Consider the following 99610-nt stretch of genomic DNA (forward strand, 5'->3'; position numbering starts at 1 on the left):
GGTCAGACGGGGACCGCCTCACCGCAAGGCGAGGCTGCCTGATGACACCGCAGACACAGCAGCAATGCTCACGTTTGCTCACCAGAAGGCAACGGCACCAGCTCAGGCGCGCGGCGGCACCTCGTGCATCACCCGACGACGCATGTCGATCGGCAATCCGTCTGCGGGGGTCGGTCCGGTGCCGTAGGTCAGATCGAGTCGGTAATCGGCCGGAACGGACCACTCGAAACGCTGCAGCAACTGGTGCATGATCGCCTTGACCTCCATGCCACCGAAGTAGAGGCCGATGCACTTGTGGGCGCCGCCACCGAACGGTGCCCACGCGAATCGATGGACCTTGTCCTCGCGGCGCTCTGGGGAGAACCGGTCCGGATCCCAGTGGGTCGGGTTGGGCCACCACTCCTCGCGCAGCATCGATGCCCACGGATGGATGCTGACCAGGGTGCCCTTGGGCACGTAGTGCCCGAGGATGTCGGTGTCGGCCACCGTCTTTCGGAACAACATGCCCACCGGCGCGTTGATGCGGAGCGTCTCCTTGAAGGCCAGGTCGAGGCTGGGCAGTTTGTCGAGGTCGTCGTAGTCGATGGTTGATTTGCCCAGCGCCAGCGATTCGTCGCGGAGTCGCTGCTGCCACTGCGGGTGGCGACCCAGGAAATAGGTCATCATCGACAAGGCGATGGTGCTGGTGTCGTGGGCGGCCATCATCACGAAGATCATGTGGTTGACGACGTCCTCGTCGCTGAACGAATTGCCGTCCTCGTCCTGGCTGTGGCAGAGCACGCTGAACAGGTCGTCGCCGTCACCGGCGCGACGAGCGGCGATCTCCGAACGGAAGTAGTGCTGCAACGCTTCTCGTCCACGCAGCCCCCGCGCCCAGGTCCAGTCGCGGACGTCCGCGCGCACCATTGCCTGTCCGCCGCGGACCGCGGCCTCGAAGGCGCTCTCGAGGCGATGCGTTTCGCTCTCGTTGAGTGACGCACCCATGAAGACTTCGGTGGCCAACGACAGAGTGAGGTCCTTGGTACGTGAGTACATGGGGAACCCGGCGCCCACGTCCCAGTTCGCCAGGGTCTTCTCGATGTGCGGTGTCATCATGTCGAGATATCCGTTGAGTCGAGGCCTGGTGAAGGCCTGCTGCAGGATTCGACGGTGATGCATGTGCTCCTCGAAATCCATCAACATGATGCCGCGACGGAAGAAGGGGCCGATCATCGGTTCCCAGCCCTGCTCGCTGGAAAATGCCTTCTCGCGGTTCATCCATCCGCATTCGATGGCCTCGGGGCCGATGAGCGTCACGATGTTCATGTTGAGCGAACCCGACCACGAAACCGGGCCGTACTTCTCGTACCGCTCCATCGCGCTCGCGAGCGGGTCGGCGAGCGCTTCGAGTGTGTTGCCGAGAAACGGCATGCCCGCATCACCCATCACCGGCTTGAGGCCCGAACCGGCCGGCGGTTCGGCCAGCGGCCGCGGCTTACTCGGGTAGGCCTTGCTGACCTTGCCCAGCGTCGACTGCATCGTCTTCTTCGCGTTCACTCCAGCGCTCCCGCCCATGTCATCACCCCCGGTGCTCCGATCCCTCCGGACCGAGTAGCGCAGGAACGGAGCACCAAAGGAACGAATCGCTACAGATGTTTCAAAAGTAGTCTACGACGGGTATCCGGCCACGTCACCGAAATCTGCGAAGCACACCGAACTACTGCGTCGCGACGTAGTCGGCGAGGTGTGTGCCGGTCAGCGTTTTCGGATCGGCGATCAAGTCGGCCGGGGTGCCCTCGAAGACGATCCGGCCGCCGTCATGACCCGCACCGGGGCCGAGATCGACGATCCAGTCGGCGTGCGCCATGACCGCCTGGTGGTGCTCGATCACGATGACCGACTTCCCGCCGTCGACCAGTCGATCGAGCAACTCGAGCAGCTGTTGCACGTCGGCCAGGTGCAGGCCGGTGGTGGGCTCGTCGAGGATGTAGATGTCGCCCTTGTCTCCCATCTGAGCGGCGAGCTTCAGCCGTTGCCGCTCGCCACCAGACAGTGTGGTGAGCGGTTGACCGATGGTGAGGTAGCCCAGCCCGACGTCCCGCAGCCGGACGAGGATCTTGTGCGCCGCCGGGATCTTGGCGTCGGCCGACCCGAAGAACTCCTCGGCCTGCGTTACGGACATGGTGAGGACCTCGCTGATGTCCTTACCGCCGAATGTGTACTCCAGCACGTCGGCGGAGAACCGTTTGCTTTCGCACACCTCGCAGGGTGTGGCGACACCGGCCATCATCGCCAGGTCCGAGTAGATGACCCCTGCGCCGTTGCAGTTCGGGCAGGCACCTTCGGAGTTGGCGCTGAACAGTCCTGGTTTCACCCCGTTGGCCTTGGCGAACGCCTTGCGAATCGGATCGAGCAACCCCGTGTACGTGGCCGGGTTGCTGCGTCGCGACCCGCGGATGGCGCCTTGATCGATCGACACCACTCCGTCGCGAGTGGCCAGCGACCCGTCGATCAGCGAACTCTTGCCCGAGCCGGCCACCCCGGTCACCACAACCAGTACCCCGAGCGGGATGTCGACGTCGACGCCGCGCAGGTTGTGCATATCGGCGCCGCGAATCTCCAGGGCGCCGTCGGACGTCCGCACCGACTCCTTGATCCGGGCTCGGTCGTCGAGGTGCCGGCCCGTTCGCGTGTCGGCCTGACGCAACTGCTCGACTGTCCCCTCGAAGACGATCTCGCCGCCGTCCCGTCCGGCGCCGGGACCGAGATCGACCACGTGGTCGGCGATCGCGATGGCCTCCGGTTTGTGTTCCACCACCAGCACGGTGTTGCCCTTGTCGCGCAATTGCCGGAGCAGGTCGTTCATCCGTGCGATGTCGTGCGGGTGCAGACCGATCGTCGGTTCGTCGAACACGTAGGTCACGTCGGTCAGCGAGGATCCCAGATGACGGATCAGCTTGGTGCGCTGTGCTTCTCCCCCGGATAGCGTGCCCGCCGGGCGTTCCAGGGACAGATAGCCCAGGCCGATGTCCACGAACGAGTCCAGCGTCTGGCTCAACGTACCGAGCAGGGGTTTCACCGAGGGTTCGTCGAGCTGACGCACCCATTCGGCGAGGTCGCTGATCTGCATGGCACACAGGTCGGCGATGCTCTTTCCGGCGATGGTGGAGCTGCGGGCCTCCGCGGTCAGCCGGGTCCCGTCACATTTGGGGCAGGTGGTGAAGGTGATCGCGCGATCAACGAAGGCACGGATGTGCGGCTGCATCGCCTCACGGTCTTTGGACAGGAACGACTTCTGGATCTGCGGGATGAGGCCGAGGTAGGTCAGATTGATCCCGTCCACCTTGATCTTGGTGGCCTCTTTGTAGAGCAGGTCGTCGAGTTGGCGCTTGGTGAACTTGCGGATCGGCTTGTCCGGATCGAACCAGCCACAACCCCGGAAGATGCGCCCGTACCAACCGTCCATGCTGTAGCCGGGGATGGTGAGTGCGCCTTCGTTGAGCGACTTGGAGTCGTCGTACAACGCGGTCAGGTCGAAATCCGAGACCGAGCCCCGTCCCTCGCAGCGCGGACACATGCCGCCGGTGATCGAGAAGCTGCGGCGCTCCTTGACCTTTCGACCGGCCTTCTCGACCGTCACCGCGCCGGCCCCGCTGATGGACGCCACATTGAACGAGAAGGCCTGCGGTGAGCCGATGTGCGGTGTGCCCAATCGGCTGAAAAGGATGCGCAGCATCGCGTTCGCATCGGTCGCGGTCCCGACAGTCGAACGCGGGTTGGCGCCCATTCGTTCCTGATCGACGATGATCGCGGTGGTCAGTCCCTCGAGGACGTCGACGTCGGGCCGCCCCAGATTCGGCATGAAACCCTGGACGAACGCGCTGTAGGTCTCGTTGATCATCCGTTGTGATTCGGCGGCGATCGTGCTGAAGACCAGCGAACTCTTCCCCGACCCGGAGACGCCGGTGAACACGGTCAGTCGACGCTTGGGGATCTCCAGGCTGACGTCTTTGAGGTTGTTCTCGCGCGCTCCGGTGACCCGGATCAGGTCGTGGGTGTCGGCGACGTGGGTGTCAGGCGACGTGGGTGTGGATCGTGACGTCGTGCTGGGGGCGCTCACAGGATCTCCATCTGGTCGGGTCGGCGCACGTGGTCAGGGCAACTCGTTGTGATGCACTGTCGGTCAGGGTCTCCGGTGGCGTCTGGTGGCTTGGCGTCGACAGGTGTTCGACGACGGCATGCCCGGTTCGGTATCCACACATCTTCGTGGCGGCGGGACTGTGGTCACTGCAGTTGGTCGATACGGATCAGGTTGCCCGCCGGATCGCGGAACGCGCAGTCGCGGACTCCGTACGGCTGATCGGTGGGTTCCTGCAGCACCTCGGCGCCGGCGGCCTCGAGCTTCTCGAACAGTCCGTCGAGGTCATCTGTGGCCAGGGTGACCGCGCCGAAGCTGCCCTTGGCGATGAGGTCGAGAATCACCCGCCGTTCGTCGTCGGTGATCCCGGGATCCGCGGCAGGTGGGTGCAGCACGATCGAGGTCTGCGGTTGATCCGGTGGTCCTACGGTCAGCCACCGCATCCCCTCGTATCCGACGTCTTTGCGAACCTCGAATCCGAGGATGTCCCGATAGAACCCGAGGGCGGCGTCCGGATCGGTCTGCGGCAGGAAAGTGTACTGGATGACGATGCTCATGGGACTCACGCTAGACGCGGAGAACGGCTCGCGGCTTCTCGATTCCTGACCGGTCTGGTGACCTGTTTGGCCAGACACGCCGGTATCCCCGCGGTGGATTCGGCCCCGCTCTCCCGTTCCCGGTAGACACTCGGGGGCACACCGACGAGTTCGGTGAATCGGGTACTGAACGTGCCCAGCGACGAACAGCCGACCGCGAAGCAGACGTCGGTCACGGTCAGATCGCCCCGCCGCAGCAGTGCCATGGCACGTTCGATGCGCCGTGTCATCAGGTACGAGTACGGGGACTCGCCGTAGACCCGTCGGAACTCGCGGCTGAGGTGTCCGGCGGACATGTGGGCGCCACGGGCCAATGCTTCGACGTTCAACGGCTCGGCGTAGTCGCGATCGATGCGATCGCGAACGCGTCGCAGCCGCGCGAGGTCGCGCAGGCGATCGGCTTCAGACGACTCGGACACGTTGTGATCGTGCCATGCCCACAGCCTGTTGCCCAGGTTCGAACGAGCCGCCGTCAGAGCAACCAGTGGCGGGTGGCCAGCTCACCCACGTCGTCGACCACTTCCACCGCGCCGGCCGCCGTCAGTTCGGCTTCGGAGAAGCCGCCGCTGCGGACCGCCACACACCTGGCGCCGAGCCGGTTGGCCGATTCGACATCCCACACCGTGTCGCCCACCACCACCGCGCCGGCGCCGCCGGCGCGCTGCAGTGCCGTCGCCAGAATGTCCGGCTCGGGCTTGGATCGGTCCACATCCTCCGACGAGGTGACTGCCGCCAACTCGTCGCCGGTCATCCCGAGCATCCGCAGCGCGGCCTCGGTGAACTCTTCGGCTCCGGACGAGGCAAGCGCCACCCGGTGGCCGGCCTGCTGTAGCTGATCGATCAACGTGCGGGCACGCGGAAACACCCTGACCTCGGGGAGCAATTGCCGGTAGCGATCGGCCCAGTCCGCCCGCAACTCGTCGCCGAGCCGGTCCTCGACATCCCGGCCGCAGACCTCGCCGACCAGGAGGTCACCGCCCATGCCGACGGTTCGATGCACCCGCCACCAATCCGGGGCCAGGTCGTGGGCTGCAAAAGCGCGTATCCAGGCCAGCGCATGAAAGTAGGTGGAATCGATGAGGGTGCCGTCGACGTCGAGCAGCACGGTGTCGGCGAGGGTGGACTCATCGCGGTCGGGTGATTCGCGGTGTCCGGATGCGTTCGTCATGCTCTCCCCTGGGTTTGGATGTCGACTCGAGGTGTTACCCCGTCGGTACTGCAGGCAATCACGGAGGACGACTGATTCCTCCGATGCTCGACGAAGGAGCGCACCCCATGCCCACACGCTTCGGCTACACATTGATGACCGAGCAGGCCGGACCCAAAGAACTCGTCCGGTACGCGGTCGGCGCCGAGGAGGTGGGCTTCGACTTCGAGGTGTCCAGCGACCACTACTTCCCGTGGCTGTCGGCGCAGGGCCATGCGCCCTACGCGTGGAGTGTGCTCGGGGCGGTCGCACATGCGACCGAACGCGTGGACCTCATGACGTACGTCACCTGCCCCACCATTCGCTACCACCCCGCCGTCGTCGCGCAAAAGGCGGCCACCCTGCAGTTGCTCGCCGACGGGCGGTTCACCCTCGGCCTCGGAGCCGGTGAGAACCTCAACGAGCACGTCGTCGGGGAAGGCTGGCCGGCCGTCGCCGACCGTCAGGCGATGCTCGCCGAGGCGATCGAGATCATCCGCGCGTTGCACACCGGGGACCTCGTCGACTTCCGTGGCGACTACTTCCAGGTGGACGCCGCGCGCATCTGGGATCTGCCCGAGACGGTGCCGCTGGGCGTGGCCGTGTCCGGCGCGCAGGGCATCGAGGAGTTCGGTCCGCTCGCCGACCACCTGATCGCGGTCGAACCGAATCCGGGTCTTGTCGACACCTGGAACGCGACGGACGGCACCGGGACGATCGGCATCGACAGCCGCGCGATCGGTCAGATCCCCATCTGCTGGGATCGTGATCGCGATGCCGCGGTCGCCCGAGCCCACGATCAGTTCCGCTGGTTCAGCGGCGGGTGGGATGTCAACGCAGACCTGCGGACCACCGCCGGGTTCGCCGCGGCGACCCAGTACGTTCGACCCGCGGATGTGGCCGAATCGATTCCGTGCGGGCCCGATCTCGACGCCGTCGTCGACGCCGTGCGACCTTTCTGGGAAGCGGGATTCACCGATATCGCACTTGTCCAGATCGGTGGCGAATCGCAAGCCGAGTTCCTCGAGACGGCCGCAAAACCGTTGCTGGACAAGCTCCGTTCCGCCGCGTCGGGAGGTGGGGCCCAGTAGTGTGATCACACGACGGCAAGCAAAGCGGTTCGATTGCAACATCATTCACACCCAATCCGTCGACGGGCCCGGAAACCCACGACCGCGCGACACGCGGCCGGGGTAGCATCGGCCGAGGACCTCAAACAGCTCGGGTCCACACAACTGCACAGCCCTTAGGCGGATGAGACCTTCTCGGAGGCGATATGTCCGACGACAACACGTCGATCTACACAACCCGGGATTCCGGGGCACCGGCCGGCAGCGACGAGCATTCGCTGACCGTCGGCGCCGGTGGGCCCATCGTCCTGCACGATCACTATCTGATCGAGCAGATGGCACAGTTCAATCGTGAGCGCATCCCCGAACGCCAGCCCCACGCCAAGGGCAGCGGTGCGTTCGGCACATTCGAGACCACCGCGGACGTGTCGCAGTACACCTGCGCGGGGTTGTTCCAACCCGGTGTCAAGACCGAGATGGTGGCTCGCTTCTCCACCGTTGCCGGTGAACGCGGCAGCCCCGACACCTGGCGCGACCCTCGCGGATTCGCACTGAAGTTCTACACCGACGAAGGAATCTACGACATGGTCGGCAACAACACGCCGATCTTCTTCGTCAAGGACCCGATGAAGTTCCAGCACTTCATCCGCTCACAGAAGCGTCGCGCAGACAACAATCTGCGCGACCACGACATGCAGTGGGACTTCTGGACGCTGTCGCCGGAGTCGGCGCATCAGGTCACCTGGTTGATGGGTGACCGGGGTATCCCCAAGACGTGGCGGCACATGAACGGTTATTCATCGCACACCTACCTGTGGGTCAACGCCGAAGGTGTGAAGCACTGGGTGAAGTACCACTTCATCTCCGATCAGGGTGTGGAGTTCTTCACGCAGCACGAAGGCGACCAGATGGCCGCGGCCGACACCGACTTCCACACACGGGATCTGTTTGAGTCGATCGCCGCGGGCGATCACCCGAGTTGGACCCTCAAGGTGCAGTTGATGCCGTATGAGGACGCCACCGGTTACCGGTTCAATCCCTTCGATCTGACCAAGGTGTGGCCGCACGGTGATTACCCACTGCACGAGGTGGGAAAGATGACGTTGCACACCAATCCCACCGACAACCACGCCCAGATCGAGCAGGTCGCGTTCGAGCCGAACAACGTGGTGCCGGGAATCGGCTTCAGCCCGGACCGGATGCTGCTGGGCCGGGTGTTCTCTTACGCCGACGCACATCGTGCGCGTCTCGGCGGCAACTACAAGGAGATCCCGGTCAATCGGCCGCGCAACGAGGTGCACAGCTACACCAAGGACGGCCACATGCGGATCACCCCCGTGTCCGATCCGGTGTATGCGCCGAACTCCAAGGGCGGGCCGGCCGCGAGCTACGCAGGCCAGGGCGAGCCGCAGTGGGCAGCGGACGGCGACATCGTCCGTAGTGCATATGTGGACCACCCCGAGGACGACGATTGGGGGCAGGCGGGCACGATGGTGCGCGAGGTGCTCGACGATGCGGCACGCGAACGCCTGGTCGACAACGTCGTGGGCCATCTGCTCAACGGTGTGTCCGAGCCGGTCCTGGCCCGGGCGTTCGAATACTGGTCCCGAATCGACCCCGACATCGGTGCTCGCATCAAGTCCGGCGTGACCGAGAAGAAGGACCAGCCCGACCCCAAGGTCGACGAGCAGGGCAACCCCGCCCGTAGCTCGATGCAGGCCAAGGTCTGACGGACTAGTCGAACGGGTGGTGTGGCAGGAGGCCGCACCACCCGTTTCGTATCAGGAGGTCGCTCTCAGCGCCGTCATCACGCGGTGGGTCTTGGATTCCCGGAAATCCGCGATCGACAGGGCGCGCCGGGTCACCGTCGCGCGGATCGCTCGGTGCGCGGACATCGCTCGGACCTCGAACTGTGCTGCGGTCTCGCCAGGGTGCGGCTGCAGGCGCAGCGCGAGTTCGAGCAGGTCGACGTCGGCGACCGACCACCTCTCCACCTGAACCGAGCAACCGTCGAGGTCCACCTCGGGCCAGGTCTGGCAGGTCACCGGTCCCAGCGTTCCCAGATGGTCGATGGGTATCCCGCGCGGAGTACAGGTGACCACGAATTGTCGCTGCGCCGCGTCGAGGATGTGTGCCGGATCCGCGCCGTCGCGCAGCGCGGTCGCCACCGAGCCCGGCGGACGACGACTGATCGCCGCGGCCGCGACCTCTCGACGCTCCCCACACCAGTCCCGTTCGAGTCGATAGGAGAAATGTGTCTCCTCGAACGGGGCACGCCACCGTCCGACCAGACGATCGGTGTCGCATGGCCGCACCCCGACGGTGACGTCGTCCCGATCGCCGCTGCGCAGGCGGATCGTGAGACGACCGGCCAGCAGCGGGAGTGCACCCACATCGTCACGTGCCCGCGCCTCGGCGAACCACATGTCACGCCACAGCGGTGGCGAGTCGAGCAGATCCAGCGCCACCAGCGAATCGGTCACCGGGGACGCCACGTTCACCTTGATCTCGACGGGTGCGATCACCATTGCACCTTTCTCTCAGCGGCCGCGCGGCCGCGACCTCCTTCATCGTCATCGGCGGTGTCGGTGACGACACGAGTACGTCGCTACCTGAGTGCGGCATCGATCCGCGGGCCGGGTGCGAGTACTTCGAGTAGTCGATTACTCGTGCCGTTCGGTCGACGTGCCCGCATACTCGGAACCGGACGAGTCGGAGGTGATCATGGTCGGGATGATTCGCTCGGTGCGCACATCCGCGCGTCGCACCGCGGGTGCGGAACCGACACCCCGTCGACGGAGCGCCACCGCTCGTGGACTCGCGCAGACTGCAGAACGTGTCGATCGCGTGGTCGGTTGGTCCCGATTGTGGTCGCCGGTCGGGCTCGCCGTGCTGGTGGGACTGCGCAGCCAGCTGCGCGCGTACAACCTCGTCGACACGGGCCGACCGGGCGCCCGGCTACCGGTCGGCACGCCGGACGAGCACCGGGCGCGGAGCGTGGACGGCACCTACAACGATCTCGGCGAGCCTCGTGCGGGTTCGGCCGGGAGCCGGTTCGGCCGCAACGTGCCGTTAGCGCGCACCGCACCCGAGAACGCTGATGACATCTGCGAACCAAATCCTCGACTGGTCAGCCGAAGGCTGTTGACCCGTCGCGAGTTCCGCCCGGCCACCACGCTCAATCTGCTGGCAGCAGCCTGGATTCAGTTCGAGGTGCACGATTGGTTCAACCACGCGCCACAGGCCGGAAATCCGTGGCGCATCCGGCTACCCGACGGTGACGACTGGCCGCATGACCCGATGACATTCGCGCGTACCGCGGTCGACCCGACCGGACCAGACGATCAACCGCCCGTGTTCGCCTCGACGGTGTCGCACTGGTGGGACGGCTCGCAGATCTACGGTGAGACGGCCGACTACGCGGAGAGCATCCGCACCCACGACGGTGGGCGGATCGCGCTCGACGACGTCGGGTTGCCGCCCGTGGAGACCGAGGCACTGCTCGACCCGAATGGTCAGGCCGCCAATTTCTGGGTGGGTCTTGCCCTGTTGCACTCGTTGTTCTTGCGCGAGCACAACGCGATCGCCAACCGGTTGGCGTCCGCCTACCCCGCCATGACCGATCAACAACTGTACGACACCGCCCGATTGGTGAACGCGGCGTCGATGGCCAAGATCCACACCTTGGACTGGACCCCGGCGATCATCGCGCATCCGACCACGGTTGCGGCGATGCGCGGCAACTGGTTCGGACTTCTCGGCGAGCGGATGTCTGGACGCATCGCATGTTTCACCGACAACGAGCTCCTCTCCGGCATCCCCGGCTCGGCGACCGCCGACAACGGCGTGCCGTTCGCCCTCACCGAGGAGTTCGTCGCCGTCTACCGCATGCATCCGCTGCTACCCGACACGGTGGCGTTCCGCAGTGGACTCGACGACCGCGTCGTGGCGCGGCACGCGATGGCCGATCTGCTCGCCGCGGACGTACGACGACATCTGACGTCGAACACCGCCGCCGATCTGCTCTACTCGTTCGGGCGCGCACACCCGGGTGAACTGTCGTTGCACAACTTCCCGCGTTCCCTGCAGAACCTGGCACGACCCGACGGGACGCCGATCGACCTCGCCACCGTGGACATCATGCGGGTCCGCGAACGCGGAGTGCCGCGTTACAACGATTTTCGCCGCGCCCTGCGGATGGCACCGGTGACGACGTTCCGTGAACTCACCGGTGACGACGCGACCGCCACCGAATTGGCGGAGATCTACGGCGACATCGAGCGGCTGGATCTGATGATCGGACTCTACGCCGAAGCCAAGCCGCCCGGATTCGGCTTCAGCGACACCGCCTTCCGGATCTTCATCCTGATGGCTTCGCGCCGCCTGTCCTGTGATCGCTTCTTTACCAGCGATTTCCGCCCCGAGGTGTACACCGAGGTCGGTATGGCATGGGTCCGGAACTCGCCGATGCGCTCGGTCCTGCTGCGTCATCATCCGATCCTGACACCTGCGTTGCGCTCAGTTGCCAATCCATTCGCCCCCTGGAGATCCGCAGCGGCATCGAGAGAGGACCGATCCCCATGACCGACAGCGTCTCCGGCGGCCGGACGTATGTGCGTTTCCACGAGGACATCGAATCCCCGCGGGCCGACGAGGCCGACGACATCGAGAAGATCGTGCGCGTACTGCGCGCGAACAACGAGCGCGCATATCGCGTGTACAAGCGAGGGTTGCGCGACGCGCACGCGAAGGGTCACGGCATCCTGCGCGGCACACTGGCGGTACTCGACGAACTGGACCCGGAGCTCGCGCAGGGAATGTTCGCCGCGCCTGGGACCTACTCGGTGATCGCACGACTGTCGAGCACGTCCGGGGCGATCCGCAGCGACCAACTGCGTGGAGTTCGGGGACTCGGCATCAAGGTGATCGGCGTATCGGGGCCGCGCGCGCTTCCCGACGACACCGCGCGGACCCAGGACTTCATCATGGTCACCCATCGCGAATTCCTGTTCGCCGACGCGCACGCATACAGCCGCAGTGGGATGTGGACGGCGTGGGCACTGGCCCGGCTGTCCGATCCGGCACTGCGACTCGGCAGTGAGGCACTCGACGCGCTGAACAAGCACGTGTTGCCCCGGTTCGGGCGCAGGCTGCCCGACAACCTGGCGGTGTTCGTGCAACCGAACACCCATATCCTCGGTGACACCTTCCACACGTCGGCGCCGCTGCGCCATGGTGACCACATCGCCAAGATGCGTCTGATCCCACGGTCACCGGAGGTGCGTGCGCTCGCGGGCGCGCCGATGCCGCCCAACGGTGAGGTCAATGCCTTCGCCGAGTCGGTGATCGACTTCTTCGCCTGCCACGGGGCCGAATACGAACTACAAGTGCAGTTGTGCACAGACCTCGCGGAGATGCCGATCGAGGATGCGACAAAGGAATGGGACGCCGCGCGCTCGCCGTATCGTACCGTCGCGCTCCTCCGATATCCCGTGCAGGACACCTATACCCCGCAGCGCCGGGCGTTCGGCGACGAGGTGCTGTCGTTCAACTCGTGGCGGGGTCTCGACGCACACCGCCCGCTCGATCAACCGGCTCAAGCGGCGTGTGTACGACGCGTCGAGTCAGTATCGTCATCGCGTCAATCACGCCCCGATGCTCGAACCCGCCGACGAATCGGAGCTGCCGATCTGACCAGCCGGTGACCGACCGCCGACGACGCCGTGACCCGACGACCAACACCTGGCGACCGATCCGTGTCCCGATCTGCCGTGCCAGGTCACAACCAGTCGTGCGGCGCTTTCGCGTTCATCACAGTGGTCGTTCACGACGCCGCAGCGGCGCGCGGCACCTATACTCAGGACGCATGGACGGCGGTTGGCAGCTGCTCGGCCGGCCCTCCGAACATCAGGCGATCCTTTCCGCCCTGACCGACGGGGGAAGCGGCGTCATGCTGGTCGGACCCCCTGGGGTCGGCAAGACGACATCGGCACGAACGGTGACCGATTCGCTGCGTGCCCCGGTGCACTGGGCAGCCTGCACGGAGTCCTCCCGGGCGATTCCACTGGGTGCTTTTGCGCCGTGGGTCCGTCTGTCGCCGAGCACCTCCCGCGATCCGATCGCCGCACTCGTGTCGGCGCGAGAGGCATTGATCGCCGAGCCGAACACCGCTCGCAGCCGCGAGACCGTCCCCGACGCCATCACGACGCTGTGGAAGGACGGGTATCTCACCCGGATCGAGCTCGACCCGCTGACCAAGGAGCAGTGCACCGAGCTGGTCGAGAAGGTGCTCGGCGGGACTCTCGAAGGTCTCAGCGCCGACGTGATCTGGGAATCGTCGGGTGGTAATCCCCTCTTCCTGCGGAACATGGTCGAGGGTGCGCTGGCGGCCGGAAACCTCACGGAGAACAACGAAGTCTGGCAGCTTCGTGGCCCCACCGCCGTGCCGTCGGGACTCGTGGCGTTGATCGACGAGCGACTCGATCGGGCCGGTGACGCCGTGGTGGATGCGTTGAAGTTGCTCGCATTGTACGAACCACTCGATCTCGACACGCTGGTCGAACTCGGACCCTGCGTTCACGGATCGTGGCGGTCCTGCGTGATCGTCCGATCACCTCGGCCGCCGAGCGGATCCGGCTCGCCCGGCTCTGCGTCGACGGTGATCAGGACATCGAGCCCAAGCTGTTGATCTCGGCCGCCAAAGATGCGGTGGCACTGACCAATCTCCCGCTCGGTGAACAGCTGGCCCGCGCCGCCCACGAACGCGGCGGCGGTGTCGCAGCAGCCGAACTGTTGTCGCGGGCACTGCTGTGGCAGGGCCGGTTCGCCGAATCCGATGAAGTGCTGGCCGGCTACGACCCGGACGATCTCGACGAACTGCAGTTGGTGCAGTGGGGCGTTCCGCGGATGAGCCGGCTGTTCTGGTCGATCGGCGACGTTGCGCAGAGTGGCCGGCTGTTGCAGCTGATGCGTGACAGGGTGGGCCATCGGGCGCTGCGCTTGGTCGTCGAGGCGGCCGAGAAGGTTCTCGCAGACGCCGAATCACCCTCTCAGGCAATAGACTTCGCGGCATTCGGCGCAGGTTTGGCGATGCCGGTCGCCGGTCGTGGACTGGATTTCGAGCCGATCGCGGCGCGATGCCGTCCGGAGCAGAAGGCCACCGACGGCATGATCAAGGTGATGATCCGCTACGGCGATGTGCTCGCGCTGGCGACTGTCGGTGACCTCGATGCGGCCGACCGCCGCGCCGTAGAGTACGCCGAGTTCTCGTCGTCCGGCCAGTTCGTCGGCTGGGCGATCGCCAAGATCATGGCGGGTCTCGTCGCGACCCACCGCGGTGCCTTCCGCACTGCGGCGACGGCGATCGAGCAGGCACTGGCGGCGCTCAACGCCGAGACATCCCTGCCGTGGCAGCTGCCCGCGCGGCTGATCCTGGTCCGGGCCTACGCTGCGCTCGGTGAGGTGGCGAAGGCGCAGCAGGTGATCGACGACGCGGAGGAACACTCCGGACCGCACCTGCGCCTTCACGAACCGCAACGCACGATCTCGCGTGCCTGGATCGCGGCATCGACCGGGAGCCCTCGGGAGGCGATCGAGTTGTGTGGTGAGGCTGCGGACTCGGCCCAGAGCTCGGGGCAGTATGCGGTAGCCGCCGAGGCGTTGCACCATGCGGCTCGGTTCGGCGACCGCCAGATCGCGCAGCGTCTCACCGACGTCGGCCGGTTGGTGCAGGGTCCGGTGGTCGGCTTCTATGTGCAGCATGCGGCCGCGGTCGCGAATGCGGACCCGGCCGCGCTCTGCGTGGTAAGTGGGCGGTTTGAACAGATCGGTCTGATGCTCTCGGCCGCCGATGCGGCCGCGCAGGCGGTTCCGTTGTACGACCGGGCCGGACGACGACGCGAGTGTGCTGAGGCGACCGCGCGCTCCGCACGGCTGGCCGCACGCTGCGACTCGGCGACGACACCGGCCATCCGTGCTGCCGCGCGGCCGCTGCCGGTCACCGCGCGGGAGCGGGAGATCACCGCGCTGGTGGCGCAGGGGCTCAGCAACCGAGAGATCGCCGAGCGCCTCACCGTGTCGATCCGAACCGTGGAGGGGCACATCTACCGCGCCTGCATCAAACTCGACGTCGCGGATCGGGACGCCTTGGCCCGCATCGTGTGGAATTAGGGTCCTTCGCGACGCCGCTGGGCAGGCACCGGGGCTCCTCACCGAACCGGCGGCCGCTCGCGTCACGAGCCAGTGGGTTACGCATCAGGCGGCTCGCGGGCCACTAGGCTGGCACACCGTGACAGAGTCCGTGGACGTCGTGGTGGTGGGTGCAGGTGTGATCGGCCTAGCCGTGGCGCGCCGGCTTGCCCGGGACGGTCTCAGCGTGGTGGTGGTCCTCGAGCGTGAGGACGCGATCGGCACCCAGACCAGTTCCCGCAACTCCGAGATCATCCACGCCGGGATCTACTATCCGTCGGGCAGCCTGAAGGCACGGATGTGCGTGGCCGGCCGCGAACTCCTGTATCGCTACTGCGCCGATCACGATGTCGCGCACCGTCGGACCGGCAAACTGATCGTCGCCACCGACACCGATCAGCTCGCCGCACTCGACGGTATCGCCCAGCGTGCGCGCGAGAACGGCGTCGACGATCTGCGACGGATCGGTCGGACCGAACTGGCGGAGATGGAGCCCGAGGTGTGCGGCGTGGCTGCGTTGTGGTCGCCGTCGACCGGAATCGTCGACGCCCATGGTCTGATGGGTGCGCTTCGCCGCGACGCCGAGCAGGCAGGAGCGGTGATCTCCTTGCGCAGCGACGTGACAGGGGGCCGCGTTCGACCGGATGGTCGGATCGAACTCACGGTCCGCGACATCGGTGCCATCGTCTGCGCGACGGTGGTCAACTGCGCGGGTCTGGGCGCCTGGGGGCTCGCGCGATCGCTGACCGGGTTCCCGGCCGAGCGGGTGCCGCTCCGGCACCTCGCCAAGGGGAGCTACTTCGGCTTGCGAGCCGGCCGAGCACCATTCGAGCGGTTGATCTATCCGGTGCCGGTGGACGGTGGCCTCGGCGTCCATCTGACCGTCGACCTCGACGGCATCGCACGTTTCGGTCCCGATGTGGAATGGGTCGCCCACGCTGAGCATGTCGTCGATCCGGCCCGGGCCGATGCGTTCTACGCCGCCATCCGCCGCTACTGGCCCGGATTGCCCGACGACGCCCTGCAGCCGGACTTCGCCGGCGTCCGACCGAAGCTGACCGGCCCGGGAGAACCGGCCGCCGACTTCCTGGTGCAGGGGCCGACCGACCATGGCGTCGCCGGTGTCGTCAACCTGTTCGGCATCGAGAGTCCGGGCCTGACGTCCTGTCTGGCGCTGGCTGCCCATGTTGCCGCGACGATCGACCGTGACCGGCTACGGTGAACTGCACGGAGCCGTCGCGACGGCGGTCTGATGTGGGGAGCAGCATGAAACTCGGGTTACAGCTGGGATATTGGGGTGCACAGCCGGCAACGAACCATGCCGAGCTGGTCCGGGCGGCCGAGGCCGCCGGATTCGACGCCGTCTTCACCGCCGAGGCGTGGGGATCGGATGCCTATACCCCCTTGGCGTGGTGGGGATCGTCAACCGAACGCGTCCGGCTCGGCACGTCGGTGCTGCAGCTGTCGGCACGTACCCCGACCGCCTGCGCGATGGCCGCACTCACCCTCGACCACCTGTCCGGTGGCCGCCACATCGTCGGGCTCGGTGTGTCGGGTCCGCAGGTTGTCGAAGGTTGGTACGGTCAACGATTCGCCAAGCCGCTCGCGCGAACCCGTGAGTACATCGACATCATGCGGCAGGTGTGGGCCCGCGAGGCGCCGGTCACCAGCACGGGCCCACACTATCGGTTGCCGCTGACCGGGGACGACGTCACCGGACTGGGTAAACCACTCAAGCCGATCACGCACCCGCTGCGTGCCGACATCCCGGTGATGCTGGGCGCCGAAGGCCCCAAGAACATCGCCCTGGCAGCCGAGATCGCCGACGGCTGGCTGCCGCTGTTCTACACGCCCCGACTCGCCGACACCTACAACGAGTGGCTTGACGAGGGATTCGCACGGCCGGGGGCCCGGCGCACGCGCGCCGACTTCGAGATCTGCGCCACCGCCCAGATCGTCATCACCGACGACCGGGCCGCCACCTACGAGGCGATCAAACCGTTCCTCGCGCTCTACATGGGCGGGATGGGCAGCGAGGACACGAATTTCCACGCCGAGGTGTATCGGCGGATGGGCTACGCCGACGTCGTCGACGAGGTGACCGCGTTGTTCCGCAGCAACCGCAAAGACGAGGCCGCACAGGTGATACCCGACGAAGTCGTGGCCGATTCGGCCATCGTCGGTGACATCGAACACGTGCGGTCGGAGGTCAAGCGGTGGGAGGCCGCCGGCGTCACCATGATGCTGGTGTCGCCCGGCAGCGTGCCCGAGATCGAGCAGCTGGCGACGCTCATCTGAGCAGCCAGATGTCGCGCCAATCGCCGTCGGGTCGGGTCACTGCACTCGTCCGGGTCACATTCGCCTACCTGCTCGCCATCGCGGTCGCGGTGCTGTGGTTGCTGTGGGGACCCGCGACCGGTGTGTTGTGGCTCGATACGTTGATCGCCGACCTGCTGGCCACGGTCGTCATCTTCGGTTTCAGCCGGGTCCACCACAACAGCAGCTTCTACGACGCGTACTGGAGCGTGATCCCGCCGCTGCTGCTCGGGTACTGGTGGTGGCAGTCAGACCTCGGCGTCGACGATCTCCGTACCTGGCTGTTGTTCATCGTGGTTGCGGTGTGGGCGGTCCGCTTGACCGCGAACTGGGTCGGTACGTTCCCCGGTCTGCACCACGAAGATTGGCGCTACGCACAGCTGCGCGCCGACGCCGGTCGGTGGGAGCTGCCGGTGGACCTGTTCGCCATCCATGTGATCCCGACCCTGCAGGTGTTCGCCGGGATGGTGCCGGCCTATGTTGCGGTGACCCACCCGGCCCAGGGCCCGACCTGGTTGGTCGTCGTGGCGTTCCTGGTGGGGTTGTCGGCTGTCGGACTCGAGACGATCGCCGATGGGCAGCTGCGCCGGTTCGTCCGGTCCGCTCGCGGCGGCGATGTGATGGATCGTGGCGTCTGGGGATGGTCGCGCCACCCGAACTATTTCGGTGAGTTCTCGTTCTGGTTCTCGCTCGCGCTGTTCGGGGTGGCGGCGTCTCCGGCGGACGCCTGGTGGCTGTTCATCGGCGCCGCGGTGATGCTCGCTCTGTTCGAGGGCGCGAGCATCCCGATGATGGAGCGGCGCAGCCTCGCCCGACGACCCGGCTACCAGTCGGTGATCGACCGGGTACCGCGGTTCGTGCCGCGGCCACCGCGCGCGGGCGGTGCCGTGCGGACTCGCCGATGAGCGCGCACCGACGGCGACCGCGGGTCGTGATCGCCGGCATGGGTGACAGCGGGTTGCTCACCGCGCTCCATCTGGCGCGTGGCAGATCGCCGGTTCCGTTGTCTCGGTCCGGTTCTCGGGCGGCTATCGACATCGTCGGGATCTCGTCGAAACCCGGGCTGCTCAGCGGGCAGGAACTGGGCACCCGGATTGCGCGACCCGACGTGTGGAGCCGCGATTATTGGATCGGGTTCGACCGCTTTCGCGGACTCGACCGGGTGCGGACCGTGCACGGCACACTCGTCGGTCTCGACACCGGTCAGCGGCGGGTGGAGGTTGTGCGCAGCGACTGCTCGACCGTCGCCGAACCCTACGACGTGCTGGTGATCTCCACTGGGGTGCGCAACGGCTTCTGGCGGCAGCCGACGCTGCAGACCGCGGCCGACATCGCCGACGACCTCAGGCGGACACATGCACGTCTGCGCGCTGCGACGAGCATTGCGGTGATCGGCGGTGGGGCGGCCGCGATCAGCAGTGCGGCCAACGTGGCCGCGGTATGGCCCAACAAGAACGTGCACCTGTACTTTCCGGGCTCCCGGGCGTTACCCGGTCATCATCCGCGGGTGTGGCAACAGGTGCGGGCCCGCCTCGAGGGCTATGGTGTCGAGCTGCACCCGGGGCATCGCGCCCGACTTCCCGCCGGCTCCGGGATCGACCACATCGGTACCGGACCCGTTCACTGGAGCACCGGTCAGCCATCGGCACATGCCGACGCCGTTGTCTGGGCGGTCGGAGCGGTGCGTCCGAACACCGAGTGGCTGCCCGCCGATCTGCTGGATGAACACGGGTTCGTCCGCGTCGACGACGATCTCGGCGTGACCGGGCACGAGCGCATCTTCGCGCTCGGCGATGTGGCGGCGACCGATCCCCTGCGCAACTCGGCGCGTAACCGGGCCGACCGACTGGTCGCACACAATGTGCGCGCCACACTGCGCGGTGGCCACCGGCGCCGTTATCGTCCTCGACAGCATCGCTGGGGGTCGGTTCTCGGTGTCCAGCGCGACGGACTGGAGATCTTCACCCCCGATGGTCGAGGGTTCCGGCTGCCCGCATGGTCGATCGACACCGTCCTGCAGCCTTGGATCGTCCGCCGCGGAATCTATCGCGGGGTGCGCGATCAGGAGTGGGAAGTCTAGGACGTCTGCGCTTCCCGCAGAGTGGCCAGCCAGGTGTGCACCAGCGGGACGACGCTGGCCCCTTCCCCACTGGCGGCGGCGACTCGCTTCATCGACCCCGAACGGATGTCACCGGCCGCGAACAGGCCGGGTTCGCTGGTGGTCAGTTCGGCAGGCGGAACGTCGCCAGGCCACCGCTGCCGGGGTACGTCGCGGCCGGTCAACACGAACCCGTCATCGTCACGCTCCACCACCTCGGGCAGCCAGTCGCAATGTGGGGAGGCACCCAGCAGCAGAAACAGTCCACCGGCCGCGCAGCGTTGCTCGCGTCCGGTGCGATTGTCGCGCAACATCACCCACTCCAGCCTGCCGGAACCACCACCGTCGACGACCTCGCTTGACCCGCGCACGGTGATGCGTGGATTGAATGCGATCTCCCCGACGAGATAGTCCGACATCGTCGAACTCAGATCCGGGCGCCGCACCACGATTGTGACTGAGCGCGCATGGCGCGCCAGGTGGATGGCTGCCTGACCGGCGGAGTTGCCGCCGCCGACCACGAAGACATCCTGCCCGTCCATCTCGCGTGCGGCGCTCATCGCGGCGCCGTAATGGACGCCGACACCGACGAGTTCCTCCAACGCGGCCACGCCGAGGCGTCGATAGGCGACGCCCGTACTGATGAGGACCGACCGAGCGCATACCTCGCCGCCGTCGGTCACGAGACGATAGGGCGCCAGCGCCTCCTCGATCAGCAGACGCTGCACCGGCCACCCGGTCAGGAACCGCGCGCCGAAACGCAGCGCCTGCGTCCGTGCCCGCTGCGCGAGTCGCATCCCGGAGATCCCGCGCGGGAACCCGAGATAGTTGCGGATCATCGAGCTGGCACCTGCCTGCCCGCCCACCGCCTCCGACTCGATGACGACCGTCCGCAATCCCTCGGAGGCGGCGTACACGGCGGCTGCGAGACCGGCCGGCCCGGCCCCCACCACGGCGAGGTCGACAACGGTGTCAACCGAGATGTCGGAGGGTCGGCCGTAGAGCAGCACCGCGACGTCACGGACCGACGTCGGCGCGATGACCGAGGTGGTGTCACCGCGCAGTGAATGGACCAGGGTGTCGGGAACTGGTGTGCGCGAATCGGTCCGGCTGAACAAGTCGATGGTGGCGCGGCCCTCCGGACTGTCCGGCATGTGCGTGCGGTACGGCATCCCCATCCGGTCGAGGAAGTCTCGGATGGACATGGTGAGCGCCGTGAGTTCGGTGCTGACGATCCGGATGACCTCCACTTCCGGTGCGGCGACCGTTGCTCCCCAGTCGGAGAGCAGTTCGGTGATGGCGTAGTGGAATTCTTCGTCGCGCGGGCCGCGCGGGATCAACAGAAATGTGTCGAACTTGCCCTTCTGCAGCGCGGGCCGCAGAGTCTCGGATCGCTCCATGAACACCGACCAGTGGATGCCTACCACTCGACGTGCGGTCGGCACGATACTCCGGAAGGTCGCGAGTGCCTCGAGCAGGTTCATGTCGGGCAATTCAGACTCGACCACGATCATCGCGATGGGCCGCCCGTCGCTACGCAGCCTGCTCAGCTGTGTGATCGCCTCGATTGCCGATGCCGCACAGGTGATGTCGTAGTCACGACGGTAGCGATCGAATTCGCCCATGAGGGTCGCGGCATGGCCGGAGGCCACCACGACGATCGATGGCGCACGTGAGTTGTCCGCAGCTGGCGTGGTCACCGAACCAGTCTCCCACCGACGGGGCGGTCAGGTCGGGCCGATCACCACGGTGCGGGTGGCCAGTGCGCGATCGCGGACGGTGAACAACCGCGTGCCGGGTTTCTGACCGATCCGGATCTCACTGATCGCCATGCCCACCGAGGTCAACCGGTCGTGGGTCACCGCGATATCGGGGGCAGACCACGCGAGGCCCCACAATCGGCACGTGGGCCCGTGGGCCGGATCGGCTCCGACCACGACCTCGACGACGAAATCGGCGGCGCGAAAGAACAGTTGGCGAGTATCGCCGCCGATGTGGCGATCCAGGCGGAAGTCGAGGTCAAGGGTGGCGCCGAAAAGCGCGAGCGCATGATCACGAGTCGGTGCTGTGAAGACGAGATGATCGAGCTTGGGGATGTCGGCATCCGGCCACAGCGGTAGGTCGATCCGATCGGTCACGTCGACGGGTTCGTCAGGGTCCAGGCCTCGGCGCTTGGTCAGTCGCTGCACGTCGGCGAGATTGTCGACGCCGAAGCTCACCCGGTGTCCTGCTGCCCCATCTCCGTGAACCCGCAGCGATCCGTTACCGAACCCGAACGCCCCGTCCGTGGACCCACGACCCAACAGAGACGTGTACACGGCGTGGGTCGCAGCGACGTCCGGTGACATCAGGTCGACGTCGACGCCGGTCGGCGGTGCTCCGTTCACGGCCGCAGCTTACTGGTGATGTGCCATGCGCCGCAGACACATCGGTAGCACCGCAGCGTCGGCCCGGAGCCGGTGTGGCGGCGGACGGCAACGATGCTCTCGCGGGCGAGTACGTCGGAGGCAAAGGCCACCTTGTCCGGGGTGGGGCACGTTCGCGGTGGGGCCGCTTTCGAGACGCCGGCGCGCCGACGCTTGCGAGCCGGAGTCGCGGCGGTTCGAGCTTCGATGGCGCGATAGAAGTTCTCGAGTTCGGCGTCGGTGAACGACGAGGACTCGGGCTGCCGGCCGTTGATGTCCTGCGGTTTCGACGGTTCGGGTCGCACTGGACGACCCGAACGGCGCTCGTCGGTGCGCTGCTCGATCTCACGATAGAACGCCTCGAGATCGTCGTCGGAGAACGGCACCCCACGAGTTTAGTGCGCCGCGCGCGCAGATCACCGTGTCAACTGATCACCGCCGCCCGGCCCATGGCTGCCGGTCGAGGCGATCCCGCATGTTGGCTCAGCCGGCGGCTTTCGCCACCTTGTAGGCCGCTCCGGCACCTTCCCGCTGCTTCATCTTCACGATCGCGTCGTGGTGACGTCGCGCGTGGTAGGCCAGCGGGAAGTAGGTCAACCGCTCGGGCAGTACGCGATAGGCGGCGCGAATCGCCGCGTGGATGCGCTCGAGTTCGCGCTGTTCGCCGTTGGTCCAGGTGACACCGAGGATCTCTCGGATGCGTGGGTCCATCACGCCGATGGTGGTCAGATAGTTCAACTTCTGGGCGGGCACCGAGGCATAGCGTGCGATGGTGTTGGCGAACCGGACCAACGGTGCGGGGACTGCGCCGTCGAGCCGCGGCGCCGTCTGCATCTGGCGGACCAGTTCCACCGCCGTCGGGTGGGCGACCAACACGTTGTCGATCATGTTGTCGAAGTAGGGGGTGAACTCCTCGATCGTCTGCGGGAACCCCTTCATGGGCACCTGCACGATCTTCGCGATCCGGACGTTGTCGCGGTACACCTCCTCCTCTTCGACCGGGGTGAACTCGCGACCGAGGACAAAGGGTGCTGCCGTCACCGACGTCGGAAAGGCAGTGGCGATGACCCACTGATAGGCCTCGGGGTTGAGCGCGCTGATGTGCTTGCCCTCCGCGTTGCGCATCTGTAGCGGCTGATGCATACGCCGCAGCCGTTTGCCCTCCTCGATGGCCTCCTGCCCGCCATACACCCAACGCATGACCGAGTCGATCGACCGGATGGCCCTACCCATCGGGTCCGTGCGGTACACCGAGTACTTGCCGACGACGTCACCGATGACCGGATGCATCACCTGCATCACGAACGCCGCACCGTTGACCGGCAGGAACGTGTAGCGGCCAACGAGTTCGGCGGTCAGTGAATCGGGAGAAATTAGTTCGATCTCGTCATCGCCGTGCGATATCACCGGTTCGTCGGCCAGCATCGGGGACGGTTGGGTGATTGTCATGTCGGACCTCCACGCGTTCTGACTCGTCTCAACGAGCGACCTCATTCTGAGGACTTATGTAGTCAGATTAACGTGTGAGCTCGCCCACGTCGACACCTTTGCGAAAAAGGTTGCGCGTTACTCGGTCAAGTCAGCGGGCCATCCAGCGCCGTCGTCGGATGACACCGCGCATCCGACGCAGCTCTCCGGAGGTCAACGTCGCGGGCGGATCGTCGGCGACGATGCGGTCGACCTCATCGAAGAACTCCCTATCGGTGAGTCCGAACTGTTCGGCGATGGCGCTCGACGAGCCACCGCCGAGTTGATACCAGTGCTTCTCGAAGTCGATCATTTTCTGCTGCTTGTCGTGCGGTGTGTCGAGCCGCTGCTTGTCGCGCACTGTCACTCTGCCCCTGAGATATCGCCGGAGAATCGTCGAATGGAACCGGCACCCGCGCTGACTGTTCAACACCGGCCGTTCGACGCCTGTCGCCAATATTGTGCCCTCGGATGATGGCGTGTGTCACTGCCTGGAATCAACGGGACGTGAATGTCGCGTGGCGTGTCGCCGCAGGGTCGGACATTTCCCCCGAAACGTCCAAAAGTCCGCGCGCACCGGATATTTCGTTCGCTCCACTCACTGCTCGTAGCGAGGGACCACCGCGTAAACGACGAGATCCGATGGAACGCCCTTGGCTTTGAACCGCCGCTTGCGACGGTGGTAGCGCTCGGCGTCCGCGTTGTTCAGGGTCGCATCACTGGCGAACAGTTCGCCGGGTCCCGCGGCATCGGCCACCCGGGCCGCGATGTTGACATCGACGCCGATGAAATCGTCCCCCACCGCGCGCGGGGTTCCGGTGTGCAGACCGGCGCGCAGTTGTGGCCGGTAGCTGTCGATGGTCAGCGCGCTCACTGCGCAGATGGCCTCGTGGGCTGCTTCGATCGCCTCGGTGCCGTCCAGGAACACCGCCATCGTCCCATCGCCGAGGTACTTCACCACACTGCCACCCCGCGCGGAGATGACAGATTCGGTCACCGCGTTCACCTCGGACAACAGCCGCAACACCTGGTCGTCGCCCGCCCCGAGAGCCCACGTGGAGAAACCGACCAGATCGGTGAACAGGATGGTTGCGGGCACCGGTTCGCGCCCCCGGCCGCCGCGTCGGGCGAGCATCGTCTGCCACACCTGCAGCGCACCCAGGCCCAGTTCGCGAATGACGCTGGGCTGCTCGGGACGAGCCTCGTTGATCAATCGGGCCAGGCGATCGGAGGTCCGGCCCCCCACCTGCGGTGGCGAGCCGGGCAGCAGACCGCGTGCCGCACGCGCCGCCCGAACCGCTCGGGCGTTGGCATCAGAACGAGCCAGTGCGTCGGCGGCACGGCGTGCAGGCCCAAGGTTGCCCGAATGCCGCGCCGAGGAGGTCGCCGTGACCGCGTCGGTGGGGTCGGCAGCATCGCCGTGCTCGTCGCCGGCATCGTCGGTCCGCGTCACGTGGGCCAGTGTATTCCGCCGGCCGGAGAGCTCCGCCCGGATGTGGGTCACGGGCGGTCAGTGGGTGCCGGCAGCCTCGTGATCGGAGCGGCGGCGGCCGTCACGGCGGTTCGCGCGCACACTGCTCGCCATCGCAGCGCCGATGAACGCCACTCCGACCAAGCCCGTGACCACCTCGTTGACCTCGATCTGGATGCTGAGAAGAAGGATGACCGCAAGTGCCCCGATCGCCCAGTGCGCGCCGTGCTCCAGATAGCGGTACTGGCCCAATGTGCCCTGCCGAACGAGATAGATGGTGATCGAGCGGACGAACATCGCGCCGATGAACCCCAGCCCGAGCGCGATCAGGATGGGGTCCGGGGTGATGGCGAACGCGCCGATGACTCCGTCGAACGAGAACGACGCATCGAGTACCTCGAGGTAGAGGAACAAGAAGAATCCGGCCTTGCCCACCGCCACCGTGGTGGGGTGGGGATCGCGACCTGTACGTGTCGACATATCGGTATCCATCGCAGACGTGTCGCCCGGCCCGTCGTCGGGCGAACCGCCGAACACACCGGGTTGGCGACGTTGGAACAACGAGCTGAGGCCATCGACGAGGAGGTAGGTGACCGCTCCCAGTAGACCTGAGATCAGCACGGTGGCCCGTGTGTCGTCAGGTGACAGATACTCTGCCACCACCACCAGAACCACCATCGCGATCACGACGGCGAGCTGATCGAGACGACCGAGCTGCCCCAGTGGCCGCTCGATCCACGACAGCCACGTCAGGTCACGGTTGCTGAGAACGAAATTGAGGAACAGCAGCAGCAGGAACATGCCGCCGAATGCGGCGATCTGCGGGTGGGCCTCCAACAGGATCGCCTCATAGCTCGGGCTGCCATCAGGGAAATGGTCGGCGCCATCGGGCGGCGGATTCATCGCGAGCCGGAACGCCTCGGCCGGGGCGAGGCCCCCGGTGATCCAGACGATGGCCAGCGGGAACAGCAGACGCATGCCGAACACGGCGATCACTATGCCCACCGTCAAGAACATCCGTTGCCAGAACAGACTCATCCGTTCCAGCACCGTCGCGTTGATCACGGCGTTGTCGAAGGACAACGACACTTCGAGGATGCCGAGGATGGCGCACAACGCCAGTCCGGTCCAGCCCCGGTACAGGAAGGCGGCGGCCAATGCGGCGAGACTGACGAGAACCGACAGCCCGAAGACCCGGACGATCACCGCAGGCGCTCGGCTTCGCGGGCCAGGCCGAGCAGGTCGTCGGTCAGCGATTGCAGCGTCGGGGTGTCGGCGCATTCGGCCACAGCGGTCACCAGGTCCTCGGCGGCGCAGCGTAGCGCGAACATGCGGTCACCGAATGCGTCCGCCTCGGCCGAGGTGAGGATGACCGCGTCGTCGGGAATAGAAGTGCCCTGTGTGAGCGCTCTTTGTTCGTAGGCACGTTGCCTACACGAACGTTTGCAGTACTTGCGGCGACGACCGAGGTCGGAGTCGATCATGCTGCGACCGCACCACGCGCAGGAATAGGGCCGTCGGCGGGGGTCGTCCACGGAGTAGACCGTACCGGGGCCCGTGGGCGGGTGTGGGACGTGGCGTCCCCGCCGATCGGGGCCGAACGCGTAGAATGGTCGTGTTCAGCGCCGGTTCAGCCCGGATCGCCGTGCGTGAATGTCACGCGCGGGGGTCCGGCTGCGCCCGGACCGACGAGATGTTGAGAGGAAAGTCAATGGCAGATCGAGTGCTACGGGGTAGCCGACTCGGTGCGGTGAGCTACGAGACCGATCGCGATCACGACCTCGCCCCACGACGCATCGTCCAGTACCGGACCGACAACGGTGAGATCTTCGACGTCCCGTTCGCCGACGACGCCGAGGTGCCGTCTAAGTGGCCGTGCAAGAACGGCATGGAGGGCACCATCCTGGAAGGTGCCGAGCCCGAGGAGAAGAAGACCAAGCCGCCGCGCACGCACTGGGACATGTTGCTCGAGCGTCGTTCGGAAGAAGAGCTCGAGGTGCTGCTCAACGAGCGTCTCGAACTGCTCAAGCAGCGGCGCAAGGGCGTCACGAACTGATTCGGTACAGACGACACGCAACAGAGGGCCGGGTGATGTTCACCCGGCCCTCTGTCGTTTCTGTGCACTCGGTTGGTTCGGTCAGCGGCGCAGACCGCGCAACCGTTCGATCCGGCTCTCGATCCCCCACCGGGCTACCATCACGAACGCCTCGCCCATCACACCACCGCTCATCTTCGACTCCCCGATCTCGCGTTCGGTGAAGGTGATCGGTACCTCTCGGACGTCGAACCCCGCGCGGACGGCCCGCCAGGCCAAGTCGATCTGGAAGCAGTAACCGGCCGACTCGACGGTGTCGAGTTCGATCTTGTCGAGCACCTGGCGGCGGTAGGCACGGAAGCCGGCGGTGATGTCGTGCACCCTGGCACCGAGCGCCAGTCGCGCGTAGGTGTTGGCTCCTCGGGACAACATCTCACGATGACGTGGCCAGTTCACCAACTGGCCACCGGGAACATAGCGTGACCCGATCACCAGATCGGCACCGTCGTTGACGGCGTCGAGCAGGCGGTGGAGCTGCTCGGGAGCGTGACTCCCGTCGGCATCCATCTCGATGATCGTGGCGTAGTCACGGTCGAGACCCCACGCGAAGCCGGCCAGGTAGGCCTTGCCGAGGCCGTCCTTCTCGACCCGGTGCAGCACGTGGACTCGGTTGCGCGCATCCTCGGCGGCGAGACCGTCGGCCACCTCGCCGGTACCGTCGGGACTGGAATCGTCGACCACCAGGAGGTGGATGCCGGGCAGGGCCGCGTGCAGGCGTTCGACGATGACGGGTAGGTTCTCCCGCTCGTTGAAAGTCGGGATCACCACCAGCGCGCGTTCGCCGTACGGGCCGACGACGCCGGGCGCCGTCGCGTCCGCGCCGTTCTCCGGTTGTCCATCACCGGCTGTCGGTTCACCCAATGCCACCGAGCTCCTCGTTCAGTCCCGCAGTGGTCGATCCTGTGGTGGTCGATCCTGCGGTGGTTGATCCTGTGGTGTTCGACCGTGGGGCGTTCAACCCTGTGCCGTCCAATTCTGCGTCGCTGTCGATTCCGTTTGCGTCGCCTCGGGTGCTCGTCCACGCGCGCGGCGTGCGCCCGCCGTGAACCACCTCAGAGAGAACCTAGTATGCCGTCTCACCGCGAACAAAAACCCGATGACCGCGATCACGATGGCCACGGTGAGAGGCCAGTCCCCCAGCCGCGTCGCGAGCGTGCGGTCGTTGTGCAACGGAAGCCGACTCGACAACACCGCCGGCGTGAAGATCCCGCTCTCTGCGATGATCATCCCGTCGGGGTCGATGATCGCGCTGACGCCGCTCGTCGCGGCCACGACGGCGGCGCGGCCGTGTTCGACCGCACGCACCTGGGACATGGCCAACTGCTGGTAGGTCATCTCGGTGCGTCCGAAGGTCGCGTTGTTGGTCGGGATGTAGAGAATCTGCGCGCCGTCATCGACCGCCTTGCGCGCCGACCGGTCGAAGGCCACCTCCCAACATGTCGACACTCCTACCTGCACCGATCCCGACCGTCCCGGCACGGTGAGACTCGAGGACCCCGAACCCGGCCGAAAATCACCCGCGAGGTCCGCATAAGACGAGAACAGGCGGAAGAAGCCACGCCACGGCAGGTACTCGCCGAACGGCTGGATGATGTGTTTGTCGTACCGGTCGACCGGACCGCGTTGTTGATCCCACACCAGCACCGTGTTCGTGTAATGGCCGTCGGGGTTCATGACCAGAGTGCCGACCAGGATCGGTGCGCCCACCGACACCGACGCCGCGGTGATCTCTGCCGCCGCGTCCGGGTTGGTGAGCGGAGAGATGTCGGATGCGTTCTCCGGCCACGCCACGAAATCAGGTTGATCGGCGGTGCCTGCGCGGACCGCCGCCGCGAGCATCTCGGTTTGCCGGACGTGATTGTCGAGGACCGCGCGACGCTGGGCGTTGAAATCCAGACCGAGGCGCGGGACGTTGCCCTGCACCGCCGCGACACGCACCGATGCCGATGCCACATTGCGATCGACGGTGTCCGGTGTCAGCGCGATGGCGGCCACCGGACCGACAAGGGCCAACACCACGGCGATCGCCGCGGTGCGGACGGTGCGGCGGCCATGATGCTCACCGTCGCGGACCGCCCGGATCATCACCTGACACAACCAGACGATCGAGGCACCCAACAACGCGACGGCGGCCGAGAGCCCCGGCGCGCCCGCAACCGAGGCCAACGGCAGCAGCGGGCCGTCGACCTGGCTGAACGCAGTCCTCCCCCAGGGAAAGCCGCCGAACGGGAACGCCGACCGTAATGCCTCCACCAGTAGCCACGACAGGGTGAACCAGACCGGAGGCACGGGTAGCCGCATGCTGACCACGGCGATGAGTCCGAACAGGGCGGTGTAGACGGCCAGGGCGGCGGCGAGCGCGAGCCACGGCAGCGGCCCGACATACACGCCGATCCAGGGCAGCAATGGCACGAAGAATGCCGCTCCGAACACGAAGCCGAGCCACAGTCCGGTACGGGCGCGCGGACGTCCGGTACCGAGAACAGCGGCGAGCAGTCCGAGGCCGACGACGGCCAGGAACCAGAGGTTGCGCGGTGGGAAGGCCGCCCACATCGCGATACCGGCGACCACGGCGACCAGTGTCCGCAGCAGCAGGATCATCCGATCGGAGCCGGGTCGCCACCGGCCGCCGGTCACGTCCCGCCGCCGTCGAGGACCCCGATGTCGAACAGCACGTCGTCGCGGTGCACGGTCCGCACGCAGCGGGGCAGGCGCGCATCGGGCGCGATGTCGGGCAGTGCCGGGACCCGCGATCGCGGGTCGGTGGACCACCGCTGCACACTCGCACGCGACCCCGCGACCACGAGATCGTCGATATCCCACACCGCGTAGCTCGCCGGAGCCCCAGGCACCAGGGTGCCGGTGAGCCCGTCGTTGACCCCTGCGGCGCGCCAGCCGCCCCGGGTCGCCGCGGCAAACGCGCCGCGTGCCGAGATCGCATTGTGCGGTTGATGATGATGGACCGCCGCGCGGATCGACGACCACGGGTCGATCGGGGTGACCGGTGCGTCGGAGGAGAACGACAGGACGACGCCCTGCCGGGCGTGTCCGGCGAAGTTGTTCAGCCCCACCGCCCGCGCACGTCCCAGCCGCTGTTCATACAGGTCACCACTGCCGCCCCAGGCCGCATCGAACTGCGGCTGCATGCTCGCGACGACGCCACAGCGCGCGAGGACCGCGGCCTGCTGGTCAGAGACCATCTCGGCGTGCTCGATGCGGTGCGCACATCGCGCCAGCGCCGGAGTGCCCAGTTCGGCGGCGAGTTCGTCAAATGCCGCCACCACCGACGCAGTGGCGGCGTCCCCGATCACGTGGAAACCGGCTTGGATGCCGATGTCGGTGCAGGCCCGGATGTGGTCGCGGATCGTCGCGTAGTCGAGATAGCTGATACCGGTCTGCCCGGGTTCATCGTGATAGGGCTCGGTCAGCCATGCGGTGTGCGAGCCGAACGCCCCGTCGATGAAGAGGTCACCGGCCAGCGCGTCGGCACGACTGATGGCCAGGAGCTCGCGGGCATGATCGGCGCTGCCGACCGGCTGACCCCAGTATCGGCGCACCTCCATCGGGTGATCGAGATCGGCGAGGGCGAGGAAGTCGTCGAGCCCACTGATGTCGGGACCGCCGTTCTCGTGAACGGCCACCACCCCGTGTGCCGCGGCATGGTCGAGCGCACGCCGTTGCGCGCGGGCGCGCTGCGCGGCCGTCACCAACTGGCGAGCAGCGCCACGGACCAGATGGTGGGCTTCGGCGACCAGCGGCTCTTCGGGGTGATAACCGGCAGCATCGGCCAGATCGGGCACCAGGCGTCGCAGCGCGCTCGACGCGACTGCCGAGTGCTCGTCGATCCGTGCGAGATAGGTGGGGAGGTTGCCGACCACCGCGTCGATCTCGGTCGTCGTCGGAAACCGGCGATCATCGGGATCGGTGCCCGACCACGACGAATCGTCCCACCCGAGACCCCAGATCAAATCGCCCTCGTCGGTGCCGGCGGCGTACTCGGCAACCCGGCGCAGACAATCCGATCGGTCAGTGGTGCCGCTGAGGGCCAGCCCCGCCAATGCGAGTCCGGTGGAGGTCAGGTGCACGTGGGAGTCGACGAAACCCGGGGACACGAAGCGGCCGCCGAGGTCGATGATCTGTGCATCGGGATGCAACGCCCGGCCGACTTCGTCACTGCCCACCCAGACGACGACGCCGTCGGTGACGGCCATTGCCGTCGCATCGGGAGCGGACGGCGAATACACAGCTCCACCGAGAAGCAATTCCGTGGTCACGGTCGTCCAGTGTGCCCTGCCACGGGTCGGGACGGGTCAGTGGCCCCGCGGCAGCCGACGGTCATCGGGGTTGGTCCTCGGCGGTGTCGAAACCGTCGCCTCGGAGTCCACCACGGTTCCGTCGACGACAGTGCCACCGCGCACATAGATACCCGAGGCATACAGCCCGGCTCGATCCATGCTCGCGGCGAAACTCTTGGCGCCCGCCGCGGCCACCACCGGGCGCAGGGCCCGCCGCACGGGCGGAATCAGGAGCAGCAGGCCCGCCGCCGTCGAGACGACGCCCGGGATCACCATCAGCATCGTCGCCCCGGCCAGCAGCGCGGTGTCGGTGAGCGGCCCACGTGGGTCGACCTCGTTGCGCGAGGCCCGTCGCAGTTGAGCGAAGACCTTACGTCCCTGCTGCCGCAGGAGCAGCAGGCCCGCCGCGACTGCGCCCACCGTGATGAGCACTGCCCAGCCGAAACCGAGGAAGTGGGTCATCGCGACGAATGCGCCGATCTCGATCGCGATATAGGCGATCACTAACAGCATTCGCATCTTCAGCACTGCCTTCCCGGGACCATCCGCACACCGACCACCCGTCGGTGGGTGTCTCTCTGATGGGTACAACGACGCAGTGCGGTGGTTCTCTCCCGATTCGACCGATTTTCTCGATCCGGAGCGGTCGGCCTCAGCCGTCGCGGCCCTCGATATCACCTTCGGTCTGCAGGTACACCTGCCGCAACCGATCGAGCATCTCTGCCGGTGGCGCCTCCCAGAGATCCCGTTCCACCGCCTCGAGGAGTCGTTCGGCGATGCCGTGCAGAGCCCACGGATTCGACTGCTGCATGAACCGCTGATTGTCCTCGTCAAGGACGTAGGACTCGGTGAGCTTCTCGTACATCCAGTCGGCGACCACATTGGTGGTGGCGTCGTATCCGAACAGGTAGTCCACGGTCGCCGCCATCTCGAACGCACCCTTGTAGCCGTGGCGCTGCATGGCCGAGATCCAGCGGGGATTGATCACGCGGGCCCGGAAGACGCGGCTGGTCTCCTCCGACAGCGTGCGCGTGCGCACCGAGTCCGGCCGCGTGCTGTCACCGATGTAGGCGTCCGGATCGTTGCCCGTCAGCGCGCGTACCGTGGCGACCATGCCGCCGTGGTACTGGAAGTAATCGTCGGAATCGGCGATGTCGTGTTCGCGGGTGTCGGTGTTCTTGGCGGCCACCGCGATGCGGCGGTAGGCGGCGCGCATGTCCTCGACTGCCGGGACTCCCGCCAGGTCACGCCCGTAGGCGTAGCCACCCCACTCCGTGTAGACCTGGGCGAGGTCGGCGTCGCTACGCCATTCGCGGGAGTCGATCAGCTGGAGCAGACCGGCCCCATAGGTACCCGGCTTGGACCCGAAGATGCGGGTCTGCGCCCGTCGCCGGTCACCGTGTTCGGCGGTGGCCGAGCGCACGTGGGCCGCGACGAAGTTCTGCTCGTCGGGTTCGTCGGCGGCCGCGGCCAGCGCGACTGCGTCGTCGAGCATGGTGACCACGTGCGGGAAGGCATCGCGGAAGAAGCCCGAGATGCGGACGGTGACGTCGATACGCGGCCGACCGAGTTCCTCGAGCCCGATCAGCTCCAGGTCCGACACCCGGCGCGACGCCTCATCCCAGACCGGCATCACGCCGAGCAGGGCGAGCACCTCGGCGATGTCGTCGCCGGAGGTGCGCATCGCGCTGGTACCCCACACCGACAGGCCCACCGAGGCCGGATAGGTGCCGTGATCGTCGAGGTAGCGCGTCAGCAGCGAGTCGGCCAGCGCGCGGCCGGTCTCCCACGCCAGCCGGGAGGGCACCGCCTTGGGATCGACCGAGTAGAAATTGCGACCGGTCGGCAAGACGTTGATCAGACCTCGCAGCGGTGAACCGCTGGGACCGGCTTCGATGAAGCGGCCGTCGAGTGCCCGCAGCACCTGATCGATTTCGCGGCGGGTCTGACGCAGCCGCGGAACCACCTCGGTGGCTGCAAACGACAGGACGTCGGCGACCGCGGCCGGGTGCTCGGCAGCAGCATCGGCGACCGACGCCGGTGACCAGTCATCCTTGGCGCACGTGGCGACCAGCGTGCGCGCGGTGGTCTCGATGTCGTCGACGCTGCCCCGGGCGGCCGAGCCGTCTTCGGCGAGTCCGAGTGCCTCACGCAATCCCGGCAATGACTGGGCGCCGCCCCAGATCTGACGGGCCCGCAGCATCGCGAGCACCAGGTCGACCTCGTTGTCATCGGTCGGTGCCTGCCCGAGCACATGCAGGCCGTCGCGGATCTGGACGTCCTTGATCTCACACAACCAGCCGTCCACGTGCAGCAGCATGTCGTCGAACACCTCCTCGTCGGGGCGTTCGGTCAGTCCGAGGTCATGATCCATCTTGGCGGCGGTGAGCAGGGTCCAGATCTGCTGACGGATCGCCGGGAGCTTGGCCGGATCGAGTGCGGAGATGTTGGCGTGTTCGTCGAGCAGCTGCTCGAGGCGGGCGATGTCGCCATACGTTTCGGCCCGCGCCATCGGCGGGATGAGGTGGTCGACGAGCACGGCGTGCGCGCGGCGCTTGGCCTGGGTGCCCTCGCCGGGATCGTTGACGAGGAACGGATAGATCATCGGGACGTCACCGAGTGCGGCGTCGGTACCGCAGTCGGCCGACATGCCCAGCGTCTTGCCGGGCAGCCACTCCAGGTTGCCGTGCTTGCCCACGTGCACGATGGCGTCTGCGCCGAAGCCGTCGATCTCGCCGGGTGCTCGGCCGGTGAGCCACCGGTACGACGCCAGGTAGTGGTGCGACGGAGGAAGATCCGGGTCGTGGTAGATCGCCACCGGATTCTCGCCGAATCCGCGGGGCGGCTGCACCATCAGCACGATGTTGCCGAACCGCATCGCCGCGACGACGATGTCGCCGTCCGGGTTGACCGAGCGGTCGACGAACAGTTCGCCCGGGGCCGGACCCCAATGCTCCTCGACCGCGGAACGCAATGGCTCTCCGAGCGTGGCGAACCACCGGCGATAGTCCGCGGCCGACACCCGGATCGGGTTGGCGGCCAGGGTTTCCTCGGTGAGCCAGTCCGAATCCTGTCCCCCGGCCTCGATGATCGCGTGGATCAGTGCGTCGGAGTCGGCCTCGGCGAGGCCCGGGATAGCGTCGGGTCCCTGACCCGGCCCGATGTCGTATCCCGCGGAGCGCAAGGCGTCCAGCAGATGCAGCAGGCTGCGTGGGGTGTCAAGTCCCACCGCGTTGCCGATCCGCGCGTGTTTGGTCGGATAGGCCGACAGCATCAGGGCGATGCGGCGGTCGGCGGGTGCCGTGTGGCGTAGTCGGGCATGGGCGACCGCGATACCGGCCACCCGCGCGCACCGCTCGTGGTCGGGCTGGTACCAGGGCAGCCCGTCGTCGTCGAACTCCTTGAACGAGAACGGCACGGTGATGATGCGGCCGTCGAACTCGGGTACCGCGACCTGAGTGGCCACGTCCAGCGGCGACAAGCCGTCGTCCGTGGCCGCCCAGTCGGCGCGCGAACTCGTCAAACACAAGCCCTGCAGGATCGGGACGTCCAGCGCGGCCAGGCGCTCGATGTTCCAGGCGTCGTCGTCTCCACCGGCGGCTGCGGTCGCGGGGGTGGCACCGCCCGCAGCGAGCACGGTGACGACCAGCGCGTCGGCGGTACCGAGCAGCTCGATCAGATCGTCGGGTGCGGTTCGCAGCGACGCACAGAAGATCGGCAGCGCCCGCGCGCCCTTGGCCTCGATCGCTGCGCAGAGGGCATCGACGTATTTCGTGTTCCCGGCGAGGTGCTGGGCGCGGTAGTACAGCACGGCAACGGTCGGCGCGCTCGTATCGGGTGTCGCCGCGGCGCGATCGAGCACGCCCCAGGCCGGTGTCTGCGCGGGCGACTCGAAACCGATGCCGGTCAGGAGCACTGTGTCGGACAGGAAGTTGTGCAGGTTGACGAAGTTCGCCACGCCCCCGGCGGCCAGATAGTTGTGTGCTTGCGCCACCACCCCGGCAGGCACCGTCGATCGCGCCATCAGGTCGGGATCGGGCTGCTGTTCACCCGAGCACACCACCAGTGGTTTTCCTGTTGCCGCGACCGCGGCCAGGCCGTCCTCCCACGCCCGGACACCCCCGAGAATCCGGACGACGATGAGATCGGTCCCGGCCGCGAGCTCGTCGATGTCATCTACGAGGATCCGGGAGGGGTTGGCACCGCGCAGCTCCGCGCCGCTCGCGGCAGCAGTGATGAGGTCGGTGTCCGAGGTCGAGAGCAGCAGGATCATCAGATCTCCTCGCCGGGAGGCGCGCCCGGTGCGTCGTGGAGCCCCGATTCGGGCTCTGTGGGGTGTTGGCGTGTGGTGCGGCGAGGGGGTAGGTCTGACTCCGGCCTTCCGGCCGTCACAGTGGCGCGACCGTGCCGGACTCCCACCGGCTTCTGCCGCCCTCGATGCGTTCAGCCTAGGACAGTGACCCGCGGTGCAGGCGCCTACCCTGGAGGATGTGCCCGAAGCCGACCGTCGTACCGCCGCCGACCGCTGCCCCGGGGTGTTCGACACCCACGCGGCGGCAGATGGCGCCGTCGCCCGGATCCGGCTACCGGGTGGACGGCTGCGTCCCGACCAGTTGCAGCGACTCGCACATTCCGCAGCCGAGTTCGGTGATGGTTTTCTCGAGCTCACCGCGCGCGCGAACCTGCAGATCCGGGGCATCAACGATGTCGACGGCGTGGCCGGCGAGGTCGTCGCGGCGGGTCTGGCACCCAGTGGTGCCCATGACAGGATCCGCAACATCGCCCTGAGCCCATTGACGGGCCGGATCGGCGGGTTGGTGGACGCTGTGCCGGTCGCCGACGCACTCGATGCGCGACTGCGGGCCGACGCACGTGCGACGAGCCTCTCGGGTCGTTTCCTGTTCGGCGTCGACGACGGCCGCGGCGACGTCGTCGGGCGTCGGCCCGACGTCTGCGCGGTGGTGCGCGAAACCGCGACACCGGACGCCGGAGCGCACGTACCGTCTGCAGATCAAAGCCCTACAGATCCGAACCCGGCCGACCCGAACCCTGCCGACCTGATCGGGGCGGACCTGGTCGTGGGCGGCGTACCGGTCGGTTCGGCACGCGGCATCGATCCTATCGTGGCGGCGATGTGTGAGATCGCGCTCGACATGCGTGACATCGATCCGAACGCCTGGCGGGTCGGTGACCTCGCCGTAGATGAGCGCACCCGCCTCGAGAGCCGGGCGCGTGCCCGGTTGGCTCCGCCCGTCGGTGGCTCACTCGACCACGAACCGGCGGCGCCAGTCGTCGGATGGTTCGACCAGGACGACGGTCAGGTCCTGTTGGGCGCAGTGGTGGAACTGGGTCGATTGCCGGCCCGATTGGCTGAATTCCTGGCCGCCGTCGACGCCCCGATCGTGCTCACCCCCGATCGCGAGATCCTGTTGTGTGATCTCGGTGAGGGGGTGGCGGAGACGGTGGTCCGCGTGCTCGCGCCGATGGGGTTGATCTTCGACGCGTCCTCGCCGTGGGTGCGGGTGACCTGCTGTGTGGGTTCGCCGGGTTGCGCGAAGTCGCACGCCCCGGTGCGAGATGACCTACTGGCCCGAGTGCGGTCCGGCGACCCCGTCGACGACCGCGAGCACTGGGTGGGTTGCCCGCGTGGCTGCGGTTCGCCCACCGGGCCGCACGAGTACGTTCAGGCCGGTCCCGACGGCGAGTACCGCTCCGCCCGTCGATAGGCTCTAGCGCACCATGACCGACTACCTGCGTGACGGCCCCGCGATCTATCGCCAGTCCTTTGCCACCATTCGTGCGGAGTCTGATCTGTCCGCGTTCTCCCCCGACGTGGCGGGCGTGGTGGTCCGGATGATCCATGCCTGCGGCCAGACCGACCTCACCGACAACGTGGTCGCGACCGACGGCGTGGTCCCCGCAGCGCGAACGGCGTTGCGCGGTGGGGCGCCCATCCTCTGCGACGCATCGATGGTCGCCTCCGGGATCACCCGCAAGCGTCTGCCCGCCGACAACGACGTTCGGTGCCATCTGTCCGAACCGACGCTGCCGAGCCTCGCCGAACAGCTCGGAACCACCCGAACCGCAGCCGCCCTGGAGTTCTGGCGGCCCAGCCTGGCGGGCGCGGTGGTTGCGATCGGCAATGCGCCCACCGCACTGTTCGCATTGCTCGACATGATCGACGCCGGTGCGCCCCGGCCGGCCGCGATCGTGGGTGCGCCGGTCGGATTCGTCGGCGCCGCAGAATCCTGCGGGGCGCTGGCAGCGCGCGAGGACCTCGAATTCATCACGGTGACCGGCCGGCGCGGTGGCTCGGCCATCACCGCCGCGGCGGTCAATGCGCTCGCGAGTCCCGAGGAGTGACGATGAGCGGAAAACTCTGGGGCATCGGACTGGGCCCCGGCGACAGCGAACTGGTGACCGTCAAGGCCGCCCGGGTGATCGAATCCGCGGATGTCGTCGCCTATCACTGCGCACGTCACGGCAACAGCATCGCCCGCTCGGTGGCGCAGCCCTATCTGCGTGACGGGCAGCTCGAGGAACGTCTGATGTACCCGGTGACCACCGAGGGCACGGACCATCCCGGCGGCTATGACGGGGCGCTGCGCGACTTCTACACGGCCAGTGCCGAACGGCTCGCCGGCCACCTGCGGGCCGGTCGTGATGTGGTCCTCCTCGCCGAGGGGGATCCGTTGTTCTTCAGTTCGTACATGCATATGCACAAGCGGCTCGCCGGTGAGTTCGACGCGGAGATCATCCCCGGCGTGACCTCGGTCAGTGCCTCGTCGGCCGCGGTGGGCATCCCGTTGGTGGAGGGCGAGGAGACGCTGACCGTGGTGCCGGGCACGCTGGGTTCGCAGGCGCTGATCTCCCGGTTCCGCACGGCCGAGGCGATCGCGGTGATGAAGCTGGGCCGGACGTTCACGCGGGTGCGCGATGCCCTCGAGTCGGCCGGTCGGCTCGACGAGGCGTGGTACGTCGAACGTGCCTCCACCCGGGTGCAACGTGTACTTCCGGTCTCGGAGGTGAACCCTGAAGAGGTGCCGTACTTCTCGATGATCGTGGTGCCCGGGCCACGCAACAACCCACGCCACGACGAAGCCTCGGGGCGCGGTGAGGTCGTGGTGGTGGGACTCGGTCCCGGCGCCGACGAACACACCACACCGGCAGTGCAGGTGGAACTGGCGCTGGCAACCGACCTCGTCGGATACAAGACCTATCTCGCGCGGGTCACCCCGCGACCGGGCCAGCGGATTCACGCCAGCGACAACCGGGTGGAAGCCGAACGCGCGGAATTCGCGCTCGATCTCGCCGCCCGCGGCGCGCGCGTTGCCGTGGTGTCCTCGGGCGATCCCGGGGTGTTCGCGATGGCCAGCGCCGTCGCGGAGGTCGCGGCCGAGTCCCGCTGGCATGACGTGCCGGTCCGCGTCCAACCAGGTGTCACGGCCGCGAACGCGGTCGCGGCGGCGGTGGGCGCCCCGCTCGGTCATGACTACGCGGTGATCTCCCTGTCCGATCGCCTCAAACCGTGGGACATGATCGAGCATCGGCTTCGTGCTGCGGTGGGTGCCGACCTCGTGGTGGCGATCTACAACCCCGGTTCGGCCGCCCGCACCTGGCAGGTCGCTCGGCTGCGCGAGGTGCTGCGGGAAATGGTGTCCGATGACCGGGTCGTGGTACTCGGACGCGACGTCGGCGGGCCGGAGGAATCGTTGTGCACCACCACGGTCGGAGCACTCGACCCGGCGGTCGTCGACATGCGCACGTTGCTGATCATCGGGTCGCCGGCCACCACGGTGGTCAGCCGCTCCGGTGGCGATCTGACCTACACCCCACGGCGCCACGACGCCTGACCCACCTCGCCCCGCTCCTGCCTCGTCGAGTGGGTGCCGTTTTCCGTTGACTGGGCGCTGTTTTCCGTCGACTGGGTATACACGCAATTGCAGACGGCTTGTCGCCGACCGTCCGCGGAGCGGGATCATGCATTCAGGTGCGCGATCCACTCCTTGGCCGCCGCCGCAGTGTGCACCGCGGTGCCCAGAGCCGGTTCGGGTGGCCGCTGCACCATCACCACCGGCACACCGAGCTCGGCGGCCGCGGTGAGCTTCGCTCGGGTCAGATCTCCTCCGCTGTTCTTGGCGACCAGGACGTCGATCGAATTCTCGCGCAACAACGTCAGCTCGCCGCTCAGGTCGTAGGGGCCCCGCGACCGGACAATCTGATGGCGCGGCGGAAGTGGGCAGGTCGGCGGATCGACCACCCGGATGAGAAACCAGGCGTCGGCATTGTCGGCGAATACGCCCACGTCCTGACGTCCGGTGGTGAGCAAGACCCGAAGACGCCGCCCAGCCGAGTCCATCCCAGACGGGTCCACCCCCGCGAGATGGGCGACTGTGCGGTCGGCGACCGCGCGTGCGGCTTCGCCGATGTCGGCCACCTGCTCCCACCGGTCACTCTCGGATGGCTGCCATGCCGGCCGGCGCAGCCGCAGCAACGGTGTGCCCAGTTGTTCGGCAGCACCCGCCGCATGCTCGGACATGGTCCGGGCGAACGGATGCGTGGCATCGACGACGGCGGCGACGTCGTGCTCACGTAGCCATCCGACGAGCCCCTCGACTCCGCCGAACCCGCCGATCCGCACCGGCCCGACCGGAAGCCGCGGGTCACGCACCCGACCCGCCAGGGAACTCACGACCGGGATGCCGGCGGCGTGCAGGTCCGCGGCGAGCGAACGCGCCTCGGCGGTCCCGCCCAGAAGCAGGACGGGCCGGTCAGCCATCGGTGCGCAGCTTGGTCATCCGGGCTTGTGAGTAGAGGTAGCTCTCGCTGAGGCCAGGCTGCGAGTCCGGGTCGAGGATGTTGCCGACGAAGATCACCGCGGTCCGCCGGATCCCCGCGGCCGCCAGCGCATCCGGCAACTCGTCGAGCGGGCACCGCACGATCTGCTGGTCCGGGCGGCTGGCGAAGGCCACGGTGGCCGTGGGACAGTGCTTGCCGTAGTGGACAGCCAGGATATCGGCGATCTCCGTTGCACGGTGCGCGGCGAGATGCAGAGCCAGGGTGACGCCGGTTGCCGCGAGGCGGTCGAGTTCCTCCCCCGGTGGCATGTCGGTCGACAATGTCGACACCCGCGTGATGAGCAGGCTCTGGCCCACCCCTGGGACGGTGAGTTCGGCGTCGAGGGCTGCCGCGGCGGCGGCGAAAGCGGGTACGCCGGGCACGACCTCCACGGGTATCCGGTGCGCGGCGAGCGCACGTCGCTGCTCGGTCATCGCCGAATACAACGACGGGTCGCCGGAGTGTAGACGGGCGACGTCGTGACCGGCTGTGTGCGCGTCGACGATGTGGGACACGATCTGTGACAGGGGCATTCGTGCGGTGTCGATGAGGTCGGCGCCCGGTGGGCACCGGTCGAGCAGTTCGGTGGGGACCAACGAACCGGCATACAGGCAGGTCTGACACCGGCCGAGGACTTCCGCGCCGCGGACCGTGATGAGATCGGCGGCGCCGGGACCGGCGCCGATGACGTAGAGGGTCACGGGCGGTCCACCACCCACTGCACGATCGGCAGGGCGGGCCGCCAGGTGGTCATCGAGCCCAGTGCCGCGGCCGTCTCCACCATGTGGCGTCGCAGCGATCCACCATGTCGCGCATACCATTCGGTGAGCAGCGTTTGATTTTCCAGCGTCACAGCATTGGCGACGAGCCGCCCCCCGCTCGGGGCCAGTTCCCACACTGCGGTGAGCAGGTCGTCGTCGAGTCCGCCGCCGATGAAGACGGCATCGGGCTCCGGGGCGGTGGCGCAGTCCGATGGCGCGGCACCACGGACCGTGAGCCGCTCGTGCACACCGTGCCGGACGGCGTTGTCGTGAAGTCGCTGTCGGCGTTCGGCATCGATCTCGAAGGCCATCGCTCGCCCGGTCGGTTCGGCCCTGAGCCATTCGATGGCCACGCTGCCCGACCCTGAACCGATATCCCACAGCAGTTGTCGCCGACTGGGTGCGAGGGCCGAGACGGTGAGGGCGCGGATGGGTTGTTTGGTGATCTGACCGTCGTGGTCGTAGCCGTCGTCGGGTCGCCCGGGAGCCCGCGACCGGTGGGGGCCGACGCAGCCGATCGCGATGATGTTCAGGCGATCTCCGGGCGGTTCGACCCACGTGCGGGCGACGCCACGCATGACTCGCTCGTCGGGTCCGCCGAGCTGCTCCAGAACTGTCATCGATGACCAGCCGAAGCCGTTGGCGGTCAACAGTTTCGCCACCTCGTGCGGGGTGGTGTCGTCTCGGCTGAGGATGAGTAGTTCTCGATCGTCGTCGAGTTCGGCGCTCAGGGTCGCCACGTCGTGGGTGACGAGGCTGACCACCTGCACGTCGGTCAGATCCCAGCCCAGCCGTGCGCAGGCGAGCGCGGCACTCGACACCGTGGGCAGCACCCGGACACGATCGGAGCCGACAGCGCGCACGAGGGTGGTGCCCACGCCGTGAAACATCGGATCGCCGCTGGCCAGGATATGCCGCACACCGTCGTCTTCGTCGGTGATCAACCGGTTCAGGTGGGTGCTCATCGGCGATGTCCACGCCTCGGTACGCGCCGGCAGGTCGGGTAACAGGTCCAGCTGTCGGTGCGACCCGATGATGATCTCGGCGCCGGCGAGTTCGTCGCGCGCGCGGCGTCCGAGGCCCTCCCATCCGTCGGCGCCGATGCCGACCACCACAAACGTGCCGGTCACCGGGGCAGCCTCCGCCATATCGCGCGCGGCAACAGTCGCATGCCCACGAACACCGGACGCAGGATCGCCGGAATCCACACTTCCCCGCGGCCGCGCCGATAGGCGCGGGCGACGTCGACGGCCACCCGTTCGGCGTCGACCGAGAACGGTGCCGGCTTGACGCCGGCGGCCATCAAGTCCTTGGTCATCTCCCCGATGACGAAGCCCGGCCGGGCCAACAGCAGGCGGGCACCGCTGCCGTGTAGCGCATCTGCCAGCCCGCTCGCGAAGCCGTCGAGCCCCGCCTTGGTGGATCCGTACACGTAGTTGGCTCGGCGAGTACGGATTCCGGCGACCGACGAGAACACGATGAGCGTCCCGGAGGCCTGCGCTCGTAGCACCTGAGCGAGGGGGGTGAGCACGCTGATCTGCGCGAAGTAGTCGGTGTGCGCGATCTGCAGCGCGTGCGCGGTGTCGGTCTCCGCACGTGCCTGATCTCCGAGAATGCCGAACGCGATGATCGCGGCCTCGATGGGACCGTATCGGGCGGCGATCTCGCCGACGAGCTCCGGATGCGCGTCGGTGTCATCGGCGTCGAAGGCGACGGTGTGCACGGCGGCGGCGCCGGCAGCGAGCAGTTGCGCTGTCTGGGGCTCTAGATCGTCGGGGCGGCGGGCGGCGAGCACGACCTGCCGGCCGGCGCCGAGTTCGCGGGCCAGCGCCACCCCGATCTCACTGCGGCCACCGAACAAGACGATCGTCGCGGGCGTCGAAGTCGGGGCCATGGCTGTCAGTATCGCATCGCCCGCTAGCGTTGCAGCCATGACCCGCTCCGCTGCAGACCTGGGAATCGCCGCCACCGAGTTCCTCGCCGAACGTCACCTCGCGACGTTGGCGACGCTGCGCGCCGACGGTTCACCGCATGTGGTGGCGGTGGGGTTCACCTGGGACGGCGAGCACGGGCTGGCGCGCGTCATCACCTCCGACGGCAACCAGAAGGTGCGCAACGTCGAACGCACCCGCCGGGTCGCGGTGACCAACATCGAAGGGCCGCGCTGGCTGACGTTGGAGGGCGAGGCGGTGGTTCGACGCGAGCCGGATCGCGTTCGGGAGGCCGAGCGACGCTATGCCGAGCGCTATCGCGAGCCGAAGCCCAATCCGCGCCGCGTGGTCATCGAGATCACGGTGACGAAGGTGCTGGGCTCCTCGCGGATGTTCGCGTGATGTGACCGCTTTCGCGAGCCTCACAGCACCTGGAGGTCGTGCGGCCGGGTGTTCATCGGTTCGCAGCCGTCCTCGGTCACCACGACGATGTCCTCGATGCGCGCTCCCCAGCGTCCGTCGAAGTAGATTCCCGGCTCCACGCTGAACGCCATCCCGGCCCGCAGTTCGATGTCGTTGCCGCGCACGATGTACGGCTCCTCGTGCACCGACAACCCGATCCCGTGGCCAGTCCGGTGAATGAAGGCGTCGCCGAGACCGTGGTCGCGCAGATGGTCACGGGCAACGGCATCGATCGCCTCGGCGGTGACGCCGGGCCGCACCGCCTCGACAGCCTTGCGCTGGGCCTCCTGAAGCGCCGCATACGCATCCGCCACATCGGCGGCGGGTGCGCGGAAACAGTAGGTGCGGGTGGAGTCCGAGTTGTAGCCCGGGTCGACCGGTCCGCCGATGTCGATGACCACGATGTCGTCACCCTCGATCACCCGGTCGGAGAACTCGTGGTGCGGATCTGCGCCATGCGGCCCCGAACCGACGATGATGAACGCCGCCTCGCTGTGCCCCTCGTCGAGGATCGCGGCGCGGATGTCGTCGGCCACGGCGCGTTCGGTGCGCCCGGGAATGAGCCACTCCCCCATGCGGGCGTGCACCCGGTCGATGGCTGCGCCCGCGTGTCGCAACGCGTCGATCTCGCTGGTGTCCTTGGTCATTCGCAGCTCTCGCAGCACGTCAGTGGCCAGGGCGGGTATGGCACCGGTGCGAGCGGCGATCGGCACGACATGCAATGCCGGCATGGTGTCGCAGACCGCGACGCGGGCGGCTGCGGGCAGTCCCGCCAGAGCCATCGCATAGGGGTCCTCGCCGTCGACCCAGGCTGCCATCTCGATGTTGAGGTCGGCCAGCGCCGAATCCCGCACCGATGCCAACTCGAGTCGCGCGACGACGAGTCGCGGGTCCGCATCGGCCGGCACCACCAGTGCGGTGAGGCGTTCGAAGGTGTCGGCGCGCGAACCGGTGAGGTAGCGCAGATCCGGTCCGGTGGACACGACCAGCGCATCGAGACCGGCGGCCCGGGTGAGGGTGCGGGCGCGATCGAGCCGGTGTCGGTACACATCCGAAGCAAAGCGGTAGGCCATGGGCGCAGCCTACCGGCGCCGGTCGGTGTCACGTCACGCATGCCGGGCCACGGCGCATCCGACCATGACAGAGTTGGAGTATGTCTGGATCTCTGATGCTGCTCGACGGCGCGAGTCTGTGGTTCCGGTCCTACTTCGCCCTGCCGGAGAAGATGACGTCACCCGATGGCAGGCCGGTGAACGCCGTCCGCGGATTCGTGGACACCATCGCCGCGCTGGTCACGCGGGAGCAACCCACACGGCTCGTGGTGTGTCTGGATCTGGATTGGCGTCCGGCGTTCCGGACCGACCTGATCCCGTCCTACAAGGCGCACCGGGTCGCCGAGGAGGCGCCGCCCACCGCGGATGCAACCGAAGGCGGGCCCACCGGTGAGCGAACCGTCGACATCGAAGAGGTCCCAGACACCCTCACACCGCAGGTCGACATGATTCTCGACGTACTGCGCTGCGCCGGCATCGCGACCTCGGGGGCGCTCGGTTGTGAGGCCGACGATGTGATCGGCACCCTCGCCTACGACGAGTCGGTGGATCCGGTGGTCGTGGTCAGCGGTGACCGCGACCTGTTGCAGGTGGTCGCCGACGACCCGGTCGCGGTTCGGGTGCTCTACGTGGGACGCGGTCTGTCGAAGGCGGAGATGATGGGCCCCGTCGAGGTGGCCGAGAAATACTCCCTGCCCGTCGATCGGGCGGGTATGGCCTATGCCGAGATGTCGATGCTGCGCGGAGACCCGTCCGATGGGCTCCCGGGGGTCAGCGGGATCGGCGAGAAGACCGCAGCAAAGCTCATCACGGAGTTCGGTTCGCTCGATGCGCTGGAGGCCGCGGTCGGCGACTCGACGTCGTCGTTGACGCCACGAAATCGCAAGGCGTTGACGGCCGCGACGGAGTATCTCCGAGCCGCCCGGACCGTGGTCCTGGTGCGGACCGACGCGGAGACCATCGACAGCGGTGCCGACAGCCTGCCCACCGAACCGGCCGACGCGAACGGACTGGCCGATCTCGTCGACGAACTCGGCATCGGCGCCTCGGTGTCGAGGTTGGCCAAGGCACTCGGGTGGCCGACCACGCCGCGTGCGACATGAAGGCGAACAGTGCCCGGCGTGAAGATCTCGCCGAACCCCACCGGGGCCGACGGATCGTACCGTCGGCCATGTGGATTCCGTTCAGTTCGTGGGCCGCGACACCTCGTATGTCCCGTCATCGTCGAGGAATGTGACCGTGACGGTCTGCTCCTGCCCGCCGACCGTCGCGGTGCAGTCGAAGGAACTGCCCTCCTCGACGAGCTGACCCGACGGACACGAGACGGCAGATACGTCGCTGGCCTGATAGTCCTCGGTCAACACCTGTCGGACGCCGTCCTGGACGGCGTCCTGCGAGATCGTCTTGGGAGCCCAGCCGGGGATCACGAAAGCCGTGAACAACAGGATCGCGGCGATGAGCACCACGGCGCCAACGCCGATGAGCAGGACGGTGCGCCGGCCGTGCTTGGCGCGCGGAGTGGCCATGGCACTGAACTGATCCCCCCCGAACTGGCCGCCGGCCTGGGTCGGCTGTTCGGCGGTGGTCGGGTACCCCGCATGGCCGCCGGGCTGCACGGTTCCAGCCTGGGGTGCGCCATACTGCGGGCTCTCGTACTGGGGTGCGCCATACTGCGAGCCCCCGTACTGCGGTGCGGCATACTGCGAGCCCCCGTACTGGGGTGCGCCGTACTGCGGGCTGCCGTACTGTGGTGCGCCATACTGCGAGCCCCCGTACTGCGGACCCCCGTATTGCGGAGCGGCATACTGCGGACCCCCATACTGCGGGCCGCCGGGCTGCTCACTTCCGTACTGGGGAGCACCGTATTGACCCGGAGGTGCGGTCTGGCCGCCTGCCCCGTAGGGGGGGTATGTCCCGGGGGCTCCTGAGGCGTCCTGCGCCGGGGCGTCGTGGCCACCAGGGGTGTTCGCTGCGCCCGGTGCCGGTGCCGGTGCCGTGGGGCCGTCTGGCGCAGCCGAGGCGGTGGCGTCATCGGACACCGGACCGTGGGGGTCCGACGTCTGTAGGTCCGGTCGACTCGGATCGCTCGGCTCGCTCATGTTCGATCTCCCGCTCCGCCCGCGACAAGGGCACCGCAACGCCAGGACACCGGTCCGCCGAAGCGGGCCGCAACCGTGTTCCCGCAGCACTGTTCCCGCAGCTCACCGGATCCGCGCCGGAACGGTCCGCCCCGCTTCACGACCGCGACGTGAACGTTACCCCACTCCGGGGGCGGGATCAGTGAACTGGCCCGCCATGTGCGCGGCGTGCGACGTCGAAGACCCCGAACTCAGCCCAGCTCGGCTGCCACGACGCCGCGACGGATGCCGGCAACCGCGGCTCGCGCCGAATCGGCGAGCCGGGTGCCGGGTCCGACGCAGAGCCGGATCTGCTCCAACAGATCGACGACCTGCCGATTCCATCGCACGAAGTCTCCCGGTGACAACAGTTGGCCGCGCTCACCAGCCGCCGCCAACGATTCGGTCAGCGTGCGACCCGACGCCCACAATGAGACCGCGACAGAGAATCCGGTGTCGGGTTCGCGCGTCGCATCGACCCGATGACGTGATTCCAGCGCCGTCAGCGCCCGCCAGATGTCGACCGTGTCGGCGAGCGCACGGCGCAAAGCCGCATTGCCGGGCATCGCGTCGGCACCTGCGAAGCTCTCCCGCCGTGCCTCGAACACCATCGCGGCGACCACGGCCGCGAGTTCGTGCGGGGCCAAGCGATCCCACACCCCGGCCCGGATGCATTCGACGACCAGCAGGTCACTCTCGCTGTAGATTCTGCTGAGCAATTCGCCGGATGCGGTGACGGTCACCTGCTCGGCGCCGGACCGGTCGGATGCGATCTCGATGTAGCCGAGTTCAGCCAGCACGGCAACGATGCGGTCGAACTGCACACCGAGGGTCGAGGTCCGCTCGGTGATGACCCGTTCGGCAGACACGATCTCACGGACCACCCGGTTGCGTCGTTCGGCGAGCCGAAAGAGGTCATCGGACCCGTCGAGACGGTGCGCCGGATGTGCCCGCAGCGTCGATCGAAGCCGGCCGAGTTCGCGGTCGTCGGCAGCCGCAGCACGTTTCTTGGATCGACCGCGCGGCATCTCGATCCCGGTGGAGCGCAGCGCCGACGCCAGATCGCGGCGGCCCCGCCCCGTGCGACGGTCGACGTGTTTGGGTAGCCGCATGTTCCCCAGGACCTGGGGCGGATTGACGAAATCGCGGCTGCCGACTCGCCCACACCAGGCGTCTTGCGCAAGGACGAGCGGTTTGGGATCCACCGATTGGGCAGCCGGTTCGAGGACGACTGCGATACCTCGGTGCCGCCCGCCGTGCAGGCCGATCACATGCCCCCGTTTGAGCGCGGCGAGATCGGCGACCGTCGACTGATTGTGCGCGGCCCGCCGCTCGAACTTGAGATCTCGTTCGCGGCGTCGGATGTCCTCGCGCAGTTGCACATACCCGAGAAACCCGCCGTAGGGTTGCGCGTCCGCCGCGTCGGCCTCATCGAAATCCTCGTCGTTGCCCGAAGGGTCTTCTGCGAGTGCGCCACCGGGCTCGAGGCCGCGGTCCTCGGCGGCCCGGATCAATTCCAGATCCAGTTTGCGCAGTCGCCGCTGCGCGTCATCGACCTTGCGGGCCTGCCCCACCACCGAACGATCGGCCTGGAACTGGGCGAACGATCGGTTCAGCAGTTCACGCGATCCGGCGAGTCCCAGACGACCCAACAGGTTGACGGCCATGTTGTACTCGGGTTGGAACGAACTGCGCAACGGGAACGTCCGCGCGCCGGCGAGGCCGGCGACCTGATCCGGAACCGTTTCCGCCGTCCACACCACGACGGCATGTCCCTCGATGTCGATCCCGCGGCGACCGGCGCGCCCGGTCAGTTGGGTGAACTCGCCGGGAGTCAGGTCGACGTGCGCCTCGCCGTTGAACTTCACCAGCCGTTCGAGGACCACCGTGCGGGCCGGCATGTTGATGCCCAGCGCGAGCGTTTCGGTGGCGAAGACCATCTTGACCAAGCCGTGCACAAAGAGTTCTTCGACCGCATGCCGAAAGGTCGGAAGCAGTCCGGCGTGGTGCGCGGCGAAACCGCGCCGCAGTCCGGCACGCCATTCCTCGACGCCGAGTATCTCCTCGTCGGTGGGCGACAGTTCTTCTAGGTGACGATCGACGACGGCGTCCACCGTCTGCGCCTCATCGGGGGTCAACAGGTGAATGCCCGACCGCAGGCACTGAGTCAACGCGGCGTCGCAACCCACCCGCGAGAAGATGAACCCGATGGCCGGCAGCAGCCCTTCGCGATCGAGCCTGGACACCAGGTCCGGTCGCGACGGCCCGCGCGCACCACCGCGCCGGTGGCCGCGCGGGCCGCCACCGCGGCGGCCACCACCCCGGGACCGTCCGTCGGAGTCGTCGGCAAGCAGCATCCGATGCCGGATGTAGCGCTTCAGTTCCGGATTGACCTCCCGCCGGGCCGGCCTCTTTGCAGCCGACCGGGTGACGGACGGGTGAGCTGGCTCGAACAGGTCGAACATCCGGGTGCCAACCAGCATGTGTTGTGAGAGCGGCACCGGGCGATGTTCGTCGACGATGACCGTGGTGTCGCCGCGCACCGCCTGAATCCAGTCGCCGAACTCCTCGGCATTGCTCACGGTGGCCGACAGGCTCACCACGCGGACCGACGGATCCAGATGCAGGATCACCTCCTCCCACACCGCGCCACGGAATCGGTCGGCCAGAAAGTGCACCTCGTCCATCACGACGTAGGACAGCCCGTCCAGCGCCCGCGAGTTCGCGTAGATCATGTTCCGCACGACCTCGGTGGTCATCACCACGACCGGCGCATGCGGATTGATCGAGTTGTCGCCGGTGAGCAGGCCCACGGAGTCCGAACCGTATACCGCCACCAGATCGGCGTACTTCTGATTGGACAGCGCCTTGATGGGCGTCGTGTAAAAACACTTCGTGCCCGAGGTGAGCGCAAGATGGACGGCGAACTCGCCGACGATGGTCTTGCCGGCGCCGGTCGGGGCGCACACCAATACGCCGTGCCCGGCCTCGAGCGCCACGCATGCACGCTGCTGAAAATCGTCGAGGGCGAACGCCAACCGCCCACTGAACTCGTCGAGTCGAGTCACAGGATGTCGTCGAAGGTGTCGCGTTCACGGACGGAGGTGCGCGCCGACGGGGCCTGTGCGTTCTTCGATGCGCCGTGACCGGTCGGTGATGTGGTGGTGCGGTCGAGTCGCGACGCCATCGGCGATGGTCCGGTGGCGGGCAACGGGCTGGCCTGATCGTCGGGGATCGCCGCCCAATCGGGTGTGGAGCGTTTGCGGCGCCGGTCGTTGAACCGGGCGAATTGGATGGCCAGTTCCATCAGCACCGTCAGCGCCAACGCCAGTGCCAGCATGGTGAACGGATCCTGACCTGGCGTGACGATGGCGCAGAACACGAAGAGTGCGAAGATCAGACCACGCCGCCAGCTCTTGAGCTTCTCGTAGGTGAGGACACCGATGATGTTCAACGCCACGATCAGCAACGGCAGTTCGAAGCTGACACCGAAGATGATCAGCAAGTGCAGCATGAAGTTGAAGTACTGGTCGCCGGCCAGCGCGGTGACCTGCACGTCGTTGCCGACCGTGAGCAGGAAATGGAACGCCTTGGCGACCACCAGATAAGCGAGCACCGCACCGCCGACGAACAGCACGGCCGCGCTCGAGACGAAGCCGACCGCGTACCGCCGCTCATTCGAGTGCAGACCTGGGGTGATGAACTGCCACAGCTGGTAGAGCCAGACCGGACACGCGAACACCACTCCGGCGGTGAGCGCAACCTTGAGCCGCAGCATGAACTGGTCGAACGGCCCTGTGGCCAGCAGGCGGCACGAGTCGTCTTCGGTCAGTACTGCCCGCGACTCCGGCGGCAGATCGCAGTAGGGCCCGCGGAGCAGGTCGCCCAGCGACGGGATACCGAGGAAGCCGTGGGTGTACCAGACGAACCCGAAGATGGTTGTCACGACGATCGCAATCGCCGAGATGACCACTCGGGTCCGCAGTTCGTAGAGATGTTCGACCAACGACATCGTGCCGTCGGGATTGACCTTGCGCTTACGGCGCCTCGGGTCCAGAGAAATGCGCACGCGGGGGCCTGGCCTCAGGTCGACGACAGATGATCAGGCAGATTTCTTGACATCGTCGGTCGAGGTCCGCGCCGACGTGGGCGACGCTTCACCGGGCGGCAGTTCACGATTGGCGGACTCGCCCGCATCTGCGGAGTCCTTGCCGTCGTTCTGCATTTCCTTGACCTCGCTCTTGAAGATCCGCAGCGACTGGCCCAGTCCCCGAGCTGCGTCGGGAAGCTTCTTGGAGCCGAACAGGATCACCACGACGAGCAGGACGATCACCCAGTGCCACCAGGACAGAGCACCCATATTCTCCACCTCCGAATTCCGACGTTGCCAATGCTACCCGAGCCACCCCGACGGCAGCGCCCAGCGGGCGCCCCTAGGTATACCGTGCTCGGGCCGCGGCCGCTGAGGAGATGACCGAATCGGCGATCGCCGAGTCGGAGATCACGCGCACCCGGCCACCGAAGCCGAGTAGGAACCGGGTCAACCACTCCGGCGACCCGTACACCAGCCGGGCACGTACAGGTGCCTGCGGGTCCACCCGCGTCTCGAGCGATTCCAACGGCTCGATGAGGTAGTAGTCCAGAACCCACAGTTCGCCCGGGTCGATCTCGATCTGCACCGAGGGCAGGTCGGGATTCTCCGACAACACCGCGCGTTGGGGGTGGGCCTTCGCTTCCTCCGGAGGTGACGCCGGTTCGTCGAGCTTCTCGGCCTCGTCGACCCGGTCGAAACGGAACAGGCGCACACCCTCACTCATCCGGCACCACGCCTCGAGATAGGTGTGATTGTCCATCGTCTGCAGCCCGATCGGGTCGACGATGCGATCACTGACGCTGTCCCGGGTGGCCGAGTAGTACCGGATCCGCAGGGCCCGCCGCGCCGTCACGGCTTCCCGGATGCTCGCAAATGTCGGGTTGTCGGAGTCTGTGGATCCCGCAGGCATGCGCACCGCGGTGTCCGACGAACCGACGGCGGCCTCGATCTTGGCGATGGCGCGTCGCGCGGCCTCCTGGTCGACCGCGCCCGGCAGATCGAGAAGCGCTTGCAGCGCGACCAGCATGGTGCTGGCCTCCGCGCTCGTCAGGCGCAGCGGCCGATCCATCCCGGCGGTGAAGATCACGTCGACGAAGCCGTGCTCGAACTGCAGGTCGATCAGCTGGTGTGGGAAGTAGCCCGGCAACCCACAGACGAACAGCAACTCGAGGTCTTTGGTGAGTTGCGTCTGCGAGATACCCAGGTCGCGAGCGGCCTGATCCAGTGCGATCCCGTCGCGGGTCGCGAAGTAGGGCACCAACGCGAGCAGGCGGCTCAGTCGGTCCGGTCGTGGTGTCATCGGCTGGTCACCCCGCTCAGCTGGTCGAGCGCACCGATCACGGTGTCACGCAACTCCGGCGGCGACAGGACCACGGCGTCGGCCCCGGCGCCGAGCACCATCCGGGCCAGCGTGGTCAGCGACCGGATCTCGATGGTGACCACATCTCCCGGCTCGCCGTCGAGTGACTCGGACTCGATGCGCGTCGCGATCCGACGCAGTCCGGCGGCTCGGTCGTGGGCCAGCCAGATGCGCGCGGTGCCGGTGTCGGCGCCCGCCGCGGAGTCGACGGCGGTCGCCACGATCTGCTGGATGTCGGTTCCGTCCGGAACCACGACCTCCCCGTGCGTCCCCGTCGGTGTCACCTCCGAGATCCGGGACAGCCGAAAGGTACGGGTGTCCTGCCGGTCACGGTCGTGGCCGGTGACATACCACCGCCCGCGATGGGTGACGATGCCCCACGGTTCCAGCGTGCGGCGGGTCGTCGATGCCGCAGCGCCGGGACGGTAATCGAAGGTGACCGCCGTGGCAGCGTCGATCGCGGCGAGCAACGCTGCCAGTGCGGCCTCCGACCCGACCGTCTTGGGCGAGAGACTGGCGGAAACCACCAGTTCATCGTCTGCGCGGACATCGAGCCCGGCGGCGCGCAGCTTGAGGACCGCGTTCTGCGCGGTCGCAGCGATCTCCGGGGCCTCCCACAGCGCCGCCGCCATCGCCACCACCGCTGCCTCGGCGCGGTCGAGTTCGATGTCGGGCAATTCGTAGACGTCGCGGTTGATGCGATAGCCCTCGGCGTTGCCCGACATCCGGTCCCGGCCGGTGATCAGCGGTATCCCGAGATCCCGGAGCTGGTTCTTGTCCCGCTCGAACATCCGGTTGAACGCCTCGTCGGACTGGCCATCGTCGTTGTAACCGGCGACATGTCGGCGGATGTAGTCGGCGGTCAGGAACTGGCGTGTCGACAGCAGGCAGATCACCAGATTGAGCAGGCGCTCGACTTTCTGCGTTGCCACCCCGCCAGCTTACGATCACATGGACGCGATCAGCCGATCGACTCGCTCATCGACACTGCGGAATGGGTCCTTGCACAGGACGGTGCGCTGTGCCTGGTCGTTGAGTTTCAGATGGACCCAGTCCACGGTGAAATCCCGCCCGGCCTTCTGCGCCGCGGAGATGAAGTCGCCGCGCAGTTTGGCACGGGTGGTCTGAGGCGGTTCGTTGACCGCGGTCTTGATCGCCTCGTCGGTGGTCGCGCGCGCGATCAGGCCTTTGCGCAGCATCACGTCGAACACGCCCCGACCACGCTTGATGTCGTGGAAGGCCAGATCGAGTTGGGCGATCTTCGGGTCCGAGAGATCCATCGAGTAGCGGTCCTGGTACCGCTGGAACAGCTTGCGTTTGATCACCCAGTCGACCTCGGTGTCCACCGTGGAGAAGTCGCCGCTCTCCACCGCGTCGAGCATCCGCCCCCACAGGTCGACGACTTGATCCATCTCCGGGTCCGGGCGACGGTTGGCCATGTGTTCGACCGCACGCGCGTGGTACTCGCGCTGGATGTCCAAGGCGCTGGCCTGTCGGCCACCGGCCAGTCGCACGGGCCGACGCCCGGTCGGATCGTGGCTGACCTCGCGGATGGCGCGGATCGGGTTGTCGAGGGCGAAGTCACGAAACACCACGCCGGCCTCGATCATCTCCAGCACCAGCGCCGCCGAGCCGACCTTGAGCAGGGTCGTCATCTCCGACATGTTGGAGTCGCCGACGATGACGTGCAGACGCCGATACTTCTCGGCATCGGCATGCGGTTCGTCGCGCGTGTTGATGATGGGCCGCGAGCGGGTGGTCGCCGACGACACTCCTTCCCAGATGTGCTCGGCACGCTGCGACAGGCAGAACGTGGCCGCCTTGGGGGTCTGCAGGACCTTTCCGGCGCCGCAGATCAGCTGCCGGGTCACCAGGAACGGCAGCAAGACGTCGGAGATCCGGGAGAACTCGCCAGCGCGCACCACCAGATAGTTCTCGTGGCAGCCATAGGAATTGCCCGCCGAATCGGTGTTGTTCTTGAACAGGTAGATGTCACCGCCGATCCCCTCATCGGCGAGCCGCTGCTCGGCGTCGACGAGCAGATCCTCGAGGACGAGTTCCCCGGCTCGATCATGGTTGATCAGCTGGATGAGACTGTCACACTCGGCGGTCGCGTACTCGGGATGCGAACCGACATCGAGGTAGAGCCGCGCGCCGTTCTGCAGGAAGACGTTGGACGATCGACCCCACGAGACGACCCGCCGAAACAGATACCGGGCGACCTCGTCCGGGCTCAGTCGGCGATGGCCATGGAAGGTACACGTGACACCGAATTCGGTCTCGATACCCATGATTCGACGCTGCACAGGTCAACCCTACCCGCGAACAACGCCACAGACCCGGCGACGCGACGGGTGCTCGCGTGGCCGGGTCTGCGGTGATGTGCCGGTATTCGACTCAGGTATCCGGATTCGACGATGTGTCACCATCGGCAGCGGACGTGCCGTCTGACCCCGAGCCATCCGATTCGTTCGACGGTGACGCTGATGTCGTGGCGGACGGCATCAGCTCGGCCACGGCCGCTGCGCTGAGTCGGCGGAATGCGCGGCGGGGCCGATTGCGATCGAGAATCGCGACCTCGAGGTCGGTGGCGGCGAGTTCGCGCGGAGTCGACGGTGCCGACGTGGACGATCCGGTCGAGGATCCATTGGTGGCCGGTGGGGTCGTCAGTGCAGCCACCGCCAGCGCGAGCGCCGCCGGCAGGTCCAGATCGGGTGCGTAACTCTCGCGCAGTGCGGCCGTGATCGCCTCGTTCGCACCGCCCATCACCAGAAAACGCGTCTCGTCGGCGATGGACCCGTCGTAGGAGATGCGATACAGCTGTGACGGCCGCGGCTTGCCGTACTTGGCCACCTCCGCCACGCACAGTTCGACCTCATAGGGCTTGGCCTGTTCGGTGAACACCGAGCCGAGTGCGTTGGCATAGGTGTTGGCCAACGACAGTGCCGTGACATCGGCGCGGTCGTAGCTGTATCCGCGCATGTCGGCGAGCTGGATGCCGGCCTTGCGCAGGCTCTCGAACTCGTTGTACTTGCCGACTGCGGCGAAACCGATCCGATCGTAGATCTCGCTGGTCTTGCGCAGAGTGTTCGACGGATTCTCGGCCACGAACAGCACGCCGTCGGCATAGGTCAGGGCGATGACGCTGCGGCCCCGGGCGATGCCTTTACGCGCCAGCTCCGACCGATCGCGCATGATCTGTTCGGCACTGGCGTAATACGGGAACGTCATCGCGAGCCCCCTTCATGCTCTGCGGCACGCCGTTCGATGATGACGCGGGCCGCCGCCTCGATCTCGGCGGTGTCCACCTCTCGCGCGCCCTCGGCGGTCACGACGACTGCCATCGGGAAGATCTTGCGCACCAGGTCCGGACCACCGGTGGCCGAGTCGTCGTCGGCGGCGTCGTATAGCGACTCGATGGCGATCGCCAGCGCCGAACCGGTGTCGAGGTCGGGCCGGTAGAGCTTCTTCAGCGACGACTTCGCGAATACCGATCCAGAGCCGATGGCCTGATAGCCTCCGAACTCCTCGTGCCGGTCACCGGCGACGTCGAAGGAGAAGATCCGGCCACGCTCGGTGGGGTCGTCGTGGTCGATGTCGTACCCCACCAACAGCGGAATGGCGGCCAGGCCCTGCATCGCGGCGCCGAGGTTGCCCCGCACCATCGATGCCAGCCGACTGACCTTTCCGTCCAGGGTCAGCGGGACGCCCTCGATCTTCTCGTAGTGTTCGAGTTCGACCGCGAACAACCGCACCATCTCGATCGCGATTCCCGCGGTGCCCGCGATACCGCACGCCGAGTACTCGTCGGTGATGTAGACCTTCTTCACATCGCGGGTGGCGATGAGGTTGCCCGCGGTGGCACGACGATCGCCGGCGAGCACCACGCCGCCGGGATAGGACACCGCGACGATGGTTGTGCCGTGCGGGATCTCATCTGTGGCGTGCGCGCTCATACCGTCCCACCGATGCTGCGGCAACTGCTCGGGCGCATGGTTGCGCAGGTAGTCGGTGAACGACGAGATGTCGGCACCCAACGACGATGTGGTGGCCGGGATGGGTCGTGCGGGTGAGTTGTGGGTGTGCAGTGAACCGAACCGATCGCTCACTGGCCGCCCTTCTGTACGTAGGCACGTACGAAGTCCTCGGCGTTCTCCTCGAGCACGTCGTCGATCTCGTCGAGCAGGTCGTCGGTGTCCTCGGCGAGCTTCTCGCGGCGTTCCTGACCGGCGCTGCCGTCCGAGCCGACGTCACCGTCGTCGCCGCCGCCATCACGCCTGGTCTGTTCCTGCGCCATCTGCTGCCTCCTTCATCTCGCCGGACACACAAACTGCGAATCCGGCCCGATCCACCCTGACGGGCGCCGATCCGGCTATGGGTCACCGGATCTGAAAAACCGCGTATTTCACACACTACCGGTGTGCGAGCCGCCGCGGGTGGAAGCGACCGGCCGCGCTGCGGGCAGTCGCTGGGCCCGGTCAGGTGGTGGTCAACTGATCGACGAGTTCGGCCGCCGAGTCCACCGAGTCGAGCAACCTGCCGACGTGTGCCCGGCTGCCGCGCAACGGTTCGAGGGTGGGAATACGCACCAGCGAGTCGCCGCCCAGATCGAAGATGACCGAATCCCAGCTCGCCGCGGCGACGTCGGCACCGAAGCGGCGCAGACACTCGCCGCGAAAATAGGCACGGGTGTTCTGCGGTGGTTCGCTGATGGCGCGGGTGACATCGCTCTCGTCCACCAACCGCTTCATCGATCCGCGCGCGACGAGCCGGTTGTAGAGGCCCTTGTCGAGCCGCACGTCGGAGTACTGCAGGTCGATCAGGTGCAGACGTGGCGCGGACCACCCGAGGCCTTCACGCTGCCGGAAGCCCTCCAGCAACCGCAGCTTGGCGGGCCAGTCCAGGATGTCGGCACATTCCATCGGGTCGCGCTCGAGCCGATCGAGGACGTCGGCCCAGGTCTCCAACACGTGGGCGGCCCGGGTGTCGTCGCTGTGCTCGGACTCGTGGAACTTCATACAACGCTCGAGGTACTCGCGCTGCAGGGCAAGCGCGGTGAGCTCTCGGCCGTCGGTGAGTGCGACGGTCGCGGCGAGGCTCGGGTCGTGGGAGATGGTGTGCACCGCCTGTACCGGCCGCGCGAGTTCGATGTCGGAGAAGTCGACGCCGGCCTCGATGAGGTCGAGGACGAGTGCGGTGGTTCCCACCTTCAGGTAGGTCGCGGTCTCTGCGAGGTTCGCATCACCGATGATGACGTGCAGCCGACGGTAGCGTTCGGGATCGGCGTGCGGTTCGTCGCGGGTGTTGATGATCCCGCGCTTGAGGGTGGTCTCCAGGCCGACCTCGACCTCGATGTAGTCCGACCGTTGCGACAACTGATAGCCCGCCTCATCGCCGGATTGTCCGATGCCGACGCGGCCGGCTCCGCAGATGATCTGCCGGGAGGCGAAGAATGTCGTCAGTCCGGCGATGACGGCGGTGAACGGCGTCTCCCGGTTCATCAGATAATTCTCGTGGGTCCCGTAGGATGCGCCCTTGCCGTCGATGTTGTTCTTGTAGAGCTGTAGGCGTGGCGCACCCGGCACACTCGCCACATGGCGTGCGGCCGCCTCCATGACCCGCTCACCGGCCTTGTCCCAGATCACCGCATCCATCGGATCGGTCACCTCTGGTGCCGAGTACTCCGGGTGAGCGTGGTCGACGTAGAGCCGTGCGCCGTTGGTGAGGATCATGTTCGCCGCGCCGATCTCGTCGGCGTCGATGATCGGCGCCGGTCCGCTGCCGCGACCGAGGTCGAACCCGCGGGCATCACGCAGCGGCGACTCCACCTCGTAATCCCATCGGGTGCGCTTGGCGCGGGGCACGCCCGCGGCCGCGGCATAGGCCAGCACGGCCTGGGTGGACGTCATGATCGGGTTCGCGGTCGGGTCCCCGGGCGCGGAGATCCCGTACTCGACCTCGGTGCCGATGATTCGCTGCATGCTACGAGCCTAGATGTTCATCTGTGAGCGGTCGCAGCGTCGTCCTGCTCTGGGTAGCGTCTACTGGGGTGAAAGCCTTCCGCCGGTTCACCGTTCGGGTGCCGCTGCCCACCGAACTCACCCACCTCACCGTGCTGGCGCACAATCTGCGCTGGGTGTGGCATGCACCCACCCAGGATCTGTTCGCCACCATCGACCCAGCATTGTGGGACGCCACCGGCGACCCGCTGCGACTACTCGCAGATGTCGAGCCGGAGCGATTCGCCGCGCTCGCCGCCGACCCCGCCTTCCGGGAACGCCTGACCGCCGTCCGCAACGATCTCGAGAGCTATCTGGCCGGGTCGCGATGGTTCGGCGACACCACCGACGAACTGGGCTCGGCGCACCTGGCCGCGACCGGGATCGCCTACTTCTCGATGGAGTTCGGCATCTCCGAGGTACTACCGATCTACTCCGGCGGCCTCGGCATCCTCGCCGGCGATCACCTCAAAGCAGCCTCGGACCTGGGTTTACCGCTGACCGGGGTCGGTCTGTTCTATCGCTCCGGGTACTTCCACCAGAGTCTGTCCCATGACGGCTGGCAGGTCGAACGGTATCCGGTCAACGATCCGACCTCACTGCCATTGGAGCTGCTCACCGATGCCGGTGAGACCGTGATAGTGACGATCTCAATGCCGGGTGGCCGGCAGTTGTCCGCCCGGATCTGGGTCGCCACCGTGGGCCGGATCCCGCTGCTGTTGCTCGACTCCGACCTACCGGACAACGACGAGGAACTGCGCGGCATCACCGACCGCCTCTACGGTGGCGATCAGGACCATCGGATCAAGCAGGAGATCCTGCTCGGCATCGGTGGTGTTCGGGCCGTGCGGGAGTATGTCCGCGTCACCGGTCGGGCCGAGCCGGCCGTGTTCCACATGAACGAGGGCCATGCGGGCTTTTTGGGTGTGGAGCGCATCCGCGAAATGGTCGGCCGCCCCGGGACCGAAGCGCTGGACTTCGACACCGCCGAGGCGGTGGTGCGGGCGTCGAACGTCTTCACCACCCACACCCCGGTGCCCGCCGGAATCGACCGCTTCCCACGCGACATGGTGCGCTACTACCTCGATGCCGACGACGCGGGGATGTCGCGGCTGCTGCCCGGCCTGCCGGTCGCCACCGTCCTCGATCTGGGCGACGAGGCCGACCCCGGTGTGTTCAACATGGCGCACATGGGTTTTCGACTCGGCCAACGCAGCAATGGTGTGTCTCGGTTGCACGGTGCGGTCAGTCGCGAGATGTTCGCCGACCTGTGGCCGGGATTCGACGCGGACGAGGTGCCGATCGGCTCGGTCACCAACGGTGTGCACGGACCGACCTGGACGGCGCGGACATGGCTCGATCTGGCGGTCGACGACGAGGCCGGGCAGGCCGCGGCCATCGCGGCGATGTCGCCCGAGAACATCTGGCAGGTGCGATCGGAGTTGCGCACGCGTCTGGTCGAGGAGGTCCGACGCCGCGCCCACGACAGCGCCCGAGGCCGCGGATTCACCGAGGCCGAACTCGGGTGGACGGCCGAACTCTTCGACACCGACGCACTCACGATCGGTTTCGCTCGGCGCGCGGCCACCTACAAACGCCTGACGCTGATGTTGCGTGATCCCGAGCGTATGCGCCGCATCCTGACCGATCCGCAGCGTCCGGTCCAGCTCGTCATCGCGGGAAAGGCACACCCGGCCGACGACGGCGGCAAGGCACTGATCCAGCAGGTCGTGCGGTTCACCGAGGATCCCGAATTGCGCACGCACATCGTTTTCCTGCCGGACTACGACATTTCGATGGCCCGCGACATCTACGCCGGTTGCGACGTGTGGCTCAACAATCCGGTGCGTCCGATGGAGGCGTGCGGAACATCCGGCATGAAATCGGCGATGAACGGCGGGTTGAACCTGTCGATCCTCGACGGCTGGTGGGATGAGATGGCCGACGGGGAGAACGGCTGGGCGATTCCGTCGGCCGAGGGTGTTGCCGACGATCACCGTCGCGACGACCTGGAGGCCGAGGCCCTCTACACACTGCTCGAGGCGACGGTCATCCCGCTGTTCTACAACCGCTCGGCGAGTGGGGTGCCCGAACGATGGGTCCAGATGGTGCGTCACACGCTCACCCGGCTGGGCCCGCAGGTGCAGGCCGGACGGATGGTCCGGGACTACACCGCCGCACTCTATGTGCCGGCCGCCGACCAACTCGCATCCATCTGCGCCGATGACTTCGCACCGGCCCGCGATCTCGCCGAATATCGCCACCAACTCGAGCGCTCGTGGCCTGCGGTGCAGATCGCCGGCATCGACGAATCCGGTGCGGGGGACTCGCTCGACGCCGACGGCCCGCAACGGGTCAACCTCACCTTCACCGCACACGTCGCGCTGGGCGAGTTGAGTCCGCAGCGGGTGTGTGTGCAGGCACTGGTCGGACGGGTCGACGGCAACGGCGAGATCATCGACCCCGAGGTGGTGGAGATGTCACCGACATCGGAGACCGATCCCTCCGGCCGGACGCTGTTCCGGGCCACCGTGGTGCCCACGCGTTCTGGTCGCCACGGCTATACCGCACGGGTTCTCCCGCGCCACCCGCAGCTTTCCGACGATGCCGAACTTGGGTTGGTGCGCTATCCCGTGGGCACGGCCGAGGACGTGGGTCCGGGGAGCGGCTCCGGCTCGCTGCCCGAGCCTGCTTGACCCGCCTACGGACCTCAGAGGTCGGGGCGGTCACACCAGTGGTGCGACCGCCCCGATTTCTGAGGAGCCCGTGACCTACAGGTACTGCCCGGTGTTGGTCTCGGTGTCGATGGCGCGGCTGGCACCCGCGCTCTTGCCGGTGACCAGGGTACGGATGTAGACGATCCGCTCCCCCTTCTTGCCCGAGATCCGTGCCCAATCGTCGGGGTTGGTGGTGTTCGGCAGATCCTCGTTCTCGGCGAACTCGTCGAGGATCGAATCGAACAGGTGCTGCACCCGTAGACCCGGCGCACCGGTGTCGAGCTGCGACTTGATCGCGTACTTCTTGGACCGGTCGACGACATTCTGGATCATCGCACCGGAGTTGAAGTCCTTGAAGTACATGATCTCCTTGTCGCCGTTGGCGTAGGTGACCTCCAAGAACCGATTGTCGTCGCTTTCGGCGTACATCCGCTCGACGACCTTCTCGATCATCGCGTTGACGCATGCCGTCCGGTCGCCGCCGAACTCGTTGAGGTCGTCAGCGTGCACCGGCAATTGCTCGGTGAGGTACTTCGAGAAGATGTCCATCGCCGATTCCGCGTCGGGACGTTCGATCTTGATCTTCACGTCGAGACGGCCCGGACGCAGGATGGCCGGGTCGATCATGTCCTCACGGTTGGACGCACCGATCACGATGACGTTCTCGAGTCCCTCGACGCCGTCGATCTCGCTGAGCAGCTGCGGGACGACGGTTGTCTCCACGTCGGACGACACACCCGAACCGCGGGTACGGAAAATCGAGTCCATCTCGTCGAAGAACACGATCACCGGGGTGCCCTCAGACGCCTTCTCCCGCGCACGCTGGAAGATCAGGCGGATGTGTCGCTCGGTCTCACCGACGAACTTGTTGAGCAGCTCGGGCCCCTTGATGTTGAGGAAGTAGGACTTTGCCTCCTTGGCGTCGTCGCCGCGCACCTGTGCGATCTTTTTCGCCAGCGAGTTGGCCACCGCCTTGGCGATGAGCGTCTTGCCGCATCCGGGCGGACCGTAGAGCAGGACACCCTTGGGAGGACGCAGCGCGTAGTCGCGGAACAGGTCCTTGTGCAGGAACGGGAGCTCCACGGCGTCGCGGATCTGCTCGATTTGACGGCCAAGGCCGCCGATGTCCTCGTAGCCGACGTCGGGCACCTCTTCGAGCACGAGGTCCTCGACCTCAGCCTTGGGTACCCGTTCGAAGGCGAACCCGGCCTTGGTGTCGATGAGCAGAGAATCACCGGGTCGCAACGTGCGTTTCTTGCCGTCCTCGCCGTCGACCTCGCCGAGGAGGGGTTCGGCCAGCCATACCACTCGTTCTTCGTCGGCATGTCCGACCACGAGCGCGCGGCGGCCGTCGCCGAGGACCTCGCGCAGCGTGCTGATCTCGCCGACGGAGTCGAACTCGCAGGCCTCGACGATCGTCAAGGCCTCGTTGAGACGAAGAGTCTGACCCTTGTGCAGGGTCTCGACCTCGATGTTCGGTGAACACGTCAGGCGCATCTTGCGGCCGGAGGTGAACACGTCGACGGTACTGTCGGGATAGATCTCGAGGAGTACGCCGTACCCGCTCGGCGGCTGGCCGAGCCGGTCTACCTCTTCGCGCAGCGCGACCAACTGCTGGCGCGCCTCCTTGAGCGTGTCGAGCAGTTTCGCATTCCGGGTGGTCAGGTTATCGACCCGCTCCTGGAGTTCGGTCACATCAGCAGGGCGGCCGGTGCCGGGGCGTGCGCCGCCGCGCAGCGATTCCGGACGGGCCAGAGGGGCCGTGTAGGCAGGGACGAAGTTATCCTCGGGCATCTGGCCGGTGCCGTCCTGTTCGGGTCCGTGGTCTCGCGCACCCGAGAACCCGAGGTGGTCGGCGCCGCTGGCGCCCTGGCGGTCAGATTCGGTCATTGCTGACTCCTCTCCCCGGCAAACACTTCTCTCATGGTGTCTTCATGGAGTGTTTGCGCCGTAACCCCACGCTACCGGTGTGAACCGGAAATCGCCCTGCACCGCGCAACACTCGGTGTTGACGACGTGTTAAATCTACGTCTTCGCAACGTATTCGCGACGTTTCGCCGAGTCTTCCGGCGGGGTCGGATCAGCGGCGAGATGTCGTCATCCGCGCGTGGGACGACGTTGTGGACGCAGGGTCGTGACGCCGTCGGCGAGGCGGCGCGTGGTGATCAGAAATGCCGTGTGGCCCTGCATTTTGTGTTCCGGCCGCACGGCGAGACCCACTGCGCTCCAGTCCCGGACCATCGATTCCCAGGCTCGCGGCTCGGTCCAACACTCCTGGTCACGCAGTGCTTCCATCACGCGGGACAACTGTGTGACAGTCGCCACATAAATCACCACGACCCCGCCTGGTTTTATCGCCCGACGCACCACGTCCAGGGGTTCCCAGGGCGCCAGCATGTCGAGGATCACGCGGTCGAATCGCTGGTCGGGGGCCACTGCATCGGCGTCCAACGTGGCCAGGTCGTCGATCACGATCTCCCAGTTGCCGGGCCGGCCACCGAAGAAGGTCTCGACATTGCGGATCGCGTGTTCGGCGTGGTCTGCGCGTATCTCGTAGGACGTGACTGTGCCCCGATCTCCGACCGCTCTCAGCAGCGAGCACGTCAGCGCACCGGAGCCGGCGCCTGCTTCGAGGACGCGGGCGCCCGGGAAGATGTCGCCTTCGGTGACGATCTGAGCGGCGTCCTTCGGATAGATGACCTGCGCCCCTCGCGGCATCGACAGCACGTAGTCCACCAGCAGCGGCCGCAGCGCCAGATACTGCGTGCCGCTGGTGGCTGCGACGATGCTGCCCTCGGGCGCTCCGATCAGATCGTCGTGGGCGATGGCTCCCCGATGGGTGTGGAAGAGCTTGCCCTCCTCCAGGTGAACGGTGAACTTGCGACCTTTGGCGTCGGTCAATTGCACGCGGTCACCCACGGCGAAGGGGCCGGTCGTCGGCATCGGGCTGGAGTCCTTCCGGCTGGTCGCACGGGTGTCGTTTCGCGAACCTGTCACTGTCGCGACCTACCCTGCCAAATGTGAGTATGACGATGGACGCTGGGTCGCCTCAGCAGACCGGCGACGACACCGCAACACCCGGGTCGAGCGTGGTGCGCCGACCGTTGGCGTTGTCCCCATCACGCGCTGCCGACTTCAAACAATGTCCGCTGTTGTACCGATATCGCGCCATCGACCGGTTCCCGGAGACCCCCACCCCAGCTCAGACCCGCGGCACGGTGGTGCACGCCGCGCTCGAGAACCTCTTCGACATGCCGGCTGAGCTGCGCACCCAAGAGTCGGCGGATCTGCTGGTCGAAGGCGCCTGGGCGGCGTTGTGCGAGGCCGATCCCCTGCTGGCGGAGATCATCGGTGAAAGCGGCACCGACCGATTCGTCGCCGATGCGCAGAAGTTGATCGCGACCTATTACACGATGGAGAATCCGACCGCGTTCGAGGCGGACGCCTGCGAGGAGCACGTCGAGATCACCGCCGACGACGTGGCGATGCGGGGTTTCATCGATCGGATCGATGTCGCGCCGACCGGCGAGATACGGGTGGTCGACTACAAGACCGGCCGATCCCCTGGCGAGGCCTATGAGGCCAAGGCGCTGTTTCAGATGAAGTTCTACGCGCTGGCCGTGCTGCGTATCCGCGGCGTGGTCCCGGCGCGGTTGCAGCTGATGTACCTGTCCGATGGTCAACAGCTCAGCTACACACCCGACCGCGAAGAATTGGAACGTTTCGCCCGCACGCTCAAGGCCATCTGGACGGCAATCCGCGCCGCGGTCGCCACCGGCGACTTCCGCCCGCACCGCTCCCGGCAGTGTCGCATGTGCGAGCACCAGCACCGCTGTCCGGAGTTCGGCGGGGAGATCCCCCCGTATCCGGGGCCGCCGCCGGGCTTCACCGGATGACCAGCTGAGGTCACGCAGCCCGACCCCCGACCGCGTCGGTTATGACGGTAGGCATACTGTGATTGTCGTGGAGTCCTGCTACTACGTGCCGATCGATCCGCCGGCCTCTGCCGGCAACACCGGCCACGAATACTTCCAACCCACCGAGGCCACCCAGAGCGTGTGGGCGTCGACGATGCAACACGGCGGGCCACCGTCGGGTCTGATGATGCGCTCCCTGCTGCGCTGCGATGCCCAGCCGGGCCAGCAGTTCACCCGCGTCACCACCGAGATCCTCGGGCCGATCGGACTGGGTGTGAATCGGATCCGCGCGGAGGTGATCCGGCCCGGCCGCCAGATCAGCCTGGTCGGCACCGATCTCGAGGTGCAGCAGGCTGATGGCTCGTTTCGCCTCGCGGCTCGATCGGTGGGCTGGCGGCTGCGCACCGCAGACACCGCCGACATCGCCGAAGCCCCCGAGGCGTTGACGCCGACCCCCGACGACCTGACCCCGGTGCATGGCGTCACCGAGAATTCTGATCTCGGAGTGGACTGGGGCACAATTGGTTTCATTGGCTCGATCGAGTCGGCGACGGCACCGGGCCGCACCGGCGACACCCCGGCGGTGTGGGTCCGGCCGGCGATCGCTCTGGTGGGTGGCGAGGAGATCTCCGACCTCGAATCGATGTTCACCGTCATCGACATCGCCAACGGTCTGGGCACCCGGCTACGCACCGATCAGTGGACGTGGATGAACACCGACACCACCGTCCACCTCACCCGCATCCCGTCGGGCCCGTGGGTCGGCATCGACGCCGACATGGTGCAGGGGCCCGACGGCTTCGGCGCGACGTTCGGTGACCTCCACGACCGCCACGGCTTCATCGGCCGATCGGCTCAGACCGTCCTGCTGAATCGGATGGCCTGAGGCGCGGTGCCGGACCGTCAAAACCGGCAGGACCGGATGTCGGTGGCGAGGATCGCCTTGGCACCGAGTTCGGACAGTTCGTCCATCAGGCTCTGGTGGATCTTACGCGGCACCATGGCCCGTACCGCGACCCAATCGGGGTCCGCCATCGGCGCGACGGTCGGTGATTCCAGGCCAGGTGTCAGTTTCGATGCCTCGGCAAGCAGTGTCCGCGGGCAGTCGTAGTCGATCATCACGTACTGCTGGCCGAACACCACGCCCTGCACGCGGGCGACGAACTGCCGCGCGGCCTTGGTCTGCGTGATCCCGGCCTGTGAGATCAGTACGGCCTCCGAGTCGCACAGCGACTCGCCAAAGGCAGCCAGCCCGTGCGCACGCAGCGTCCGCCCGGAACCCACCACGTCGGCGATCGCATCCGCGACACCGAGCTGGATGGAGATCTCGACGGCGCCGTCGAGGCGGATGATGGTGGCCTCGACCCCGCGACCGGCGAGATCATCTGCCACGAGATTTGGGTACGACGTGGCGATGCGCTTGCCCGCCAACGACTCGACCGACCAGCTCTCCGCCGCGGGGGCTGCGTAACGGAAGGTCGATGAGCCGAAGCCCATCGAGAGTTGTTCGTCGACCGACGCCCCCGAGTCCCGCGCCAGGTCGCGGCCGGTGATGCCCAGATCGAGCGTGCCGGCGCCGACGTAGATGGCGATGTCTTTCGGGCGCAGGAAGAAGAACTCGACGTCGTTGTTGTTGTCGAGGACTGTGAGGTCCTTGGCGTCAGTACGTTTCCGGTAGCCGGCCTCGGCGAGGACGGCGGCCGCAGACTCGGAGAGTGCCCCCTTGTTGGGCACGGCCACACGCAGCATGTCGGGTTCCTTCTGGATTAGGTGGGGGTCTGTGGTCGAGGTGTCGATCTGTGTCTGACGATGTCGGTGTCCGGGGCGCCCGGTCACAGATGTCGGTACACGTCGGCCGGCGTCAGACCCCGCTTGATCATCATCACCTGCAGCCAGTAGACGAGCTGAGAAATCTCCTCGGCGAGCGACTCGTCGGATTCGTGTTCGGCGGCGAGCCAGACCTCGCCGGCCTCCTCGATGATCTTCTTGCCCAGTGTGTGAACTCCGGAGTCGAGGGCGGCGACCGTCCCGCTACCGGGGGGACGAGTCTGTGCCTTGTCGCTCAGCTCGGCGAACAGCTCCTCGAAAGTCTTCACGGTCCCTCATCTTTGCATGTCACGCCCGGCTGGAAGATGGCCGGGGTGTTGCCCGGTCCATGCATCGACGACGTCGGCGATCGTCAGGCCGACCAGCGAGCGCCGAAAGCTGCGCAGACTGCCCTGAGGCACCCGGGCCGCCGACGGGATCACCAGGGTCGGGCAGCCCGCTGCGGTCGCCGCCGCGGTTCCCGCGGGCGAATCCTCGACGGCCAGACACTGGTCGGGCCGCAGGCCCACGAGTGACGCCGCGCGTAGGTACGGGTCGGGATGGGGCTTGCCGAGGGCCACTTCGTCGCCACACACGGTCGCGACGAAGCGCGTGGCGTCGAGTGTCTCGAGTGCCACATCGGTCAGCTCCCGCACCGTGTTGGTGACCAACACCATGGGCAGGCCCGCCGATCGGACCAGCTCGAGGGCGGCGTCGGCGCCCGGACGCCACGGCAACCCCTTGTCGAACATCGCGGCGACGTGGTCGAGCAACCACCGTTCATCGCCGGCACGGTCCTGTTCGGCGGCGGGGATTCTCGCTGCGGCGTACACTTTGCTCAGCGCATCGGGAAGTGCGTTGCCCAGGGTGGACTCGCGTAGCGCCGGGCTCATCGTGATCCCGTGCCGTAGCGCGAGGTCGGCCATGGCCACGTCCCACAGCGGTTCGGAGTCGAGGAGCGTCCCGTCCATGTCCCAGAGCACGGCGGCCGGGCCGGACAGGGACGAAGCAGAGAAGGTTGAGCCACCCGCGGCAGGGGTCGATGCTGAGGTCGTCGGTCGGTCGGTCACGTCAGCATCATCGCATTGCGTAAGCCTTCATTCGCGACAGCCGTAGGCACGTTCTATTCGATCGCGAGCATCGGGAACCCGAGAGCGAGCAGCATCAATGCCAGCAGGAACCATGCGGCACCGTGCCAGATAGGCCAGGTGCCGCCGCCGCGGTACACGCGATAGGCGATGACGAGCGCGGCGAGTCCGCCGAGCCCGAGCACCGCCGGCCCAACGACCGCCCACACCAGGTTGTCTCGTCCCGTGCTCATGAATGCCACGACGCCCATCGCGGCCACCCCGACGACACCGACCACGTACAGCGCGGCCCGACGGAGCGCGCTCGGGTCGTCCCAACGCTTCTCGACGTCGCGCCGTTGCCGACTCTGATCGACTTCCGTTCCGCGATCACGGGCCGGCTCCATCGGCGTTGCAGAGGGATCTTCGGTCATGCAGTTGGGGTACCCGCACAAAACCACCCGAAACCGCATGCCGGCGCCCGGGGCATCAGCTCGCTCATGTTTTGGCGAACAGACATGTGGCAACCCGGCAACCAGGACAACGCGATCGAAGGAGATACGCATGCACACCGACCTGTTCCGGGAGCTGACGACCGATTCGGGGCCGTTCGTCTCTGTCTATGTGGATGACTCGCACAATACCGAGAATGCCACGCACAGTATGGAATTGCGGTGGCGCAGCCTTCGCGAGCAGCTGGAATCAGACGGCGCCCCGACAGCTGCATTGGACCACATTCAGACCGCCCTGTTGGACGGCGAGCGTCCGGTTGGCGTCAGTGGTCGCGGGTTGGTGGCCACCGCGGAGCGGGTAGTCCTGGACCAGCAGCTCATCCGTCCGCCTACCGCATCTGTCGCGCGGTACTCGACATTGCCCTTTCTGGTTCCGCTGGTGACCCATGCCCGCGACGTCGGCTCTCATATGATCGCTGTGGTTGATCACCGCGGCGCCGACATCCAGATTGTCCACGGCGATGATGTCGCCTACTCCGAAACCGTCGCCGGCGAGGGCCATCCGGTGCACAAGGCAACCGGCGCAGAAACCCCTGGGTACGGTGACCCGCAGCCACGCGCCGAAGAGCAGGCACGCCAGAATATCCGTGACGTCGTCGACCGGCTCACCTCCCTTGTCGATCGAGAACGACCGGACGTGCTCTTCGTGGTCGGTGAATCGCGGTCGGTCAGCGATCTGACCGCGCAATTGCCGCAACGCATCGAGGACGTCGTGGTCAATCTCGGTCTCGGAGCGCGCGGTAGCGTTGCCGACAGCGAGATCTCCGGCGCCGTCGACGCAGAGTGGTTGCGACGGCACAACCGAGTCCTCGCCGAAGTCACCGATCGCTTTCGCGCCGAACAGGGGCGGTCCTCGGGTCTGGCAGTCGAGGGCCTGACAGCCGTGTGCGGTGCGCTACGCGCCGGCGAGGTTCAGACTCTGCTGATCGGCGACATCGACGATGCCACGGTGGTCGTCGGAGAGGACCTGATGATGGTGGCGCCCTCACCCGAGAACCTGTCCGAGCTGGGTGCCCCTCCGAACGACGTGGTACGAGCGGACGAAGCACTGCCGATGGTCGCGGTGTGCACCCATTCGGACCTGGTCAGTCTGGATGAACGCCTTGCGCCGAAGGACGGGATTGCGGCTCTTCTGCGGTACGCCCCGCGCACGTCGGCAGGCGGTTGAGATCCGAGAATGTAGGTCCATCAGCGCGCGAAGGCGCGCTCGGTGGTGTCATCGGCGGGATAGAACAGCTCGATCGTCATCTCCTCGAGCGTGATGTCTCGGGGTGAACCGAACGTGGTCAGCGTCGTGAAGAAAGACAACACGTTCTCACCAGACCGGATCGCGAATGGCACCAGCAGGCCCGGATCCCGCTCCGCGGTGCGTGGGCTACGCCGTTCCAGGTCGTCCACGGTCGGGTAACCGGTCACCTCACGCTCAAGGTCGACCAGACGCGGATCGCCGGTGATGCTGACGAGCCGGCGCAGCGTCGTCAGCAGGTACGAGGCCCAGATGTCGAAGTCGACGGTGATCTTCGCGAACCCGTCTGGGTGCAGCGACGCCCGGAAGAGGTTGAACGGCGGACCGGTGAGATGGGGCGGCAACATCGCGGCCAGCGACCGCGCAGATTCGTTGGCCAGCACAACATTCCAAGCACGGTCAAGTGCCAGCCCAGGAAACGGATTGTGCGCGTCGAGAACCCGCTGCACCGATGTCCGTACCCGATCCATCGACGCGGCATCGAGCGATTGTTCAGAATATCTCGGCGCGTGACCAGCGGCGAGGAGGAGCGCATTGCGCTCGCGCAACGGAATGTCCAGACGCACCGACAATGCCTCGATGAGGTTCGGGCTGGGTATCGACTTGCCTGTCTCGACGAAACTCAGGTGTTTGGGTGACACACCCACCTCGTAGGCGAGGTCGAGTTGACTCATCGATCGCTGTGATCGCCACTGGCGCAACATGGTGCCGACACCCGCCGTCATGGGCCCATGATAAATGGCCGACCCGACGAGATCGACGACGCGCGGCAAGCCGCTACCGGAGATCGGCGTTAGAACGGTGGTGGGCCGGCGTCGGTGACGCGTTTGCGGTTGCGGGCGCGTTCGGCGCGTCTGCGGGCGTGTTTGTTCGCCACCCGTGTGTTGACGCGGGTGCTGCGTTCGATCGTGCTGCCGGTGTGTGGGGGTGGGGCCTGGGCGGGTGCGGTGAACCGGATCCTGCGCAGTCCGGGGAACAGATCTTCCTGGGTTTCGGCTTCGCCGGGCAACACCAGGCCTTCGGGGGTGATGTATTCGGTGACCAGCCGCCCGTCGGCATCACGCCATTGATCATCGACCCAGTCGCCGAACGTTTTCAGCAAGTGTCCGGGACGGCATTTCGCGTTCACCCCGACCTCAGTGGTCTGCCCACCGTTGTGCGGACAGTCGTGGTCGTACTCATCGACATGGTCGAGGTCGCCACGCCACGCAGAGGTCAGGCATCCCGGTTCGGTGCAATAGGCATCGCGCAGCCGGATGAAGGTGTCCAACGCGGCCGACGGCCGATACGGATCCGACGGCAGATGCGCCGGCAACGTGAACGTGCCATCGGGTTCCGGTTCGGTCGTGGGCGGCACCAGATAGGAGACCTTGGTGTCGGCACGCGCGGCGATGTCGCGCACATGCTCGCCCGAGATCACTCCGTGGCCGTCCATGAAACCGGCATGGTTCGCCATCCCTTTCACGGTGGCCTCGTCGGTGACCACATGCAGCACCGCCCGGCTGTCCACCGGCGGCACCACCCCGGGCTCCGGGATGACCGCGGTGCAGTCGTCACTACCGCAGTCGCATTCGAACGCGGTGCCCGACAGCAGGCAGAACATGGCATCGGATTGTCGTTGCGGCTTGGTGCGCGGATCGTGTTCACACACACTGTCGGCCAATGCGGCCACCGCGGCGGCGGCGATCCGCACGTTCTCCGCCGACATCACCCCGGTGATCTCGGCGGTGCCGTCCTCGCGCGGGTGGGTCCACATCCGGCGGTCATCAAGGGCCTGCTGCCGGCGTTCACGCACCGCGTCGGGATCATGACGAAACACGATGCGGTCACTTGGATAGAGCTTGTCGAAATCAGCATGTCGCGGAATCTGGCTTTGCTCCACGCTCCGCGCTTGGTGCGCAGGGTCGCCGCGATGTCGGCATCCACCGCCGGGGCGGCTGATGATTCGGCCAGCAGGTCGGTACGGCTGACCGCCTTCTGCGCGTGCCACGGCCCGATCACGCCGTCACGCAAACATTCCGACACCTCCGGCAACCGGTCCCGCAACGCGACCGCATCATTGAGCAGTGTTTCCGCGGCGCCACGAGACGTTCCGCGGAGTTTGGAGATACGTGCCGCGGCGTCCGCGAAGCCATCCACCACGAAACCGTCGGTGTCTTCACGCGCAGCAACGAGACGGTCGTAGAGTGCTGCCACCGAACGGTATTCGGCGTAGGCGAGATAGGCGCGACCGCGGTCGAGCTCGGCCATACCCAACAGCAAGTCGTTGGTCGGGTCCTCATCGGGGTAGGCCGCATCCACACCACCGAGATAGTCACGCGGCAACTGCGGCCACGGCGACGGCGAGGACAACACGGACGACACGAAAGACCCCTCACGGATCTGATCACAACCAACTGATGCAGGATCACTTCCGATATGCCACCCACCGTGATCAACCCGACCCCGAGACCGGATTCAGCGAGTTCGCGCCCACCCGTTTCGCATCAACTCATCCTGCACACACCAATCTAGAACAGACCACCGACAAGATTGATCACCGCAGTTCAGGGGCGATTTCGAAAGGGACTCCCGGTATCACGCTCGTTCCGAGCGCGACCGCGCCGAACGACATCGAACACCGCGTACACCACCCCGAGCGCGGCCAGACCCATCATCGAGGCGTAGATCGACAACGCGGCGTCGCCGCGACCCGAACTGTAGCCATCGTCGCCGCGCGACGACGGTCCCTGGCCCGACGATCCCGGCCCCGACGACGCACCCCTGTCGCCGCGACCCGGCCCGCCGGCCACCGTGCCATCGAATGCGGCGCCGCCGCCCGGCCCGCCGGGTCGCGCCGCGGCCCCGCCGCCCGGTCCACCCATCAGCTGTCCCTGGTCGCCCGTGAGCGATGCGTGATACACCCCGATCGCCGCGGCCTGGATCAGGATCGGGATGAGCACGAACCGCAGCGGTAGGTAGAAGGCCAGTACCACGCTGAGGATCTCCGCGGTGTAGAAGTATCGATCGTGCATGGCCGGCAACAGAAATGGCACCAGCACCGAGGACGCCGTCGCGACCGCGAGGATCGACGTGGGGGTGACCGCCGGGCGCTTCCATACCGACCACACTAGGAACGCGACGATGATCGCGGCGGCAACTGCGATACCGAGTTGGGCCAGCCAGGTGACGTCGCCCGAGACCGGAATCAGTTGATAGAGGTTGGCCGCGCCCAGAGTCAACTGCTGGTAGGAGCCTGTCTGATCGAGGTACACGGTGAGAGCCTCGTGCCACGGAGCCCCAGCGACCAGAGCCGGCAGGTCCAGGAGCACGTAGACGATCGGGATGGCGAGCAGGCTGTACCACGGCAGGCGCCGTCGGATCAGCAACCACAGCAGCACCGGCATGACGAAGACCGCCTGCAACTTGAACGCGATCGCGACACCGAACATGACGCATGCCCAGATCGAGTTCATTCGTGACGACTGCGGCGTAGCCCTCATCAGGAAGTACACGCCACCGAGCACGAACGCCGAATAGATGGCATCGGCCTGCCCCCAGTACGCGCTGTTGGCGATCACCGACGGCAGCAGTAACACGATGCCGAACGCCAACGCCCGCAGCGAGAATCGTGGTGTGCGTAGCGCGACGATGCGGTAGGCGAAGAAGGCCAGCAGGACGTCGAAGGCGATCGAGATGGCCTTGATGCCGATCAATGCCGGCATGTTGAGCGCCGTGAGTATCCAGATCAGATACAGGTAGGGGTAGTTGTAGTCCGCGAATTTCTCCCGGAATGCGCCGAAGCCCTGCGTGTCGAGAGTCTCGTACCAGCGGCTCAGAAAGGCTCGATAGTCAAGGGTCTCGATGTCGAGGAACTGTATGCGGATGACCAGCGCCACCACGATGAGCGTGATGAGGGTGGCCCAGCGGAGCCACCGTGGCGGCGTCGTGCGTGCGGCTTCGGCGGTGTGCTCTGCGCTCGCCGGCGGCGCTGGTGCGAGGGTTGGGGATGCCATGCGACCACTGTCCTGCCACAGCCTGGCAACCCGATGTCAGCGAGCTATGAGATCGGTGCTGGTGTCCCGCGTCAGAAATTCGTTGATGATTTCGACGCCCAGGCGGCGCCTCGCTTCGTTGGCGTCGTCGCAGGTACATCCAGTACCTGCTCCTCCGCCGCCTCGCGATGCATCCACCTGGACCGCCGAACTCATGTAACGAATTTCTGGCGCGGGACACTAGTCGATCCGGGCGGCTCATCATGAACCGTCGGGGCGTCGGACGCGGGTGCGTGCTCACATCGGGTCGCGTTGGATGCGTTCGCGCGTTCGCTCGGCGGTGGCAGTCGCCCACCTCGTGGTCGACACGAACCCGACGGCCACCAGCGCCGCACCACAGAGCGCCATCAACACCCAAGCCGGATGCGCGGCGTCGGCCAGATCATCGACCACCGATCCGGTGACACCGGAGAACGCGACGGCGCCGAACACCGCAACGCCGAGCGAGATACCGACCTGCCGACTCGTCGAGGCGATGGCCGAGGCGACCCCGGCCTGCGCGCGGGGCATACCCGAGACCGCTGCGTTGGTGATCGGGGCGTTGACCAGCCCCATCCCGACGCCCAATGCGAGGTAGGCGCAACCGAGGTACCACATGCTCGTCTCGGTGCCGGCGCGCGTCAACATCACGCCGCTCACCAGCACCATGAGGCCGGCGCCGACCATCGGGAGGCGCGCGCCACGGTCGCCCACCAGCCGCCCCGACAGCGGTGAGAACACCGCGTTGGCCACCGCCATGGGCAAGGTCATCAAACCCGCCTGCAGGGGAGTCAGGCCGCGGACCTGCTGGAGATAGAGCGTGTTCAGGAACAGGAAGCCACCCATCGCACTGAAGGCCACGATCGCGCCGATGACAGAACTGCTGAATGGGACGCTGCGGAAGAATCGCAGGTCCAGCAGTGGTTCGCGCCGTCGCGATTCGACGACGATCAGACCCGCCAGGCCAGTCGCCGCCAGCACGAACGCAGCCGACACCGGCACCGACGACCACCCGAGTGTTCGGCCCTCGATGATGCCGTAGGTCAGCGCAGCCAGAAACACCAGGATGAGGATCTGGCCTGCCGGATCGGGGCGCCGGATGTGCGGCGCCCTGGACTCGGGGACGAGAACGGCGGTCAGGGTGATCGCGACGACACACACCGGCACGTTGAGCCAGAAGATCGCCTCCCAGCCGATCCCGTCGACGAGAATGCCGCCGACCAGCGGACCGAGGGCCATGCTCACGCCGATGGCCGCACCCCACAGTCCGATGGCTCGCGCCCGCTCGCGGGGCTCGGTGAAGATGTTGGTGATGATCGACATCGCGACAGGGTTCATCATCGCGCCCCCGATCGCCTGCAGCATCCGGGCGCCGATGAGCATTTCGGGTGTCGCGGCCAGCGAGCACAGCACGGATCCGATGCCGAAAACGCCGAGGCCGACCTGGAACACTCGTTTGCGACCGAGCCGGTCACCCAGGGAGCCGCCGAGCATCAGCAGACTGGCGAGTACCAACGTGTAGGAGTCGATGACCCACTGCAGCTGCGACGACGATGCGCCGAGAGCCGCACCGATGGCCGGAAGCGCGACGTTGACGCCAGAGGTGTCGATCCCGACGATGAACAGACTCAGACAACAGGTGGCGAGGACCGCCAACTGTCGCCGCCGACTCAATTCGCCGGCCTCTGATGCGCCGCGGGTGACGGTTGCCCCGCTCATGCGTCGGCCCGGGCGCGCAGCAGACCGAGCAGGCCGGCGAGTTCGCGACGTTGAGCCTCGTCGAGGGCGTCGAACATGTCCGGGGCGATCGCCGGGTCGCTCACCAAGGAATCCACCACGGCTCGCCCCGCATCGGTGATCGCGACGACTTTGAACCGGCGATCGTCGGCGCGTGGTTCTCGGGACACCAGACCGCGATCGACGAGGTCGTTGACGATCACGCTCGTCGCGGGTGCGTCGATGCCCAGACGCCGGGCCAGCTCGGATTGCGTGAGTTCACGTGTCGCCACCCGGCGCAATGCGCGAAACCTGCTGAACGGCATGTCGATACGGGCATCAATCCGACTTCGCGACTCTGCGGCGTGGTCGCGCACCAGACTGTTCATGGTGAACCACAACTCGGTGGCCGATGGTGCGGTCTCCGGCGCCTCGGCTTCCGCACCGCCGACACCCCGCTCAGTTGTATTCATACAACTATTGTAGATGCACAACTGAGTCGCGCACACCTACCGTCGAGATCGAGCGCAGCTTCCCTCACCCCGCCGGCACCTCGATGACGGCGGAGTGCGGTGAATGTTGCGGATACCGGCACGTTGACCGCACTGCGCGGCGTCACGTACCTCAGGTGTTGAAGTACTTGGCCTCCGGGTGATGCAGCACGAAGGCGTCGGTCGACTGTTCGGGATGCAGTTGCAGTTCCTCGGACAGTTCCACACCGATGCGGCCCGGTTCGAGCAGGTCGATCATCTTGGCCCGATCCTCGAGATCCGGGCACGCACCGTAGCCGAACGAGAAACGCGCACCGCGGTACTCGAGATCGAAGAAGCCCTGCGCGTTCTCCGGGTCCTCGCCCGCGAAGGAGGCTCCCTCGACGGTCAGTTCACCACGTACTCGCTGATGCCAGTACTCGGCGAACGCTTCGGTCAGCTGCACACCGATGCCGTGCACCTCGAGGTAATCGCGGTAGGCGTCGTCAGCGAACAGCTTGTTCGCGAAGTCGGCAATCGGCTGACCCATCGTCACCAGCTGGAACGGCAGCACATCCACCTGCCCGACACTCTCGCAGTCCTCCCGTGACCGGATGAAGTCGGCCACGCACAGGAATCGGGGACGTTGCTGGCGCGGGAAGGTGAAGCTGTGCCGCACTGGTGCATCGGGGCGTGGCTCGGTGAGCACATGAACCGTGTCGCCGTCGCTGACCGCCGGGAAGTAGCCGTAGACGACAGCGGCGTGCTGCAGGATATTCTCGGTCGACAACCGGTCGATCCAGTACCGCAGTCGTGGCCGTCCCTCGGTGTCGACGAGCTCCTCGTATGACGGGCCCTCACCCCCGCGGACGCCGCGTAACCCCCACTGCCCTAAGAACAGAGCACGTTCGTCGAGCAGTTGCAGGTATTCGGCGACCGGTACCCCCTTGACGATCCGGGTGCCCCAGAAGGGTGGTGTCGGGATCGCGTTGTCGGCGGCCACATCCGAGCGTGCCGGGACCTCGACCGGTGTCTCGGCGGCCTTGCGCTTCTCCGCAATCCGCTTGGAACGCTCATGCCGCGCTTTGCGTTCCTGCGCCTTCTTCTGCGCGGCGAGCGCCTCCGGGCTGTCGGGGTCGGGCCCCTCCCCCCGCTTGGTCGCCATAATCTCGTCCATCAGACGCAGACCCTCGAAAGCGTCCCGCGCATAGTGGACATCACCCTCGTAGATCTCGGCGAGATCGTTTTCGACATAGGTGCGGGTGAGCGCGGCGCCGCCGAGCAGCACCGGGTAGCTGTCGGCCACCCCGCGGCCATTGATCTCCTCCAGGTTCTCCTTCATCACCACGGTCGACTTCACCAACAGCCCGGACATACCGATCACGTCGGCGCGCTTGTCGGCAGCCGCCTCCAGAATCGTGTTGATCGGCTGCTTGATGCCGAGGTTGACCACCTCGTAGCCATTGTTGGAGAGGATGATGTCGACGAGGTTCTTGCCGATGTCGTGCACATCGCCCTTGACGGTCGCGAGCACGATGCGGCCCTTGCCGTCCTCGCCTGTGGACTCCATATGCGGTTCCAGGTGCGCAACAGCGGTTTTCATGACCTCTGCGGATTGCAACACGAAGGGCAGCTGCATCTGACCGGAACCGAACAGCTCGCCGACGGTCTTCATACCCGACAGCAATGTCTCGTTGATGATCACCAGCGGCGGCTTCTCGGTCATCGCCTCGTCGAGGTCCTCGGTGAGACCATTGCGTTCGCCGTCGACGATGCGGCGCTCGAGCCGCTCGAACAGAGGCAGTTTGGCGAGCTCGGCAGCCCGCGACTCGCGCGCCGATGCCGCCGACACACCCTCGAACAACTCCATGAGCTTCTGCAGCGGGTCGTAACCGTCGCGTCTGCGGTCGTACACCAGATCCAGCGCAACCTCACGCTGCTCCTCCGGGATCCGCGCCATCGGCAGGATCTTCGACGCATGCACGATCGCGGTGTCGAGGCCGGCCTGCACGCACTCGTGCAAGAACACCGAGTTCAACACCTGCCGGGCGGCCGGGTTCAGGCCGAACGAGATGTTCGAGATGCCCAGGGTGAAGTGCACCTCCGGATGGGCCTCGTGCAGACGCCGGATCGCCTCGATGGTCTCGATACCGTCGCGGCGGACTTCTTCCTGTCCGGTGGAGATCGGGAAGGTGAGGGCATCGATGATGATGTCCTCTTCGGCGAGTCCCCAGTTGCTGGTGATGTCGGCGATGAGCCGCTCGGCGACGCGCACCTTCCAGTCGGCGGTGCGGGCCTGACCTTCCTCGTCGATGGTGAGCGCGACGACGGCCGCGCCGTGCTCCACCACCAACTCCATGATGCGGGTGAAACGCGACTCGGGACCGTCGCCGTCCTCGTAGTTCACCGAGTTGACCGCACAACGGCCGCCGAGTGATTCCAGACCCGCCTGGATCACCTCGGGCTCGGTCGAGTCCAGCATGATCGGCAGCGTCGACGAGGTCGCGAACCGACCGGCCAGCGCGGTCATGTCCGCCGAACCATCGCGACCGACGTAGTCGACGTTCAGGTCGAGCATGTGCGCGCCGTCGCGCGTCTGGTCCTTCGCGATGTCGAGGCACTTCTGATAGTCCTCGGCGATCATCGCCTCACGGAAAGCCTTGGACCCGTTGGTGTTCGTCCGTTCGCCGATCACCAGGAAGCTGGCGTCCTGGTCGAACGGCACCGCGCTGTAGAGCGACGACGTCTCCGAGACATGATCGGGCGTGCGCTCGGCGGGTGTCATCTCAGCGACCCGCTCGGCGACGTGTCGGATGTGTTCGGGGGTCGTGCCGCAGCATCCGCCGACGAAGGACAACCCGAAATCGCTCACGAAATCGCCGAGGGCGGTGGCCAGCTCATCGGGCTGCAACGGATACTCGGCCCCGTTGGCGCCCAGCACCGGCAGACCTGCGTTGGGCATCACCGACACCGGGATGCGGGCGTGCTTGGACAGATAGCGCAGGTGCTCACTCATCTCGGCAGGCCCGGTCGCGCAGTTGAGACCGATGATGTCCACGCCGAGCGGCTCGATGGCCGCGAGTGCCGCACCGATCTCCGATCCGAGCAGCATCGTCCCGGTGGTCTCCACGGTCACGTGGCTGATGATCGGGATGTGACGGCCCATGTCGCTCATCGCGCGCCGGGCGGCGACAACCGCGGCCTTGACCTGCAGCAGGTCCTGCGAGGTCTCCACCAGGACGGCGTCGGCGCCACCCTCCAGCATGCCGGTGACGCACTCGTAATAGGCATCGCGGATCACGTCGAAAGTGGTGTGTCCGAGGCTGGGCAACTTCGTACCCGGTCCGATCGATCCGAGCACGAACCGTGCAGTGCCGTCGGCCGACGGACCGATCTCGTCGGCCACTCCGCGGGCGATGCCGGTGCCCTTGTAGGCGAGCTCCCGGATGCGGTCGGCGATGTCGTAGTCGCCGAGGTTGGACAGGTTGCAGCCGAAGGTGTTGGTCTCGACGGCGTCAGCCCCGGCCTCGAAATAGGCACGATGGATGTCGGCGAGGACGTCGGGGCGGGTGTCGTTGAGAATCTCGTTGCAGCCCTCGAGGCCGTTGAAGTCGTCGAGGGTGAGATCGGCGGCCTGCAACATCGTGCCCATGGCACCGTCGCCGATCAGCACGCGACGCGACATGGCGGTGAGCAACGTCGTGTCGTAATCGGACGGGCGCGGCGAGCGAGCCCGATTGTCCGGGTCGGTGATGCGGGTCGACATGGATGACAGCGTAGTTCGCCCTCTCTCGGGGTTCGGTCGTAGGCTGGTTCAGTGAACGCTGAGCAGAGGTCGAACCTTCCCCAGCTGCGCAGGCCTGTGTTGTTGGCCGCGTTCGAGGGGTGGAACGACGCCGGGGACGCGGCGAGCAGCGCCATCGAGCATCTGGCGCTGACCTGGGATGCCGTCTCGTTGGCCGACATCGATTCCGACGACTACTACGACTTCCAGGTCAACCGGCCGATCGTCAAGCAGATCGATGGGGTGACCCGCCGGATCGATTGGCCCACCACGTCCGTCTCGTATTGCACCCCCCAGGGTGCGGACCGTGACATCGTACTCGTTCGCGGGATCGAACCGAACATGCGTTGGCGCGGCTTCTGCGCGGAGATCGTCGACCTCGCCCGCGACCTCGAGGTGGAGACGACGGTGATGCTCGGCGCGCTGCTTGCCGACACCCCTCATACGCGTCCGGTACCGGTCACCGGCGCCGCCTACAGCAGTGAATCCGCGGCACGGTTCAACCTCGCCGAAAGCCGCTACGAGGGTCCCACCGGGATCACCGGGGTGCTGCAGGACCTGTTCGTGCAGGCGGGGCTGCCGGCGGTGTCCTTCTGGGCCGCCGTCCCGCACTACGTGTCGACGCCACCCAACCCCAAGGCGACTGTGGCCTTGCTCAACCGTGTCGAGGAGGTCCTCGACATCGAGGTACCGCTGGGTACGTTGCCCGAGCAGGCCGAGGAGTGGGAACAGGCGGTCACCGAGATGACCGAGGACGACGAGGACATCGCCGACTACGTCCGGGGACTCGAGGAGCGCGGGGACGCGGAGATGGACGCCGATGAGGTGATGGCGAAGATCGACGGCGATGCGCTCGCCGCCGAGTTCGAGCGGTACCTCAAGCGCCGTGGCCCGGGCCCGGGTTCGGGGCCTGGCTCGTTCCGGTGATCGGTGCGGGGGCTCGGTGCGGGGGTCTCGATACGCTGCTCGGCTAGCGCCTCGCAGCTACTCGACCAGCAGAAAGAGGGTCCTCGGCCAGCAGAAAGAGGGTCCTCAACCAGCAGAAAGAGGATCCTCAACCAGCAGAAAGAGGATCCTCGGCCAGCAGAAAGAGGGTCCTCGGCCAGCAGAAAGAGGGTCCTCAACCTGCAGGAAGAGGGTCCTCGGCCATCAGAAGGAGCCGAGCACGATCCGGCAGAATCCCGTTCAGCCGATGCGCTCGATGGACACCACCGGAGTGGTGATCCGCCAGGTCCGCACGTCCGGATCGTCGGCGGCGCGCACCCAGAATTGGGCGGACTCGCCGATCCGGCACGATTTCACACCCAGCAGCGGGATGTCCTCGGAGTCTCGCCGCAGTCGGCTGACGGCCCATTCCTCGCTGTCAGTGCCGCCGACGCCGGGGGCTCGGAGAAGGGTCATCTCCTCGAAATCCAGCAGATAGGTCGAGGTACGGGTCACCACCGTCCAAACGCCCGCGGTGGTCTCGGGTGCGATCTCCTGCGTGCGTGCCACGGGAGAACCTTACAAGGCAATGCCGGGCAATTCGCCGGGGGTGTTTGCCCAGGCGGGGAGAAAGTGCCGTGAATCCGAGTCGCCTTTCGACCCGAATCAGCGGCACAATGCGCGGCCGGTCGCCTACGTGAGGTCGACGCCGAGGAGTGCGTCGACGGCCCGCGCCATGTCCGCCGGCGCCTGGGCCGAGCTGCCGAGACCGAGGTCGACATCGCTGCACCAGGCATCGATCGCGGCCAGCGCTTTCGGGGTGTCAAGGTCGTCGGCCAGATGCTGACGCACGCGGGCGATGGTCGACGCGGCATCGGGACCGTTCGGAGCGGTCACCGCCGCCCGCCAGCGACGCAGGCGCTCGCGGGCCGCATCCAGAACGCCGTCGGTCCACATCCGATCGCCACGATAGTGCTCCGACAACAACGCCAGCCGCACCGCGGCCGGATCCACCCCGTCACGGCGTAGGTGCGAGACGAACACCAGATTGCCGCGACTCTTCGACATCTTCTCGCCGTCGAGGCCGACCATCCCGGTGTGGACGTAGTGCCGGGCAAACCGCCGGGAATCGGTCAGGGCCTCACCGTGCGCGGCCGAGAACTCATGATGCGGGAAAATCAGATCGTTGCCACCGCCCTGAATGTCGAACTCGACACCGAGCCGGTTCAACGCGATGGCCGAGCACTCGATGTGCCAGCCTGGTCGCCCCGGGCCATGCGGCGAATCCCACGACGGTTCACCGGGACGCGCCGCGCGCCACAGCAACGCGTCGAGCGGATCGCGCTTTCCGGCTCGGTCGGGATCTCCACCACGCTCGGCGAAAAAGCGGTCCATCGTGGCGCGGTCATATCCGGACTCGTATCCGAACTGCTCGGTGGCATCGACCCGGAAGTACACGTCGGGGTACTCGGCGTCGTCGACGACATACGCCGCGCCGGAGGCGAGCAGTTTGTCAACCACCTCGATCACCTCATCGACGGATTCCACGGCCCCGATGTAGTCACGCGGCGGCAAGACCCGAAGGGCGGACATGTCCTCACGGAACAACTGGGTCTCCCGCGCCCCGAGGTCACGCCAATCGACACCGTCCCGGTCGGCTCGCTCGAACAGCGGGTCGTCGACGTCGGTGACGTTCTGCACATAGTGCACGTCGTGGCCCAGATCGCGCAACACCCGGTTCACCACGTCGAAGGTCACGTAGGTGGCGGCGTGGCCCAGGTGGGTCGCGTCATACGGGGTGATCCCGCACACGTACATGGTCGCGGTGGCGCCGGGGCTGACCGGGCGGACTTGTGCATCGGAGGTGTCATGAAGACGAAGTGCCGGCCCGGTACCCGGGATCACCGGCAGGGCGGGGTCAGGCCAAGACTGCATGGGTCCACTGTATTGGCCCGCCGATTCCGACCGTGAGCCCGGCCTGATCAGCCAGGTGAACAGGACCGTTCAGAACGGCGGCCAGGGAATGGGTCGGTGTCCCGGTGGGTGCGGCATCGTGCCGCGGGTCGCGAGCTCTGTCACTCGCTCGGCCAGCGCGATGATCTCGATCTCGGTGATGTGTTCACCCAGCTCTGTGGTCACCGGGTGATCAGACGTGGCCAGGTGATCGGCGAGGCCGGCGAGGTCGGCGACCAGGTGCCCGGGAATGGTCTCGCCGGCCCATCCCCACAGGACCGTGCGCAGTTTGTCGTCGGAATGCAGACAGATCCCGTGGTCCACCCCGTACACACCGCCGTCGAGTCCCTCCAGAACGTGCCCGCCCTTGCGGTCGGCGTTGTTGAGGATGACGTCGAGGACCGCCATCCGCTGCAATCGTGGGTCGTCGGCGTGCACCAGCACCACCGGTTCGCCCATCCCGTCCAGCGCCCGCACGATCGGCCGATATCCGACCGGCACCGTATCGGCCGGGCACAGATCCACGAGGTCGACCTTGGGAGTGGGCAACTCCTGCGCCGGATCGTGTCGGGTGCCGGGATCGGAGTTGTCTGCGGTGAGCACCCAGCGCTGCACCATCCCCCGGCCCAGCGGGCCGTCGCGATACACGGTGGTCGGGATGACCTGCCAGCCGAGCGCGTCGGAGATCAAGAAGGACGCCACCTCCCGGCCGGCGAGCGTGCCGTCCGGAAAATCCCACAACGGCACCTCGCCACGTTCCGGCTTGTAGACACAGCGCACCTCGGCGCCGTCGAGGACGGCATCGCACACCAGGGTTGCATTGCTCGCGGTGGGGATGCGTCCCAGAATGACCAGCTCGCCGTCGCGCAACGGGTCTGCAGTGGGGATGGTGGGCGCATCGCCGCGCGGCGTTGAAGTCGAGCGCGCCTCCGCCTGGCCACCGCCCGCATCTGTCGGTTCGCCGACGGTCACATCAGTCCTGGTTGTCCGAGCCGGGGTCGGCCTCGTCGTCCGGATCGGTCTCCAGGTAGTCCGTGTCATCCTGCATCGCCAGGTTCCGGAACACGTCGGGGTCGACGAAGTCCAGCGACTTGGACAGCTCCGCACCTCGCTTGTATCCGTTGGTGCGCACACAGAGATGCCCGTCCGGATCCAGTGGCTCATGACAGAGTGGGCACGGCTGACGCCCCGCCGAAATGACCCTCGAGGACCGAGCAGCGAACTCCCGGGCTGCGTCGGTGGTCAGGAACACACGGACCGCGTCGGGCCCCTCATCGGTGTCGTCCAGAACGACACTCTCGTCGAATTCGCCCTCGGTGATCGCGAGCAACTCCACCACGACGGCTTCGGACTCGGCATCCCATCCGAGTCCCATGGTGCCCACCCGGAACTCGGCGTCGACCGGCATCACCAGCGGGCTCAGGTCACCGACGCGCTCGATCTCCGGCGGCACCGGTGTCCCGAATCGTCGGTGGATCTCCTCGAGCAACGCACCGATACGGTCCGCCAGGATCGCGACCTGTTGCTTCTCCAGCAACACACTGATGATCCGGCTCTCGTGTACGGCCTGGAGGTAGAACGTCCGGTCCCCCGGCTGACCGACGGTGCCGGCGACGAATCGATCCGGACTGCGGAACACGTGAATCGCGCGTGACATCACACCTCCTTGACTGTCTGGTCCATTATCCGCGCGCCAGCGAGGTCTCGTCAGCGTGGGCGTCGCGGTGGTGGCCGTCGACGCCGGTGGCGCCACCCACCACCGCGTCTTCGGCCGCCGCAGCCTCCCCCGTGTGATGCTCCGGTGAGTCCACGGGTCGTTTCGGTGGGGCGGGCACCGACAGTACGGCGGTGGAGTTGACCGTGTGCACATAGGGCCGGGTGGAGCCGTAACGGATGACGCTGATCGATGCGGGTTCGACGACGACGCGCTGGAATGCATCGAGATGTGTCCCCATGGCGTCGGCGATGATCGACTTGATCACGTCTCCGTGCGAGCATGCGATCCACACACCGCTGCCGTCGTCTCCACCGTAGCGACGGTCGAGGTCACGGATGGCGGCGACAGCACGCGACTGCACCGCCGCGAGGCCCTCGCCGTCGGGGAAGACCGCCGCCGACGGTTGCTGCTGCACGGTCTTCCAGAGGGGTTCGGTGACGAGGTCCTTGAGCGGCCGGTTGGTCCACGCCCCGTAGTCGACCTCGGCGAGATCGGGAACCACCACCTCGGGGACGTCACGCCCGAGTTCGGTCTGCAAGGTCGCGAGCAGCGGAGCCACAGTTTGCGCACAGCGCTCCAGCGGCGACCGGGCGACGGCCGCGATCTCGCCGATACAGACGCCGAGACGATCGACCAGAGCCTGTGCTTGGTCGCGGCCCTTGTCGTCGAGACCCACCCCGGGCGTCCGGCCGGCGAGCACCCCCGAAGTGTTGGCGGTCGAACGTCCGTGTCGCACCAGAATCACGGTCATGTCTCAACCATAGGCGTCACCGGCGACCGGTATCGGTCGTGCCTCAGGTCGCGCTGATCACGCCCGCCGACAGCAGACCCATCACGGTGAGTCCGAGGATCACCCGATAGGCGCCGAACCAGTTCATCGAGTGCGAGCTGACAAACCGCAGCAGCCAGGCGATCGATGCGTAGCCGATCACGAACGCGACCAGTGTCGCGACAAGCAGTTGTGGACCGGTCGCTTCCATACCTTCGCCGCTGGGGTCGAAGGCGTCCGGCAGGCTGAACAGTCCGGACGCGGTGACCGCTGGGATGGCGAGCAAGAACGAAAAGCGGAAAGCAGCCTCGCGTTCCAGGCCGAGGAACAGACCGGCGCTCGCGGTGGCGCCCGAGCGCGACACACCCGGGATCAGCGCGAGACACTGGGCCAGACCCATCACCAGGCCGTCTCGCAGGGTGAGTTGCTGCATGGAACGCTGCTTGGTGCCGTAGCGCTCGGCGAGCCAGATCACGCCGGCGAACACGATCAACACCGTGGCGACGAGCCACAGGTTTCGGCCCACGGTGCGGATCTGGTCCTTCAACAGGAAGCCGAGCACACCGATGGGGATCGTCGCGAAGATCACGTACCACCCGATCCGGTAATCCAGTCCGCGCTCGGCGCGATCGGTGAGCCCACGGAACCAGGCCGCCACGATGCGGATGATGTCGCGCGCGAAGTACACAAGAACCGCGGCCTCGGTGCCCAACTGGCTGACCGCGGTGAACGATGCCCCGGCGTCGTCACCGAACATCAACTCGGAGGCGATCCGTAGGTGTCCCGACGACGAGATCGGCAAGAACTCGGTGACGCCCTGCAGCGCGCCGAGCACGATCGCCTGGGCCCAGGTCATGGTGTCGCTCACGGCCGCAGATGCTACGGGAAACCGTGGCCCACACCGTGCCGCCGCACGACCCGAACCCTGGCATCACCGGCGGATCCGGCGCGGTCTGGTCGCCGACCCCGATCATCGGTCCGAGCGGGCCTCCCGCAAGATGGTGGCATGCGTCTGCCGAGATCCACGACCGTGCCCAGACCATCTCCGCAGGTGCAGCGGTCTCGCCTGCGTCTCGGAGCGCTGTGCGTGATCGCGGCGACCGTATTACTGACCGGGTGTGGTTCCGGCGACGACTCGTCGACACCCGATGTGCCCACTGTCACACCGGCGAGCGCGTCGCCCGCCCCGGCCGGCGCGGCGGCCTCCCCCGCCGGCACCGTGGTGGCCACCCCGGTCGGAAGTCGCGGTCTCGCCCTGTCCGGTGACCTCGTCGCAGTCCTCGACCCCGCGGGCACCACAGTGCTGCGCTTGCGGGCGAACGACCCCACCGCGGCCCCGCAGCCTGTCCAGACCCCGGCTCTGGCCAGGCTCATCGGCTCCGGCGACGGCGCCTTTCTCGGGGTGGGTCCCGGGGTCGTCGTCGAAGTGGCCGGCGACGGCACGGTCACGACCACCGAGGTCGACACGAACGACCCGACCGCGCTGGCCCGCACCGCGAACGGCGACGTGCTGGTCGGCACCGCCGACGGGCGTGTGTTGGTACTCGACACCGACCTGTCGCCGGTGCGCGAGATCGACGGATTCGTGCGGGTCGACGACATCACGGTGGCCCCGGACAGCGCCGACCTGTCCAGCGAACAGGTCGTCGTCCTCGACCGCGCACAATCGTCGGTGACCCCCATCAACCTCACCGACGGCGATCTCGGGCCTGCCCTGCGCGCCGGCAACGGTGCGACCAACTCGACTGTCGATCACTTCGGTCGGGTGCTGGTGGCCAACACCCGCGACGGTGAGATCATCGGGTTCTTCGGATCCCCGCTGGTCATGCGATTCCGCTATCCGGTCCCGGGCGGGCCCTACGCCGTAGACTACGACGACGAACGCAACCTGATGTGGGTGTCGACGACGGCGAACAACGAGGTGGTGGCCTATGACCTGTCCGGTGGGGAGCCCGCAGAGATGCGACGGCTCCAGGCGGTCGCCCAACCGGACACCATCGCCGTCGACGACGCCACTGGCACCGTCTACGTGCTTTCGCAGCGAGGTGGTCTCCAGATCATCGGAAACGGTGAGTGACGATGTCGCGTGAGGCCAGGTTCGGTTCGCGCCACCCCCAGGGTTGGGAGGTGTCCACCGACGAGCACGAATGCGTGTTGCTCACCCTGCCGCCGGATGTGACCCGGGTGACCGCATCGATGCGCTTGTCGATCGAGGCCGAGTTCGGGGGGTGGGAACTCAAACGCGTTCGCCGATACTCCGACGGGACTCGTAAGGTGCTCCTGCGGCGGCGCAAACCCCCGCGGGCGCGCGGTGACGGCGAGCCAAACGGCCGACAGCGAACGGTTGGCGTCCCCGGTTACCCCGACTCGGACGCAACCGCATGCTGAGCCGGGTCAACCGCGTCCTGTATCCGGTGGTGCTGCGGGCGATGTTCCTGCTGTCACCGGAGCGCATCCACACGATCGCGGCCCGCATCATCGGGATCACCGGGCGCACTCCGGGACTCCGCGACCTCACGGCCAAGGTGTTCGCCACGCACGATCCGGTTCTGCGTCAGCGCGTTTTCGGCGTCGACTTCCCCGCCCCGCTCGGTCTCGCGGCCGGCTTCGACAAGTCGGCATCAGCGGTGAACGCCTGGGGCCAACTGGGATTCGGCTATGCCGAGATCGGCACCATCACCGGTCGACCTCAGCCCGGAAACCCGACGCCCCGATTGTTTCGTCTACCTGCCGACCGCGCGCTGATCAACCGAATGGGCTTCAACAACCCTGGCGCCACGGTTGCGGCCGCACACCTGGCCGGCCCGCGGCCGGGTCCGATCGCCGTGCCAATCGGGGCCAACATCGGCAAGACCAAGGTCGTCCCGGTTGCGGACGCCGTCGACGATTACCGCTTCAGCGCTCGCGCTTTGGGACCACTGGCCGACTTCGTGGTGGTCAACGTGAGCTCTCCCAACACGCCGGGACTGCGTGACCTGCAGGCCGTCGATTCGCTGCGACCGATCCTGCAGGCCGTCCTCGAGGAGGTCACGGTGCCGGTGCTGGTCAAGATCGCCCCCGACCTCGCCGACGAGGACATCGATCAGGTAGCCGATCTGGCCGTTGAACTCGGGCTGTCGGGGATCGTGGCCACCAACACCACGATCTCCCGCGGCGGGCTGACCTCGCCGGCCGACGAGGTCGCCGCGCTGGGCGCCGGCGGGTTGTCCGGGGCGCCGCTGGCCGACCGTTCCCTGGCTGTCCTGCGTCGTCTGTACGCGCGCACGGGCACCGAGGTCGTGCTGATCAGTGTGGGTGGCATCGAGACCGCCGATCAGGCATGGGAGCGTATCTGCGCGGGCGCGAGCCTGCTGCAGGGTTACACCGGATTCATCTATGGCGGACCGTTGTGGGCCAAAGAGATCCACGAGGGGATCGCCCGACGTGTACGCGCCGGTGGCTTCGCATCCTTGGCCGACGCGGTCGGCAGCGACGCCAGCAACTCCTGACCCCGATCTTGTAGTACGGACCGGACAGAAGACGCCGGTCCGTACTACGAAAACGACGGGGTGTCAGACGTTTTCCGAGGGCTGTTCGTAGGTACCGACCAGCGTGGCCCGGGCGATCGCGTGCGAGAACAGGTTGAACCCGAGATAGGCGGGTGTGGCGGCCTCGGGAAGTCCCAGCGACTCGACGTCGACCGCGTGCACGACCACGTAATAGCGGTGCGGTCCGTGACCGGGAGGCGGTGCAGCACCGACGAAACGCTTCATCGCCGCGTCGTTGGCCAAGGTGACAGCACCCTGCGGCAATCCGCTTGCGTCCTCATCGCCGGCACCCTCGTCCAGCGAGGTCACCGAGACCGGAATGTCGGCGACCGCCCAGTGCCAGAACCCGGAGGCTGTAGGTGCGTCGGGATCGTACACAGTGACGGCGAAACTCTTGGTGCCGGAAGGAAACCCGGACCAACTCAGCTGCGGCGACAAGTCTTCGCCACCGGCCCCCATCAGGCCACTGAGCTGCTTGTTCGGCAAGGGTTGGCCGTCGGTGAAGCTCTGCGACGTCAGTGTGAAACCGGGGAGATTCGGAAGGGAATCGTACGGGTTGGACGACATGGATCACCTTTCTCACGTGAGCGCGGGACGCGCCTGGTCAACTGTGCATCAAGAAGTGTTCGAAGACTCTGGTTCCGAAAACGACCGCATCGACCGGTACCCGCTCGTCGACGCCGTGAAACAGCGCGGCGAAGTCGAGTTCGGGCGGAAGTTGCAGTGGGGCGAAACCGAAGCAGCGGATACCCAGCTTGGCGAATGCCTTCGCATCGGTGCCCCCGGAGAGCATGTAGGGCACCGTTCTGCCCTGGGGATCGTGGGCCAGGATCGCATCGTTCATGGCATCGACGAGGTGGCCGTCGAAGGTCGTCTCGTACGAGTCGAGATGAGTTACCCATTCGCGCGTGACGTTGGGCCCGATCAGCTCGTCGATCTCCTTCTCGAAGGCGGCCTGGCGTCCGGGCAGCACCCGACAGTCGACAACGGCCTCCGCCTTCTGGGGGATCACATTCGCCTTGTAGCCGGCCTTGAGCATCGTCGGGTTCGCAGTGTCCCGCAGGGTTGCGCCGATGATGCGGGCGATGTTGCCGATCTTGAACAACGTGGTGTCCAGGTCAGGGGCGTCCGGCCGCAGGTCGAGGCCGGTCTCCTCACCCACCGCCGCGAGGAACTCGCTGACCGATTCGGTCATGACGAGCGGGAAGGTGTGTCGGCCGATCCGTGCCACTGCCTCGGCGATCTCGGTCACCGCGTTGTCGTCGTGCAGGAACGATCCGTGGCCGGCTTTCGCGCTCGCCGTCAGCCGCATCCAGGACAGACCCTTCTCGGCCGTCTCCACGAGGTAGAGCCTGCGCTGCTCGCCGTCGGGCCGGTCGACGGTCAACGAGAAGCCGCCGACCTCACCGACCGCCTCGGTGATGCCCTCGAAGAGATCGGGACGGTTGTCGACGAGCCAGTGGGCACCCCACGTGCCACCGGCCTCCTCGTCGGCGGTGAACAGGAAGACGAGTTCGCGTGGCGGCACCGTCCCGTCTCGCTTGAACTGTCGGGCCAATGCCAGGGCCATCCCGACCATGTCCTTCATGTCGACGGCGCCGCGACCCCAGATGTAGCCGTCGGAAACCGATCCGGAAAACGGATGCACGCTCCAGTCGGACGGCTCGGCGGGCACCACGTCGAGATGCCCGTGAATCAGAAGAGCGCCGCGCTCGGCGTCCGGCGGGCCGGCCAATCGCGCGAACACGTTGCCGCGTCCCGGACGCCCCGACTCAACATACTGAGTCGTGTAGCCGACCTCTTCGAGTTGTTGTGCGACCCACTTGGCGCACTCTTCCTCACCCCTGGTGGTGTCCGGCTCGCCGGTGTTGGTGGTGTCGAATCGGATGAGTTGACTGACGATGTCGACCACTTCGTCGACTGCGCGGGCACCCGCACGCTGGGAAGTCACACCCCACTCCTACGGGATTTGGGATAGACGGGCAACCTCGGTTAAGGTTGTCCCCGCTGCGAACGCAGGTCCGAGTGGCGGAATGGCAGACGCGCTAGCTTGAGGTGCTAGTGCCCTATTAACGGGCGTGGGGGTTCAAGTCCCCCCTCGGACACCACTAAGAGAACCCCGGTCATCGACCGGGGTTCTCCTGTTCTTCAGGGCGGGCATGTCACGGTGTGCCGTTTCCGTTTCCGAGTAGACCGGCGAGGCGCCCCTTCGGGTACGGCAGCTCGATGCCGTGTTCCTCGTAGGCGCGCAGGATGTCCTTGCGGATGCGCCGCTGCAGCGCCCACTGCGAGTTCGCCTTGGTCTTGAGCGTCATCCGCAGGGTCACCATGTCCGGCGACACCTCCTGCACGCCAAGCATCTCCGGCTGTCCGAGGACGTCGTCGGCGACCTCCGGCGCGGTGACCGACGCGGTGGCGGCCTCGAGCGCCACCTGCTGTGCGAGGTCGATGTCGGCCGACAACGAGACCGGAACCTCAATGCGTGCCACCGCATACTCCTGACTCATGTTGCCAACGCGCAGGATCTCGCCATTACGTACGTACCAGAGCGTGCCGTCGATGTCGCGCAGCGTGGTGATCCGCAGACCGACTGTCTCCACCTCGCCGATCGCCTCTCCGAGGTCGACGATGTCACCGACGCCGTACTGATCCTCCAACAGCATGAACACTCCGGAGACGAAATCTCGGACGAGGTTCTGCGCGCCGAAGCCGATCGCCAACCCGACGACCCCGGCGGATGCGATGAACGGTGCGATGTTGACGCCGAGCACACTGAGGATCGACAGCACCACCCACACGAGCAGGATGATGGACACGGTCGACTTGAGTACCGACCCGATGGTCTGAGCACGCTGCGCACGGCGTTCGGCGGCCGCTGCGCCTCCGCGGACGCCGGCGGGAGTCCGATCACGCAGGTGCCGGATCAGGGGCGGTCTGCGCGACTCCACGGAGGTGTCCGGCGCCGCGGGCTTGGGCCGCCGCGTCATCCGGTCGATGACCCGGTGCAACAGGTAGCGCACGATCAGCGCCACCACCACGTACGCGACGATCCGGATCGGGTTCTCGATCAGCCACTCGCGATTAGTCTCCGTCCATTCGAAAGCGATGAGTTGAGGCGTCATGGCACCGACCGTACGGATGACACGCCGCATGTCCACCACCGACGACGCGCGCACCGCCGTGATCTCGTCGTGACCGGACCAGATGAGGCGAATCTCACGATGTCGGCCCTTCGGCGCGCGCCAGCGAAGGTGGACGACCACTCGCCACAGGCGACAATGGTCACGTGATCCGCATGTTCCTCGACTGTGACACCGGCATCGACGATTCGGTGGCGCTGCTCTATCTGTTGGCACGACGCGACGTCGACGTGGTCGGGATAGCTTCAACCGCCGGAAACGTACCCGTCGATGTGGTGACGGCCAACAATCTCGCGTGGCTCGAGTTGTGCGGCCGGACCGATGTGCCGGTCCATGTGGGTTCGCCGGTACCGCTGGTGGCCGAACTCATGACGACCGAGGACACCCACGGGCCGTTGGGCGTCGGCTACGCCGAACTCCCGGTGGCCACCGCCGGCCCGAGTACCACCGATGCCGCCGATGCGTGGATCGAGGCTGCGGCGACACACCCGGGAGAGCTTATCGGCGTGGTGACCGGACCGCTGACGTCGTTGGCGACCGCGATCCGTCGTGACCCGGCGCTGCCTGGCCGCCTCGCCCGGTTGGTGATCATGGGCGGCGCGTTCCACGTGCACGGCAACACGACGCCGACATCGGAATGGAACATCGCGGTCGACCCGGAGGCGGCCGCCGAGGTGTTCGCGGCGTGTGGTTCGGAGGGTGTCGGCGCCCCGATCGTGTGCCCTCTGGATCTGACGGAGTCGGTGGCGCTCACCCCCGATCATCTCGTCCGACTGGCCGCGGCGGCCGGCAGCGAGCCGGTGGAATGTCCCGATCCCACCGACGAACCAGGATTGCGATCCGTTGCCGACAATGAGGTGATCCGCCACCTGATCGACGCCCTGCGCTTCTATCTCGAGTTCCACCACGCCCACGACGAGGGCTACCTCGCCCACCTGCACGACCCGTTCGCGGTGATGGTGGCACTGGCTCCCGACATCGTGGAGACGGTACCGGCGCGGGTCGACGTCGAGTTGGTCGGAAGGCTCACCCGGGGAATGACCGTCGCCGACGAACGCTCCATGACCGGTGAGCCCAATGCCCGTATCGCCACGTCGACCGACGTCGAGGCCGTGCTCGACGACCTGATCGAGACGATCGGCGGTTTCGCCAAATCGGTTGCCCAATCAGGCAATCCGGGCATCGTGACCGGAGGGGGCATCGATCCGGTGCACTGAGGTCGGGTGCGGGCGTAGCGTCGAGGTGTGACCAGACTCGGCTATCAGATCCCCAATTTCACCTATCCCGGCGTTGCGCCCGACCAGCTGTTCGGCACTGTCGTCGCCCAGGCGGTCGACGCCGAGAACTCGGGCTTCGACACCGTTCTGGTGATGGACCACTTCTACCAGTTGCCCATCCTGGGCGAACCCGACGAGCCGATGTTCGAGTGCTACACGTTGCTGTCGGCGCTCGCTCAGCACACCTCGACGGTTCGTCTGTCGTCGCTGGTGACCGGGAACACCTACCGTAATCCCGCCTTGCTCGCAAAGACGGTCACCGCACTGGACATCGTGTCGGGTGGCCGCGGCCAGCTCGGCATCGGTGCCGGCTGGTTCGAACTCGAACATGATTCCCTCGGTTTCGAGTTCGGCAGCTTCTCCGATCGGTTCGAGAAGCTCGAGGAGTCCTTGCAGATCGTGCTGGGCATGTTCGACGGCGCTCGGCCGAGTCTCGACGGCAAGTGGTATCGCGCGCACGAGGCCGTCAATGTGCCTGCACCGCTGTCAAAGATCCCGGTCATGATCGGCGGCGGCGGTGAGCGTAAGACGTTGCGGTTGGTCGCCCAGTACGCCGACGAGTCGAACCTGATCTGCGCCGTAGAGGACATCGGTCGCAAACTCGAGGCGTTGGCCGGGCACTGTGCACGCCTCGGCCGCGACCGGTCGGAGATCAGCGTCAGCCTCCAGACCTCGGCATGCATCGCACCCACCCACGACGAGGCCGTCGCGGAGTACGAGGCATATCTGGCCCGCAATCCGGCTGCCGAGGTGCGCCGCGGATCCGCCGTCGTCGGCGATCCGGATGAGGTCGGCGCCCGCTACGCCGAGTTGCTGGCCACCGGCGTGGACGGTTTCACCGTCAACGCTCCGGCCAACGGCCACGTGCCCGGGCGGGTGTCACTTCTCGGCCAGACCCTCGCGCCACTCATCAGCTGACACCGCCCCCGCCGGCCGGGCGCTACATTCCGGTGGTCACTCGTCACGCTGATCGAACGCGTCGACGATCTGTTGGGCTGCCAGCGCCGGCGTCAGATCGCCCGTGCGCACCTGCTGCTCGACGTCGCGCCGGATCGCGCGCACCTGCGGGCTGTCGGCCAGGCGCGTCAGCACGAAATCGTTCACCATCGCCCAGGTCCAGTCGATCTGCTGCTGATTTCGGCGGGCCGCGAACTCGCCTGCGTCCGAGAGGGTCTGGTTGTGTTCGCACACCGCGTCCCAGTACTCGGCGACGCCGGTCTGCTCGAGCGCACTCATCGTCAGCACGGGCGGAACCCACAGCGCGTCGTGCGGATAGATGAGTTTCAGCGCGTTCGTCAACTCTCGCGCAGCACCCTTGGCCTCGTTCAGGTGTTTGCCGTCGGCTTTGTTCACCACCACGACGTCGGCGAGTTCCAGCACGCCTTTCTTGATGCCCTGCAACGAATCCCCGGTACGCGCCAGCGTGAGGAAGGTGAAGGTGTCCACCATGTTGGCGACCGTCACCTCCGACTGTCCCACCCCGACGGTCTCGACGAGCACCACGTCGAATCCGGCGGCCTCGACCAGCACGATCGTCTCGCGTGTGGCCTTCGCGACGCCGCCCAGTGTGCCGGAGGTGGGCGATGGGCGGATGTAGGCGTTCGGGTTCGTCGAGAGTCGACCCATTCGGGTCTTGTCGCCCAGGATCGATCCGCCGGTCCGCGTCGACGACGGATCGACCGCCAGCACCGCGACCTTGTGGCCCTGGTCGATCAGATGCATGCCCAGGGCCTCGATCGTCGTCGACTTGCCCACCCCGGGCACCCCGGTGATCCCGACCCGGAACGACCGGCCCGACCGTGGTGTCAGCCGCAACAGCAATTCCTGAGCGGCCGCTCGATGATCGGCGCGTGTGGACTCGACGAGTGTGATGGCACGCGCGAGGTCGGCGCGCCGATCGTCGAGCACGCCCTTCTCGAGCGCGTCGACGTCGATACGCCGTCGCGCGGCCGCCGTCGCGCCGTTGGGGTCGGAGGTCACTCGGCGGCGACCCCGGCCAGTTCGTGTCCCAGACCGGCGGCGAGCTTGGTGACCAGTTCCACCGCCGAGTCGGCGATCACAGTGCCCGGCGGGAAGATCGCCGACGCACCTGCCGCGTAGAGCTCGTCGAAGTCACCGGGCGGAATGACGCCGCCCACCACGATCATGATGTCGGGCCGGCCGACGTCGGCGAGTGCCTGTTTGAGCGCCGGCACCAGGGTCAGGTGACCGGCTGCGAGAGAAGAAACGCCCACCACGTGCACGTCGTTGTCGGCCGCCTGCGCGGCAACCTCCTCGGGGGTGGCGAACAGCGGGCCCACGTCGACGTCGAAGCCGAGGTCGGCGAACGCGGTGGCGATCACCTTCTGACCGCGATCGTGACCATCCTGTCCCATCTTGGCGACCAGCACACGAGGCCGACGTCCCTCGGCGTCGGCGAACTGCCGGACGACCTCGGTCGCCGCGTCGACGCTCTTCACCTCGCCCGCCTCATGTCGATACACCCCGCTGATGGTCTTGATCTCTGCCTGATGGCGACCATAGACCTTTTCCATCGCCTCGGAGATCTCACCGACGGTCGCCTGGTGGCGAGCGGCCTCGATGGCCAGGGCCATCAAGTTGTTCTCCAGCCCACCCTCGTCGGACGCCGCCGCGCGGGTGAGATCGGCCAGGGCGGCCTGCACAGCGGTCTCGTCACGCTCGGCACGCAGCCGCTGCAGCTTCTCCAGCTGTTCGGCACGCACCTTCGAGTTCTCGACCTTGAGGACCTCGATCTCCTCGTCGTCGGCGACCTGGTATTTGTTTACGCCGACGAGCGGCTGACGTCCGGAGTCGATACGAGCCTGGGTGCGGGCAGCCGCCTCCTCGATGCGCAACTTCGGCAGCCCCTCGTTGATGGCCTGCGTCATCCCGCCGGTCTCCTCGACCTCACGAATGTGCGCGCGCGCCTTCTGCGCCAGCTGGTGCGTCAACCACTCGACGTAGTTCGAGCCGGCCCACGGGTCGATCGAACGGGTGGTCCCGGATTCCTGCTGCAACAGCAACTGGGTGTTGCGCGCGATGCGGGCCGAGAAGTCGGTGGGCAGCGCGATGGCCTCGTCGAGCGCGTTGGTGTGCAACGACTGGGTGTGCCCCTGTGTCGCCGCCATCGCCTCGACGCACGTGCGCGCGACGTTGTTGAACACGTCCTGCGCGGTCAGCGACCAACCGGAGGTCTGTGAATGTGTACGCAGCGACAGCGATTTCGGATTCTTCGGAGAGAACTCGGCGACCAGCTCGCTCCACAGCAGTCGCGCGGCACGCAGTTTGGCGACCTCCATGAAGAAGTTCATGCCGATACCCCAGAAGAACGACAGCCGCGGCGCGAACTTGTCGATGTCGAGCCCGGCTTCCAGTCCGGCGCGGATGTACTCGACACCGTCGGCGAGGGTGTACGCCAACTCCAGATCGGCGGTCGCACCTGCCTCCTGGATGTGGTAGCCGGAGATGGAGATCGAGTTGAACTTCGGCATCTTCTGGCTGGTGTACTCGAAGATGTTCGAGATGATCCGCATCGACGGCTTCGGCGGATAGATATAGGTGTTGCGGACCATGAACTCTTTGAGGATGTCGTTCTGAATGGTCCCGGCGAGCTTCTCCGGCGGCACCCCCTGTTCCTCTGCCGCAACGACATACAGCGCGAGGATCGGCAACACCGCACCGTTCATCGTCATCGACACCGAGACCGAACCCAGGTCGATGCCGTCGAAGAGTTGACGCATGTCGAGGATCGAGTCGATGGCCACGCCGGCCATGCCCACGTCGCCGGCGACCCGAGGATGATCCGAGTCGTAGCCGCGGTGGGTGGCCAGGTCGAAGGCCACCGACAGGCCCTTCTGGCCGGCCGCCAGGTTGCGGCGGTAAAACGCGTTGGACTCCGCGGCGGTGGAGAACCCGGCGTACTGGCGGATGGTCCACGGCTGGTTGACGTACATCGTCGGGTACGGGCCGCGGATGAACGGCGCCTCGCCTGGGACAGAGTCCAACGGGTAGGGATGCTCGTCGTCGGCGGTCACCGAATCGCGATCGGACCGGGTGTAGATCGGTGCGACATCGATCTGTTCCGGAGTGCTCCAGGTGATCTCGTCGACGGACTGACCCTGCGCCTGCGCCAGACGCTCCAAGGCGGGTCCCCGCGACAGATCGCCACCGGGGGTGGTCGAGTTGAGGTCGACCCCGGCGAAACTCGGTACGGCACCGAAATCCTCGGCGGCGCGGGTTGGTTCGGTCTGGGTCATGATGTCGCTCCCGCCGATGCGTTGGTCAGCTGATCGAGAAGTCCGCGGAGGGTGGCGACGGCATCGATACGGATGCGCAGTGACCCGTCTGGCCGTTGATCATCCGGCCACTCCTTCTCCGGCCCGGCCATCAGGACCGAGGACAGGTCGGTTGCCCGCGCAGCGGCCAGAGCGGCCGCGCCGTCGTCGGCGTAGCGTTGCTTGCTCGCGCACAGCACCGCGATCGAGGCCTGGTGCTCGCGGACCAGTTCGCCGATTTCGTCCGCGCTGACGGGTCCCGGATTGATCGCCGAGATCCCGCCGGCTGCCAGCAGATTGGCGACGAAGGTCGTCCGCGCATTGTGTTCGGCCACCGACCCGAGGGGCAGCATCAGCACCGACGGACGCGCACCGGTAGCGGCCAGGACGCCGTCGGATCGATCCCGCAACTCCTCGAAGACCCGTCCGACCCGTGCGAGCCGTGGCGTGCCCAGCGGTAGGTCTGCGGTGTCCGCGGTCGGCGCACCCAGTGGTTTCTCGTCGAGGTTCGGGAACTCGTTGACGCCGGTCACCGCGATGGTGCGGTGGGCGACCGACTCGTCACGGCGCGCCAAGGAGGCGCCGACGCGATCGCCGATCCACCCTGACTCGAGAACCCGACGGTAGCCGCCGGCGGCCTCGATCTCACCGAATACCGTCCATGCATTGGCGGCCATCTCGTCGGTGAGGGTCTCGACGAACCAGGAGCCGCCGGCCGGATCGAGCACGCGGCCGATGTTGGACTCCTCCAGCAGCAACAGTTGGGTGTTGCGAGCGATCCGGCGCGAGAAGGTGGCACTGGACGTGCGGTGTTCGGCCGGAATCGCGGCGTCGAAGCCGAGGACGGTGACCTGGTCTGCGCCACCGATTCCGGCTCCGAAGGCCGCGATCGTGGTGCGCAGCATGTTCACCCACGGATCACGCTGAGTCTGCATCGACAGATCCGTGACGGCGTGGGTCGCGGCCGCGCCGGCATCGGGGGCACCGACGACCTCGGCAACGCGCGACCAGATCCTGCGCAGGGCACGGAACTTGGCAATGGTGGCGAACTGGTCGTCACCCGCTGACACGGCGAAGGTGATCTGATTCAGGGCGTCCGCCGCCGACATCCCCGCTGCGGTCAGGTCACGCAGGTGGGTGACCGCAGCGGCGACGATCAGTGCGAGTTCCAATCCGTGGTCGGCGCCCGCGGTCGCGAAATCGGTGCCGTCCACCCGGAAGGTACGGACGCCCGCGATCGCTTCGGCAGCGATGGCGGTGGCTTCATCGACGTCCACATCGGGTCGGCCGGAGAATGCTGCGGTGAGCGGGGAGAAACCGAATGAAGTGATGGTGGCGACGGTGGGCGTCGGCGCCTCGGGTGCGGCCGAGGCTCGTTGTTGCTGCTCGAGGAGCGCGCGGGCAGCGGCGATGCCATCGGCTCCGGCGTCCACGGTCACCGGAATGAGGTCGAGGTAGACCCCGTCGAGCACGGCATCGAGATCGGTGACGGTCAGCGCACCACCGATACGCAGCCAGAGACCGCTGGTGCCGTTCTCCAGAGCTTCGAGTATCTGCCGATTCACTTCACCCGGCGGGGTGTCGTCATCACCGAACCGCTCGGTGACGCGCCATCCGAGGGTCACGTCGCGGTCGGGGTCCGCACCGCGGACGAACGGAAACCCACCCGGCAGGCCGGACTCAGCGGTCTCGTCCTTGCGCGTATAGAGCGGACGGATACGCAATCCGTCGATGGTTTCGGTCGACAGAAGCTCCTCGGCCGTGGCGGGCAACTCCTCGACGGTCGTCCGTCGAGACTTCGCCACGACCGCGGCTGCAGCCTGTGACCAGGACTGATAGACCTCATCGAGCGACCGGTCGGGCCGGTCGGATGTCGACGCAGTGGTCTGCGACATGGGGCTTGGCACCTCCGTGATGCTCGGGTCGAGCGCGTACCCGACTTTAGCCGAACGCTCGCTCGGCCCACACGGGTGGGCTGTTGTGACAAGGCACACTGCCCCTGCGCAGCTAGAGTGTTGCGGTGCCATCCGAGCCTGCCACCGCCGCCCACCGGCGCCCGTCCGACGACGCGGCGTCCGGCTCGACGACGCGTCGCCGCATCGATCGGCGGGTGGTGCGCCCCGCGCTCACCCTGACCGCAGTGGTAGCGCTGGTGCTGGTGGGTTCCTACCTGATCCCGATCCCGTCGATCGCCGCAGTCCGGACCTGGGGCGAAGGTCTCGGCCCCGCCTTCGTCTGGGCCTTCTTCGGCGCCTACGCCGCCATCACCGTCTTTCCGATCCCCCGGTCCCCGTTCACCGTCATGTCGGGGATCTTGTTCGGCCCGGTCGTCGGGATCACCGGCGCGATGATCGCCTCGACCGTGTCGGCGATGGTGTCGTTCTGGTTGGTGCGCAGAATCGGCCGCGAGCGGGTACGGCCCTATCTGACCAAGCCGGTGGTGCGCTCGGTGGAATACCGGCTACGCAGGCGGGGCTGGTTGGCCGTGGGGTCACTGCGCCTGATCGCCGCCTGCCCGTTCTCCGTGGCCAACTATTGTTCGGCGTTGTCGTCGGTCCGCGCAATTCCCTACCTGTTGTCCACCGTCGTCGGCATGGCTCCCGGGACCGTTGCGGTGGTTCTGCTCGGCGATGCGATGGCCGGGCAACGCAATCCGTTGCTGCTCGTGCTCAGCGCGTGTTTCTTCGCGGTCGGCATCACCGGACTGATCCTCGATGCGCGGCTGCCGGTGTCGGCCCCTTCGTGACACTCGGCTGGCGCCTCGTTCCTCAGCCTGGATCCGTGGATGAATCCGGGGTGTCGATAACGTGAAAATGCCCTCTGAGCTGGAATGATTGGTGGTGTTGAGACACAAAACATTCCAGC

At 66.8% G+C, this 99610-nt stretch carries 84 protein-coding genes, 1 tRNA gene, 2 pseudogenes and 1 riboswitch; of the genes and pseudogenes, 27 read left to right on the plus strand and 60 right to left on the minus strand.

Annotated features, from left to right (window positions below):
- Nucleotides 1–102: 102 nt before the first annotated feature.
- The 5 genes from ACIGKQ_RS18915 to ACIGKQ_RS18935 all read right to left on the minus strand — a co-directional run bounded on the left by ACIGKQ_RS18915 (nt 103) and on the right by ACIGKQ_RS18935 (nt 5881).
- Complete coding sequence (locus tag ACIGKQ_RS18915; protein ID WP_235724876.1) at nt 103–1518, minus strand: cytochrome P450; 1416 nt, start codon at nt 1516–1518, stop codon at nt 103–105.
- A 178-nt stretch (nt 1519–1696) separates the two neighbouring features.
- Nucleotides 1697–4099 carry an ATP-binding cassette domain-containing protein gene (locus ACIGKQ_RS18920; RefSeq protein ID WP_396574678.1) on the minus strand — a complete coding sequence of 801 codons (2403 nt, stop codon included), beginning with the start codon at nt 4097–4099 and terminating at the stop codon, nt 1697–1699.
- A 164-nt stretch (nt 4100–4263) separates the two neighbouring features.
- Nucleotides 4264–4674, minus strand: coding sequence for a VOC family protein (locus ACIGKQ_RS18925; protein WP_235724771.1), 411 nt, complete (start codon nt 4672–4674; stop codon nt 4264–4266).
- A gap of 5 nt (nt 4675–4679) precedes the next feature.
- Nucleotides 4680–5132 carry a helix-turn-helix transcriptional regulator gene (locus tag ACIGKQ_RS18930; RefSeq protein ID WP_266063459.1) on the minus strand — a complete coding sequence of 151 codons (453 nt, stop codon included), beginning with the start codon at nt 5130–5132 and terminating at the stop codon, nt 4680–4682.
- 53 nt (nt 5133–5185) lie between these two features.
- Complete coding sequence (locus ACIGKQ_RS18935; RefSeq protein ID WP_396574679.1) at nt 5186–5881, minus strand: HAD family hydrolase; 696 nt, start codon at nt 5879–5881, stop codon at nt 5186–5188.
- A 107-nt stretch (nt 5882–5988) separates the two neighbouring features.
- On the opposite strand from ACIGKQ_RS18935, the gene ACIGKQ_RS18940 reads away from it, so the two are divergent.
- Nucleotides 5989–6990 (plus strand): TIGR03557 family F420-dependent LLM class oxidoreductase, encoded by a 1002-nt coding sequence (locus ACIGKQ_RS18940; RefSeq protein ID WP_328715786.1) that lies wholly within the window; start codon nt 5989–5991, stop codon nt 6988–6990.
- A gap of 185 nt (nt 6991–7175) precedes the next feature.
- A complete protein-coding gene (locus ACIGKQ_RS18945) occupies nt 7176–8699 on the plus strand; it encodes a catalase (RefSeq protein WP_266063457.1) in 1524 nt (507 codons plus the stop codon).
- 51 nt (nt 8700–8750) lie between these two features.
- Here the strand turns inward: ACIGKQ_RS18945 and ACIGKQ_RS18950 are convergent, their stop codons facing one another.
- Nucleotides 8751–9497, minus strand: coding sequence for a hypothetical protein (locus tag ACIGKQ_RS18950; protein WP_396574680.1), 747 nt, complete (start codon nt 9495–9497; stop codon nt 8751–8753).
- A 196-nt stretch (nt 9498–9693) separates the two neighbouring features.
- Between ACIGKQ_RS18950 and ACIGKQ_RS18955 the strand changes: the two genes are divergently transcribed.
- The 7 genes and pseudogenes from ACIGKQ_RS18955 to ACIGKQ_RS18985 all read left to right on the plus strand — a co-directional run bounded on the left by ACIGKQ_RS18955 (nt 9694) and on the right by ACIGKQ_RS18985 (nt 19552).
- Nucleotides 9694–11553: a peroxidase family protein gene (locus tag ACIGKQ_RS18955; protein ID WP_396574693.1), complete on the plus strand. Its 1860-nt coding sequence runs from the start codon at nt 9694–9696 to the stop codon at nt 11551–11553.
- Nucleotides 11550–12663: pseudogene (locus ACIGKQ_RS18960) on the plus strand (catalase family protein). Before ACIGKQ_RS18955 ends, ACIGKQ_RS18960 begins: the two are co-directional and overlap by 4 nt.
- Before the next feature lie 172 nt (nt 12664–12835).
- Nucleotides 12836–15138: pseudogene (locus tag ACIGKQ_RS18965) on the plus strand (LuxR C-terminal-related transcriptional regulator).
- A gap of 118 nt (nt 15139–15256) precedes the next feature.
- A complete protein-coding gene (locus ACIGKQ_RS18970) occupies nt 15257–16378 on the plus strand; it encodes an NAD(P)/FAD-dependent oxidoreductase (RefSeq protein WP_396574681.1) in 1122 nt (373 codons plus the stop codon).
- A 44-nt stretch (nt 16379–16422) separates the two neighbouring features.
- Entirely contained in the window at nt 16423–17454 is a 1032-nt protein-coding gene (locus tag ACIGKQ_RS18975) for an LLM class F420-dependent oxidoreductase (protein ID WP_396574682.1), read from the plus strand.
- An 8-nt stretch (nt 17455–17462) separates the two neighbouring features.
- Nucleotides 17463–18377 (plus strand): DUF1295 domain-containing protein, encoded by a 915-nt coding sequence (locus ACIGKQ_RS18980; RefSeq protein WP_266063454.1) that lies wholly within the window; start codon nt 17463–17465, stop codon nt 18375–18377.
- On the plus strand, nt 18374–19552 hold the full coding sequence (locus tag ACIGKQ_RS18985) for an FAD-dependent oxidoreductase (protein WP_396574683.1): 1179 nt from the start codon (nt 18374–18376) through the stop codon (nt 19550–19552). The genes ACIGKQ_RS18980 and ACIGKQ_RS18985 overlap by 4 nt, the downstream gene beginning before the upstream one ends.
- Here ACIGKQ_RS18985 and ACIGKQ_RS18990 read toward each other — a convergent pair.
- The 8 genes from ACIGKQ_RS18990 to ACIGKQ_RS19025 form a co-directional block, all read right to left on the minus strand.
- Nucleotides 19549–21195: an FAD-dependent oxidoreductase gene (locus ACIGKQ_RS18990; RefSeq protein ID WP_396574694.1), complete on the minus strand. Its 1647-nt coding sequence runs from the start codon at nt 21193–21195 to the stop codon at nt 19549–19551. The genes ACIGKQ_RS18985 and ACIGKQ_RS18990 overlap by 4 nt on opposite strands.
- Nucleotides 21196–21297: 102 nt before the next feature.
- A complete protein-coding gene (locus tag ACIGKQ_RS18995) occupies nt 21298–21957 on the minus strand; it encodes a VOC family protein (protein ID WP_396574684.1) in 660 nt (219 codons plus the stop codon).
- Entirely contained in the window at nt 21954–22361 is a 408-nt protein-coding gene (locus ACIGKQ_RS19000; RefSeq protein ID WP_328715778.1) for a hypothetical protein, read from the minus strand. Before ACIGKQ_RS19000 ends, ACIGKQ_RS18995 begins: the two co-directional genes overlap by 4 nt.
- 97 nt (nt 22362–22458) lie before the next feature.
- Nucleotides 22459–23424 (minus strand): oxygenase MpaB family protein, encoded by a 966-nt coding sequence (locus ACIGKQ_RS19005; RefSeq protein WP_396574685.1) that lies wholly within the window; start codon nt 23422–23424, stop codon nt 22459–22461.
- 130 nt (nt 23425–23554) lie between these two features.
- Nucleotides 23555–23809, minus strand: coding sequence for a DUF3263 domain-containing protein (locus ACIGKQ_RS19010; protein WP_372512463.1), 255 nt, complete (start codon nt 23807–23809; stop codon nt 23555–23557).
- A gap of 231 nt (nt 23810–24040) precedes the next feature.
- Nucleotides 24041–24895, minus strand: coding sequence for an adenylate/guanylate cyclase domain-containing protein (locus ACIGKQ_RS19015; RefSeq protein ID WP_396574686.1), 855 nt, complete (start codon nt 24893–24895; stop codon nt 24041–24043).
- A gap of 57 nt (nt 24896–24952) precedes the next feature.
- Complete coding sequence (locus tag ACIGKQ_RS19020; RefSeq protein WP_328715776.1) at nt 24953–26119, minus strand: DUF475 domain-containing protein; 1167 nt, start codon at nt 26117–26119, stop codon at nt 24953–24955.
- Nucleotides 26116–26448, minus strand: coding sequence for a hypothetical protein (locus tag ACIGKQ_RS19025; protein ID WP_372475152.1), 333 nt, complete (start codon nt 26446–26448; stop codon nt 26116–26118). The genes ACIGKQ_RS19020 and ACIGKQ_RS19025 overlap by 4 nt, the downstream gene beginning before the upstream one ends.
- A 176-nt stretch (nt 26449–26624) precedes the next feature.
- Here ACIGKQ_RS19025 and ACIGKQ_RS19030 point away from each other — a divergent pair, with 176 nt between their 5' ends.
- A complete protein-coding gene (locus ACIGKQ_RS19030; RefSeq protein WP_160902307.1) occupies nt 26625–26969 on the plus strand; it encodes an RNA polymerase-binding protein RbpA in 345 nt (114 codons plus the stop codon).
- Between the two features lie 81 nt (nt 26970–27050).
- On the opposite strand, the gene ACIGKQ_RS19035 is transcribed toward ACIGKQ_RS19030, so the two are convergent.
- From ACIGKQ_RS19035 to cobN, 5 genes are all read right to left on the minus strand, one after another.
- Nucleotides 27051–27875, minus strand: a complete 825-nt coding sequence (locus ACIGKQ_RS19035) for a polyprenol monophosphomannose synthase (protein ID WP_372475154.1) — start codon at nt 27873–27875, stop codon at nt 27051–27053.
- An 87-nt stretch (nt 27876–27962) separates the two neighbouring features.
- The gene (gene lnt / locus ACIGKQ_RS19040; RefSeq protein WP_235724882.1) at nt 27963–29609 is read right to left on the minus strand and encodes an apolipoprotein N-acyltransferase; all 1647 of its coding nucleotides are present in this window, start codon (nt 29607–29609) and stop codon (nt 27963–27965) included.
- Between the two features lie 32 nt (nt 29610–29641).
- Entirely contained in the window at nt 29642–31282 is a 1641-nt protein-coding gene (locus ACIGKQ_RS19045) for an amidohydrolase (protein ID WP_235724790.1), read from the minus strand.
- 36 nt (nt 31283–31318) lie between these two features.
- Entirely contained in the window at nt 31319–31822 is a 504-nt protein-coding gene (locus ACIGKQ_RS19050; RefSeq protein WP_235724791.1) for an FxsA family protein, read from the minus strand.
- A 133-nt stretch (nt 31823–31955) separates the two neighbouring features.
- On the minus strand, nt 31956–35576 hold the full coding sequence (gene cobN, locus ACIGKQ_RS19055) for a cobaltochelatase subunit CobN (protein WP_235724793.1): 3621 nt from the start codon (nt 35574–35576) through the stop codon (nt 31956–31958).
- 93 nt (nt 35577–35669) lie between these two features.
- A riboswitch (cobalamin riboswitch) is annotated at nt 35670–35726 on the minus strand.
- Nucleotides 35727–35793: 67 nt separating this feature from the next.
- Here cobN and ACIGKQ_RS19060 point away from each other — a divergent pair.
- From ACIGKQ_RS19060 to ACIGKQ_RS19070, 3 genes are read left to right on the plus strand one after another with little or no spacing between them, the layout of a single operon-like run.
- Nucleotides 35794–37029 carry a nitrite/sulfite reductase gene (locus ACIGKQ_RS19060; RefSeq protein ID WP_235724794.1) on the plus strand — a complete coding sequence of 412 codons (1236 nt, stop codon included), beginning with the start codon at nt 35794–35796 and terminating at the stop codon, nt 37027–37029.
- Nucleotides 37030–37042: 13 nt separating this feature from the next.
- Complete coding sequence (locus ACIGKQ_RS19065) at nt 37043–37666, plus strand: precorrin-8X methylmutase (RefSeq protein ID WP_235724795.1); 624 nt, start codon at nt 37043–37045, stop codon at nt 37664–37666.
- A gap of 2 nt (nt 37667–37668) precedes the next feature.
- Complete coding sequence (locus ACIGKQ_RS19070; protein ID WP_235724797.1) at nt 37669–39156, plus strand: precorrin-2 C(20)-methyltransferase; 1488 nt, start codon at nt 37669–37671, stop codon at nt 39154–39156.
- Between the two features lie 125 nt (nt 39157–39281).
- Here ACIGKQ_RS19070 and ACIGKQ_RS19075 read toward each other — a convergent pair whose 3' ends face one another.
- The 4 genes from ACIGKQ_RS19075 to ACIGKQ_RS19090 are packed head-to-tail and all read right to left on the minus strand — an operon-like array spanning nt 39282 to nt 42796.
- A complete protein-coding gene (locus tag ACIGKQ_RS19075; RefSeq protein ID WP_235724798.1) occupies nt 39282–40082 on the minus strand; it encodes a cobalt-precorrin-6A reductase in 801 nt (266 codons plus the stop codon).
- Complete coding sequence (locus tag ACIGKQ_RS19080) at nt 40075–40842, minus strand: cobalt-precorrin-4/precorrin-4 C(11)-methyltransferase (RefSeq protein ID WP_235724799.1); 768 nt, start codon at nt 40840–40842, stop codon at nt 40075–40077. Before ACIGKQ_RS19080 ends, ACIGKQ_RS19075 begins: the two co-directional genes overlap by 8 nt.
- Entirely contained in the window at nt 40839–42050 is a 1212-nt protein-coding gene (cbiE, locus tag ACIGKQ_RS19085) for a precorrin-6y C5,15-methyltransferase (decarboxylating) subunit CbiE (protein ID WP_235724801.1), read from the minus strand. Before cbiE ends, ACIGKQ_RS19080 begins: the two co-directional genes overlap by 4 nt.
- The gene (locus ACIGKQ_RS19090; RefSeq protein WP_235724802.1) at nt 42029–42796 is read right to left on the minus strand and encodes an SDR family NAD(P)-dependent oxidoreductase; all 768 of its coding nucleotides are present in this window, start codon (nt 42794–42796) and stop codon (nt 42029–42031) included. Before ACIGKQ_RS19090 ends, cbiE begins: the two co-directional genes overlap by 22 nt.
- Before the next feature lie 37 nt (nt 42797–42833).
- Between ACIGKQ_RS19090 and ACIGKQ_RS19095 the strand changes: the two genes are divergently transcribed.
- Nucleotides 42834–43235: a PPOX class F420-dependent oxidoreductase gene (locus ACIGKQ_RS19095; protein WP_235724804.1), complete on the plus strand. Its 402-nt coding sequence runs from the start codon at nt 42834–42836 to the stop codon at nt 43233–43235.
- 20 nt (nt 43236–43255) lie between these two features.
- On the opposite strand, the gene ACIGKQ_RS19100 is transcribed toward ACIGKQ_RS19095, so the two are convergent.
- Entirely contained in the window at nt 43256–44368 is a 1113-nt protein-coding gene (locus ACIGKQ_RS19100; protein WP_235724805.1) for a Xaa-Pro peptidase family protein, read from the minus strand.
- A gap of 95 nt (nt 44369–44463) precedes the next feature.
- Between ACIGKQ_RS19100 and ACIGKQ_RS19105 the strand changes: the two genes are divergently transcribed.
- Nucleotides 44464–45450, plus strand: a complete 987-nt coding sequence (locus ACIGKQ_RS19105) for a 5'-3' exonuclease (protein WP_235724883.1) — start codon at nt 44464–44466, stop codon at nt 45448–45450.
- Nucleotides 45451–45531: 81 nt separating this feature from the next.
- On the opposite strand, the gene ACIGKQ_RS19110 is transcribed toward ACIGKQ_RS19105, so the two are convergent.
- The 11 genes from ACIGKQ_RS19110 to dop form a co-directional block, all read right to left on the minus strand.
- Complete coding sequence (locus ACIGKQ_RS19110) at nt 45532–46446, minus strand: DUF4333 domain-containing protein (RefSeq protein WP_235724806.1); 915 nt, start codon at nt 46444–46446, stop codon at nt 45532–45534.
- 230 nt (nt 46447–46676) lie between these two features.
- Nucleotides 46677–49532: an RNA helicase gene (locus ACIGKQ_RS19115; protein ID WP_266063444.1), complete on the minus strand. Its 2856-nt coding sequence runs from the start codon at nt 49530–49532 to the stop codon at nt 46677–46679.
- Nucleotides 49529–50533, minus strand: a complete 1005-nt coding sequence (gene tatC, locus ACIGKQ_RS19120; RefSeq protein ID WP_235724808.1) for a twin-arginine translocase subunit TatC — start codon at nt 50531–50533, stop codon at nt 49529–49531. Before tatC ends, ACIGKQ_RS19115 begins: the two co-directional genes overlap by 4 nt.
- A 33-nt stretch (nt 50534–50566) precedes the next feature.
- On the minus strand, nt 50567–50824 hold the full coding sequence (gene tatA / locus ACIGKQ_RS19125) for a Sec-independent protein translocase subunit TatA (protein WP_266063443.1): 258 nt from the start codon (nt 50822–50824) through the stop codon (nt 50567–50569).
- Between the two features lie 73 nt (nt 50825–50897).
- Nucleotides 50898–51857 carry a YafY family protein gene (locus ACIGKQ_RS19130; RefSeq protein WP_235724811.1) on the minus strand — a complete coding sequence of 320 codons (960 nt, stop codon included), beginning with the start codon at nt 51855–51857 and terminating at the stop codon, nt 50898–50900.
- Nucleotides 51854–52849, minus strand: a complete 996-nt coding sequence (locus tag ACIGKQ_RS19135; RefSeq protein WP_266063442.1) for a YafY family protein — start codon at nt 52847–52849, stop codon at nt 51854–51856. The genes ACIGKQ_RS19130 and ACIGKQ_RS19135 overlap by 4 nt, the downstream gene beginning before the upstream one ends.
- Before the next feature lie 15 nt (nt 52850–52864).
- The gene (gene pafA / locus ACIGKQ_RS19140) at nt 52865–54223 is read right to left on the minus strand and encodes a Pup--protein ligase (RefSeq protein ID WP_235724813.1); all 1359 of its coding nucleotides are present in this window, start codon (nt 54221–54223) and stop codon (nt 52865–52867) included.
- Nucleotides 54224–54314: 91 nt separating this feature from the next.
- The gene (gene prcA, locus ACIGKQ_RS19145) at nt 54315–55148 is read right to left on the minus strand and encodes a proteasome subunit alpha (RefSeq protein WP_266063441.1); all 834 of its coding nucleotides are present in this window, start codon (nt 55146–55148) and stop codon (nt 54315–54317) included.
- Nucleotides 55145–56026 carry a proteasome subunit beta gene (gene prcB / locus ACIGKQ_RS19150; RefSeq protein WP_235724817.1) on the minus strand — a complete coding sequence of 294 codons (882 nt, stop codon included), beginning with the start codon at nt 56024–56026 and terminating at the stop codon, nt 55145–55147. Before prcB ends, prcA begins: the two co-directional genes overlap by 4 nt.
- Nucleotides 56023–56214, minus strand: coding sequence for a ubiquitin-like protein Pup (locus tag ACIGKQ_RS19155; protein WP_235724819.1), 192 nt, complete (start codon nt 56212–56214; stop codon nt 56023–56025). The genes prcB and ACIGKQ_RS19155 overlap by 4 nt, the downstream gene beginning before the upstream one ends.
- Before the next feature lie 181 nt (nt 56215–56395).
- The gene (gene dop / locus ACIGKQ_RS19160) at nt 56396–57898 is read right to left on the minus strand and encodes a depupylase/deamidase Dop (RefSeq protein WP_235724820.1); all 1503 of its coding nucleotides are present in this window, start codon (nt 57896–57898) and stop codon (nt 56396–56398) included.
- 68 nt (nt 57899–57966) lie between these two features.
- On the opposite strand from dop, the gene glgP reads away from it, so the two are divergent.
- Complete coding sequence (gene glgP / locus ACIGKQ_RS19165; RefSeq protein ID WP_266063440.1) at nt 57967–60612, plus strand: alpha-glucan family phosphorylase; 2646 nt, start codon at nt 57967–57969, stop codon at nt 60610–60612.
- Nucleotides 60613–60687: 75 nt separating this feature from the next.
- On the opposite strand, the gene arc is transcribed toward glgP, so the two are convergent.
- Together arc and ACIGKQ_RS19175 are read right to left on the minus strand one after the other, a co-directional pair.
- Complete coding sequence (gene arc / locus ACIGKQ_RS19170) at nt 60688–62427, minus strand: proteasome ATPase (protein ID WP_372475167.1); 1740 nt, start codon at nt 62425–62427, stop codon at nt 60688–60690.
- Between the two features lie 303 nt (nt 62428–62730).
- A complete protein-coding gene (locus tag ACIGKQ_RS19175; RefSeq protein ID WP_235724825.1) occupies nt 62731–63576 on the minus strand; it encodes a tRNA (adenine-N1)-methyltransferase in 846 nt (281 codons plus the stop codon).
- An 89-nt stretch (nt 63577–63665) separates the two neighbouring features.
- On the opposite strand from ACIGKQ_RS19175, the gene ACIGKQ_RS19180 reads away from it, so the two are divergent.
- Together ACIGKQ_RS19180 and ACIGKQ_RS19185 are read left to right on the plus strand one after the other, a co-directional pair.
- Complete coding sequence (locus tag ACIGKQ_RS19180) at nt 63666–64529, plus strand: RecB family exonuclease (protein ID WP_235724884.1); 864 nt, start codon at nt 63666–63668, stop codon at nt 64527–64529.
- A gap of 67 nt (nt 64530–64596) precedes the next feature.
- On the plus strand, nt 64597–65436 hold the full coding sequence (locus ACIGKQ_RS19185; RefSeq protein ID WP_235724826.1) for a thioesterase family protein: 840 nt from the start codon (nt 64597–64599) through the stop codon (nt 65434–65436).
- Between the two features lie 17 nt (nt 65437–65453).
- Here the strand turns inward: ACIGKQ_RS19185 and hisG are convergent, their stop codons facing one another.
- The 4 genes from hisG to ACIGKQ_RS19205 form a co-directional block, all read right to left on the minus strand.
- Complete coding sequence (gene hisG / locus ACIGKQ_RS19190; RefSeq protein WP_266063439.1) at nt 65454–66299, minus strand: ATP phosphoribosyltransferase; 846 nt, start codon at nt 66297–66299, stop codon at nt 65454–65456.
- A gap of 83 nt (nt 66300–66382) precedes the next feature.
- On the minus strand, nt 66383–66646 hold the full coding sequence (locus ACIGKQ_RS19195) for a phosphoribosyl-ATP diphosphatase (RefSeq protein ID WP_235724829.1): 264 nt from the start codon (nt 66644–66646) through the stop codon (nt 66383–66385).
- A 6-nt stretch (nt 66647–66652) separates the two neighbouring features.
- A complete protein-coding gene (locus ACIGKQ_RS19200; RefSeq protein WP_266063461.1) occupies nt 66653–67357 on the minus strand; it encodes an HAD family phosphatase in 705 nt (234 codons plus the stop codon).
- Between the two features lie 122 nt (nt 67358–67479).
- Nucleotides 67480–67857: a hypothetical protein gene (locus ACIGKQ_RS19205; protein ID WP_235724830.1), complete on the minus strand. Its 378-nt coding sequence runs from the start codon at nt 67855–67857 to the stop codon at nt 67480–67482.
- Nucleotides 67858–67987: 130 nt separating this feature from the next.
- Between ACIGKQ_RS19205 and ACIGKQ_RS19210 the strand changes: the two genes are divergently transcribed.
- Complete coding sequence (locus ACIGKQ_RS19210) at nt 67988–69103, plus strand: hypothetical protein (RefSeq protein ID WP_287015819.1); 1116 nt, start codon at nt 67988–67990, stop codon at nt 69101–69103.
- A 20-nt stretch (nt 69104–69123) separates the two neighbouring features.
- Here ACIGKQ_RS19210 and ACIGKQ_RS19215 read toward each other — a convergent pair whose 3' ends face one another.
- The 7 genes from ACIGKQ_RS19215 to metH all read right to left on the minus strand — a co-directional run bounded on the left by ACIGKQ_RS19215 (nt 69124) and on the right by metH (nt 79146).
- Nucleotides 69124–69906: a helix-turn-helix transcriptional regulator gene (locus ACIGKQ_RS19215; protein ID WP_287015820.1), complete on the minus strand. Its 783-nt coding sequence runs from the start codon at nt 69904–69906 to the stop codon at nt 69124–69126.
- A gap of 68 nt (nt 69907–69974) precedes the next feature.
- Nucleotides 69975–71000, minus strand: coding sequence for a DUF222 domain-containing protein (locus ACIGKQ_RS19220; RefSeq protein ID WP_396574687.1), 1026 nt, complete (start codon nt 70998–71000; stop codon nt 69975–69977).
- Nucleotides 70889–71545, minus strand: coding sequence for a DUF222 domain-containing protein (locus tag ACIGKQ_RS19225; protein ID WP_396574688.1), 657 nt, complete (start codon nt 71543–71545; stop codon nt 70889–70891). Before ACIGKQ_RS19225 ends, ACIGKQ_RS19220 begins: the two co-directional genes overlap by 112 nt.
- Nucleotides 71546–71727: 182 nt before the next feature.
- A complete protein-coding gene (locus tag ACIGKQ_RS19230) occupies nt 71728–73176 on the minus strand; it encodes a hypothetical protein (protein WP_396574689.1) in 1449 nt (482 codons plus the stop codon).
- 276 nt (nt 73177–73452) lie between these two features.
- The gene (locus tag ACIGKQ_RS19235) at nt 73453–74913 is read right to left on the minus strand and encodes an MFS transporter (protein WP_235724836.1); all 1461 of its coding nucleotides are present in this window, start codon (nt 74911–74913) and stop codon (nt 73453–73455) included.
- Nucleotides 74910–75383, minus strand: a complete 474-nt coding sequence (locus ACIGKQ_RS19240) for a MarR family winged helix-turn-helix transcriptional regulator (protein WP_235724837.1) — start codon at nt 75381–75383, stop codon at nt 74910–74912. The genes ACIGKQ_RS19235 and ACIGKQ_RS19240 overlap by 4 nt, the downstream gene beginning before the upstream one ends.
- Before the next feature lie 151 nt (nt 75384–75534).
- Nucleotides 75535–79146 (minus strand): methionine synthase, encoded by a 3612-nt coding sequence (metH, locus tag ACIGKQ_RS19245; protein ID WP_235724839.1) that lies wholly within the window; start codon nt 79144–79146, stop codon nt 75535–75537.
- Nucleotides 79147–79197: 51 nt separating this feature from the next.
- Here metH and ACIGKQ_RS19250 point away from each other — a divergent pair, with 51 nt between their 5' ends.
- Entirely contained in the window at nt 79198–80091 is an 894-nt protein-coding gene (locus ACIGKQ_RS19250; protein ID WP_235724840.1) for a PAC2 family protein, read from the plus strand.
- 258 nt (nt 80092–80349) lie between these two features.
- Here ACIGKQ_RS19250 and ACIGKQ_RS19255 read toward each other — a convergent pair whose 3' ends face one another.
- The 6 genes from ACIGKQ_RS19255 to ACIGKQ_RS19280 form a co-directional block, all read right to left on the minus strand.
- Nucleotides 80350–80658 (minus strand): hypothetical protein, encoded by a 309-nt coding sequence (locus ACIGKQ_RS19255; RefSeq protein ID WP_235724842.1) that lies wholly within the window; start codon nt 80656–80658, stop codon nt 80350–80352.
- Nucleotides 80659–80781: 123 nt separating this feature from the next.
- Entirely contained in the window at nt 80782–82023 is a 1242-nt protein-coding gene (gene mshC, locus ACIGKQ_RS19260; protein WP_235724844.1) for a cysteine--1-D-myo-inosityl 2-amino-2-deoxy-alpha-D-glucopyranoside ligase, read from the minus strand.
- 69 nt (nt 82024–82092) lie between these two features.
- Nucleotides 82093–83013 carry an SCO1664 family protein gene (locus ACIGKQ_RS19265; protein WP_372475157.1) on the minus strand — a complete coding sequence of 307 codons (921 nt, stop codon included), beginning with the start codon at nt 83011–83013 and terminating at the stop codon, nt 82093–82095.
- Nucleotide 83014: 1 nt separating this feature from the next.
- A complete protein-coding gene (locus ACIGKQ_RS19270; RefSeq protein WP_235724845.1) occupies nt 83015–83698 on the minus strand; it encodes a DUF3090 domain-containing protein in 684 nt (227 codons plus the stop codon).
- A gap of 25 nt (nt 83699–83723) precedes the next feature.
- Nucleotides 83724–84509, minus strand: coding sequence for an MSMEG_4193 family putative phosphomutase (locus tag ACIGKQ_RS19275; RefSeq protein ID WP_266063736.1), 786 nt, complete (start codon nt 84507–84509; stop codon nt 83724–83726).
- Between the two features lie 43 nt (nt 84510–84552).
- A complete protein-coding gene (locus ACIGKQ_RS19280; protein WP_235724847.1) occupies nt 84553–85395 on the minus strand; it encodes an undecaprenyl-diphosphate phosphatase in 843 nt (280 codons plus the stop codon).
- A 138-nt stretch (nt 85396–85533) separates the two neighbouring features.
- On the opposite strand from ACIGKQ_RS19280, the gene ACIGKQ_RS19285 reads away from it, so the two are divergent.
- Genes ACIGKQ_RS19285 through ACIGKQ_RS19295 form a run of 3 tightly spaced genes read left to right on the plus strand, consistent with a single transcriptional unit; the run spans nt 85534 to nt 88015 of the window.
- Nucleotides 85534–86604, plus strand: a complete 1071-nt coding sequence (locus tag ACIGKQ_RS19285) for a YncE family protein (RefSeq protein ID WP_372475158.1) — start codon at nt 85534–85536, stop codon at nt 86602–86604.
- Nucleotides 86605–86606: 2 nt separating this feature from the next.
- The gene (locus ACIGKQ_RS19290) at nt 86607–86915 is read left to right on the plus strand and encodes a DUF5703 family protein (protein ID WP_235724850.1); all 309 of its coding nucleotides are present in this window, start codon (nt 86607–86609) and stop codon (nt 86913–86915) included.
- Nucleotides 86909–88015 (plus strand): quinone-dependent dihydroorotate dehydrogenase, encoded by a 1107-nt coding sequence (locus ACIGKQ_RS19295; RefSeq protein ID WP_235724851.1) that lies wholly within the window; start codon nt 86909–86911, stop codon nt 88013–88015. Before ACIGKQ_RS19290 ends, ACIGKQ_RS19295 begins: the two co-directional genes overlap by 7 nt.
- 63 nt (nt 88016–88078) lie before the next feature.
- Here ACIGKQ_RS19295 and ACIGKQ_RS19300 read toward each other — a convergent pair whose 3' ends face one another.
- Together ACIGKQ_RS19300 and ACIGKQ_RS19305 are read right to left on the minus strand one after the other, a co-directional pair.
- A complete protein-coding gene (locus ACIGKQ_RS19300; RefSeq protein ID WP_396574690.1) occupies nt 88079–88621 on the minus strand; it encodes a YbhB/YbcL family Raf kinase inhibitor-like protein in 543 nt (180 codons plus the stop codon).
- Between the two features lie 37 nt (nt 88622–88658).
- Nucleotides 88659–90005 carry a M20/M25/M40 family metallo-hydrolase gene (locus ACIGKQ_RS19305; protein WP_235724853.1) on the minus strand — a complete coding sequence of 449 codons (1347 nt, stop codon included), beginning with the start codon at nt 90003–90005 and terminating at the stop codon, nt 88659–88661.
- A 68-nt stretch (nt 90006–90073) separates the two neighbouring features.
- Here ACIGKQ_RS19305 and ACIGKQ_RS19310 point away from each other — a divergent pair.
- A tRNA-Leu gene (locus tag ACIGKQ_RS19310) sits at nt 90074–90162 on the plus strand.
- Between the two features lie 54 nt (nt 90163–90216).
- On the opposite strand, the gene ACIGKQ_RS19315 is transcribed toward ACIGKQ_RS19310, so the two are convergent.
- Nucleotides 90217–91176 (minus strand): mechanosensitive ion channel family protein, encoded by a 960-nt coding sequence (locus tag ACIGKQ_RS19315; protein WP_235724855.1) that lies wholly within the window; start codon nt 91174–91176, stop codon nt 90217–90219.
- 173 nt (nt 91177–91349) lie between these two features.
- Here ACIGKQ_RS19315 and ACIGKQ_RS19320 point away from each other — a divergent pair, with 173 nt between their 5' ends.
- Both ACIGKQ_RS19320 and ACIGKQ_RS19325 read left to right on the plus strand, forming a co-directional pair.
- Nucleotides 91350–92411, plus strand: a complete 1062-nt coding sequence (locus ACIGKQ_RS19320) for a nucleoside hydrolase (protein WP_277615380.1) — start codon at nt 91350–91352, stop codon at nt 92409–92411.
- A gap of 27 nt (nt 92412–92438) precedes the next feature.
- Entirely contained in the window at nt 92439–93389 is a 951-nt protein-coding gene (locus tag ACIGKQ_RS19325) for an LLM class F420-dependent oxidoreductase (protein WP_235724857.1), read from the plus strand.
- 36 nt (nt 93390–93425) lie between these two features.
- On the opposite strand, the gene meaB is transcribed toward ACIGKQ_RS19325, so the two are convergent.
- From meaB to ACIGKQ_RS19340, 3 genes are read right to left on the minus strand one after another with little or no spacing between them, the layout of a single operon-like run.
- Entirely contained in the window at nt 93426–94451 is a 1026-nt protein-coding gene (gene meaB, locus ACIGKQ_RS19330; RefSeq protein ID WP_235724858.1) for a methylmalonyl Co-A mutase-associated GTPase MeaB, read from the minus strand.
- Entirely contained in the window at nt 94448–96727 is a 2280-nt protein-coding gene (scpA, locus tag ACIGKQ_RS19335; RefSeq protein WP_235724860.1) for a methylmalonyl-CoA mutase, read from the minus strand. The genes meaB and scpA overlap by 4 nt, the downstream gene beginning before the upstream one ends.
- Nucleotides 96724–98640: a methylmalonyl-CoA mutase family protein gene (locus tag ACIGKQ_RS19340; RefSeq protein ID WP_396574691.1), complete on the minus strand. Its 1917-nt coding sequence runs from the start codon at nt 98638–98640 to the stop codon at nt 96724–96726. Before ACIGKQ_RS19340 ends, scpA begins: the two co-directional genes overlap by 4 nt.
- A 125-nt stretch (nt 98641–98765) precedes the next feature.
- Here ACIGKQ_RS19340 and ACIGKQ_RS19345 point away from each other — a divergent pair, with 125 nt between their 5' ends.
- The gene (locus ACIGKQ_RS19345; protein ID WP_396574692.1) at nt 98766–99491 is read left to right on the plus strand and encodes a TVP38/TMEM64 family protein; all 726 of its coding nucleotides are present in this window, start codon (nt 98766–98768) and stop codon (nt 99489–99491) included.
- Nucleotides 99492–99610 lie beyond the last annotated feature (119 nt).

It is taken from the genome of Gordonia sp. NPDC062954, from assembly GCF_044543825.1.
Lineage (GTDB): Bacteria > Actinomycetota > Actinomycetes > Mycobacteriales > Mycobacteriaceae > Gordonia > Gordonia tangerina.

Excerpts from the sequence above, each read along its gene's own strand:
- cbiE (WP_235724801.1), bottom strand. The coding sequence starts at position 42,050 with ATGGCGGAGGCTGCCCCGGTGACCGGCACGTTTGTGGTGGTCGGCATC.
- ACIGKQ_RS19320 (WP_277615380.1), top strand. The coding sequence starts at position 91,350 with ATGTTCCTCGACTGTGACACCGGCATCGACGATTCGGTGGCGCTGCTC.
- ACIGKQ_RS19030 (WP_160902307.1), top strand. The coding sequence starts at position 26,625 with ATGGCAGATCGAGTGCTACGGGGTAGCCGACTCGGTGCGGTGAGCTAC.
- hisG (WP_266063439.1), bottom strand. The coding sequence starts at position 66,299 with ATGCTGCGTGTGGCCGTGCCCAACAAGGGGGCACTCTCCGAGTCTGCG.
- ACIGKQ_RS19270 (WP_235724845.1), bottom strand. The coding sequence starts at position 83,698 with ATGTCACGCGCGATTCACGTGTTCCGCAGTCCGGATCGATTCGTCGCC.
- ACIGKQ_RS19340 (WP_396574691.1), bottom strand. The coding sequence starts at position 98,640 with ATGTCGCAGACCACTGCGTCGACATCCGACCGGCCCGACCGGTCGCTC.
- ACIGKQ_RS19285 (WP_372475158.1), top strand. The coding sequence starts at position 85,534 with ATGCGTCTGCCGAGATCCACGACCGTGCCCAGACCATCTCCGCAGGTG.
- ACIGKQ_RS19290 (WP_235724850.1), top strand. The coding sequence starts at position 86,607 with ATGTCGCGTGAGGCCAGGTTCGGTTCGCGCCACCCCCAGGGTTGGGAG.
- ACIGKQ_RS19230 (WP_396574689.1), bottom strand. The coding sequence starts at position 73,176 with ATGGCATCCCCAACCCTCGCACCAGCGCCGCCGGCGAGCGCAGAGCAC.
- ACIGKQ_RS19275 (WP_266063736.1), bottom strand. The coding sequence starts at position 84,509 with ATGACCGTGATTCTGGTGCGACACGGACGTTCGACCGCCAACACTTCG.
- ACIGKQ_RS19155 (WP_235724819.1), bottom strand. The coding sequence starts at position 56,214 with ATGGCGCAGGAACAGACCAGGCGTGATGGCGGCGGCGACGACGGTGAC.
- ACIGKQ_RS19295 (WP_235724851.1), top strand. The coding sequence starts at position 86,909 with ATGCTGAGCCGGGTCAACCGCGTCCTGTATCCGGTGGTGCTGCGGGCG.
- ACIGKQ_RS19065 (WP_235724795.1), top strand. The coding sequence starts at position 37,043 with ATGACCGACTACCTGCGTGACGGCCCCGCGATCTATCGCCAGTCCTTT.
- ACIGKQ_RS19105 (WP_235724883.1), top strand. The coding sequence starts at position 44,464 with ATGCTGCTCGACGGCGCGAGTCTGTGGTTCCGGTCCTACTTCGCCCTG.
- ACIGKQ_RS19090 (WP_235724802.1), bottom strand. The coding sequence starts at position 42,796 with ATGGCCCCGACTTCGACGCCCGCGACGATCGTCTTGTTCGGTGGCCGC.
- ACIGKQ_RS18915 (WP_235724876.1), bottom strand. The coding sequence starts at position 1,518 with ATGCAGTCGACGCTGGGCAAGGTCAGCAAGGCCTACCCGAGTAAGCCG.
- ACIGKQ_RS19005 (WP_396574685.1), bottom strand. The coding sequence starts at position 23,424 with ATGACAATCACCCAACCGTCCCCGATGCTGGCCGACGAACCGGTGATA.
- ACIGKQ_RS19070 (WP_235724797.1), top strand. The coding sequence starts at position 37,669 with ATGAGCGGAAAACTCTGGGGCATCGGACTGGGCCCCGGCGACAGCGAA.
- ACIGKQ_RS18925 (WP_235724771.1), bottom strand. The coding sequence starts at position 4,674 with ATGAGCATCGTCATCCAGTACACTTTCCTGCCGCAGACCGATCCGGAC.
- ACIGKQ_RS19215 (WP_287015820.1), bottom strand. The coding sequence starts at position 69,906 with ATGACGGCGGGTGTCGGCACCATGTTGCGCCAGTGGCGATCACAGCGA.
- ACIGKQ_RS18975 (WP_396574682.1), top strand. The coding sequence starts at position 16,423 with ATGAAACTCGGGTTACAGCTGGGATATTGGGGTGCACAGCCGGCAACG.
- ACIGKQ_RS19100 (WP_235724805.1), bottom strand. The coding sequence starts at position 44,368 with ATGGCCTACCGCTTTGCTTCGGATGTGTACCGACACCGGCTCGATCGC.
- metH (WP_235724839.1), bottom strand. The coding sequence starts at position 79,146 with ATGTCGACCCGCATCACCGACCCGGACAATCGGGCTCGCTCGCCGCGC.
- prcA (WP_266063441.1), bottom strand. The coding sequence starts at position 55,148 with ATGACGTTCCCGTATTACGCCAGTGCCGAACAGATCATGCGCGATCGG.
- lnt (WP_235724882.1), bottom strand. The coding sequence starts at position 29,609 with ATGATCCTGCTGCTGCGGACACTGGTCGCCGTGGTCGCCGGTATCGCG.
- ACIGKQ_RS19235 (WP_235724836.1), bottom strand. The coding sequence starts at position 74,913 with ATGAGCGGGGCAACCGTCACCCGCGGCGCATCAGAGGCCGGCGAATTG.
- ACIGKQ_RS18990 (WP_396574694.1), bottom strand. The coding sequence starts at position 21,195 with ATGGGCGAATTCGATCGCTACCGTCGTGACTACGACATCACCTGTGCG.
- tatA (WP_266063443.1), bottom strand. The coding sequence starts at position 50,824 with ATGGGTGCTCTGTCCTGGTGGCACTGGGTGATCGTCCTGCTCGTCGTG.
- ACIGKQ_RS19110 (WP_235724806.1), bottom strand. The coding sequence starts at position 46,446 with ATGAGCGAGCCGAGCGATCCGAGTCGACCGGACCTACAGACGTCGGAC.
- ACIGKQ_RS19300 (WP_396574690.1), bottom strand. The coding sequence starts at position 88,621 with ATGTCGTCCAACCCGTACGATTCCCTTCCGAATCTCCCCGGTTTCACA.
- dop (WP_235724820.1), bottom strand. The coding sequence starts at position 57,898 with ATGCAGCGAATCATCGGCACCGAGGTCGAGTACGGGATCTCCGCGCCC.
- mshC (WP_235724844.1), bottom strand. The coding sequence starts at position 82,023 with ATGCAGTCTTGGCCTGACCCCGCCCTGCCGGTGATCCCGGGTACCGGG.
- arc (WP_372475167.1), bottom strand. The coding sequence starts at position 62,427 with ATGCCCGAGGATAACTTCGTCCCTGCCTACACGGCCCCTCTGGCCCGT.
- ACIGKQ_RS19240 (WP_235724837.1), bottom strand. The coding sequence starts at position 75,383 with ATGAATACAACTGAGCGGGGTGTCGGCGGTGCGGAAGCCGAGGCGCCG.
- ACIGKQ_RS18950 (WP_396574680.1), bottom strand. The coding sequence starts at position 9,497 with ATGGTGATCGCACCCGTCGAGATCAAGGTGAACGTGGCGTCCCCGGTG.
- ACIGKQ_RS18945 (WP_266063457.1), top strand. The coding sequence starts at position 7,176 with ATGTCCGACGACAACACGTCGATCTACACAACCCGGGATTCCGGGGCA.
- ACIGKQ_RS18980 (WP_266063454.1), top strand. The coding sequence starts at position 17,463 with ATGTCGCGCCAATCGCCGTCGGGTCGGGTCACTGCACTCGTCCGGGTC.
- cobN (WP_235724793.1), bottom strand. The coding sequence starts at position 35,576 with ATGATCCTGCTGCTCTCGACCTCGGACACCGACCTCATCACTGCTGCC.
- ACIGKQ_RS18985 (WP_396574683.1), top strand. The coding sequence starts at position 18,374 with ATGAGCGCGCACCGACGGCGACCGCGGGTCGTGATCGCCGGCATGGGT.
- ACIGKQ_RS19205 (WP_235724830.1), bottom strand. The coding sequence starts at position 67,857 with ATGACCGAAGATCCCTCTGCAACGCCGATGGAGCCGGCCCGTGATCGC.
- scpA (WP_235724860.1), bottom strand. The coding sequence starts at position 96,727 with ATGACCCAGACCGAACCAACCCGCGCCGCCGAGGATTTCGGTGCCGTA.
- ACIGKQ_RS18955 (WP_396574693.1), top strand. The coding sequence starts at position 9,694 with ATGGTCGGGATGATTCGCTCGGTGCGCACATCCGCGCGTCGCACCGCG.
- ACIGKQ_RS19180 (WP_235724884.1), top strand. The coding sequence starts at position 63,666 with ATGGACGCTGGGTCGCCTCAGCAGACCGGCGACGACACCGCAACACCC.
- ACIGKQ_RS19050 (WP_235724791.1), bottom strand. The coding sequence starts at position 31,822 with ATGCGAATGCTGTTAGTGATCGCCTATATCGCGATCGAGATCGGCGCA.
- ACIGKQ_RS19315 (WP_235724855.1), bottom strand. The coding sequence starts at position 91,176 with ATGACGCCTCAACTCATCGCTTTCGAATGGACGGAGACTAATCGCGAG.
- ACIGKQ_RS19175 (WP_235724825.1), bottom strand. The coding sequence starts at position 63,576 with ATGCCGACGACCGGCCCCTTCGCCGTGGGTGACCGCGTGCAATTGACC.
- ACIGKQ_RS18940 (WP_328715786.1), top strand. The coding sequence starts at position 5,989 with ATGCCCACACGCTTCGGCTACACATTGATGACCGAGCAGGCCGGACCC.
- ACIGKQ_RS19210 (WP_287015819.1), top strand. The coding sequence starts at position 67,988 with ATGCACACCGACCTGTTCCGGGAGCTGACGACCGATTCGGGGCCGTTC.
- ACIGKQ_RS19075 (WP_235724798.1), bottom strand. The coding sequence starts at position 40,082 with ATGGCTGACCGGCCCGTCCTGCTTCTGGGCGGGACCGCCGAGGCGCGT.
- ACIGKQ_RS19095 (WP_235724804.1), top strand. The coding sequence starts at position 42,834 with ATGACCCGCTCCGCTGCAGACCTGGGAATCGCCGCCACCGAGTTCCTC.
- ACIGKQ_RS18935 (WP_396574679.1), bottom strand. The coding sequence starts at position 5,881 with ATGACGAACGCATCCGGACACCGCGAATCACCCGACCGCGATGAGTCC.
- ACIGKQ_RS19130 (WP_235724811.1), bottom strand. The coding sequence starts at position 51,857 with ATGACACCACGACCGGACCGACTGAGCCGCCTGCTCGCGTTGGTGCCC.